The following is a 113,487-nucleotide window of genomic DNA, read 5'->3' as shown; positions in this document are numbered from 1 at the left end:
CGGTTGTCGAGACCCTGGGCGGTGAAGAAGTTGGTCGGATTGTCGAGCGCCGAGTTGACCTTCTTGCCCGTGGAGAGGTTGTTCTGCGTGGTGGCGAGGAGCTGAGCCGTCGACTGGAGCGAGAGCAGGTTCTGGCGAACCGACGCAGAGAGTACGATACCTGACATTGTCATTCCCTTCTGGATGAACATGAGTAGACATCGCCGCACCGTTCTGTCGGCGATGGCGCAGACTGGTCCGCGGAATCCTACCCGTTCGTTAAATTGACTTCGGAACGGCCGCGCGCAGCCTCCCCCGCCGCCGTTAATCCTAATTGGCCGCTAATCAGTTTGATCAAATGCGTGCAGGCCGCCGCGATTCACGGTAAAATGGCGCACGGATCCACGTCTGACGGGCGCGCGCCGATACGCGGTGCGACCGTTAAGGCAGTGCTAACTATGAGCTTGCGGAAGAGCGGCCGGTTACGCGGGGGTGCGGTCCGCGTGCGGGAGGACGATCTCGACGCTGGCGGTCCGGCCGTGCGGCTCCTGGAGCTCCAGACGTCCGTTCGAGCGCCTGACGAAATCCTCGACCAGCCGGATCTCCGAGAACACGGGATCGGCTGGACCGGCCTCCGCCGCACTCACCGACGCCGTCAACACGATCTGCACGTCGGAGGAGATGCCGCCGGCGCCCGAGGCGTCCGCACTCATGCGCCTGGCCTGGATGTCGATGCGGCCACCGTGCTCCAGTCGATGTCGGGCCCCGATCGCAAGACACAGCAATGCCGCCATCAACTGGCCCGGATCAGCGAAGACGGCCGGCACGTCCGCGTCCACCGACGTCGTCACCTCGACCTCGGTGCCCAATGTCGGACGAAGCAGGCGAGCGACGTCGACCAGGAGCTCGTTCAATTCCACCGCACATGGCTGCGGCGGCCGGCCCCTTGCGAACGACAGAAGCTGCGACGTCAATCGAGCGCCCCGGGTCGCGGCCTCGTCGATCAGACGCGCGACGGCCGCCAGTTCAGGCTTGTCCTCGACCGCTTCGGCGAGAATGTCGATGGTCCCCGTGATCACGGTGAGAATGTTGTTGAAGTCGTGCAGCAGGCCACCGGCAACCTGACCCACGATGGCCATCCCGGAGTGGATGTCCGGCGTCGCAGCAGCCGGAATGTCTGCGCCCGGGCTCGGTAGCGACTGATTGGACCGCTGGTAGGTGGAAGAGGCCATGAATCGTGCAATACCTGTTGGGGGGAGGACGGCGGGGCTATCGGGACGCAAACGCACGGACGCCGCTGCGATGTTCAGCTTCGTCTTGATGCTCAGCCTTGGCGCTCAGTCTCACCGCTGACCATCGATCGCGCTCCGGCTGGATGCAGCATCAGTCGGACTCCCGCTCCTGCCAGGACGACAACCTCGTCACGCCAGTCGCAGGACACCGGCCGATGCCTCCACTCGCGACGAGAGTTGCATCCGACAGAAAAAGATCCGTCAACGAATCAGCGCGCTTATTAGCGATTTTGGCCTCAAGATGTCCGCTGTCAATTGCGGCGCTTGCTACGTGGCGTCCGTGCCCATCGGAGCTGCCGCGGCCGGAGCAACGAGACGTTCGCCGCAAGTGTGCTGCGCTGCTTTCACGAGCCGAGGCGGAGGCCGGATGCGTGCCGACTGTATACAACCGCGCGCGATCAGATCAGCACATCGCACACACGTTGACGGCCCAAATCCGCAAAGCGCATTCGCGCCTGTCTGCACGACAACGCACACAGCAGGAACGAATGGCCTTTACTGGGAATATTACCCGTGATTCTTCTTGTCAGCGGATGGGACGCAGTTCTATGGAACCATGAGGGCATTGAGATATCTGCGAGGCTCCGATACTGCAATGCAGGAGATGGCTTTGGACCCCAGCTTGCGTTCTCCGAACGGTTTCCTGTCGTCGTTGACCGACGATGATTTCGAGCTGATCCGACCCTATCTGCGGACCGTGGATCTGGTGCAAGACTCCATTCTCGCCGAGGTCGGCGAAAAGCTTTCGCGCATCTACTTTCCTCATCGCGGCGTGATCTCGCTGGTCGTGAACCTCGCGCGCGGAGAGCGCGTTCAGGTGGCGATGATCGGTCGCGATAGCTTCTTCGGAAGCATGTCCCTGCTCGCGGGCGGCGATCCGGTGGTGCTGAACAGCGCGGTGGTCCTCGTTCCCGGTGCTGCATCGGTCGTCGACATCGACAGGGTACGGGCAGCCGCCGAACAGAGCCCCTCGTTTCGCGCGCTGATGTTGCGCCACGCACTCGCCATCTACGTGCAGAGTCAGCAGACCGCCGGTTGCAACGCCGCCCACACCGTCGAGTCGCGTCTCGCCCGTTGCCTGCTGCAGACGCATGACCTTTCAGGCGGCAACAAGCTCTACATCACCCAGGAGTCCCTGGCCCAGATGATCGGCGCCCGGCGCAACAGCGTTTCGCTGGTGGCGAGCACGCTGCAGCAGGCGGACTTCATCCACTATAGCCGCGGCCATATCGAGATCATCGATCTGGAGGGGCTGAAGAAGACGGCGTGTGAGTGCTACGGCGCCGTGAAGGCCCACTACGAGAATCTGGTCCGGCCGCGCAGCCTGCCGTAAGCAGGCGTCGTTCCGGCCGTCGCGCGCCGGCGCCTCGCCGAACGCCCTTGCCTCCGTACAACTACGGCCCATTGCATGATCCCCATCACCGCTGCGGACGGAATTAACGCGCTGTTCAACGGGCGCTGATAATTGTCGACGTGCTGACGAGCGCGAGTTCCAAGAAGCGTCGAATTATCTTCGTGCTGATATATCTCGCCCGTGTTCGGCTTTTGACCAGACGCGCGGAGTAATGACATGGCCTTTGATCTGTCGATGCCGATCCTGGTGGTCGATGACTACGCCACTATGATCCGGATCATCCGCAACCTGCTGAAGCAGCTCGGATTCGAGAACGTCGACGACGCCAGCGACGGATCGGCCGCGCTCTCCAAGATGCAGGCGAAAAAGTATGGCCTTGTGATCTCCGACTGGAACATGGAGCCGATGACCGGCTACGACCTGCTGCGCGAGGTGCGCGCCAGCCCGGAACTGTCGAAGACGCCGTTCATCATGATCACGGCCGAATCGAAGACCGAGAACGTCATCGCCGCCAAGAAGGCCGGCGTGAGCAACTACATCGTCAAGCCGTTCAACGCCGCGACGCTCAAGACCAAGATGGAAGCCGTGTTCGGCCCGGCCGAATAGCCGAGCTCCCGGGGAATGCCCTGCGCGGCGGCCGGACCGGTGTCCGGGCGCTTTCTCTTTGGCGGACGAACTCCGCGCGGTTGACGACGGCAGGACGCATACATCGCCGCACCCTCCCCGTAGTCGTACGGAAACCAAAATTTACGAGGGGGTCAGAGCCGGCCGGTAGACATGATCCTGCTTGCCGATGACCGTGTCAGGGCGGCAACGGGACAGGGAATTCATGCGCAACGAACTCCTCGTGATCGAAGATGCCGCCGTGCATGTTTCAATCTTGCGAAAGATTGCAGCACAGGCCGGCTTCAACACGACGGACGTGAGCTCGGTCGACGCAGCCTCGATCGTCCTGCAGAAGAGGAGCTTGGACTGCATCATGCCGGACCTCTCGCTGGGCAACCGCTCCGGCACGGAGGTTCTCGAGCTCAACATCGATCCCCCCCTCTCGAAGCCGATCGACCTGATGCGGCCCCGGCAAACTCTGAAGCAGATCGCGCAGCAGACCGATCGCCGGCGGCTGGTCAGACCGGCGGGCTGGTAGCAGGCGATGAGCAAAAAGAAGCGCTTTCTGGGAGCGCCTGCAGCGATCGCGCTGATCCTCGTCTGCGTCATTGCCGGCAGCAACCTCTTCTTCCTCACCAATCTGCGCGAGAACGCGCTTCAGCACGCCGAGGAAGATCTCAGCCGCCATAGCCTCACGCTTGCCGAGAACGCCGACCGTTCGGTGAAGTCCGTCGACCTCGTGCTCACGAGCGTGCGCGACTACCTGGTGCGCGGCGGCGCCATCGACGCTGCGGCGTATCGCAAGGTCGCGTCAGACCATCAGACCCACCTCCTGCTCAAGGAAAAGATCGCGGGACTGCCGCAGATCGATGCGGTGACGCTGATCGACGCGCAAGGCAGGCTCCTGAACTTCTCGCGCTACTGGCCGATCCCGGACGTCAACATCGCCGACCGCGACTACTTCAAGGCGCTGAAGGCCGACCCTGCACCGCACACGTTCCTCAGCACGCCGGTTCAGAATCGCGGCGACGGCACCTGGAACATCTATTTTGCCCGCCGGCTCGACGATCCCAATGGCGAGTTCATGGGCATGATGCTCGGCGCCATGTCGGTGCCCTATCTGGAGAACTTCTTCGGCTCCACCGCGCAGGGTCTCGATGCGGCGGTGTCGCTGATCCGCGAGGACGGGACGCTGCTCGCGCATTTTCCGCCCACGAGCGAGATCGGCAGGCCGACCTCCGGCTTCGGTCAGCGCGCGCTGTCGGCCGGCGGCGTGCTGCGCGAGCCCTCCGCACGAACCGGCGAGATGCGCCTGCGGGCGGCAAAGATGCTGCCCAATTATCCCGCGATGATCGTGGTGTCGGTATTCGAGCACGACGTCCTGAAGGCCTGGCGCGACATGGCGACGCTTCTGGTCATCGTGTCGCTGGTGAGCGCGATGGCCGTGCTCGCGGCCGCGGTCCTGATCTCCCGCTGGTGGGAACGCCACCAGCACCTGATCGAGGCCGCCGAGGCCGCGAACGCGGCGAAGTCCACCTTCGTCGCGATGATGAGCCACGAGATCCGCACGCCGATGAACGCGGTGCTCGGCCTCGCCACGACGCTGCTGGAAACCAATCTCGATCCCGAGCAGCGCCGTTCGGTGGTGGCGATCCACAATGCCGGCGACAATCTGCTCGAGATCCTCAACGACATTCTCGACTTCTCCAAGCTCGAATCCGGCCAGCTCTCGCTCGAGGACATCGCGTTCTCCGCCGAGGCCCTGGTCCACAACACGCTCAGCATCATCGGGCCGCGGGCTTCCGCCAAGGACCTGAAGCTGAGGAGCGTCGGCGACCCATCCGTCCCGCCGGCGCTGGTCGGCGACGCCGGCCGCATTCGCCAGATCCTGCTCAACCTGGTTTCCAACGCGGTCAAGTTCACCTCGTCCGGCGAAGTGGTCGTCACGACGCGCTGCATCGAGAAGGATGACGAGAAGGCGACCGTGGAATGGACGGTGACCGACACCGGCATCGGTATTGCCGCCGACAAGATCGGCTCGCTGTTCGCAAACTTCGTCCAGGCCGACAATTCGATCAGCCGCCGGTTCGGGGGCTCCGGACTCGGACTCGCGATCTGCAAGCGACTGATCGAGCAGATGGGGGGTGACATCAGGGTCACCTCGACGCTGGGCAGCGGATCCACCTTCTCGTTCCGCCTGACGCTGCCGATTGCCGAGACCTTCGCGGTGCCAGAGCAGAACGACGACGGCATCTACACCTCGCTGCAGAACCGGATCGCGGCGTTCGGCCGGCCGCTGCGCGTCCTCGTGGTGGACGACAATCCGACCAACCGCCTGGTCGCGACCAAGATGCTCAAGGATTTCGACATCCAGACCGACACGGCCTGCGACGGCGCCGAGGCCGTCACCGCCGCCAGCCGCTTCAACTACGACCTCATCCTGATGGACGTCCGCATGCCGGAGATGGACGGCTTCCAGGCGACCCGGACCATTCGCGCGCGAGGCGAGCGCCGCTCCAACGTGCCGATCATCGCCTTCACGGCGAACGCCTTCATGGAGGATATCCGAGCCTGCCGGGAAGCCGGGATGAACGATTTCGTCGTCAAGCCCGCCCGCAAGAAGGCGCTCGTGGAGGCCATCCTGCGCGTGCTGCCCCTGCCCGTTCCGGTGCTGGACACCGCGGCGTCAGACGCCCCGCTGGTGCCGGCTCAGGCGGATGCCGCGGCCCCCGACATTGGCGCCGACACCGAAATTGCTCCCGAAGCTGCGCTGGACCGCGAAGCCTACGCCGAGCTGGTCGGCGAGATCGGAGACGAGGCGGCGCAGGAGATCCGCGACGTGTTCTTCAGCGAGACGGATGCGCGGCTGAAGCAGCTCCGCCAGCTGACGCTCGACGGCGAGCGCATCAAGATCGGCCGCGAGGCGCATTCGCTGAAGAGCGCAGCCGGAACCTTCGGGTACCGCCGGCTTGCAACCTACGCGCTGGCGCTGGAGAAGAGCGCACCACGCCTGTCCGCCAAGGAGTATGCCGAGCTGCTCGACAACATCGAGGCCGCCTACGCCGCCGCCCGCGCCCAGGAGCTGCAATATTGAAGCGGGGAGGCCGCAGGCCTCCCTGGCGCATGCCGATCCGCGCGACGTCCCCGCACGGTGCACCGCGGCGACGAGGACGGGCTCCGACGATCGAGATGGCAAACGAGACGTTCACGAACGCGGATTCGCCGAACCTGACCTTCATAATCCCTTACAATGGGTTGACGCCGTACTTCTACGGCTCACGATTTTCACAATCAACTAATCATGAGCTGCGAGACTCGGGGTCACATAGGAGATGTGTCCCATGTTTACTTTTGAAACCGCCGACCAGAAGGAAGTCAGGCGTTTCCGAATTGCGCAGTTCAACGGCCGGACCGCGACCGTGAAATCCGGCGGATCGACGATCACCGGCCACGTCCGTTCAGTCATGGAAAAGGAAGCGAGCGTACCGCCGCGCTGGACCATTACGATCGTGCCGACACCGCCCAAGGCGCAAGCGCCGCTGCGCCCGACCTCCCGGGTTCGTCCCTTCGCCGAGGATTATTTCTGACAGCACGGACATCCGCGTCCGCAATCAGCGCGTTCGACCGAGCCGGTCGGACGCCGATTGTCGTTGTCTGCATCGCAGGGCCCACCTCGAAGGCACGAGCGCGGCATTCGCGCTCGTTTGCCGTCATCCGATCTGATTGAGGAGTGCTGCGCGGACGAGTTCGGCGGTATTGCGCGCGCCAACCTTGCGCATGGCTTCGGCGCGATGGCTCTCGAAGGTGCGGGGGCTGATGCCCATGCGCAAGGCGCCCTCCTTGTTCGAGTGCCCCTCACTGATCAGCTTGAGGACCTCGTATTCGCGCGGGGTCAGCGACTTGCTGGCCCGGCCGGATGGCCGCCCGGGCACCGCGCCCTCCTCGGGAGCCGGCGCCGCCCGTGACAGCGGTCCGAACTGGCCGTGCGCGCTGGACATCTGGTTGACCAGGGCGCAGATCCGCTCGGTCTGCAGCAACGCGTTGTCGACGACGAGCTGGACATGCCGGCGCTCGCCGGGCGTCCTGGCAATCTCGTCGCTGCACTGCTTGATTTCCTCCATGTAGAGCATCAGGGCGGTGAGCGAACCGTTCAGCTGACGCGCCAAAGCGAGCCTGCCCTGGTCGTCGTGACGTCCCATCGCGAGCGGCGCAGACATGCCGGAACGGGTCGCCAGGAGATCCGGGTCGTTAACCCCTTGGCCGCCCGGAGCAGGTGCGGCGTGAGCGTCGGAAAGGCTGTTGTTCAGCTGTGCCATGCCTCATTCTGACGCGAGGGCGGCTTTAACATGGTTAATTATGTCGTCCGTAGCAATACGGGATTGTTCCGGCAACTCGCGCAACCGTCGATCATTTCCCCAAAAAGTTGCAAGCTGCAATGGTTAAGCCGGGGCGTGATGCCACCCTTTAAGGAGACGTCCGCGGCGCGTGCGGCGGCGGCTGTCCACGATGCCGCGCATTACTACGATTGTTTACTGACATTAATTTCGCACCAACTGTTTCGTGCTTCCATGCGTTCCGTGCCCGTCCGTGGAGACGAGCGACCTTGAGATATAGCTGACAGCCTGACGCCAATGGGACCGGTCGACCGGATCTGGGAATTCCTGCAGCGGTTGTCACCGCTGACACGAAGCTGTCTGCTCAGCGAGCTCGAACGGCTGGAGCTGAGCGGCGTCGACATGCCGGGATCCGCCGACCTCCAGGCCCGGCTGCGCGCCGAGATCCGCAACAACAATGGCGCCGGCGGCCACCGCACCATCAATCCTTCGCGCTACTTCTTCATGCCGGTCGAGCAGCTTCTCATCGACGGTTCGCCGGAGCATGCCAATGAGGGCCGCATTGCCCGCGGCTCCCTCACGCCGATCTGGGAATGGATCTCGCGCGATCTGCTGCCGACCATGGCGCGCGACTATAATGCACAGATGAAGGACCTGATCGCGGCGGACAAGCAGCGCGAGATCCGCCAGACGGCGAGCGCGTTCCAGACCAAGGTGACGAAGTCGCTGGAAGGCACGTTGGCGCGCGCCGAGGGCATCGAGCAGGTCCGCAGCAAGCTGAAGGCCTATACGGCCTCGCCGTCGGTGTTCGACGATGTCGTCAAGCTGATGAAGGCGCTGCGCGCCCGCGAGGAACTCGCGAAGTTCGCCGATTCGCTGCCGGACCGGATCGCGGAGTTCGACGATCCGCAGGTGAAGAAGATGGTGCTGCTGCTCGATGCCCTGCGCAAGAGGCAGCCGGAAGCCGTGCCCTTTGCGTTGACGCTCGTCGCCAAGCGTCTGAAGGAGCCGTGGCAGGTGATGCGGCTGGCGACGAAGGCGGCGCGCTCGAAGAACATTGCCGACGTCATCGCGGCACCCTACGCGATGACCGTGCCGATGGTGCTCGACCAGTTGGAGGACAAGCGGCTCGCGCTCCGGATCGCGTTGAAGAACAACCGCGTCGTGACCGCCAAGGAAATCCTGACCAGCATCTATGACATCGAATATGCGATCCAGGTCCGCATCGATCGCATCGAGGACTCGGAGTGGGGTACGCGCCTGAGCACCATCATGGCCAATACCGACAGAATGGTGCAGGCCGAGGTCAAGCGCTTCCCCGAAGAGGTCGGACACGTGCTCGGCTCGAACAGGCTGCGCAGCCATCGCTCGTTCGGCGGCCGCCTCACCTATTTCGCCTGGAAGGGCCGCGACGCGATCAAGACGGTGCTGCGGTCTGCAACCGGTTGACGGCGGCGCGTCGAGACGGCCTTCCGGCCATCCTATCCCTGGGCCATGCGTTCGCGCGCCGACTTGAAGCCCGCCACGAAGCGCGCCAGCGTGTCCGAGGTCTTGCCGCGCGGCAGCATCACTTCGATCAGCGAGAAGCGTCCGCGCCGATGCACCGCGCGCTCCAGCGCGGCGACGAGCTCGCTGCGGGTGGCGACGCGCTCGCCGGTGCCGCCGATGGAATTGGCGATGTCGGCATAGTGCCAGTCGTCGAGATCGTTGAACCGCGATTCCGGCTGGAACACGCGCAGCATCTCCCAGCTGCAATTGTTGAACAGCACGACGATCGGATCGAGCCCGTAGCGGCGGCAGTTGCCGAGCTCCCATCCGGTCATCTGGAACGCGCCGTCGCCGACCAGGATCAGCGGACGAAGTCCGGTCGCGGCCACGCCGATGCCCGCCGGCACGCCGAAGCCCATCCCCGCGTAGTAGCCCGGCGCGGCCAGCGCGGTATTGTCGATCTCCATCGCGGTGAACAGGCAATCGCCGATATCGGAGGTCATCGGCATCCGGCCGTGGCGGTCGAACATGTCGTTGACCGCGGTCGCGATGTCCGAAGGCGCAATCGGCGCGCCATCGGCAGCGAGGCCGCGCGGATAGGCCGAGCGCTGCCGCGGCAGGCCGGGAGCTGCGGCCCGGGGTGCCGCGCGCTCGTCGAGCGCATCGATCAGATCGCCGAGCGGCATGTCGCGATAGGCGTGATGACCGATCTGCACCTCACGGCTGGCGGCCAGGATCATGCGGCGCGGGTCTGGCGCCCGGTTCGACAACGCGAAATTGGTATCCGACAGGATGACGCCCAGCATCAGCACGAGATCGGCATTCTCGACCAGCTCCGTGATCGCCGGATTGCCCGCGGCGCCGAGATAGGTGCCGGCGACGACATCGTCGGCCCTGTCGAGCAGGCCGCGGCCCATGAAGGTCGTCACCAGCGGGAGACCCAGCTTGCGCGCCAGCGCGGCGATCCTGTCCTCGACACCGTAGCGGCGGATTTCGACGTCGACGACGATCACGGGACGCTCTGCCTGCGCGATGCGGGCGAGGATCTCCTCGACGCATTCGTCGAGCGCCTCGCGGCTGGCCCGCCGCGGCGGCAGCGGCACCACCGGCTCGACCTCGGCATCGACCATGTCGCGCGGAAATTCGAGATACACCGGCAGCGACATCTCCTTCGCGCTGCGCAGCACGCGCGCAATCTGGGCCGGGGCGGTGGCCGGATCGCTCAGCACCGCCTGATCGCAGGTGATCTCCTTGAACACCGCGAGCTGCGTGTCGACGGTGCGGGCCTGGTGGTGCAGCAGAAAGCCGGAGACGCGCTCACGCGCGCCGGGCGCGCCCGCGATCACCACGACGGGCGAGCGTTCGGCATAGGCGCCGGCGACCGCGTTCACGACGTTGAAGGCGCCGGCGCCGTAGGTGACGACGGCGACGCCGAGGCCGCCATGATAGCGCGCGGCCGCATCCGCGGCGAAGCCGACCGCCGGCTCATGGCTCAGCGTGACGCTCGGCAGGATGTTGCTCTCCTCGATGACCTTGAACAGCGGCAGCACGAAGTCGCCGGGAATGCCGAAGATCTCGCGGGCGCCATGGTCCTTCAGGGCGGCGAGCAGCGCATGGGCAAGAGCAGGCATCCGGATCCCCTGAGCGTGGCGTGAGGTTCAGCCGGTGCTACACGATGAGGGGCGGACTGCCAACCGGCGGCCGTTCGATCTGCGAGCCGTCCCGTCTGGATCGCCTCGTCCAAACATCATGCTCGAGCGGCAAGGCCGGAGCTCACCCGCGCCACATCAGTTTGCCGTCAGCACCAGGGCGTGGGCGGATGGTGCGCCGCCATGCGGGACGGCCAGCGTAACCGTGAACAGGATGGCGACGACCATGATCATGCAGAGCTTCATCATGACCGTCCTGCGATCGGTGATCAGCAGGAACAGGAAGAACAGCAGCATCGCCGCCAGCGCGAGTTCGAAAACGTAAGACATGGATGACCTCCTCCGTTGCCAGGAGGATGGCGCATGCCGGAAGCCCAGACTGTGCGTGCCGTCACACCGGTCCCATAGACCACGCGAGCGCGTATCCCGGCCGCCGCAGCGGGACCATGCAACCCAATCGATTGCCACCTCTCAGCCGTCGAACAGCGCGGCTTCGGTGAAGGCGAGATCGCCGAGATGCGGCGGATGCGGACCTTTGGCATATTTGCGTCCGCGCTTGTCCGAGTACCAGCCGGCCAGCCCTGCGATGGGCCCATTGGCATCGAGCCGCACCAGCAGGCCGCCGCGCCGCAGCAGCAGCCAGCCGATGTTGCCGGCCAGCCGCACGAGGTCAGCGACATCCCGGCAATACAGCAGGCGATACACCGGCAGCGCATTCATCACCCGGTGCTTCTGAAACACGAACGGATACGCCGCATCGGCCTCGCGCGCGACGAGACTGAGACACCCCCATTGCGCATGCTGCCGCAACAGATCCGCCTCATCGGGAGAGAGCCCGTGCACATCGTCCTCGGAGAATTCTTCGATACGGACATCCGAGCGCGGTCGCGACAGGGCCAACGCGGCGTAGACCTGTCCCTTGCAGTAGACCGAAAAGCCCTGAGCCTCGACCTGTGGCCAAGTGTGCGGGGCCGGCGTGATGTTGAAATAGGTCACCGTCTTGTCGCGCGTCGCCGCGCGCACCAGCATCGAGCTGAAGGCCCGGAACGCCGGCTCGACATACCAGCTCGAGACATTGGCCCTGACGATCGGCTCACCGCCGATGTGGAGCTCGGAGAACAGCAGCAGGATCACGCCGACAGGCACCCCGGCTTGGTCGAGACAATAGCCGAATGCCGGATAGCCGGCCGGCCGCGGGCGCGCCGCGTGGCGTTCGAGTCCGCGCAACCAATAGGCCTCGCTGCGAAAGGCGAATCCGCGCGTCAGCAGTGCGGCGACCGCCGGCAGATCCGCCGCGCCGATCTCTCGGATGCGAACGCCGGTCACGGCCTGCGCGGGAGCCGGCCTGTCATTTGCAATCTCAGCCTTTTTGATTGGCTGCATTCCAGCATCACCCGAGAGAGATCCGGCGCGCCACCCATGGCGCGGCGGGATCGTCATGACGGCAATTATCGTAAAAAGCTTTGGCGGCAGTGAACCACGTCGTGCTGGCCTTACTTTTCAGTTAATGGAACATGCGAGCCACACCCGACAGGCTTCGATCAGCGCCGCCATGATCTTCGCGATCCGAGCCGCCGCTCACGGCCGCGGCACGCGAAACATGTAGGTTTCATCGGCATTGAGGCCGTCGACGAAGAAGCGTCCGGGCTTTGCCTCGATCCGGCGCCGCAGCCCATCCCAGCCCCAGACCTCGAGGCTGCGCGTCCCTGCGGGCAGCTCGAGCTCGACCGCGCGGCCCGGCCGCTCGGTCCAGCCGGCAATGTTCTGCCACACGATCAAATCGGCATCCGATCCGCGCAGCGTGTACAGCGCCAGCCGCCGGTCGATGGACACGATCCTCATGTGACCGGCGAGCTGCAGCACCGTCTTCACCACGAGGCTGCGCGCCTCCGGGGTCCAGGGATCCTTGCCCGTCGCCATCGCATAGGCCAGGCCGTCGACATCGGGCGTGTCGCCGAGATTCCAAGGAAACGCCAGCATGGACACCGGCATGCTGCCATCCTTGCCAACCACCGCAAGCTGGTCCCAGATCGCATTGAGAAACAATCTGGCCGCGTCCGTATCGCTGTCCCACGCGCCGGCGCGAGCGACGTTGAACTCGGTTGCGTAGAAGTTGATGTCGCGGCTCAGCCCCATCGCCTGCTTGATACGGTCGAAGCAGGTCTGCACCGAGAACTCGCGGCCGCGGGTCATCGGATACCATTTATCATTGTAGTAGGTATGCAGGTCGATGCCGTCGAGACGGCCGTCCTCGAGCAGATCGGCGATCGCCGGACCGTAGCCGCGCAACGTCGCATCGCCATGCGAGTTGCAGGTGGCAAAGCCGCCGGGAACGACCCGCAGCTTGGGGTCGACGCTGTGAACACCGTCGGCAAGCCCGGCCAGCGCGTCGTGATAGTCCTGGCGCGGGATCGTGGCCTGCACATCGGGCTCGTTGATGGCGGTGAAGACGGTAGCACCCCAATCGGGAATACCGTTTTCGCGGCCCCATTCGCCGCCGGGGCGGAAACGTCTCGCCATCGCCTGCCCAGCCGCGAACCAGTCCTGATAGGACCCGATCGGCTGCGGCGGAGTCAGGCTCTGATAGCTGCCTTCATACTCCAGCAGGATCAGCGGCATGATACCGTTCTTGTGCGCCTCCAGCATCGCGGCATCGAAATCGTGCGGCGTCGGTACCCGCGCCAACGTCCGCCAGCCGTAGGAATCCATTCGGCCCATCCTGGCACCGACACCGTGCAGTGCCTGATAGATCTGCGCGCTCTTGCCGGCCAGATGCGTGACCAAATTGCCGCCGCCGATGCGCTCGTCGATCCGCAGCGCCGAGGCGTTCGTTTCGATGGCGTGGACAGCGCTCGGCCATGGCGACGTGACAAACGTTAACAGGGCTGTGCTAATGACCAGCAGATTGGAACGAAGTCGCAATGTCTGATCCCTTAGATTTCCGCTATGACGTTTGAGATCGTCCAGGTCGTTCAAGAGATAAGCAATGCCGGCGGCGTGGAAACAGTCGCTATCGAGCTGGCGCGCGTTTTCGGCCGGAATGGTTTATCGAACATCGTGCTCGCGAGCACCGTCGCGGACAATCTCGAACACACGATCAGAGTCGAGCGCGTTGCGCCATGGCTGGCGCGGATTCCGACTCGCGGACTGTTCCGGCACATCGGCCGCGCCATTGTCGTGCCGCTGTTCACGCTGGCCGCGACACGGGCGCTGGCGCGTCACCCCGACGCCGTCGTCATCAGCCACGGCGACAGCCTCAAGGGTGACGTGCTGATCGTGCATGCCGTCAATGCGCAGAGCCTCGCCGAGAAACGCGCCGCCGGCAGCTGGCGCTGGATGCTCAACCCGATGCATCTGTGGGTCGCGCTGCGCGACCGGTTCATGATCGGAGGCCTGCGGTATCGGGCGTTCGTGGCGGTGTCCTCCCGCGTCACCGCGGAGCTGCAGCGCTTCTTCCGCGTGCCGGCCGCCCGCATCCACGTCATCTCCAACGGCATTGATCTCGCGCGCTTCAAGCGCGACGCCGTCGGCGGCCAGGCGATCCGGCGTGAGTTCGGCATCCCGGAGAACGCGCGCCTGCTGCTGTTCGTCGGCCACGAATTCAACCGCAAGGGACTGGCGCATGCGATCGGCGCGCTCGATCGGCTCGGCAACGACGTCTGGCTGCTGGTCGTCGGCTCGGACAATCCCGCGCCCTACCGCAGACTGACGCGCAACGCCCAGCAACGACTGATCTTCGCCGGCCCACGCTCGGACCTGCCGGCGCTGTACTCGGCGGCCGATGCCTTCGTGCTCCCCACGAGCTACGAGACCTTCTCGCTGGTCTGCATGGAGGCCATGGCCTGCGGGGTGCCGGTGTTCGCAACGCCGGTCGGCGGCATCGAGGACTATCTGCGCGACGGCGTGAACGGCTTCCGCATTTCAGCAGACGCCGACGACATCGCGGCCAAGCTCGCGGCGGTCTTCGCCGACCCCGCACTGATGCGCCGGCTGCAGGACGGCGCCCAGGCCACCGCGCAGATCTATGGCTGGGACCAGATCGGGCTGCAATACATCGAACTGCTCAAGCAGATCGATGCCGCCAAGCGCCAGTCCGGCCGCGCAGCGATGGCGCTGCCGGTGAAGGCCTAGCTAATTCGTCTGCAGCCGCTGTGGGCGGGCGAGGCCGGATGCGGTTCTCGACTGATGCGCCGCACGGCATGCCGTTTCAATCGCCGCTGCGACCGCATCATAGGTGAAGCGCCGGAGCACGTTCGCGCGGGCCGCCTCACTGCGAACGGCGAGCTCCGCCCGCTGGCCGCTGAGCTCATCGATGAGCCGACACAGGCTGCCGGGATCCTGCTCCGGCACGATCCAGCCGCCGTCGCCGACGACATCCGGAATCGCTCCGCAGGTCGATCCGATCACCGGGATGGCGCAGGCCTGGGCCTCGATGATCACCCGGCCGAACTGCTCGCGCACCGCGTCCGTGGTTCGCGTCAGCAGCAGCAATGCGTCGAGGCGGCGCAGAAAAGCCGCGACCGCAGCGGGTGAAGCCCAGCCCTGGATGGTGACGCGCCCGCTCAAGCCGAGTTCGGCCACGCGCCGGCGCAGATGCGGCTCGTGCGGACCTTCGCCCATGATGCTCAGCGTCGCCACCGACTTGCTGCGCGCGAGCGCTTCGAGCGCATCGTCGAGGCCCTTCTCGACCACCAGCCGGCCGACATAGCCGAGCCGCAGCGGCGAGCCGGCCGTCGCATTCGATCGATCATCCGCCGGCATGAAGGTCGCGAGATCGACACCATAGCCGATCGGCGTCACCGGACCCGCGTAGCCCCGCGCCCTCACGACCTCAGTCGCATCGGGACTGCGCGACAGGATGTGGGCGGTGCGGCCGAGGACGAATTTGCGGATCGCCTCGAATGGTGGCGGCAGCCGTTTCAGGATGTTCTGGTCGACCTCGAGCACGAGCGCCGCACGGCCGCGCAGCATCTGCGCCTGCAGCGCGACGATGCTCCAGGGCTCCTCCCAAAGGTGAATCACGTCGGGATCGAGCTCGCGCAGCAGGCGGCGCAGCGCCGGATAGAAGTGCAGGTACCATTTCATCGGACCCGCGTCCGGGAGCCGGATCGGGAGCCGATGGATGGGAAAGGCTTCGTTGGAGTGAGCCGCGGTGATGGTGCGACCGAATTCCTTCCACACCTCGGGCGTCACGAGATGCAGATCGACGTCGGGCCGGGACGCGAGATGGCGGTAGCGCAGCCGGCCGGCCTCGCTGCTGGTGGCCGGATGCGCAATCGAGACGATTCGCAAGCGCCCCCTGCTAGACACGGCCCATCACCTTCGCTGCAGTCCCGCTGAAGCCCGTGAGATGCAGCTCCATCGCCGCAAGCGTACGATGCGCGCCATTCATGGTGTTGCGCGGAATCGAGAACGCATCCTGCCCTGCTTTGACGAGGCCCTTGCGCGTGGTCGCGGCACTGGCGAATCCGGCCTGCCGCGCCAGCGCAAAGTCCCGCGGTCCGCAATCGGCCGCGCGCCCGTAAGGAAACGCGAAGTGCCGGACGTCGATGCCAAGCCGCTCGTTCAATCGCAGCCGCGCGCCGGCCAGCTCGTGAAGGGCGTCTTCGGAAGACAGCGACGAGATGCGCGCATGCGAGACGGTATGGGCTCCGATCTCGATGAGCGGATCCCCCGCCAGCACTTCCAGCATCTCCCAGGAGATCGCATGTTTCCAATGCATCGCCTCGATGTCGATGGCGTTGGCGGCACAGAACGCGGCGTAACGATCCGCCGCCTGCGGGCCATCCCAGCGCGAGGCGATCTGCGCGAACACCGCGCGACGCTGCTCGGCGCTCGACAGCGCGATCCGCTCATCGTCGACCCTGACATGGTCCCTGTGCAGCAGCGCATCCTCCAAGCCAGCGGCCCACAGCGGCAACGTGCCGTCGGGAATGCCGGTCGTCACGAACAGCGTCACCGGCACCTTGTGCCTGCGGAATACCGGCACCAGCAGCTCGCACGTATCGCGGTAGCAATCATCGATCGAGAAGTTGACGTAGCGGCCGGACGGCTCGGCGCTTGCCGTCCGGCGCAGCGCCTCGCTGATCGTCACGACATCCCAACCCTGGTCGAGGACATAGCCGAGGAAGCGATCGAGAAAGTCGGCATCGACGTAGAAGTCGCGATTGGGCAGACGCTCCCACTGCTCTGCAGGCGCGGCGCGATGGAACGTCAAGCAACAGCCGCGCGGGCCGAGCACACGATCGACGGCCTTGGCGACGGGAAGGACGAAGGCACCGGATGCCATCATCGCCTTGGCGGCAGCGAGGGCCAGCAGGGTCAACTCAGCTCTCCCTTCATCCTGAACGTACGACGAACATGACGGAGCGCCGTGCCCACCACGGCCGGCAGCAGGATGCCGATCGCGAAAGCCAGGCAGAGCAGATACGCCAATCCGCCGGTGAACAGGCGCGGCAGCAGGCCCGGCACGGAGGTCTGAATCATCAGGCCGAGCACGACCATCAATGCGGTCGGCAGCAGGGCCAGGCCGATCACGAGCAGGAGCTTTCGCGCATCACCGAGCACGAACACCACGCCCGACAGCAGCACGAGGCTGCGGATCGCTTCGCCGATGCCGAGCAACTGCATGCCGGCCGCCGGCGACGGATCGAACAGCGGCATCAGCAGGTTGAAGCCCATGTTGGCGAGATAGGCCGAGACGATGATGACCGCAGCGACGCCGTTGCGCCCCGCGCCATTGAGCAGACGGATCAGGATCCAGCCGAGGGTCGCGGCCCAGACGCCGCAGGCGATGCCCTTGAGCGCATGCGAGGTCAGCAGCAGGGCCTCGTCGCCGAACGCGCCGCGGAAATAGATCAGGCGGACGATGTCGGTCGAGAAGACCAGCAGGAACGCCGAGGCCGGCAAGATCAGCGCGAGCAGCGGCCGCAGCAGCGCCTCGGTCTGCGCACGTGGATCGCGTGGGGCATGCTGCGACAGCACCGCCATGCCGAGCGGCTGGCTGATCAGCAGCAGCGCGCTCTCGGTCAGCGAGCGCGCGTAGTCCAGCGACGCGACGGCGCCGGTCGTCAGCCGCGATGCCGTGAAGCGCTCGATCCAGACATTGCCCTGCTCGGCCAACGGCAACGCCAGCAGGACGCGCAGCCGGCGGAAGAATTCGATACCCTTGTCGATCACCATGCCGGCGGTCAGGCCGGAGACGCTCAGCGCGCCCTCGCGCCACAGCGTGAACAGACCCCAGGCGGCGAGGCCATTGAAGGCGGCGGTGAAGGCGCAGGCGAGCATGTAGGCGTCGCCGGTCAGCACCAGCAGGCCGATGCCGCCGATCACCGCGACGTTGAGCAGGCTGGCACGGACATTGGTCAGCCGCGTGCGGCCGAGCGCGATCTCGCCGGCGGCAAGCACATTGAGCACCGCCGACGCCGGCATGCCGAACGCCATCATGCGCACGAAGTGCAAGGTCAGCTCGCGCCCCTCCGCCGAGAAGCCGCCGACGACGGCGTTCACCCAGAGCTCACCGAGCAGCAGGATGATCGCGGTCACCAGGCTCGAGACGACGGCAATGACGATCGTCAGCGCACCGAGGCTGCGCGCGGCATCCGGCCGCTGCAGCGCCTCGCGATGCATCGGGATCATGATCGCGGGCACGCTCTCGTTCTGCAGGAACGCAAGCGGGATGAGCACGGCCGCCATGGCGGCCCGGAAGCCGTCGGCGATGAGCGAGGCGCCGAGCACATGCGCCATCAACACCTCGCGGCCGAAGCCGAGCATCTTGCTCGCCAGCGCACCGCTGATCAGCAGCGCACTGAAGCGCTTGAGCGAAGGACCGGAGGCGCTCATGCGGCATCCTCCGACACGGCCGGCGGCCCTTTCCATCGCGCAGGGACTTGTCCGTCCTCGAGCAGTTTCGACCACGACGGCACCGGCGCGAGAATGGCGAACGGCGGATCGCAGTCCGCGACGAGATCGACCATACGCCGCTCGGAGGACGGGGCAGGTGTGACGATCGTGCTCACACCGCCGCTCCCGCACCGACATTGCGGATCAGCAGCCCGATCGAGTCCAGCATGCGTGCAAGACTGTAATGGGTGCGCGCGCGGCGCGACGCGTAGTCGAGCTGGGGCGCGAGGAACTCGGGTTGAGCCAGCACCGCGTCCAGAGCCTCGGACAGCGCACGCGCGTCACCAGGCGGCACGAGCAGGCCGGCCCGGCCATGTTCGAGGATGTCCGGCGCAGCGCCAGCGTCAGTGGCGATCACCGGCACGCCGGCGAGCATCGCTTCGACCAGGGTGCGGCCGAACGGCTCGGGATCGATCGACGGATGCACCATCGCGTCCACCGCCTGCATCAGCAGCGGCACGTCGCTGCGATGCCCAAGGAAGTGAACGCGATCGCCGAGGCAAAGCTCCGCGACCAGCCGTCTCAGCTCAGCCGCGTAGTCCTGCTCGCCGAACAACGCGTCGCCAACGATGATACCGTGCACGTCCGGCAATTCGGCCAGCGCCTCGATCAGAACGTGCTGCCCCTTCCACCGCGCGAGCCGGCTGAACACGCCGACCAGCGGTCCCGACGGCAGGCCGAGCCGTTGCCTCAGCTCCTCGCGCGACACGGGTACGGGTTCGACGGCGAGACCATTGGGCACGACCTCGACGAGAGAGCGTCGACCTCCGGCCTCGATGAAGGCGGCTGCGGCGGCTTCGGAGGGGACGACGACCTTCGCCGCGAAGCGGTTGGCGAGGAAGATCTGCATGCGACGCTGCAGCGCGCCGAAATGAGCCGGGCTGATGATGTCGTGCAGATGCCAGATCAACGGCCGCCGTGCCACGATGTTGGCGATGGCCGACAGGATAAAGGCCTTCTGCGAATTGGCATAGAGGACGTCATGCTTGCGTGCGACATGCGCGAGCTCCGCGGTGATCGCCGCGAGTCTGCCGAACAGCGGCAGCGCCTCGAGCCACGAACTGTCACGTCTGAACTGCCCCAGGCCGTGGCCCCAGCGCGACGTGACGACCGGCATCCCGCGCTCAGCCAGCACCTGGCCGAGCGGGCCCGGCTCGAACAGGAACACCGACGAATCCTTGCGGCCCTGGACGACATCGAGCAGGATCAACTCGGCGCCGCCGATCTGCCCGGTGTGATCGACGAACAGGACACGCTCGGTCGACATCACCCGGCTCCGGCGTAGGCCGCCACGGGCGCGGTCTGGACCACAGGCGCGCTGCGGTGCTCGACGTCGGTCATGGTGACGACGATGCCGACATCGCGGGCTCCGAGTGCCCTGCTCCTGTTCACCGTCGCGACCGCCGGCTCGATCAACGACCGGTCACTGCGCACGCAGACGATCGCCCAGTCCGTACCGGCAAGGAAGTCGTTCCGTTGCGACGGCAATGGTGTGTCGACGATCACGGCATCATAGCCATCGAGACCAGCGAGGAGACGGTCGAGGCTGATCGCGTCGAGAATGTCGCCGACCGGACCGGTCGCCTCACCAACCGGCAGCACGTCGAGCGAGGGATGCGCGGTGGGCAGAACCATATCCCGGAGCGGCGTCCCGCGCTCCAGCGCGCCGAGCCATCCGGGGCTTGCCGGCAACGCCATGATCTCTGCAAAGGCGGGATGCGAGACGTCGCACTCGACTACCAGCACGCGCCAGCCTGCGGCCGCGAGGTGCTCTGCCAGCGCACAGGTCGTGGTCGTCTTGCCATCTGCTGCATCGGGAGAGGTCACGACGATGCGCTGCGATCGGCCGGACCGCTTCAAACCGAGTTCGTGGACGAGATCATGCAGCGTGTGCTGAAAATCAGTGTCCTCGGAGGCGAGGCGCAAGACGCGCGGGATCGCCAGCGGTTGGTGGCCTTGCAGGATCGCGCCGAGCGCCGACATCTCACGCAGGCTCTTCAGGCGCGGCAGGCAGGCCAGGATCGAAACGTCGGCGACGCTCGGGAGATGAGACCTTCGTTCGGGCGCTGCCGGTGGCGTCGCCGCTTGCGGTGCGGTCACACGCTCGGGCAATTCAGGGACGATGGCCGGAGCTTCGTCGACAGCGGGCGCCTCGACCTGCTCGGCCGGCGCTTCGGGGGTGACGGGCAAGGGCGGCCTGATCAGGCGCGCGCCGAGCTTGTCGGCGAGCAGCGCAGCGCCGACACCGAAGATCAACGCGAGCGTCATGCCAGCGGCGAGGAACGGGATCTTCTTCGGGAAGAACGGCTTGCTCGGCAGCTCAGCGAGGCTGACGAGACGCGTGCTGCCGCGCAGGACACGCCGTTCGGTCTCGAGCTCGCTCGCCTTCTTGTAGAGCTCGGCATATTGCTGCCGCTTGATCTCGGTGTCGCGCACCATGCTCTCGATGGAGGCCTCGTCCAGCGTGGCCGAGCCGGCCTCCGCCTTCGCCGTCTCCATCTGCTTCTTCAGCGAGTTCACCAGCGCGGTGTTGGCGTCGTACGTCTTCTGCGCGCTCGCCGCGATGCTCTGCATCTCGGCGACCAGCCGCTGCTGGATGATCGCCTGCTCGCGCGTCAGCGCCAGGATCGAGGGGTGCTTCGGCCCGAGCACACCGGCCGCACTGGCGAGCTGCGCGCTCACGGTCGTCAGTTGCTGCTTGAGGTCGGCGATGGTGCGGCTCTGCAGCACCGACGGGGCGTCGGTCGGCCCGCGCTCCTGCTCCGACTTTATCTCCTGCAGCCGCGCCGCGGCGTCGGCGCGCGCGGCCTCCGCCTGCGACAGCTGCTGGCCGATGCTGGTCAGCCGCTCCGAGGAGATCGGCGCATTGGCGCCACGCATCAGGCCCTTGGTGCGCCGGAACTTCTGGATCTTGTCGTCGGCCTCGCGCAACTGCTGGTCGAGCTGCTTCAATTCCTTCCAGAGCCAAGAGCTCGCGACCTCGCGGCTGTTGGCGCCTTCGGTGCGCTGGTCCTCGAGAAAGGTCTGCGTCAACGCGTTGGCGAGCGTCTTCGCAACCTCGGGACTGCTCGACTGATAGGAGATGTTGATGACGCGCGAGCGGCCGGCCGAAGCAACGCTGAAGCGACTGTCGACGTGATCGATGAACGCGCCCGGATCGGTCTTGAGGCGCTGGCACGCATCGCCCGAACCTATGAGACGGCCGCGCTCGCATTCGCCGACCACGGCGTCGACCACGCCGGGCGACGACATGATCTGACGCAGCAGGCGCGGCGAGCGGATCACCAGGAGCTGGCTTTCCATGTCGGCGGGATCGCCGATCTTCTGCGCCCACGCCGCCGAGGTGTTGGCACCCGGCTCCTGCTCGGCGATGATCACGGAAGCGGTGGCGAGATAGCGCACCGGCAGCAGCACGAGCGCGGCCACGGCAAGCGCGAGAACGGCGCCGGCCACGATGGCGAACACGCCGCGGCGGCGCCAGATCCGGGCGACGGCGTCAATGCCGGACAAGGCCTCGCCGAGAGCCGCCTGCCTCATGATCTGCACCCGTACCACATCCAATATTACGCAATCAGCCGCGTCGCGCGGCCCTGATGTCCCGCACGGAAACTGTCGATCTCCTCGTTGACCGCCGCGACGAACTGGCTGCGGAAACGCTCGGCCGAGAAGAAGCCGGCGCGCTGGCGGCAGTCGAGCCGCGAGATCGATTTCTCCTTGGCCACGAACGATCGCACGCAGGCCGCGATCGCCTCGGGCTCGGGCGAGCCGAAGAACATGCCGGTCGGCCGCGGCCCCGTGGTGAGGATCGACTCGCGTGCACCGCCGCGGCCGAGCGCCAGCACCGGTGCGCCTTCGGACTGCGCCTCGACCGGGATGATGCCGAAATCCTCTTCCGCCGCGAACACGAAGGCGCGGGCGGTGGTCATGAGGTCACGCAGCTGCTTGTCGGGCACGAAGCCGGCGAACTTGACGTTCGGCCCCGCGATCGACTTCAGCCGCGCGGCTTCCGGACCGTCACCGGCCACGACCAGCTCGAGGTCCGGCATGGTGTTGAAGGCGCGCACGATCGGCTCGATGCGCTTGTAGGGCACGAGCCGGCTCGCGGCGAGGAAGTGGTTGCCGACCGGCAGGATCGCATCGCGCTGCGCGATCGTCACCGGCGGATAGATCACCTTGGCATCGCGGCCGTAGATCTTCTTGATGCGGCGGGCGACGAACTGCGAATTGGTGAAGATGGCGTCGGGACCGTGCGCGGTGCGCGCATCCCAGATCCGCATCTTGTGCAACAAGGCGCGAGCGATCAGGCCCTTGACGCCGGTGGCGTAGCCGCTCTCCTGCAGATACTGGTGCTGCAGATCCCAGGCATAGCGCATCGGCGAATGCACATAGGCGATGTGGAACTGCTCCGGCCCGGTCAGAACGCCCTTCGCCACCGCGCAGCTGGAGGAGATCACCAGGTCGTAGCTCGACAGATCGAGCTGCTCGATCGCGAGCGGCATCAGCGGCAGATAGGAGCGGTGATACTTCCGCAAGAGCGGCATCTTCTGCAGGAAGCTGGTGTGCGACTTCTCGAATCCCAGCTTGGCGCGGTCCTCGGGACGCAGCAGGTCGAACAGCGTGAAGACGTCGGCGCCGGGATAGCAGCGCAGGATCTCCTGAAGGACCTTCTCGGCGCCGCCAAGAACGTAAAGCCAATCGTGGACGATCGCGACGCGCACCGCACTCTCCCAATTCCCGGGGTATTTAATAAAACCCTTAAGGGAGGCGTTCACGCGCACAAACCCAATCCTAAACTTCTAGTTAATCGCCCTTGTCGTCCGACCCGTCGAATCCGCTGCTATCAGGTAAGGATCGATTAAGGATATGCCAGCCGCAATGCGTCTCATGCCGTGACATGGTGTGCCGGACCAGAACGCGAAACGAGGCCATGGTCCCGCTTCGGCACACTCCGGCACGATAGGCCGCCTTGCTTAACAGGCCCTTGCGGATCGCAACGCCTGCGCGAATGCAGCCATGCATGGCGACGGCCGCGACGACACGCCGCGGCCTGATCGTTAGCGCATTCCGCCGCACGCGAACGTGATCGCGCGCCGCCTCAGCCGGCGATGGCGAGCTGCTCGATCGCGTAGCCGTGGCGGATGGCGCGGTTCAGCACGGGATCGACCAGCTCGAAGTCGAAGCGGTCGGCGGGGCGGATGCCGCCCTTGGCGGCAAAGGTGCCGCCGAACATCGCGGCGCCTTCGGGCAGGCCGGCGTCACCATAGCGGCGCGCGATCAGGTCGAAAGGCGCCAGCATGCCGCGCAGCGCACCCTCCTGATACAGCACACGCTTGCCGTTGATGGTCGCGTAGGCGCGCAGCATCAGCTGGTCCCAATGCGCGGCGACGTCGTCGACCAGCCAGAGCTCGGGCGCGACCGGCTTGTCGCACATCTGCTTGGACACGGTGATGTTGTAGGTCTCGACCTTGCGGTCGGTGTGATCGGAGCCGACGCCGACCAGCAGCCTTCCGCCCGCTTGCACCAGCACGAACTCGACCTCGCCGGAGGAGTCGCCGCCGCTGACCTCGATGCTGTCCGACGTCGTCAGCCGGCTGGCCGCGGCCTCGTAATAGATCGGCGTCGTCGCCGGCCTGGGAATGCCGAGCTCTTCCAGCTCGGCGATGTGCTTGTCGCGGGCGACCGGATCGCGCCCGGTCCAGCCGGCGATGACGAGGCGGCTCAGCGTGATCCGATGCCGCGTCGCCGCACCATCCGCGTGAACCAGGAAATCGATCGTCGCACCGCTCATCGTCTCATCGCCTCTTGCTGACCAGCCCGCCGCTTAGCCGTCCGACCGCTCGCTGGCAAGGCGCCCAGCCGTTCACTCCTGCTCGGCCTTCTCCGCCTCGTGATCCTCCTTCAAGTGCCGCTTGCGGATCTGGTGGGTCGTGAACCAGATCAGCGCGATCGCGACCGGCACGAAGGCGGCGGTAGCCAGCGTCGGCTCGACCGGCAGGCCGGTGTCATGCGCGCCCTTGGCGAGATAGCCGAACAGACTGACGACGTAATAGCCGATCGCGGCCACCGACAGCCCCTCGACCGTGCTCTGCAGGCGCAGCTGCAGCTTGGTGCGCTCGTTCATCGAGCGCAGCAGATCGCGGTTCTGCTGCTCCAGCTCGACATTGACGCGGGTGCGCAGCAGGTCGGCGGCGCGCGCCAGCTTGAGCGACAGGTTCGACTGCCGTCCTTCCAGCGCGTTGCAGGTGCGCATCGCCGGCGCGGTGCGCCGCGCCAGGAACGACGACCAGCTCGAATACGGCGCGACCGGCTCTCCCTCGATCACCGCCAGGCGGGCCTGCACCAGGTCGTAATACGCGCGGCTGGCGCCGAACCGGAACAGGCTGCCGGTGGCGCCGCGCTCCAGCAGCGCCTCGAGCTCGGTCAGCTCGCGCAGCAGGTGGTTGTTGAGCTTGAACGATTGCGCGCCTTGCATCTCCGCCAGCACCTCGACCAGCCGCCGCTCGATGCGGTCGACGTCCGGCGCTAGCGCCAGCGCCGCCGGCAGGCCGAGCAGCGCCAAAGTGCGGTAGGTCTCGAGCTCCAGCACGCGCTGCACCAGCGCCCCGAGCCGCTCCGGGGTCGGGCCGTCGGCGCAGACCAGGATGCGGGTGAAGCCGTCGTCGTCGAGACGGAAGTCGGAGGCGACCGCGCCGGCGCTGCCCTTGATCGTCACGATGGCGAGGCTGCTCTTGTCGAAGATCTCCTCCGCGCGCGCCACCGGATCGGCCGCATTTTCGACCTCGAGCTTGACCGCGACCAGCAGCTCGCCGGCCTGCGGCAGCGCCGCGATCAGCGCCTGCAGCTCGGGCGCGATGGCCCCGAAGCGGCGCGGGCCTGAGTCCGCGGGCGGACTCCAGATCCAGGTCAGGGTGGCGAATTCCGAATGCTGCTCGAAGCGCAGCCTGACAGGGCCGAGATCGACCTGGTGATGCTTGACGCCCGGCTCCGGCGGCGGCGCACCGCGCTGCGCGCAGAACGCGGCGAGGCTGGCGCGGTCCGTCGCCGCGCTGTCGCCCTTGGCCATGAAGGCGAAGCGGATCACCAGCACCGGCTGCGTCAGCGGCGTGAACGGCCGCGCATGCACCTCGTTCAGCACGCTCTCGCGCAGGGCATGCGGCGTGAAGGCGGACTTGTCGAGCGACGTCATCGGGAGAGTCCGCGCGTGAGAGCGACACCTGACGCAGACGATCGCGCTGCGCCTGAATTGATCACCCCCGTCATGCCGTGCATCCCCCTGACTTCCATTGTCGTCCGGCCGGACAACGCGCCGGCAGCGTGTGACACCAGTGTAGCGCAATTCGATGACGGCGCCACGGCTGCCGCAAACGTTCTGCGCGCTGGCGGCTCTCTCAGCGCCACGGCAAGTCGATCATGATGCACGCAGACACACCAACACCTCCCGCGGCGCGATCGCGCCCGAGATTGCTCTCATCAAAACCCTCCGGAAATGCCGAGGGCGCAGGGAAGGCCGGACCTCGACTGAGGCCCGTGGCCCCCGTGCGGAAAAATTGCACGGGGCAGGAACCACAGGTTCAGCCGGACAGACCCGGCCCTCCCTGCGCGATGGGTTTAACGTCTGCTCCGAGCTCTCCCCGGGGACCGGCTTGTTTGCCCCCGTCGCCTGATGACACGTGATGTCACGCAGGCTTGGCGCCAGCATCGGGGCGCCAGGACCACACGGCTTGAACGTCCGCGAGCTGCCAATCGTTCAGCGCATCAGCACCTGACAACACTCGCGGCCACCGCTCCCCGCCTCAACGTATCGTGACGACGCGTACGCCCCTCTGCATGAGGACGGGATGCAGGGAGTAGAGCATGATTTCGGAAAAATAGCAAGAAAGAATTTTGACGAGATGGGCTGGCCGAGGATGATGCGGGGCGACCGCATTTCGGGAAGATCGTGCCCGTCTCTTTCCTCATCGTCATGGCCGAGCTCGTCCCGGCCATCCTCGTCGTTGGTCGGGGAGAGACGTGGACGCCCGGAACAAGCCCGGGCATGACGGGCAACCGATCTGCGCGCTTCAGCGTCGCAACGGCCCATTTCGTTGCAAGCAATCGCGCCGATATAGTTGGGCTTGAGCAAGCCATGCCAATTGCCGATCGGCACTGCACGATCAACCGCAGCGCCCCGCATGCCAGACGCCGCCGGAGGTTGGCTCTGATACGTGAATGCGTGCCAGGTGAAAGCCCCGGGTTCCGCAGCCCCGATCCGCGACCCATGCAATTGTCACGGTGGGCGTGGTAGATCATAATAGATTGGCCCTTTGCCATCGCTCGATGGTCCCTCGCCCATCAGATCCCATTTGCATCAAAGCCCTCACAGGACTCCCATGACAACCCTTTCCTCCATCGTTGCGCGCGGCGTCGCGCTGGTTGGCAATGCGGCGCTGCAGTGGCGCAAGCTGCAGGGGGAGACGCCGCAACCGGCGTGGGGGGCGCAGCCGCAGATTCCCCTGGCGAAGCCACAGGGCCTGCTGCCGACCTTGAAGATGCCGACGGCGCGGGGCTGGCGCGACGGCGAAAAGCCGGTGGCGGCGGCGGGGCTGAAGGTCAATGCGTTCGCGACCGGGCTCGACCATCCGCGCTGGATCTATGTGATGCCGGACAAGTCGGTGCTGATCGCCGAGGCCACCCAGATTCCAAGCCCGGTGCGCAACATGTTCGGCTATGCGATGCAGGCGACGATGCGCCGCGCCGCAGCCCTCGGCGTCAGCGCCAACCGCATCACGCGGCTAGTCGATGCCGACGGCGACGGCACCGCCGAACGCCGCAATGCCTTCATGGAGAATCTCAGCCAGCCGTTCGGCATGGCGCTGGTCGGCGACACCTTCTATGTCGGCAACACCGACGGCATCGTCGCCTTCCCCTATGCAGCCGGCGCCGATCGGATCAATGCGCAGGGCAAGCGTCTCACCACGTTCAAGCCGGGCGGACACTGGACGCGCAGCCTGCTGGTCAGCCCCGACGGCAGCAAGCTCTATGCCGGCGTCGGCTCGCTCACCAACATCGCCGAGCTGGGCTTCGAGGTCGAGGAGGGCCGCGCCTGCGTCTATGAGCTGGACATCGCGAGCGGCGTGAGCCGCATCTTCGCATCAGGCCTGCGCAATGCGGTGGGGCTGGCGTTCGAGCCGTCGACGAAGGTGCTGTGGACCGTCGTCAACGAGCGCGACGGGCTCGGCGACGAGACGCCGCCGGATTACCTCACCTCGGTGCGCGAGGGCGGCTTCTACGGCTGGCCCTATTGCTACTGGGGCAGGACGGTCGACGACCGCGTGCCGCAGGATCCGGCCCTGGTCGCGACCGCGCTGACGCCGGACTACGCGCTCGGTGGCCACACCGCCTCGCTCGGCCTGTGCTGGCTGCCGGCGGGCGCCCTGCCCGGCTTCCCCCAGGGCATGGTGATCGGCCAGCACGGCTCGTGGAACCGCAGCAAGCTGTCCGGCTACAAGGTCGTGTTCATTCCGTTCGAGAACGGCAGGCCGTCGGGCCCGGCGCGCGACATCCTCTCGGGCTTCCTGGCGCCGGACGAGAGCTTCTCCTATGGCCGCCCGGTCGGCGTGACGCTCGGCCCGGACGGCTCGCTGCTGGTGGCCGACGACGTCGGCAACTGCATCTGGCGCGTGACGGGCGCGTGAGCCTCGCAGGCGAAGGCCGAGGCCGCGTTCGACCCCGGCCTTGCGCATGTGCCGCCATGCTCAGTCGTGGCCGTAGAACTGGCGATTGCAGTAGCGGCGGCCCTGCTCGTGGCGCGCGGCGCGCTCGGCCGGCGATGCATTCGCCGGCATCAGGAAGTTGCCGGTGTAGAACAGCTGCAGGCAGTTGATGTAGTTCTTATTGCCCAGCCATTCCCAGCCGGCAGACGCCGGCGATGTCGATGCGGATGCGAGCAGGCCCGCGCCCGCGACGATGGCGGCGGCGGCGAAAAGACGAATGCTGGAAGTCATGACCTTGTCCCTCGTTGCTTGCGGCTGCCCCTGCAGCCCATGCGAGGATCATGACGGTCAGGGCGCGCTGCTTCCGTGATGGTCCGCACAGAGAGGGGTGATGCCGCATGAACGGCGCCGCGGCGCTCGGCCGCGGAACAAGCATCACGCCCGCGACGTTGTCCGGCACAGCGACAGGAGAGTTTCATGGCCGACAACGTCAATCCCGAGCAGAAGCAGCCGGGCGAGCATCACGAAGGCAAGTTCCACTACAATCCAGGCAACCAGGCCGGCAAGACGGTCGAGGTCGGCAAGCCGGAGAACGAGCAGGTCAACAACAAGGACCGCATCGAGAACCGCGAGAAACCGCAGTCGCGGTGAGGCGGACACCATTTTAGTTTTTCGTCATGCCCGGGCTTGACCCGGGGCATCCATCTTCTGAAGCACCGAGGAGATGGATGGCCGGGTCAAGCCCGGCCATGACGGCGGAGAGAGGGCGGACCGCCCTACTCCTACAGCAGAAACGCCAGCGCCTCGTCGCACGGCGCTTCCACCTTCAGCGACAAGAGGTCATCCGCGCGGGTGCGGCCGAGATTGACGGCGGCGATGGGGATGTTGCGGTCCGCGGCGGCGCGGACGAAGCGGAAGCCGGAATAGACCATCAGCGAGGTGCCGACGACGAGCATGGCGTCGGCCTGCTCGACATGCTCGCGCGCGGTGGCGACGACCTCGCGCGGGACGGTTTCGCCGAAGAACACGACGTCGGGCTTGAGGATGCCGCCGCAGGCGCGACAGGCCGGCACATTGAAGTCCGCGAAATCGACGCCGTCGAGATCTGCATCGCCATCGGGCGCGGCGGCCGCATCATGCGCCAGCCAGCGCGGATTGGCGCCGGCCAGTTCGTCCTGAAAGTCGGCCCGCGACAGCACGGCGCCGCATCCCAGGCAGCGGACGCGATCGAGCCGGCCGTGCAGATCGATGACGTTGTTGGTCCCGGCGGCCTGGTGCAGCCGGTCGACATTCTGCGTCACCAGCAGCGAGCTCTTGCCCTGCGCCTCCAGCCGCGCCAGCGCATGATGCGCGCCGTTCGGCTGGGCGCGGCCGAACCGCCGCCAGCCGACCATGCTGCGCGCCCAATAGCGGCGGCGCGTATCGTCGCTGCCGACGAAGGCCTGATAGGTCACCGGCGGCGTGCGCTTCCACTGCCCGTCGGTGTCGCGATAGTCGGGAATGCCGGAGTTGGTGCTGCAGCCGGCGCCGGTGAGCACGACGATGCGGTGGTGATTATCGAGAAAGGATTTCAGCGCGGTGGGATCGGCCATGGCCCAGATGTAGTCGCCGGAACCGGCCTGCGCCAGTCCGCCACACCCCGGCCGGATCGCATGAACCATTGCGCGCGCCCGGTCTTATCCCGGCGGGAGGACCTGCCATGACACCACGCAACGGGCATGATCGCGGATTGTGGCCGCTCGACGCGGACGAACGGGATGGCGCGCCGATCGACGACGAGCGCGACCTCGCGACCGGCGAGGGCGGCACCATCGAGGTGCCGCTGACCGACGAGGACATCGCCGACGAGGACATCGCCAACGACGATTGACCGCGCTCAGGATTCCGGCGGCACCGTCGCCAGCCAGTGCCGGGCGATGTCGGCGCGCGGCGCGATCCACGCCGCACCGTTGCCTGTGATGTGATTGAGGATGCGGTCGAGCGCGCCGATCCGGCCGGGGCGGCCGATCATGCGCAGATGCAGCCCGATCGACAGCATCTTCGGCGCCGTCGCGCCCTCGCGGGCCAGCCAGTCGAAGGCGTCGATGACGTAGTCGGCGAAGTCCGCGCCGCGGAAGCGCGAGCCGTTGAAGAACTGCATGTCGTTGCTGTCGAAGGCGTAAGGCAGCACCAGATGCGGGCGGCCGGCGACGGCGACATAATACGGCAGGTCGTCATTGTAGGCGTCGCTGTCGTAGAGGAAGCCGCCCTGCTCGACCAGCAGCCGCCGCGTGTTGGGCGAGCTCGCCGATCGCGTGTGCCATCCCAGCGGCGGCCTGCCGGTGACGCGCTGGATCGTCTCCACCGTGCGCGCGATCACGCGGCGCTCCTCGGTCTCGCCCATACCGGCGTGGCTCTGCCAGCGCCAGCCGTGCGCAGAGACCTCATGGTCGCGCGCCACGGCATCGCGGGCGAGCTCCGGCGAGCGCTCCACCGCGCGGCCGCAGGCGCTGACGGTGACCTTGACGTTGTGGGCGTCGAACAGGTCCATGATGCGCCACCACGCCGCCCGCGTGCCGTATTCGAAATGGCTGTCGATGCAGGGGTCGGGGCCGTCGAGCCGGTGCACGACCTCGTAGATCGCCTCGTTGCTCGTATCGCCGTCGCACACCGAGAATTCCGAGCCCTCCTCGAAATTCACCACCAGCGACACCGCGACGCGTGCGTCGTGGGGCCAACGCGGATGCGGCGGCCTGCCGGCATAGCCCCTGAGATCGCGGCGGAAGGCAGGCTGTGAGGTCATCGTGTCAATCCGCGGTTCCGGCCATGCGGTGCAGGCCGACCAGGCGATCGCTGATCAGCAGCAGCACCAGGGTGCCGGCAAGAATGAGGGTGGAGAGCGCGGCCAACGTCGGATCGGGCGCCTCCTCGATATATTGCAGCATGCGGATCGGCAGCGTCTTGGAGCGGACGTCGGTGAGGAAGATCGAGACCGGATAATTGTCGAACGAGGCCAGCAGGCTGAACAGACCTGCGATCAGGAAGGACGGCGCCAGCGCCGGCACCATCACCCTGATCACGCTGCCGGCATAGGTGCAGCCGAGCGTGCGCGCCGCCTCGATCAAGGTGAAGTCGAAGCGGGAGAGCCCGGCGATCATGGTGCGCGCGACGTAAGGCAGCGTGACCACGAGATGCGCCACCAGCAGCGCGCTCCAGGTCGCGGTGAAGCCGACCATGCGGAAATATTGCAGCAGCGCGATGCCGAGCACGAGGCCGGGCATCATCAGGGGCGACACCAGCAGCGTGCCCAGCGCGGTGGCGCCGGGCAGCCTGCCGCGCGCGATGGCGATGGCGGCGAGCGTGCCGGCGACCAGCGACAGCGCGGTCGACAGCACGGCGATCTGCAGCGACAGCGACAGCGACGGCCAGAAGCCGTCGAGCCGGCCGATGCGGCCATACCAGCGCAGCGATGCGCCCGACAGCGGCAGGTCGAACACCGGCGTCGGCGAGAAGCTGGCCGCGGCGATCACGACCAGCGGCAGCAGCAGGAACAATGCGAGCCCGATCGCGAGCACCCAGCAGACGATGATGGCAAGCCGCGACATCATTTGGGCTCCCGCGACAGCGTCGCGCTGAGCGCGACGACGATGACGGCGATCGCCAGCAGCACCACGCCCGCGGCGGCGCCGAAGCCGGGCTCGCGCGCCAACAGATAGGCCTTGGCGATGGTGGTGGCGAGCGTCGGATATTTCTCGCCGATGAGCAGCGTCGGCACCACATAGGCCGACACCGACAGCGAGAACACCAGCGCCACGCCGGCGATGATGCCGGGCAGGGTCAGCGGCAGGATGACACGGAAGAACACGACGAACGGCGAGGCGCCGAGCGTCGCCGCGGCTTCCGCATAGCGGCCGTCGAGCTGCGCCACGACCGCGTAGATCGGCAGCACCATGAACGGCAGGAAGATGTTCACGGCGCCTACGATCAGCGCGGTCTGGGTGAAGATCATGCGAATCGGATCCTCGATGATCCCCAGCGCGATCAGCACCGTGTTGATGAGGCCGTCGCTGCGCAGCAGGATGGTCCAGGCGAAAGCCTTGACGATGACGGAGGCGGCGAGCGGCAGGAACAAGGTCGCCAGCAGGATCGAGCGCAGTGGTCCGCGCGCACGCGCCAGCGCGAACGCCGCGGGATAGGAGATGAGGAAGGCGATCAGGGTCGTCAGCAGGCCGAGCCGCAGCGAGTTCCAGATGATTCCGAGATAATAGGGCGTGCCGAGCAACCGGACGTAATGCGCCGAGGTGACGCCGCCCTTGGGGTCGAGCACGCTGACGCCGAGGAGCAGGGCCAGCGGCAGCACGAACACCAGCGCGATGATCAGCAGCGATGGCGCGACGAAGCCGAAGGCGGCGAGCCTTTCGCGATCCGGCGCGGGCTTGACGATCGGTGCTGATAGCACGGCGTCGGTCATGGTCAGGTCTCGGCGGCGAAGGCGAAGGTTTCGGCGACGGGCCAGGCGAAGCGGACCTCGTCATGCACGCGCGGCAGCTCGGCCTCGCGGCCCGAGAGCTCGGCGAGCAGGCTCGCGCCAGCGCCGGCATCGACGTCCACCAGGGTCCGCGAGCCCTGGAACACGACCGACCGAACTCGGCCGGCCGCGGAGTTGGCACCGTCACCAGCGCCCAGCCGCAACTGCTCCGGCCGCGTCGCCACGATCACCGAGGCGCCCGGCTGGAACGCGCCGCGCGCCGACAGGCGGCCGACCGGCGTCACCACCTCCACGGTGCCGTCCTGCGCGCCGACCACCTGGCCGGCGATGCGCGTCGACAGCCCGACGAAGTTGAGCGCGAACAGGCTGGCCGGCCGGGCATACAGCTCGCGCGGCGCGGCGAGCTGCTCGATGCGGCCCTTGTTCATGACCGCGACCCGGTCCGACATCGTCAGCGCCTCGTCCTGGTCATGAGTGACGAAGATCGCGGTCGCCTTGACCTCCTGCAGCAGGCGGCGCAGCTCGACCTGCATCTCCTCGCGCAGCTTGCGATCGAGGGCCGACAGCGCCTCGTCGAACAGCAGCACGTCCGGCTCGACCGCGATCGCCCGCGCCAGCGCGACGCGCTGCTGCTGGCCGCCCGACAGCGCCGAGATGCGGCGGCCGCCGAGATGGCTGAGCTTGACCAGCGCGAGCGCGCGCTCGACCGCGCGGTCGGTCTCGGCCTTGGGCGTGCCGCGCACCTTCAGTCCGAAGGCGACGTTGCCGGCGACGGTGAGATGCGGAAACAGCGCATAGCTCTGGAACACGACGCCGACATTGCGCCGGTGCGGCGGCACATGGGTGACGTCGCGCCCGGCGAGCGCGATCGTCCCGGTGTCGGGCGGCGCGAGGCCGGCGATCGCACGCAGCAAGGTGGTCTTGCCGCAGCCGGATGGGCCGAGCAGGGTCACCAGCTCGCCGCGGCGGATCGTGAGATCGACGCGATCGAGCACGGTCGCCGCGCCAAACCGCTTCGAGACCCCGCTGATGACGAGATGCGGAGCGGCGCTCATGTCATCTCCTTGCTCCAGCGATCGACCCAGCCGGCGCGGTTCTTCGCGATGAAGGCCCAGTCGGGCGCGAACAATGTCGCGGGATCGGGATAACCGGCCGGCAGCGGCGTGGCCTGATTGGTCGGCGCGATGAACGCCGTCTTGGCGAGGATGCTCTGCGCCTCCGGGCTGAGATAGAAGTCGATCGCGGCGTCGGCGAGGTCGCCGGCCGGCGCGCCGCTCACCTTGGCGATGCCCGACGGCATCGAGAAGCCGCCATCCCTCGGGATTGCGAGATCGACCGGCGAGCCGTCCGCTTTCCGGATCAGCGTGTAGGCCGAGAACTGGCCGCCGATCATCCAGGCCTCGCCCTGCTCCAGCAGATTGATGGCCTGCGGTGCGTTGGTATAGACGTTCAGCAGATTGGCCTTCAGGCTCTTGATCTTCTTGAAGCCGGCGTCGATTTCGTACTGCGCCTCCTTGTAGGGCTTGCCGGTCTCGAGATGCGCGGCGGCGAGCAGCGTCCAGAACCCTTCGGTGTTGGACAGCGACGGCACGACGATCTTAGAGTCGTATTTCGCGTCCCACAGCTCGGCCCAACTGACGGGCGGCGTCTTCATGCGCCTGGTGGAATAGGCGATGCCCACCCACGGCTTCTGGTAATTGGCCCACATGCCGTCCTGGTGCACGGCGTCGTCGACCAGCTTGCCGAGATTGGGAATCGCCGACGCCGACATCTTGGTGATCAGCCCTTCGGCCGCGGCCGGCAGCATCACCGGGTCGTCCATGATCACCACCGAGATCTTCGGGCTCGCCTTGTCGGCCTGCATCTTCTGCAGATTGGTCAGCGAGTTGGTGCCCTCATAGAGCACCTTGCAGTCGAGCTTCTTCTCCAGCACCGGAAACAGGTCGGAGTTGAAATATTTGGCGGCGCCGGCCGGGCCGCCGATCACGATCTCTTTCGGGGCGGCGCGCACCAGGGCTGGCGCGGCGAGCGTGGCGGCGAAGGCCGCACTGGTCTTCAGAAGGCTGCGTCGGGAGAAGGGGTGCATGACGAGGATCCCGTGTGAGCTGTCGCGTGGTGTGTCACCCGCGATCAGCAAGCGCCGTGCCAAATGTGCACATTCTTGATTCATCAATGAGATCAGCGTTCCGGGCTATGTCTCGATCCGCAGCGCGCCCGGCCGCGGACAGAATGTGCACATTTTTTGGAGGTGACGTGCCGCGCCTTTGGGCCTAGCTAAAACCTCATGGCGATGCGAGCGCAGCGAATCGGGAAGGCCAATCCCGCCGAGGACGAGGCGGTGTACCAGGCCATCCTGCGCGCGCTGCTGGAGGGCAAGCTCAAGGCCGGCACCAAGCTCGCCGAGACGCCGCTCGCCGCGCTCTTCGGTGTCTCGCGCGAGCGCATCCGAAAAGTTCTTCACCGGCTCGGCGCCGAGCGGCGGCTGGAGATGATCCCGAACCGTGGCGCGCGGGTGCCGCGGCCGACGCTCGATGATATCAGACGGGTTTATGAGGCACATCGCGTACTCGAGGCCGGCGTGCTCAGCCAGCTGGTGCTGCGGGTCGATGATCTCCTGCTCGCGCGGCTCGATGCGCATCTGGCCGAGGAGCGCGCCGCCGCGCAGCGCGGCGATCGCGCGACGTCGGTGCGGCTGTCTGGCGCCTTCCACGTCCATCTCGTCGACTCCATCGGCAATCCCGAGCTGTCGCGCATGCTCGCCGATCTGCTCAGCCGCTCCTCGGTGATGGTGTCGGTATACGAGCCGGCGGCGCAGTCGATCTGCGCGGTCGACGAGCACGGCGCGATCGTCGACGCGCTGCGCGACCGCGACCTGCTGCGCGCGATCGCGGTGTCGCGAGAGCACTTCCTGCATGTCGAGGGCCGGCTGCGGCTCGACGACGATGCGGCGACGCCGTCTCAGGATCTCGCCGCCGTGTTCGCCGGACGGCGGCCGCTGCGCGGCAAGCTGCGGTCGGCTTAGTCGGACCGGCCACGTTACTTCGTCGTCAGCGCCGTCACCGGATGCCAATGATGATCCGCCCGCGTGCCTGCCAGGGGCCTGCAGCGCGTGATCATGACCTCGGCGGCGCGATCGCCGGGCTTGAGCGCGAGGACTGCTTCAAACGCCGCGATGGCTGCCTCGAAGTGCTGCGCGCGATAGTCCTGAAGTCCGCACGCGTAGTGTGCGATCCAGCGCACGTCCTGCGCGGCGACATTCTCCGCAAACCCGACCAGTTCGTGGACGCGCAGGCCCTCTTCGCGGCCATAGACGGCGATGCGGTCGATCTCGCGGGTGAGAAACGCATCGCCCGCCAGCCGCGCGGTGCCCTCGCCGATCAGGATATCGGTGCCGTAGCTCTTGTTGGCGCCCTCCAGCCGGCTCGCGACGTTCACGGCATCGCCGATCACCGTATAGTTGAGACGCACCTCGGAGCCGATGTTGCCGACCAGCATGGGGCCGGAGTTGATGCCGATGCGGATGGCGAGCGGCCGGCCGTCATCGTCGCACAGGCCGCTGGCCTCCACCGCGTCTCGGCACGCCAGCGCGGCGCGGCAGCACAGAACCGCATGATCCGGCTGCGCGGCCGGCGCGCCCCAGAACGCCATCACCGCATCGCCGATGAACTTGTCGATGGTGCCGCCGTGGTCGACGATGACGGTCGAGATCAGGTCGAGATAGCGCGACAGCAGCGGCACGACACGGTCGCCCATGCGCTCCGACAACCCGGTGAAGCCGGCGATGTCGATGAACATCACGCTGAGCTCCTGGACATGGCCGCCCGGCCTGGCGTCGACGCCCTGCCGCAGCAATTGCCGGACGAGATCAGCGGGAATGAACTTGCCGAATGACGACAGCCCGCCGGCCATGTCATGAATGGCGCCGGACAGGCTCGCGATCTCGCGAAGCCGCGAGGGATGACGTCGCACCTGCTCGAGCGCGAAGGCCTCGACGTGACGCAGTTCGGCCACCACACGCCCGAGCGGGGCGGCGATGACGGCACGCGCCAGCGCGGCGGAGGCCAGCGCCGCGAGCACGGCGCCGATGCCGAGACCGATGATCACGCGCCGCAGCGCCGCGTCGACCGGACCGAGAAACTCCGCTTCCGGAATCACCGTGACCAGCGACCAGCCGGGAAACGGCAGCGCCGTGCGCGCGACCTCGAAGGCGCCGTCGCCCGATAGCACGCGCCCGCGCCAGGCCTCGTCGCCTTCGCGCGAGGACCGCATCGCCTGCTGCGCGATCGGCAGCAGCGGCTGGCGGCCCTGCCCGGCATTGACCTCGTCGGCGGTCTCGTCGGGCGCCGCGACCACGCCGCCATCAAGCGCCAGGATGAAGGCGGTGCCGGTGCGGCCGACCTGAAGCTGGGCGAGAAAGCGCGAGATGCGCGCGTGCTCGATGATGATGGCGAGCACGCCCTGCCGCTCCTGATAGACATCGATCGGGCCGGCCAGCGCGATCGCCGGGCGATCTCCGCTCGGATGATGATCGACGCTGAACCAGCGCGGTTCGTCCGCTGCGAGGCTCTCCTTGAACCAGGGCTGGTCGGCGACCTTGAAACGGGTCGGCTCGAAGCGGCGTGTCGCGAACTCGATGTCGCCGGGCACGACGTCGTATTCATCGACACGGCGCTGGCCGGGATGATCGGTCAGGGAGATCTCCATCATCTCCAGGCGCCGGTCGCCGAGCTTGTGGGCGGCGAAGAACGAGCCGTCCGGCCAGCCGAACGCCGCCGATGAGATCGTCGCCTGCGACTGCAGCTGCGACAGGAACACGAATTCGCGCTTGTCCGCCTCGCGGGTGTCGAGCACGTTCTGCAGGAACAGCGTGCGGATGGCGGTGTGCGCGGCGCGCGCCTCGCTGACGATCGCGCTCACCTCCTTGCGCACGGCGCCCGCGATCTGCGCGTTGATGGTGCTCGCGAGCTGACGGCTGATCGCCTCCGAGGTGCGCCACCACAACAGACTCGAGGCAAGGGCCGTCAGCAGGATCGCGGTCAGCACCAGGGCCGACACGGCGAAGCGGATGCTGACGGTCAGCCGCTCGTCGGCGGCGCCTCGGCGCGGCACTCGGCTCTTTGCGCTCGCCATCATCGCAGGTGGATCTCCGATCGGACCGAGCGGCGCGCGGGGCGGCGCGCGACCGGGAGCCGCCAGACTGCGCTCCGATGGCGTGAGCCGCCAATGCCGGCCGGCTAAGTCGATGATGCCTGCAAAGCATTGGCACTTCGAGTCGGCTTGCGCTCGACTAGGGCAGCTCCCAAGCACGCAATACCGCTCACAGGGTCGTGAGCGGAGTCGCCGCGTAACATTGTCGTGGCGGCGGGCGAAGGAGAGATGCGCGTCGCCAAGCGAGCGACGCAGAACACGAGAGGAATCGTCATGTCCGCCAAGAGAACCGTCACCACGCTGGCGCTCGCCGGCGCCGTCAGCACCGCGCTCGCAAGCCTCGCAATGGCTGGGCCACTGACCAAGGCCGAAGCGGAAGCCGCAATGGCCGCCAAGAAGGAGAAATGCTTCGGCGTTGCCCTGAAGGGCCAGAACGATTGCGCCGCCGGTCCCGGCACGACCTGCCAGGGTACCTCAACGATCGACTTCCAGGGCAACGCGTGGAAATTCGTCCAGGGCGGCACCTGCACCAGCATCGACGTCCCCGGCGGCCGCAAGGGCTCGCTCAAGCCGATCTGATCGCTCTCGTTCACCCCAAGCGGAAAGCGGAGACGCAGCATGCGCACCGATGCCCCCCCTGCACCGGGCCCCACCATGCCGCTTCGCTTTCCGCCACCTCTCGGCGGCGTCGCCGGGACCAGCTTCAAGCCGTCGCACCTGGCCGCCATCCTGGCCGAGGCGCCGCGGCCCGGCTTCTTCGAGGTCCATGCCGAGAACTACATGGGCGCCGGCGGTCCGCCACACCATCAGCTCGAGGCGATCCGCAGGGATCATCCGCTGTCGATCCACGGCGTCTGCATGTCGATCGGCGGCCCGCAGCCGCTCGATCGCGACCACCTCGCGCGCTTCCGCAAGCTCGTCGCCCGCTATCAGCCGAGCCTCGTCTCCGAGCATCTTGCATGGTCGACGCACGATACGACGTTCTTCAACGACCTGCTGCCATTGCCCTACACGGCCGCCACGCTGGCACGGGTCTGCGACCATATCGATGAGGTGCAGACCGCGATCCGCCGGCCGATCCTGCTGGAAAATCCGTCGACCTACGTCGCCTTTCACGACTCGACGATGAGCGAGACCGACTTCATCCGCGCCATCGTCCGCCGCACCGGCTGCGGGCTCCTGCTCGACCTCAACAACGTGTTCGTCTCCGCGATCAATCATGGCTTCTCGCCACAGGACTATCTGGCCGACGTTCCGCTCGCCGCTGTCGGCGAGATCCATCTCGCCGGTCACGCCGTGCAGGCCGACGATGAAGGCGAGCCGCTGCTGATCGACAGCCATGACGGCCCCGTCGCCTATGATGTGTGGGCCCTGTTCGCCAGCGTGGTCGCGCGCAACGGTCCGATGCCGACGCTGATCGAATGGGACAGCAACATTCCGGATTGGCCGGTGCTGAAGGCAGAGGCCGCGGCCGCGCAGGCGATTCTCGATGACCACGCACCCGACTGCTCGCAAGAGGTGCGCGATGCCGCAGCCTGAGCATATGTCCGACTATGCCGCTCAGTTCGCCGCGGCGCTGCTGACGCCGGATCGCGCGACGCCTGTCGCCGTCAGGGGTCCGCTGGCCAAGGCGGCCGGGCGCCGGTTCAACGTCTACCGCAACAACGTCACGGTCAGCCTGATCGAGTCGCTCGTCGCGATCTATCCGGCGGTGCAGCGCATCACCGGGCCCGACTTCTTCCGCGCGGTGGCGCGGGCGCATGTACGCGAAACGCCGCCGACGTCGCCGCTGCTCGTCGACTATGGACGCGACTTCCCCGCTTTCATCGCAGCTTACGAGCACGCTCGGACGATGCCGTTCCTGACGGACGTCGCACAGATCGAGCGGGCCTGGCTCGACGCCTATCACGCGGCAGACGCCGCGCCGCTCGACGGCGCCACGCTGGCGACGGTGCCGCCCGAGCGGTTGCCCGAGCTGCGCTTCGCCGTTCATCCCGCCACCCGCATCGTGCGCTCGGATTTCGCGGCGGTGACGATCTTCTCGGCCAATCGCGGCGATGCGCCGGTGCCGCGCATCGACGGCTCGGTCCCGGAGGACGCGCTGATCACGCGGCCCGCGTTCGACGTCGCCGTGCGCCACCTGCCGCGGGGCGGCGCGATCTTCGCAAGCCTGCTGATCACGCGGCAGCCGCTCGGCGTGGCCGCGGAAGCCGCGTTCGAGGCAGCGCCGGAGTTCGATCTCGCCACCAACATTGCCGGCCTGATCGAGGCCGGCGCCTTCACGGACATCAGTTTCGAGGACGCATGATGACGACGGACCACTCCATGGCGCCGACCGCGACACTGTCGCTGCCTTCCCTCGTCGGCCAGACCGTTCGGCTGCTGCAGAGCGCGACCCCGCTCACCCTGGTCCAGCTCGTCACTCGCATTGCGCTGGCTGTGCCGTTCTGGCGCTCGGGCATTCTCAAATGGGACGGCTTTCTCAGGCTGAGCGACACCGCCGTGACGCTGTTCAGCGACGAGTTCATGCTGCATCTGCCTGGCGGGCCATACCACTTTCCCATGCCGACGGTGATGGCGTTCCTGTCGGGCTGCGGCGAGGTCACCTTCCCCGTCCTGCTCATTCTCGGCCTCGGTACCCGCTTCGCGGCACTCGGCCTGCTGTTCATGACATGCATCGTCGAGCTCACGGTGCCCGACGGCTGGCCGATCCATCTGACCTGGGCCGCGATGGCGCTGGGCCTCATTGCCCATGGCGGTGGAAAGATCTCGCTCGATCACATCCTCGGCGGGCTGTTCGGCGGCGCGCACCAGGGCAGCACGAGCCGTGGCATGTAGTAGCCGCGCCACTCGCAGACCTCCTCGGGCCCCTTGCGCTTGAGCGCCATCTTGACCGGCTCGGCCTGGCTGATGCCGACATGGAGCGCGAGCAGCACCGCGCCGATCGGATAGGCGAAGCGGGAAAAGCGCAGGTCCGACAGACGATCGAGCAGGACCATGCCGGCGATGATGATCAGGGGATCGGTGAAGACGAAGTACTCGACCTTCAGCCCGCGGCGGACGCCGAGCGTGTCGATACCGATGGCCGCCAGCATCAGGAGGACGGCTTGGATGGCCGCCTGCCGCTCACCGCGGCGCCAGGCCATGACAATGCCGGGGATGATCAGCCAGGTCAGGAACACGGCGGGGCGGGCCGACGATTGCAGCACGAAGGTGTAGCGCCGGATGACCCCGAGGACGCCGGACAGCAACAGGCCGATCGCACCGCCCAGGCTGCCGGCGGCCTCGGGCGCGTCGACATAGGTGATCATCTTCTCGAGCGGATTGAGCACGACCACGACATCGTTGATGTCGTAGCTCAACTTCAGTGCCAGCAGGCCGAGGCTTGCGCCGGCCACCACCGCCAGCAGCGCCGCGACGGTCTCGGCCGCGCTCACGCGCCATAACCATGCGAAGGCGGCCATGCAGACCGCGACCACGCCGAGCAGCGCGAACTGGTAGAGGCCGAAGCGGCCGAGCAGCATCGGCTTGAGGCCGGCAGCCGTCGCATTGACGGGGTCGAAGCCGGCGGCGACCAGCGGCCAGGCGGCGATCGCGGCGACGATCGCCGCCACGGCTGCGACCATGACGGCCGCCCACGCGCGCGAGCTTTGCCAGAACGCCACGCTTGCGCTCGTCGCCGTCCCGAACGGCAACACCAGCACGGGAATGGCGGCGATCAGCAGGATCGCATGCACCTTGTTCTCCAGGCCGAGCATGCAGAGCAGCGCGGCGAGTCCGACGGCGAGCGGCCGCGTCAGGCTGGCGCGGCGCGCGACCGCGATCAGGATCATCAGCGCGAGGATGCAGAACGACGCCGCGATCATCTCGCTGCGCAGGATGCGCAGATGCATCTGCACGCCGCCGGAGAAGGCGAAGGCGGTGACGGCGAGCATGGCGATGCGCCAATCCGACACCAGCCGGCGCGCGGCCCAAGCAAAGGCGAGGATGATGCCGGCGGCCGTCAGCAGCGCGGCGACGCGTCCGGCATGGACGGCGCCGGTCATCGCGACATCGAAGGCGGCGCGATCGGCGGGGATCGCCGACAATGTCCAGGCGTCGAGCAGGCCGAGCCGATGCAGCAGCGCGAACCAGGTCTCGACCGAGAGGATGGTGAGATAGGCCGGGTGATCGAAGAAGGCCTGTGCGCCGCCATCGTTGATGGCGAGCGCATTGTAGATCACCATGAAGTCCATGTCGGCATTGCGCCAATAGACGGTGAAATAGCCGGCGGTCAGGAACGACACGAGCGACAGCAGCAGCGCGACCGCGACCCCGCCGCGCCAGCCGAAGCGCGTCAGGCGGTCGAGGGCGTCGGGAAAGGGAGCCGATGCTTTCGGTACCGCTTTCTCCGTCATGCGCGGGCTTGTCCCACGCATCCATGTCGGCCCTCATCGACGAAAGAAGACGTCGATGGCCGGGTCAGGCCCGGCCATGACGATGTGGGAAGATGGGCAACCGATCCACGCACCGCTTGTTCAGGCTCGACGGCGTAGACAGCGGCCATCTCAGATCGCCTTGATCTTGAAGAACGCGAACACGACCATCTTCAGCAGCATCCAGCCGTGGCGGAAGCGGGAGATCTGGGTTTCGCCATAGCTGCGCGCGGCGTAGCGGATCGGCAGGTCGATCGATTTCAGGTTCAGCTTGGAGGCGCCGAAGATCAGGTCGAAATCGCCGAACGGATCGAAATCGCCGAAATAGGCCTTGCCGGCCTTGAGCCTGACATAGTCGCTGCGGCGGAGCACCTTGGTGCCGCAGAGCGTATCCGTGTAGCGCTGGTTCAGGAGCCACGAGAACAGATAGGAGAAGGTCTTGTTGGCGATGAGGTTGAGGAACCGCATCGCGCCCTCGTCCATCGGATAGACCAGGCGCGAGCCGTTGATGAACTCGCCCTTGCCGGAACGCAGCGCCTCGAAGAATTTCGGCAGTTGCTCCGGCGGCATGGTGAGGTCGGCATCGAGGATCATCAGCACGTCGCCGCGCGCGGCGTCGAACGCGGCGAACACCGCGTCGGCCTTGCCCTTGCCGGGCTGGCGCATCAGCTTGATGTCGTGATCGGGGAATGCCGCGCGCACCCGCTCCATCTCCTCATAGGTACCGTCCTGGCTGTGGCCCTCGACGAAGATGATCTCGACATCGTTGCAGAACGCCGCGATGCGCCGGACCGCCGGCTCGATGTTGCCGCGCTCGTTGCGCGCGGGGATGACGACGGTGGCCGAGCGGACGTCGTCGCTCACGCAGCGCAGCGAACGCGACACCAGATAGTGCCGCAGCGCCAGCGCGCGCAGGCCCGGCAGCACGCTGAGGAAGCGGTTGGCGAAACGGCCGAAGCCGTAGAGCCGCAGCGGCGAGAGCACGCGCTGCTCTGATTTGACGGGGTCGAAATCGGCCAGGTGCGCCAGGCTGCGCAGGTCGGCTGGCGACAGCACGTTCTGCTCCGGCTGCGGCATCCGCAGGCCCAGTGCTTCCGCAGCCTTCAGCAGCGGATACCAGAGGTGCGAGAAGTAGCCGATGACGAGTCGCGTCTCGCGCGTGCACAGCGGATGCAGCTGTTCGATGAACTGCTGGCAGTCGTCGAGCGAGCCGATGGTGTCGAGCACCAGGATGACGTCGAACGGGCCTGACACGGCGGCGAGTGTTGCCGGGTCCTCGGCATCGCCGACGACGAAGGTCAGGTGCGGATGCCGGGTGCGGGCGATCGCGATCTGCGCGTCGCTGAAGTCGATGCCGACGCCGTAGGACGGCTCGAGCGCGGCCAGGGTGTCGCCGAGGCCGCAGCCGATCTCCAGCACCCGGCTGCCCGGCGGAATCAGGAAACGCAGATAGCACGCGTCCTCGCCATGGAAGAACGATGCCTTGTCGCGCCAGCCCGCGCGTTCGGCAGCAAAGCGATTGGCATGCGCGAGGATGGCCGCCTTGCGCGGCGACAGCGGTCCGGGCGCAGGCGCCTCGCTTGCCGCGGCCGGTGGCCGCTCATGCTCGTCCTGCAGGACCTGACCATCCAACTCCGCCACTTGATACCATCCTCGTTTGGGGTTGCATCCTTCTAGGCCAGCCCGGTTGGGCGGAGTCAAGGCAAGTGACGAGGCGCTCGGCTCGCCACATTCGTCGCGGTGCTCACCCAGCAACCGGGCGCAGCGAAGCAGCCGACATCGTTCACGCGGCGCGTTCGCGCCCGAGTTTTGCGAGTCGTTCGCGCCCTCAAAATGCGAGGGCGCAGGGAAGGCCGGACCTCGACTGAGGCCCGTGGCCCGCCTGCGGAAAAAATGCAGGCGGCAGGTACCACAGGTCCAGCCGGACAGATCCGGCCCTCCCTGCGCGATGGGTTGAACGTCTGCTCCGAGCTCTCCCCGGGGACCGGCTTGTTTGCCCCCGTCGCCTGCGCGACACGTCATGCCACACCGACTTAGCGCCAGCATCGGGGCGCCAGGACCACACGGCTTGAACGTCCGCGAGCTGTCCATCGTCCAGCGCATCAGCACCCGACAGACCCGCGGCCACCGCTCCCCGCCTCTACGTATCGTGACGACGCGTACGCCCCTCTGCATGAGGACGGGATGCGCGGATCAAACCATGATTTCTGAAAAATAGCAACAGAATTTCGTTCATTCCGAATAATGGCCCACACAGCTCACCGCCCGCAGCAGAACTTGGATTTCTTGCCGCTGCCGCAGGGGCAGGGATCGTTGCGGCCGACCTTGGCCGCGCCGGCCGTCCGCTTCTGCTCTGTGACCACGGCCCGCGTGTCGCCCGAGACGAACCGCCAGGCGCCGTCGTCGTCGCGGCGGAACTGCGAGACCTCGTGGTGCTCGATGGTCCTGCCGCCCTCGCGATAGGTGGCGACGAAGCTGACCACGCCGTCAGCGTCGTCAGCCCCGCCGCGCGTCGTCGAGACGATGCGCAGGGAAAGCCAGGTCGCGCGCGTCGCCCAGTAATTTGCCGCGACGGCATCGAACGCGCGACGCTGGTCGGCCGCGAGCGTCGCTGCGATGTAGCCGATGTCGCCGCGCGTATAGGCTGTGTAGCGCGAGCGCATCAAAGCCTCGGCGGTCGGCGGCATCGCATCGCCACTGAGATAGGGACCGCAGCAGCGGTCGAAGGGAAGGCCTGAGCCGCAGGGACATGGCATGAAATTACGCTAGCACCGTTTCGGGGTTGATGAAATCTGACTGCGACGGCTGGCCTGCGGCCTTGGCCAGGAATAACGGTGGTTGTAACGAAACGAAGCCCATTCAGCTTGGAGGCTCGGAGCGTGAGGATAAGGGTCGTGCGGCTCGTCTCGATCGTTGTCGCGCTGGTCGCCATGAACGCCGGTTACGGCGTCGCCGTCGAGCAGCCGGGACCCGATCGGATTTCGTCCATTCAGCGCGCCGTGTTTGCGGAGGGGCGGCTCTGGCTGCTCGATACCGGCGGCCGGCTGTCGAGCATGGCGGAGGGCGGTGAACGAAGCGACGTTGCTACGCCGGAGCCGGTGATCGAGTTATTCGTCCAGGATGGACGAGTGGCAATCGTGACTTGCCCGCAGGAGTTCTGCGTGCCGTGGACCTCCGTTGAGCGATGGACTGTGCGCCGACGGGATGGCGACGGTTGGGGAACGGTGGCCAATATCGCAACGAAGGGCGAGAAGTTCGTGGCCGCGACGTCCACCCTCTTGCTGACGGACAGCAGGATGATCGACCTGACCGGCGGTGAATTAGCGGAGACGGCACTTACATCGTCGTCCACGTCGTCGCGCGCCGCCCCAAGGCCGCTGAACGAGGGCAAGGATTTCAGGTTCGGCGGAGCCATCATGCTGCTGGAAGACGGCAGGACCATTGATCTCACCGAAGGCATGCCATGGGAGGCGGCTCCCCTCATGCCTTCCTCCAACCAAACGCTGGCACGCAAAAAGCCGTTGCGGAGATCGCCGGCCGCCAGCGTCCTCCTCACGGCGAAGCATGTCTTCGTCGGCTACAACGCCGGAGAATGGGGCGGCGGGCTGCAGCGGATCGATCGGATCACCGGGATCGTCTCCGATATCGACGATGTCGAGGGCGACCTGTGCGGCGGCAAGCTGAACCCCGAGTGCGATCCGGTCAACGGCATCGCAATCATTCCGTGGAAGCCGCATTGCATCGCCGTCGCGGTCGGGCTGATCCATATGGCCGCGCATGGGCGCATCGTGGAAGTGTGCGACGCCTCGATGCGGCAGCTCTATCAGCATGTCATCCAGGCACCGACGGATCAGACACCTGACGGGCGGACGCGGATCTCTTGGTTCGCCCAGACGACCGCATTCTTCGGGCTGCAGCGCCAGGGCGAGGATCTGCTCGCAATGGGACATGACGGCCTGTACCGGATCGGCCAGGGCGATGTGGTGCGACAGATTCCATTCCCAAACTTCAAGCCAATTGATGGCGTCGCGGTGAGTTTCGACATTCCTGGACTTGTGTTGCTGCTGACCACCGCCAACCGGCGCTTCTCGGTGAGCGGCAGCACGCCCATGCTGGTGCCGCGCTGAGTGTCACTCGCTCCGGCGAGGGATGACGCGCTCATGTTGAGGCTGGCCGCATAGACCATGTTCGACTATCGCACATCATCCGAACGGCTTGCGCGCCGGCCCACGCGTCGCGCCTCCGCTCACGCGCGAGTTGTGACTCCAAAGCCGCAGCTCGCGACTCTTCAGCTCGCACCGTCCCGCTACACGCGCCGCGTGGTTTCGAAACCGGCGAATCCGTGTTAGCCATTGGTTAAGAACAAGGGTGTTGGGCGCACGGCTGACCGGCCCGGCCCCGCGCGGACCAGAACCTTCCGGGCGCCGCCTCATTACGTGGCGCTTGTGACCGCAAGCCCTCCGCATCATCGGCGGATCAGGGCGCGTGAGACGCCAACGATTTCTTCGCGCGACGCCAGCCCGGCCGCAAGAACGAAGGCCCGCTTCGAGGCGGGCCGCTGCCCGATTCCCGATCAGACGTGCACCCGATGCCGGCGCGGTTAGCGCTGCGTGCAAACGCAGCGTCGCGCCCATCACCACCGATTGGAGCAGCCCCGATGGCTGATGAGTCCGTAGTCGCATCCATCATTCCCTGGCAGCAGCCGAAGACGGCCAAGCCGCGTCCGAAGCGCGCCAAGGTCGTCAAGCCGCGCCCACGGCCCCGAGCCGACAAGGCCGAGAAGGCCAAGATGGCGGCGCTCGACGACGAGATGCTCGCGTCCGAGACGCTGATCATGCCGGATTTCCTGGAGCTCGTGAACGAGCCGGCGAAGTCCTCGGCCGCAGCCGAGCAGCCGCGCACGGAAGCAGCCGCGAGCGCCGCCGCAGCGGCGATCCCGGCTCCAGCCACGCCGGCGACGATGACACCGCGGGAAACGCCAGCGGTGATCGAAGGCGAGGTCGTCGCGACAACCGCGCCGGCTGCTTTGGCCAAGGCCGCGACCGGGCGCATCACCGCCTCGTCGGTCCTGCTGCAGCTGGCCGCACTGGCGCTGGCCGCGGTCGGAATGGCCATGAACGGCTGGTTCGCACACTCGCTCGGCTCGAACAGCACCGCGGGCTACATGTTTCTGGCGGTCGGCGTCACCGCCGACCTCGTCGCGCTGGTGATGCCGACCTGCGCCGCACGGCTGTGGCAGGCGCGCCACCGCGCCTCGGCACTGACCGGCTGGACGGTGTGGCTGATGACCTTCGTGTTCGCGGTCACCGCCGGCATCGGCTTCGCCTCCACCAACATCAGCGACGTCACCTTGGCGCGCGCCTCGCGCGTGACGCCCGCGGTGCAGGCCGCGCAGACGGCGCTCGCGGATGCAATGACCGCGCGCGACCGCGAGTGCAAGGGCGGCGTCGGCAAGTTCTGTCGGGAGCGCGAGGCTGCGGTCGCCGAGCGTCGCCTGGCGCTGGACGCGGCGATGTCCACGGTCAGCCAGACCGCCGATCCGCAAACCGAGGCCGCGATCAAGCTGGTGGCGTGGGTGTCGCGCGGCGTGGTGAAGCCGTCCGCCGACGACTTCGTCATGCTCCGCCTGATCCTGCTGGCGCTCCTGCCGCAGATCGGCGGCGTCCTGCTGATGGTCGGGCGGAGGGTATGAGAGTTCTTGTCGCCGCCGGCGATTGTTTCGCCGGGGTCGGCTCAGCGCTTGCTGCGGCCGCGTGAACGCTGCGGACGATGCGCGGCGCGCCACGCGCTCTCGAGCACGCCGCGCAGGCGAGCGGCGTCGACATCGGCGAGCGACACGGTGGTCCAGCCCTGATCACCCCATTTGTTCGGGACCCGGCGAAACACGCCGGGCTGCAGGCCGGCATGGTGCTCCTGCTCGTCGGGCGTGAGCAGGACGTTGGCGGATGCGCCATCGGCGGCGAGGGTCGCGAAGGTCCGGTGCAGCTTGAACGCGGTGCGATCGAAGTGAGGCGCCGCGGTCGTTCCGGCGAACGACAGGGCGAGAGCACGAAATTCGTCACCGGTCATCTCGACGCGCCTCGTGTGATCGTATTCGAACGATAGGACTAGCACCGGCCATGGCGGTCCGCCATACGGCGGACGTCGCGCCCTGCACGCAAACGTGAAGCCCCGGCATCCCGGGGCCTTGATGCAGGTCAAAACTATACGACCTCGTTTCTATATGGCTCGTCGCAGGATGGATCAGAGGAGAGCAGCCATGCCGGCACAGAGCACGATGCAGGTCTACCTGAACTGGGCCAGGGAGCGCCTCCACGAGATGGATGCCGCGCTGGAGTCGCTGGGGGTCAAGGCAGCCGAGGTCGAAGCAGCATCCAAGGTGAAGACCGAGGAGATCATGGCGGACTTGAAGAAGCGCCGCAGCGACCTCGAAGCCCTGCTCAAGACGCAAGCAGCGGCCGGCGAAGCCGCGATGGCCAGCGCGAAGACCGAGCTGGACGCGCATTGGGCTGGATTCGAGGCGCAGATGAAGGCCTATTTCGACGCCGCCGGCAAGCAGGCCGCCCAGCAGCAGGCGACCTTCAAGGACATCGCCGCCGCGCAGGCGACGGCATGGCGGGAGTCGGCTGACAGGTTTCGCGAGGCGGCGACCAAGGTGACGACGGTCGGCACCACCGATCTGGACGCCGTGCTGAAGCAGCTCAAATCCGACGCGGCAGAGGCCGGCGCCCATCTCGAGAAACTGAAACAGACAGGCAGCGAATCCTGGTCGGTGCTCAGCGCCGCCCTGAGCGAATCCCGCAAGGCGTTCGATCAGGCCAATCAGGCAGCTTGGAATGCGTTGAAGGGGCCGGGCGGGAAGAGCTGAGGGCGGTACGGCCAGAACGCCGCGATCCATCATGGGGCGGCGTCGCGAAACGCGACGCGCCCCGCAGTCAACGGATGGACGAAATGTGACGGGGTCGAGGGAAGCCGCAGCACCGCCCCCAGGGCAAGCCTACCAGCGCGAGCGGACAGCGCCGCTCGGACTCACTCCCTGATCGAGTCACTGCCCTGCGCGCGGCCGAGATATTGTTTGGGAAATTGGTACTGCTCCGCCGGACTATCGTCGTAGATCGAATCAGTCCGATGCATGAAGACGCAGTAGCTCATGCAGGCAGCTTAACTGAGCGACTCGGATGGAAGCAAATGTCGCAGCCAGCCGAGATCGCCGTGTCGCTGTACTTAGGAGTACGACGCTGGACGTCGATGCACGGCGCCTGCAACCGGCTTGGGCCGTGCTTGAAGGGCCCATAGCCGACGTCGAACCAGGCGTCCGTCAGCCTCGCTTCGAACTACCTGGCGGTGGCGCGCCGCTCACGCCCGGACTGATCGTGAGCGTGGTGCCGGCGGCACCTCCCGCTTCATAGGCCGCCGTCGACACCATCCGGCTCGTGCTGCGCGCCGACCGCAGCTTCAGATCGAGCTTGTCGAACTCGGCATCGACCACCGAGGTCTTGAGCACGACCAGGCCGCGGCCGCTGCTCTGGTTGACCTGATCCCGGGCTGCCTTCATCGCCACCAGGCGGTCGGCGATCGACACCACCATGCCGAGGGCGAAGGAGGCATTGGCGAGATGCCGGTCCTGGTGCCGGAACCGGCGGTACTCGGCCGAGGTCTTGTAGCGGCCGAGTTCGGCGCGCACGGCGTTGTCGATCAGTTCCGCCAGGTAGTGCGCAACCTCGACATCCGCGGGGAGACCGAAGAACACATAGCTCGCTTCGCCGGCCGGATTCTTCTCGCGCCAGACCCGGCAATCGCAGAAATGCGCGATCGCGCCGATGCAGTCATCGAGCGGAATGCGCTTCTTGCGATGGGTCTCATAGACCTTGCGCTCGCACGCCGACGCGCGCAGCTCGAGGTCGGACAGCGACAGGTCGTGGCGATCGAGCAGTTCGGCGACCTTGGCGGCCGCGGACAGCGCCTCGTCCTCGGTGCAGCCATTGGCGATGGTCTTGGCGCGCAGCGCCTGAATGCGGGATTTCAGCTTGTCGAGCGCAACAGGATCGGAAGCGGCAGGATCGAACGTCTGGCTCACCGCTCAAGGCCCATGACAAGCCCCGCCGGGAGGTGGCCGAGGGAGGAACTGGCGGAGAGGCAGGGACTCTGCGCCAATTATCTTCCGTACCCCAATTTGGCAGGCGTTTCGTGCAGATGGCGACGCCGCTGGTACCAATGCTGGTACAATTACCGGTACGAATGAAAAACGCAAGCCCCCGCCGCACTCCGATATTGACCGGCGCGGCCTGCCTACGAATGCCCCTAACCGTGCCTGCCACGCGCGACCGCGGCGCCGCCGAAAAAGCCGGGCCATCGCCGCGCTCCGGCACCACTTGTTAGCCCGCTGACTTGTTGGCTTGCTGACTTGTTAGCTTATTGGTTTGTAGGCTTGCTGACTTGCGCGCTTGCCAACTTGCTCACCCGCCAGCTTCTGCGCTCGGATTCGGCGTTTGCTTGTGGCTCTTTCGGCTTTGGTAGCGGCGTCACTTTCAGGTTCTTGCCACAGAACCTGGAAGCTGGGACGGCCTTTTCCACCAGATCGACATTCTGCTGCAGGGTTACCCATCCGATCCTTCCGTCGCCATCCAGCCAGACACGCAGAGCAACTGCATCGTCGTCCGCGAAGACAGGTTGATTTGGGGGCTTCGCGCTGAACGCCAAGAACAATCCATCGCCCTCCGTATCGGAAGTCAGACACGCGATACGAAATGCGGCAGATGGGTCCGCGCTAATGAACCTTTTTAGGAAATCATCGCGCGTCCAGAACGCTCCCTCCGTCGGACCGTCGAATGGCGTTCCGGGAAAATTCACGACATAAATCTTATCGGTGAAGAAACTATCGACATCCCCCCTGTTCTGACCGCGCGAGAGCGTGTACCCGCCAAGCGCATACATCGCGAATTCCAGGCGCTTCTGGACGCGAGCGAACTCTTTGTGTGGCGGCCTCGGACTAAGGTCATCTCGGTAGAAGAACGCCTTCGCCGAACCGGCATCATACACCGGCTTTTCCATATAGCGTTTCCACAGGGCCACATGACTGAGTCCCGAAAGCGCATAATCCGACCCCATACAAGTCAAGGTTTTGGTCTGGTCGAAGCCGGAAAGCAGCGTCAGCAACACCAAACCGTACGATATGTCGTCAGGGGACAGATTGCGATCCCTCATTAACGCATCGAAACGCCGACAACTTTCAGCCAAGTCACCTACCGCCTTGTCCGCTATTTTCAACGTGGTGTAGGCATCTTTGACGATGTTCTCATATGGTCCAATCAGGTCGGGATCTTGAGTGACCGACTTAATCTTCGAGAGACTTACCTTCACGGTGCTGTAGGGGGTGCGGACCGTATTCACGCCCTGGTACAATGGCTGCGATTGCGTAACGGTATTGCCGCGATCAAGCTGCGAATACAATTTCGTCAATGGATCGTTGGCCTGCGAGGCGGCTTTCAGGACGTTGGTTGCCGGTCCGACGCCAGCAAATAGCGGCAGGATGGGAAGGGCCACCTGGATTAGACCGGCAACACCTGCCGCAAGAGGGCCGGGCTGGTTGGTGTCGGTCTTGTTCGCCGTCGCAGCTATAAAAAGCTTGTCACGTCCCGAAACTGCGAAGCTGGTATCGCATTTTTCGTTCTTGAATATGCTACGGTTCTTTTTGTCTCCAGATACCGAGAAAACAGTAACGGCTGCTTTGGCATCGGAGGGCAGCTGAGAAGACGAAAGCCTTGTCGGGGTCAGCGCAACTATGTGACTGGTGGTGACGGAAGTCTGAACGAACGGTCCCCAGTCGATCAGACCAGGCGAGCCAATTGAGGCGCAAGACAGATCGACTTTGTAAAGTTCATCGGGATTCGGAAGTCGACGCTGCTTTGGAGGAATGATTCGAAGCAACTGGTCCTTATCGGCCGGATCCAGCGACCTTGCTTCGGGTCTGTTCCCGATCAAGCAAACTCCGCCGATCGATAGCCCAGTGCACTCCTGCGACTGAGCAGGTGCAGTGAACGATATGGAAAACAGTACCGCGACTCCGGCTGAACACCACCTGATCATCGGCCGCCCTCATCAAAAGCCACAAGCATAGACCTAAAGATCTTTGGTTGTTTGATATGGATCAACAACCAATGCAAGAAGCTCGCCTTAGTTGTATTATATGAGGACGAGTCGTAGAGAGCTACTCAGGTTTGCAGCACTGGCTGCATCCTCGTCGCTCGCCCCCCGCTCTTCCAGAGGGGAGCAACCGGGCGGCACTCTGGAGCCATGTTCGCCGCCTGATGGCTCGTCTCTGCCCTCAAGTCATCGCCACTTCCTTGTTAGCTTGGTCCAGCTGCTGGCTGACAAGGATTTCCGACCAAGCCGACTGGCGCCTCTACGTCCAGGCATCGTGAACCAGTGGGCGGAATTGTGCTCGAGCGAAGACGACGTTCGTACCTGGTGCGCCGAGTTGGAGCGTTGGGTACGTTGGTATCGGCTCTACGCGTACTGGCTAACTGACCTCTTCCAGCAGGTCGCGATGACGCGCCAGTCAGTCTATTTCTTCTGGGCCTGTCAGCTCTATTCGGACGCGCAGACGCTCTTTGCGGACGATCTCGCGTTATCATCCCTGGAGACGGCGTACTCTCAGTACCTCGAAAATCAAGTCGCTCTCGGGAAACCTTTTGAACCGATCGGCGATGAACTAAGATCGAAACTGCATCATTCTTACGACTTTTATCATCGCTGGACGCGTCCTTTTGAGTATTCGGACTCAAATCCTTGCGCTGTTCACCTCTACCTTCGCCTGAGTCAACGTTGGCTGATCGAAGCCGCCCGCAAGCACTACCCCGCATTCGACATCAGAAATGCTGATGCGCTCCGGATCATCATCTCACAATGCGAGAGTGATGATGTCGCCTTTTACGCAATCTTGGCCCGACGCTTTCTCGGCCTGTTGCTGGCGGAACAGAACCAGTTTGGGCTAAGCATCGCCGAATACGAGGCTGCTCTCGCTGAGGCTCGCAGGCTCGAGCTGGACACAGAGATCGGACATCTTGAGCGTCTGCTTGGGCACGCTCAGCGGCAGATAGGAAATCTGGAAGCATCCCGGTTCCATTTCGAGAAAGCGTTAGAGTACGAGAAGCAAGGTCCTGCTTTTGCCTATACGTCGTACTGGCAGGCTTTATCAGCCCGAGAGCTGGGCGACACTCTTTTCCTCTTGGCGGGGCAGACTGCAAATGTCGACGCCGGAAGGCCAGGCACCAAAGCAGTCCGGATCGACGACCCCGAGAAGTTGCGCCCAGCGCTGCTTGCTTACCGCGCCGGCCGCGTACATCTCGATGCACACCTCACCATTCAGTCGCCTCTTCCGCTTGCTCGCGCCGCCAAGCAGCAGCTTTTTCGCTCCTTTTCCACCAATTCGGTGAAGGCTGCATGTCTCCTGCAGTCCGCCATCGACATGCTGGCCGAGGTCGAATGGAATGGTCCACGACAGATTACCGAGTTGGTCTCGGAAATCGCGGCAACCCGCAACGAGCCTCGTACCGCTGTGGCAGAGTTTCGCCGCAGGCGAGCTATCTACTATAGCTCGCTAAATACGATGCCGCCCAATTTCGAAGACTATCTTGCCAGTGCCACTCAGCATTACGCCGAACGAAGGCAATATCTCAAAAGCTCGATCGCGTTACAGCCGATGCTCTTCGACTTGCTGTCAAGCGACAAGAACGCCCGGCGAGCATTGGCCTTGCGTCTGCCCAAAACGATATTCCTGCTGTTCCATGTCGGAACCCATGAGAGCATCATGGTCTTGGCAGACGTGGAGTCCGGGGCGGTTGCTCCTTTCAACGCTCCGTTTGGTGAACACGACCTGCGTCCAATCCACGAAGAGTACCAGAGAGCCACATCGGATGATGGCAGCGAGGGCGTACTTAGGAGCGCATTAGATAAGCTCCTGTTAAGCTACGCGAATCTACTCGATCCCTTGCTTGAGCCAATACTGAAATTCTTGCCGGACAGACATTTAAAGATCTTTCCGCGTCTCCAGATGAATGCCGTGCCGCTTCATGCCGTTCGCATAAAGGGGAAAATGCTGATCGACCACTGCGCCTCACTCAGCTACGGGCAGACACTGGGTCTATTTCTTGAAAACCATCGCAAGATTTTGTCCCCTGAGCAGGGCGTGACGCTGCGCTACGTCTCGGGTGAAGGTGTCCCATTTTACGACCTTATCGAAACGAAGCTCCAAGAGATTTATGGAGGAATGTGCATTTCCGAACGGCCCGAGGGGTGGCCGCAGTTGATGGGGTCAATTTCGGCCCGTCCTGCATCCGACACTCTGTTCGCATGTCATGGTTTCTACGATGCTGACAATCTGGATGGCAGTTATCTAAGACTTGCCGGTGATCGCAAGGTCGGATTCTCCGAGATTTTCGCACAACTCGACCTGCGCGGGTGCCGCAGCGTCATCATGGGGGCGTGCGACAGCGGTTTGGCTCGCGCAGAAATCGGCGCCGAGTATATCGGTCTGCCGAGTGCAATGCTCGCATCAGGGGCACAGCACGTCTTAGGCGCGCTTTGGACAATTCCTCAATTGGCCACGGCTGTATTGATGCTTCGCTATCTCGAGCTGGCCAAGAGCAGCGACGTTTGCAGTGCCCTCTGCCGGGCTCAGTGCGAAGTCAGGATGATGACGAGGGATGACCTCTCGGCCTGGCTTCAAAATATGGCCCCTGCGAACCCCGAACTGCCTGCTGTGTTGGGTGAGATCGCAAGAATGGATCAGTATCCGTTCGAACATCCCTATCACTGGGCCGGGCTCCACGCCGTCGGCGACATATGATGTGAGGCTAGGCCGGTCAAACAAGACGTCGAAAGTCCGTACTAACGAGAGGTGCAGTATGATGCTTATCAGTCGACGAGTGGTCTTGACCGGTGCCGCATCGTTCATTTTGACCAGTGCTGCTGGCGCGCAGCCTGCGATTGATTGGAGCGCCCTTGCCAAGGAAGATACCGAAGCACCGAGCATTCCTGATGCTCTGAAGGATTTCGCCAACCAACCCTCGCTCAATGGCCCGATTACCGGCTACCAGCCCTTCGGAACTAGTCCCGCAACACCGGAGGAGGAAACGCTCGCCAAGAAGCTGTTGGATCAAGCTCCCACGAATTGCAGTCCCATCGAAGTGGCGCTCTATTTTCTGGATGTCGCTAACGGCAAGTATGGGAAGGAGCTTCGCCCCTACACGACTGCGTGGCCGGTTCGGTGGAATCCGGTGATAGTTGGATTCTTTGCATCCACCAATACGACGCCCAGCGGAGATACAACGGCGTGGTGCGCAGCATTCGTAAACTATTGCTTGATACGTTCAGGCATCGGGAGAAAGCCGATCAGCGGCGCAGCGGACCCTACATACAGTGCGGCCTCAGCTTCGTTCAGGAACTGGGGAGCCAAGGTGGCTACGAAGGCGCAGCCGGGCGACATTGTCGTGTTCAAGAACAACAGTAATCCGAATCATGGTCATGTTGGCTTCTTCGTCACCGAGGACGCCGACAGCGTTCTTGTATTGGGCGGAAATCAATTCGAAGGCACCCCGGTCAGGCACGCGATCAACCGGAAGAGGATTGGGAAACATGGCTCGGTGCTCGAATTACATTCCTACCGGACCGATCCGCAGTTGCATGCGTAGCGCGGCGCTCACGTTCGCAGCATTGCTTTCGTCTTCCGCAGCGATCGCTGCACCCTACCAGGACTCTGGGCCGGCAGTCGTTCGCCTCCATATCGAAGGGATATTCAAGGAACAGGCTGAAGCGCTTAAATCTATGCCTGAAAAGGAAAAGCAAAAGAAAAGATTCTTTGACAGCTATGCTACCGGATTCGTTGTGTCGCCAGATGGACTTGTCATGACGGCGGGCCATGTGGTGCCCAATCCGACAGAATTCGAACAGGACACGCTGGTGATCGAGGCCCGCTTGCCCCATGATGATGCTCGCAATTTGCTTGTGGCCAGCGATCCGCCATTAAGGCTCAAAGTCGTGAAATCGGCCACGACACCTCACGACGTCGGATTGTTGAAAATTGAGAATGTTCAGGCTCCCCTAAGATTTCTTCGCCTCTGCGACGATTACAATATGGACGAGGCGCTTGTCCTGCTTGGATATTTTGGTGACGACAGGTTGGCAAGTCGACACGGTATCGTGTCCAAGCCCGCCATTGATCCGCTGCCAGTTGTAATGCAAATGCCCATGCACAAGGGCGATAGCGGCGGACCGGTGTTTAATTCCAAGGGCTACGTAATAGCGATTGGAATCGGACAAGAAGAAGTCAATTTTGAACGCGTCGAATTAATGAGCCGTGCAGAGTTGATCCGAAGCGCGATCGCTTCGATGTCGCCTGAAACCAAGGCGTTGATTGGAACGAGCTACGATCCGGCGTGCGACAAGAAATTGGCTGCGCCTCAGGGGCCGATAGCCGAGGTGCGACTTGATAAGACCTCGACCGTCGAGCTTGGCTCTGGCCAGACGACGAAACTGACACAGGCATTTCAAGCGCCCCCGGGAAGCGTTTTTGAGGAGATCGTGAGGGCAGATGCGAAATCAGACGCGGAGCGCGTTTCGGCAACCCCCTCAGGTACGGCAATCCTGGGCGACGGGAAGACGATTCAATTGACGATCGAGGCGAATGCGGGCACCGAAAGCAAGAGCATTCTCGACGCCTTGCGGGAGACGCTCGGCTCTCCAACCAAGAGAAAGCCAGCGCCAGCCTCGATCAGCAGTCGAGTGGTGGCGAGAATCAAGCCTTCGGAGCCACTGGTTGCATCAAGCCAACTCCAGCCGGAACTTCGATCCTACTTGGTTTCGAAGACGCTCGACATTCACAAGTCGGCGGCGACACGCCAAGACTATTCCGATCAGATTCCGGCACCCAAAGGTTACCGGTTTCAGGAGATCGTAAGCGTAAGCGTGGTCGGTATGAGCCACTCGCCTACAGACGGGATCGAGACTGTCGTCGGTGGCGAAGGCAACTTCATCAGCGCGACCTACAGTCTTGAGAGCGGGCCGGTTGATAATCCTTGGAAAGCGTGGATCGATGCGTTTGTCACGGCAAAACTGATCCCTATTGGTAAGTAGTCCGTCGGATTCCCGCCCGTCCGCTTTCAGTTGCAGAGCCGATTCGACGTGGTCGTGCTCAGATCACATGATTCGGACAAAATTGCATAGCGTCGCAGCAAACGCTGCACGAAAGAGCAGGCATTTTCTGCGCTCGCTTCACCCGGTCGGCTGTTTGACAAAGAAAGTGATACAACCCTTGTTGTCACCATAGAAGGGTCGGTCGAACATCCAATGGACCGTTCCCGACAAGGCCAGCCCGTTTTGCACGAGGTCGGGACCGTTGGCCTCGACAGGGCGAATATGGGCCGCATTCACTTCGGCACGTCCGCCGCCGTTGATCAGTTTCAGCCCGGTGATGGCGCAACGTTCGCCATAGGCTCGCAGTACGATCTTGCGGAACAGGCGATCTTGGGCGATACGCGACGTCAGACGCTGGATGCGATCGCGGAGCTGCTCCGACGCCAATGGCGTTTGATCCTCTTCAAACCCATTAAGGGGGTGGCCGGTCTCCGGCATACGCGGCAACAAGACGTCTCGATCATCCAGACCGCGCTCGATGATACGCTGAAAGTCCTCCGGCGAAATCGGCCGCACAGCCGCCTGCGCCCGGCCCGAGATCTTGCCCGTCTCGTTGAGCAGACCCCGCTCGACCGGACCGTTCTGCTCGCTGAAAGGAACCGGGCTGACGAATTCGAGGTATGAGCCGGGCTGAATGAGCGCGAGATACATATCGGGCGCCTTCGGATCTGGAATGATCCGCTCGACCCGAGCGATCGCGAAATAGCCGCGCGTTCCAAGCACTTTCGTCGGCTCTAAGTAGACAATCCAATCTCCGACGCTGCCCTGCGCGCGGCCGAGATATTGTTTGGGAAATTGGTACTGCTCCGCCGGACTATCGTCGTAGATCGAATCAGTCCGATGCATGAAGACGCAGTAGCTCATGCAGGCAGCTTAACTGAGCGACTCGGATGGAAGCAAATGTCGCAGCCAGCCGAGATCGCCGTGTCGCTGTACTTAGGAGTACGACGCTGGACGTCGATGCACGGCGCCTGCAACCGGCTTGGGCCGTGCTTGAAGGGCCCATAGCCGACGTCGAACCAGGCGTCCGTCAGCCTCGCTTCGAACTACCTGGCGGTGGCGCGCCGCTCACGCCCGGACTGATCGTGAGCGTGGTGCCGGCGGCACCTCCCGCTTCATAGGCCGCCGTCGACACCATCCGGCTCGTGCTGCGCGCCGACCGCAGCTTCAGATCGAGCTTGTCGAACTCGGCATCGACCACCGAGGTCTTGAGCACGACCAGGCCGCGGCCGCTGCTCTGGTTGACCTGATCCCGGGCTGCCTTCATCGCCACCAGGCGGTCGGCGATCGACACCACCATGCCGAGGGCGAAGGAGGCATTGGCGAGATGCCGGTCCTGGTGCCGGAACCGGCGGTACTCGGCCGAGGTCTTGTAGCGGCCGAGTTCGGCGCGCACGGCGTTGTCGATCAGTTCCGCCAGGTAGTGCGCAACCTCGACATCCGCGGGGAGACCGAAGAACACATAGCTCGCTTCGCCGGCCGGATTCTTCTCGCGCCAGACCCGGCAATCGCAGAAATGCGCGATCGCGCCGATGCAGTCATCGAGCGGAATGCGCTTCTTGCGATGGGTCTCATAGACCTTGCGCTCGCACGCCGACGCGCGCAGCTCGAGGTCGGACAGCGACAGGTCGTGGCGATCGAGCAGTTCGGCGACCTTGGCGGCCGCGGACAGCGCCTCGTCCTCGGTGCAGCCATTGGCGATGGTCTTGGCGCGCAGCGCCTGAATGCGGGATTTCAGCTTGTCGAGCGCAACAGGATCGGAAGCGGCAGGATCGAACGTCTGGCTCACCGCTCAAGGCCCATGACAAGCCCCGCCGGGAGGTGGCCGAGGGAGGAACTGGCGGAGAGGGAGGGATTGCCGCTCTGCGCCAACTAGTCCAATAAAATCAAAGCCTTGCTTCATGCCCGATGCCGGCGTGTGTACCAGTGATATGCCCCAAAGTCGAGCCGATTTTGCTCGCCTTATGCAGGCTGTGCCGCATCTTGGGATGGCCCAAGCGTTCGACTTCCTGCACGCCACGAACGAGGTCTTCGCCAAGCGCGACATCGAACTGCCGTTGCCTGAGCAGTCCACGACCACCCCGGTCGACCGCTTGGAGGAGGGACTGGCAGTCCAGAAGAGGATCATCGGGGACGTGGTCGTCGACAGGCTCTACGCATCGGCGCCGGCCGACCAGCAGCATATCCAACGGCTGCTGTCGGCGAACTGCTTCGGCGACCACGTGGGACGGTGGGATCGACATCACGACCCGCGAGCTTCTCACCTTCAGCTTGCTGGCCGCGCTCGGCAGGTGCGAGCCGCAGGTGATGGGCCATGTGGCGACCAACCTGCGCATTGGCAACGACCACGCACCCCTGATCGACGTCGCCACCTAGCTCTTGCCGTTCATCGGTTACCGTCGGCGGCGCGAGTTCGTGTTGCGTCGTCAAGCTCGTTGGGTCGAGTTTCAGGACCAGGATTTCGTTCAACCGCGTACCGTTTCGGATGACCGACGTTTTCGGATCCTTCGACCAAGCCCGAAGCGGAGGGCCGCCGAGCTTGAGGTCGTCGGGCTTGCAGCCGGAAAATGTGATCAAATCGGTCGAGGATCATCTCGTGATGGCTCACGCAGACGATCGCTGCATCCCGATCGACCGCGACCTTGCGGAGCAGGTCCATTACGTTTCTCGCGCGCTGCGAGTCCAGCGGCCCTGTCGGCTCAAGGCGCGCACGCCCAAGAGTCAGCTACTGATGCTGTGGACGGCTCCTCTGTCCGGCACGCGAGTGCCATGGATTTGGGGGCTATTAGGGCTCCCACGATCTGGAGGAGCTGCCCATGCAAGCGGTCCCGTGGGGCTTGCACCCACTGGAAAGCGCCGCCTTGTCACGGCGCACACCCGAAGCGGACAGTGGGAGCTGCCAAGCGGCCTACGATCATCGGCTCGCCGCCGTGCAGTGGTGTAATTTCGTCACGCTTCTCGGCAGTGCGGCGGCTGCATGTTTAGACAACCGTACCAAGCAATTTGCCGATACCGGCGGTAAAAGCCATCGCTAACGCGCCCCAGAGTGTCACTCGGGCCGTGGCCCGCAAGACGTTTGCACCCCCTGCTTTTGCCCCGACTGTACCCAGAAGCGCTAAAAAGCCCAAAGAAGCAGCGAATACGATCGGGACAAGTGCGCCTGTCGGCGATATGACAACCATAAGCAAGGGCATCGCCGCGCCCACCGAAAATGATGCGGCGGAGGCCAGTGCAGCTTGTATCGGATGCGCGGTGCTAATTTCCGATATCCCAAGCTCATCCCGAGCGTGGGCGCCCAATGCATCTTTCGTCATCAATTGCTGAGCAACCTGCTGCGCAAGCGCCTGATCGATACCACGCTTGACATAGATTTCAGCAAGTTCGTTAAGCTCATACGTGGGGTTCTCGCTCAATTGCCTCCGCTCACGCACAAGGTCCGCCTGTTCGGTGTCGGATTGCGAGCTGACGGACACATATTCACCTGTGGCCATCGACACAGCGCCAGCCACCAGTCCCGCGATGCCTACGATCAAGATTGCGTTCTCCGTAGCGGCGGCCTCCGCGACAGCGACGATCAAGCACGCGGTCGAAATGATTCCGTCATTGGCGCCAAGCACTGCGGCACGCAACCAGCCAATACGGTTGATGTGGTGTCTCTCCGGTTGCGGGCGAACAGGATTCATCATCTACACTTTATCACGTGAGATCGCCTTACCATCGGTCATAGTGACGGCCACGACAAGCATGCCGACATGATATAGGCGGGGATGCGGTGTTTAGCACTTCCTGTCGACTGCAGTGTTTATCTGTTTCTGGCCCATACCGACGAAATCCAGCCTTCGTTCACATGACGGCCCTCAGGGATAGACCGGAAATCGCCAGAGCATAGCAAGATCGACGGTGTGACCGATGCTGTCGAAAAAGTCCAAAATTAGGGAGCGGCTAATTTCCTGCAGAAGGGCAAGACAAGCGGCGATCGCCAGTCAATGGGCCTTCAGCTTGACTACAAGAGTCACCGGTGAGTTCACCGCCTGACGATGAATCCCCCAAATAGCCTTCTCATTGGCGAGCCAACGGCTTCTAAAATTTAGCCCCGAAGGTACAAAAAGACTTTTTCGACAGCATCAACCCAAACCGGCCATGGCCCCGGACGGTCACAGAACTTTGCTTCACAAGCGCACAACCAGCCAAGTCACGGATCATCATGAGGTCTGTTCATCTCGATGTGCGATATCATCGTCGTCGGCGAGAGTGCGCGCTTCGGGCATCTCGAGATCACGCTTGGCACCCTTTCGGGTGCAGGCGGTGTTCAAGAGATGGGAAGGCGCCGGGGTCGCTAGACGGTGCACCTAGGACCAGCCTGCGGATGGATTTGACCGGGTCCTTTCGCGGACTGTGGAGGCAGGCCCAAACTCGGAGGCACGGCATGATCGTCAGCGTCGCCGCGAAGTCGACCGGGGCGGTGCAGCGGCGCTATCGGCCCGCAGTTTCTCAACGGGCTGTCTGTTCGAAATTTCATGATGTCACGTCCGGCGCATAGCGCGTGCCCAGCCGGTTCGGCTTCCCTGCGATTCCCGACTTGACAAACCACATCTCGGAGCGCATTCGAACCTCGCCCCGAAGTTCCGGGGCATTTCAACCAATCGAAACAGGAATATGGACAGTTCCCCTAGTCGCTGTCCGGCCGAGGCGAAGCTCCTCCGTCGGGCATTCAATGAGTCAACCGGAATCGCCCCCGACGTCGCCCGTCGGGCGAGCGGCGGCCGGGCCTAGGGCCTGTCGTCCTCGCCTCTCGGGACCCGTCGGGGTCGTTATCCGAGAGGTGAGCCATGAACACGAACGTCACTTTTCTTCGCGGCAATGCCGCTGCGCCCGCGCTTCAGGGAAGCCGGGCGAACCGCCTCAATCAGGTCCGTTTCTTCGAGAACTGCCGCGACACGGGCGTGCCGGCACGCGCCGCGCTCGTGATGGTGTGGCGCACCAACCCGGCCAGCGGCAGGCTTGAATGTCGCTGGGCCATAGACGGCGGCGCCGCAACTGACGAGGGCGTCAGTTGCAATGACCTCCGTCAAGCTGCCTAGTCGGGCTCTTCCGCAAGCTGTTGCTCGCTTCCTCCCTGCCAAGGTGCATGCCTGGCGGGTGCGTTTCGTCGCGTCTGAATGCAGTCCGACTTCGATCAATACCTCCAATTCCAAAGCAACGTGCCATGAATAAAGAGACAAAACAGTCGCAAAGCGGCCGCGAGATCAGCAGCAAAAGGCAGGTCGTTTCGTCTCTCCTGGTGGAGCTGTGCGAATGCTCTCCCGAACAAGCACTGGCTCGTTTGGAGGCGACGCCAAATGGCCTGACCGAAGAACAGGCCGAAAAGCGACAGGAGCAGTATGGCCTCAATGAAGTAAGTCACGAGAAGCCGCCGACCTGGTATCATCAGCTATTCGAGGCCTTCCTGACGCCGTTCAACGGCGTCCTGTTCGCGGTCAGTATCGTTTCCCTATTTTCCGATGTGATTTTCGCCGCGCCGGAAGATCGCTCGTTCAGGACAATCATCGTGCTCTCCGCGATGGTCCTGCTGAGCACGCTGTTGCGCTTCTGGCAGGAATTCCGGTCGAACCAAGCCGCCGAAGAGCTGAAAGCGATGGTGAGCTCGACGACGGCGGTGCTGCGTGCCGGCATGCCGCGCCCGCAGGAGTTGCCGATTTCGACATTGGTGCCGGGCGATATCGTCCATCTGTCGGCCGGCGACATGGTCCCTGCCGATGTGCGGCTCTTGAGCGCCAAGGACCTCTTCGTCAGCCAGGCCATGCTGACGGGCGAGTCTCTTCCGCTGGAGAAATATCCGCTTCTGCCGACCCCGAGGAACCTCGCTCGCAGCCCGCTCGAACTGGAGACGGCTAGTTTCATGGGCACGAACGTGGTGAGCGGCACCGCGACCGCCGTCGTGGTGGCGACAGGCGATGCGACCTACTTCGGCGCCATGGCGCGCGATATCGTCGGCGCACGGCCGCTCACGAGCTTCGATATCGGCGTCAATCGCGTCAGCTGGATGCTGATCCGCTTCCTGCTGGTGATGACGCCGCTGGTGTTCCTCATCAACGGTATCACCAAGGGCGATTGGCTGGAGTCGTTGCTGTTCGCGGTTTCGGTCGCGGTTGGTCTCACGCCCGAAATGCTGCCGATGATCGTCACCGCCAACCTCGCCAAGGGCGCGGTGATGATGGCGCGACGCAAAAGCATCGTGAAGCGGCTCAACGCCATCCAGAATTTTGGTGCGATGGACATCCTATGCACCGACAAGACGGGGACACTGACGCAAAATCGGGTCATCCTTGAGCGGCATCTCGACATTCATGGCAATGAGGACAGCCAGGTGCTGGAGTTGGCCTGGCTCAACAGCTTCCATCAGACCGGCCTGAAAAATCTGCTCGACGTGGCAGTGCTGGAATACGCCGATCAGTTGGAGCTGGTCGGCAAGGTGCAGCACTATCAGAAGGTCGATGAGATCCCGTTCGATTTCGTGCGTCGCCGCATGTCGGTGATCGTCCGCAACGGCGGCAAGAACCTCCTGGTCTGCAAGGGAGCGATCGAGGAAGTGCTGGCGCTCTGCGCATTTGCCGACGAGAATGCCGCAGCGCCCGAGGGCGTGGTGCCGTTCACCGATGACATGCGACAGAACGTGCGCGAGATCACGCGCGACCTGAACGAGGACGGCCTGCGCGCGCTGGCGGTCGCCTACAAGGAACTTCCTCCGGAGGACCGGGCCTACACGGTCGCGGACGAGAAGAAGCTGGTTCTTGCCGGCTACGTGGCCTTCCTCGACCCGCCGAAGGAAACGGCGCGCGAAGCTATTGCGGCGCTCAACGAGCACGGGGTCGCGGTCAAGATCATCACCGGCGATAACGAGGTCGTCACGCGCAAGATCTGCAAGGAGGTCGGACTCGCGGTCGACATGGCGATGGCAGGAAAGGACGTGGCGGCCCTGGCTGACGCCGAGCTGGCCGAAGCTGCCGAGCGGACTACCATCTTCACCAAGATGTCGCCTCTGGAGAAGTCGCGGGTGATTCGCGCCCTCCAGAGCAAAGGCCACACCGTTGGCTATCTGGGCGACGGCATCAACGATGCCGCCGCGCTGAAGGACGCAGATGTTGGCATCTCGGTCGACACGGCCGTCGATATCGCCAAGGAATCGGCGGATATCATCCTGCTCGAAAAGAGCCTCCTGGTTCTTGAAGAGGCCGTGATCGAGGGCCGCAAGACCTTCGCCAATATCATCAAGTACATCAAGATGACGGCCAGCTCGAACTTCGGCAACGTGTTCAGCGTGCTCGTGGCGAGCGTTTTCCTGCCCTTCCTGCCAATGCTGCCGATCCAATTGCTGATCCAGAATCTCCTCTACGACGTCTCCCAGGTCTCAATTCCGTGGGACGATGTGGACCGGGATTACCTCACACAGCCCAGGAAGTGGGATGCAGGTGGCGTTGCTCGCTTCATGGTATTCATTGGCCCCATCAGCTCCATCTTCGATATCGTGACCTTCATCGTGATGTGGCACGTATTCGGGGCGGATTCGGTCGAGAAACAATCGCTGTTTCAATCCGGCTGGTTCGTGGTCGGCCTGCTGACACAGACTCTGATCGTCCACATGATCCGCACGCAGCACATCCCGTTCGTCCAGAGCCGGGCCGCCACCCCGGTAATCCTGCTGACGGCCAGCATCATGGCGATCGGCATCTACCTGCCATTCTCACCGCTTGGCGCGCATGTCGGCATGGTGCCGCTTCCGACGTCGTATTTCCCGTGGCTCATCGGGATTCTGCTGAGCTATTGCCTGCTCACGCAGCTGATCAAGCGGTTCTACATTCGCCGGTTCGGTCAATGGCTGTAGGTTCGGCAATGCACGTCGAGACACGGGAGTTGCTCCGAAGTCGTGCACAGCGCCACGTTGCAAGCACGGTGATCCGCGTCGCGATTGTCATGCTGCGGCTCTCTTACCAGCTTTATCGGGCCGGAGTTCTCGATTTGGCTGGCGCCAAGTGTGCCATTCGATGGAGCGATGGGGTCTGGCGGCTCGGCTGGAGTCTCGTAAAACGGAAGCGCCGCCCGTAACCAGGCTGCAAAACCTGTTGCGCGCCCATCACAGACTGCTGCAACTCATAATCTCTGTCTGATGTGATCGACGGCCCGGAATCGGCCGATGCCGTTGCGAATGAAATCATGAAAGCGCCCGTCCGCCGCGGCTCGCGCACCTCGATCTCTGGAGCGATCAGTTTCGCGATTCTGCTGTTCGATGAAAATCCCTATCTGTGGATCGGCGCCGAACCTCGACCCCTCTGAAGCGAAATAATTCAGGTTGTTACGATGCCGATCGGCGTCCAGATCCCACGCCGAGTTACAACATGTGTCACCGTACCGGCTATCTGCCCCGTGGCGCGTACAGGTCGCACCAGCCCATTGGACTAATCGGGCCCTCCACAACCTGACACTCACCGGCCATCATCCCGCGTCCCATCATTCCGTCCCCCATCATTCCACCACCACCCATCATTCCACCACCCATCATGCTGTGCCCGACAAAGAACTTGCACATGCCGCACATCTGCCCACTGTTGGGATAGTCCTGGTAGTGAACGACTGATTACTGGCTTTGCCTTGAGCGAAGCTTGTAGAGGGTCCGCGCATTGACGGTACTCCAACCGCGGCCGTGAATAGCACTGCCTTCCGGAGCCAAGTGCGACGTGAAAGCTTTTCATTTGTAGACATGACGCGTCCTCCTTTCGCATCTAGTGCTGACTTTATTGGGGCTGTACCGACATTGCGCATCCTTTCCGGGTATTCGTCACGCTAGGTTTCATCCTCTGCGAAACGTTCGTGAGCTCTTCTACAATCCAAACGCCGCAGCCGGCGCCAGCCGCCAGATCGCTTCGAGGTCCGTGATATCGACCGCTGTCGGTGCAAGATCCTCTGCCTCTGCATACGGATTCAGAGCCCCTCGATGAACTTCTTGAGTTTTGCCCCGACCTGCTCCGCTGCCTGCTTCAGAGCGGGGTTTTCGATGGCTTGCATGGACGCCACCGGATCGATTGCTGCGACTTCCGTTCTGCCGCCGCCGATATCCTGCACCACAACATTGCAAGGCAGCATTGTTCCGACCTTATCCTCGAGCTGGAGCGCCTCATGGGCAAGTGTCGGATTACAAGCACCCAGGATGCGATAGTTACGGAAGTCGACATTGATCTTCTTCTTGAACGTATCCTTCACATCAATTTCGGTGATGATTCCGAAGCCCTCCTGCTTCAAGGCTTCAGTCGTGCGGCGAACCGCGTCCTCGAAACCGATCGTGAGCGTTTTCGAAAAATAGTAGCTCATTTTACATCTCCCATGCTGTACTGCAGGCGTGGTGGCAAGCGGATGAGGCACCCTTCCCTTTGGTGGCACCTCTCATCGAAGGCCGGACAGGAATTCGGCGACTGCCCTTTTGTCGGTCTCGCTCAATGCCGCGGCGATGCCATTCATCACTGAACCCTCTCGCTCGCCATCCGCAAAACGGTTCAACTGATCGATGATGTAGGCCGCATGTTGGCTGTTCAGATTCGGAACATGGCTCATCATCCCGCCGCCCATCATTGACATCCTGCCCATCATTCCGGACATGCCTCCGGGTCGGCCTGACCCATGACACATCGCGCAAGAACTCATCATGCCAGGACCAACGCCCGCCGAAAAAATGCGCTCGCCGATGGCCGCCAGGCGCGGATCTTGGACGGGATCCGATTGGATATTCTGTCGGCTGTAGAAGCTCGCGGTATTGGCCATGTCGCTGTCGGACAGCGCCGCGACGATTCCGGACATGACGTCCGACTTCCGCGTCCCTCTCTTGAAGGCCCAGAGCTGCCAATAGAGGTAGGCCGGATTCTGGCTGGCCAGCTTGGGAGTCTTCGGGTCAGCGCTGTTGCCGTCCGCGCCGTGGCAAATAACACACTTTGTTTCGGCGATACTTTTTCCCGCCTCGGGATCACCTACGGCCGCACCGTGAGTGCTTCGATCCTGAGCGGGAGCTTGTGCCGTGGCTGCGAGGAACCCACCTCCACCGATGAACATCGCCAAGCACAGCCCCATCGTGCCACGCTTACGCATACGACGTCTCCCTATGCTGGTCGCCCGCCGCTCCCTTCCGATGCCTCCGTGCGCACGTGGCTTTCAGCCGCCGAGATCGCGCTTCTTCTGCAGATACTCGTCCCGCTGAATCTCGCCCTTGGCATAGCGCTCCTCAAGAACGTCGAGACCTGGCGAGCGACTGCGACTGTGAACTCCCCACATCTCGATGCCGAACAGCCAACGGAACAGCGCGACGACGCCAACGATTAGAAAGACAAGAAGAAGGAGCGAGAAGATGCCGTGAAACGGCATCCACCACATACCAGCGTAAGGCCCGTTCCACCACATCATCGGTCACTGCACCGGCTGCCAGAAACCGTTCCTGCGATCGATGCTGAACCTTTGAACTACATCACCTTTGTCAGCCGTCACGACTTCGGCCGTGATCGTGTTGGAGTCCTTTTCGGCAATCGGCCCCGCCTTCAGATGCGGATTGCCCATCATCGCAATCCAGCGATCCAGATAGTTCTTCACGTCATTCGTGGAGAGATTGAGGTTCGCCTGCTGTGGCCCATAGGCCCAACCCATCATACTGGGCCCCATCATGCCGCCGCCCATCATTCCGTAACCCATCATGTTGGGCATGCACCCTGGGCATCCGTAACCTGGTCCCATCATTCCAGGCCCCATCATGCCATAGCCGCCCATCATTCCGGGCCCCATCATTCCGGGTCCCATCATTCCAGGCATGCCGCCGCCATAGTACTGCTGGGCATTCATCGGGCTCGCCGAACCCAACAGGACTGCCAAAGCCGTCGCAAATAGTCCGCCGATCATGGTCCGCTTGCGCATTTCGATCGCTCCTGTTTCAGACGCCTTTGGAAGATTAGGATGGACATCCTACTGCGTATTGACGCAGGTCAAGCAGCTCGGAACGACCGAGTGACCAGTCCTAATCTCACAGACCGACCGCCTTTGCTAAGACCTAGCATCAAACAGCAACAAGCAACCTGGTTCTTGACCATGAAAAGCGCCGGTCTTTACCAACCACAGCAGTGGTGACCATATCGGCTGTAGTGCCGATGGTGGTGCCAATACCAGCCACGGCGCGGACTGTAGTAGCGAGCGCCGGGGTAGTAACGAGAATCGTAGTTGCCGTAGTCACCGTCCGGTCCGTACATCATGCCGGGACCGTAGCCGTAGCCATGCATCATGCCGTAGCCGCCCATCATTCCAGGGCCATAGGGCTGGGCATCCGCCGGGGTCGCTGCTCCGATGACAGTTGCGACAGTGGCCACACCAACGAGATAAAGTAGTTCGCGCATTGCTGCACTCCTTTATCCGGCCCCAAAAAAGCAACTTATTCGTACGCGAGTTCGACTGTGTTGATCAAAATCAAACAGTATCGCGATGGCCGTGCTCAGCGAGCAAGGTCGGGACGCCGACCGAAGTTGCTGCCATTCCAGCGCTGAATACGGAAGCATGCCTCCGGAGAATGCGGGCAGGAAGTCTCTATCGCCACTTGCCCATCAATAGCCTTCAGCTCCAGCTCCCCGACATATCCGCTGAACACCAGGCGATAGCCGGCGCCGCTGGAAGCATAGACCTGATGCAAGCAGCCTGAAGGTTTGCAGATCGCAGATCGATGATCGCATCCGAACTCCTCAAAATGCAGCGAGATGAAATTGTACCGGGAGCTACTAGGCGACAGAGAACGGGAAAAATAGTGCTGTGCTCTGGCGGGGCCACAGCTCCGCTCTTGTTTCGATACGTTCTGTCGAATCTCCGGAGGAAGCCCTTCGATATGATCGGAAGCCCACGGATCTTCCGTGTGAATCCCCCCACGCGCGTTTGCCGTCGATGACAAATTGGCGAGTATAAGCAGTGTGAATGCAGCTACGCTGAATTCCCTCCTGCGCGCAGTCACCCTGACCAAGACAAAGTGCCGCCAGTTTCCGATGGGGAACATCTTTCTCTCCCTTCAGTCAGTCAGCTTGCAATTCCCTTTCGTCGACTTCATGCGATAATTCCGCTTCCTGGTCGCACATCGTTGATGACGTCGCAGATCTTTGCGTCAGAGAATCGGCTTTGGCATGTGACTGACGATCCGCCGCTTGTTCTCCGGCAGTCACTTCACCGACGTCGCGCCTCGACGTCGCGGCCTGAGCGTCCGTGGTGATCATTCCGATCGCCCTTTTTCCATAGCCGATCAACCTGCTCGCATGTCATGAAGGTTCATGGAGTAGCCCTGAGGAGGCGCAACGCATTGGCGACGACGAGGAGCGAAGCCCCCACGTCGGCGGCAATCGCCGCCCACAGGCTCGCTACGCCGGCGAAGGTCAAGACCACGAACATGGCCTTTACACCGAGCGAGAACCCGATGTTTTGACGGATGATACGGAGGGTTCGCCTGGAATGACGGATAAGCCAGGGGAGCCTCGATATGTCGTCGGTCATGAGTGCGATATCGGCGGTTTCGATCGCCGCGTCGGAGCCGATCGCGCCCATGGCGATACCCAAGGTCGACCGCGCCAACGCCGGCGCATCGTTCACCCCATCGCCCACCATCGCGACCGTACTGTAGCGCGCGACGAGCTCATCGACCTTCCTTACCTTGTCCTCCGGGAGCAGTTCAGCTTGCACCTCGTCGATAGCGACCTCGCGGCCGATCGCTTCAGCAGTGACGCGGTTGTCGCCCGTCAGCATCACTACGTGCGCGATGCCCGCGGCGTGCAGTTGTTCGATTATATTGCGAGCCTCCGGGCGAACAGTATCTGCAACAGCGATAACGCCGCAGACATGCCGCGCATTGCCGATGACCAGGACGGTCTTCCCATCGGCCTCCAGCATTTCCGCCTGCCGCGCGACCTCTGGCGTGTCCTGGCCGCTTTCGATGACATAACGGTGAGAGCCGAGCCAGAACGGCTTTCCATCGAACGTGCCGATCAGCCCTTTACCCTTTAGGACTCGAACGTCCGATGCCGGAGCAAGGGCAACGCCCTTGGACTCAGCATACCTGAGCACCGCGCGCGCCAGCGGATGAGTGGAGCGCGCCTCAAGCGCGGCGGCGCGGGCGAGCAACTCGGTCTCCGTGTGATCGCCAAACGGCACCACGCGCACAACCTCCGGCTCGCCGCGCGTGATGGTCCCGGTCTTGTCCATGGCGATTGCCCTGAGACGCGCGGGAAGCTCGATATAGGCGCCGCCCTTGACGAGCACGCCGGCTCGCGCCGACGCAGCAAGCGATGCGACAATCGATACCGGCGTCGAGATGACGAGAGCACAGGGGCAACCGATCACGAGCAACACGAGGGCGCGATAAAGCCAGCCATGCCAATCGCCGTCGATCAGGGCCGGCGGCACGACGAAGACGAGCAAAGCCATCGTCATTACCGCGGGAGTATAGAAGCGAGCGAAACGTTCTACCCATTGCTCCGAGGGCGCACGACGCGCATGGGCTTCCTCGACCATATGGATGATGCGAGCGAGCGTGGAATCCTCGGCAGTCTTCGTACTTTCGACCGTAAGCACGCCGTCGCCGTTAATCGTGCCGGCGTAGACCTCGGCGCCAGGCCCCTTCTCGACCGGCACGCTCTCGCCCGTGATCGGCGCCTGGTTTACCGCGCTGGTGCCGGCGATGACACGTCCGTCAAGCGGAATGCGTTGACCGCCCTGCACGATGAAGTGGTCGCCAGGCCAGGCCTCGGCCGCCGCGATCTCTGCTTCCGATCCATCCGGGCGAATAATTCGCACGACGGGCGGCGCCAGATCGAGCAACGCCGCAATCGCGCGCCTGGCCCGCCCCACGCTCCAGCTTTCAAGCATGAGCGACAGCGCAAAAAGGAAGCTTACTGTCGCCGCCTCGAACCACTCTCCGATGGCAATTGCGCCAATTACCGCGACCGTCATCAGAAGATTCATATCCGGGCGCAGCGCTTTCGCGGCGTACCACGCCTTGACGATCACGAAGCGTCCACCGAAGACGATCGCAGCCGAATACGCGGCAATTTCCGGCCAAGGTATCTCCTGTCCGGCGTGCGTTCCAAGCAGCCGCAGCGCATCCGTCAATCCGCCGGCAAACCAGGCGTGGATCAACAGGCCGACGACAACGAAGACCCCGCTGAGCGTGGTGAACCAGACCTGACGGCGATAGTGGATTGCGGCCGCATCGCGCACCTCCGCATCCTGTGGTCGCCATTCCACGGCGGTCATGCCGGTTCGTCCCACAACCGCTCGTATCTCGTCTGCCGATACCGGCATTGCCGAATCGAGCACGGTCATCCGGCCGTTGAGCACGTCGAAAGAAAGGCTACTCTCACCGCCCACGAGGGGGCCCACCTCGCGGCGAAGCACCGCCACTTCCTCGGCGCAGTCCAATCCCTGCACCCGGAAGGAATACCGAGTAGCGGATCCGGGCTTGGCAGGTTTGGCTTGCTCACTCATATGACCGATCCTTAGATATTTCCTACTGCAGTCCTTCTGGACCTGCGATCACCACGTCACATTGCTGTGTCCGGTTGTGGGGCTGCATCGCCGACGGCGCCGCGCCATAGGATCAATTGCCATTTGTCAGGACGTTTGCGCCATGATCGACGTTCCTACTTCTTGAATTTGGCCTGGCCCGACTTTCCCTCGGCGGTCTTGATCGTGAGGGTGACCGTCGCGTTGGCGGGGACCGGATTCTTCGCGTCGCCCTTGAGCGAGTTCTCGCCTTGGGGCGCAAGGGTGACCGTTTCGCGGGCCGATCCGCTTGTGATCAGCACGGCACCCACATAGCCCTTCGTCGAGACGGGCTTCGCTTTGAAGGCCTCGAAGACGTTGATGGTCACCGTGTTGCCCGCCGTTAGAAGTTCGGCATCTATGCCGGCGACGTCGAGCATCAGTCCGCCATTCGGTCCCTTTTCGTAGTCCTCGGCGGAGGCCGGCGCTGAGAACAAGAAGGTTGCGATCAACAACAGGGCGTACTTCATGACATTGCTCCTTCGACGGCTGATGAGTTCGATTGGACCTGGGAGGGCTCTTCCCGCCTGAACAGGACGTAGAGGGCCGGCAGTACCAACAGGGTCAGGATGGTTGACGAGACGATCCCGCCGATCACGACGGTGGCCAACGGCCGCTGCACCTCGGCGCCGGCGCCGGTTGCGATTGCCATCGGGACGAAGCCGAGAGAGGCAACGAGCGCGGTCATCAGGACCGGTCGCAGCCGCGTGAGGGCGCCTTCGCGGACCGCGTCCACCAACGCCCGTCCTTCTCGGCGCAGCTTTTCGATGAACGTGATGATCACAAGACCGTTGAGCACAGCAACCCCGGAAAGCGCGATGAAGCCAATTCCGGCGCTGATCGAGAGGGGGACTCCCCTGAGCAGAAGCGCGATGACGCCTCCGGTTAGTGCAAGAGGTACCCCGGTAAACACCAGAAGTGCGTCGGGGGCCGATCCGAGGCTGATAAAGAGCAGCAGGAAGATCAGAAACAACGCGAGCGGCACGACGATCATCAGGCGTTGCGTTGCTGAGATGAGCTGTTCGAACTGGCCGCCCCATCCGATCCAATAGCCCGACGGCAGTTTCACCTTCTCCGTCACCTGATTTTGAGCATCAGCGATGAAGGAGCTGAGATCGCGACCTCTCACGTTCGCTGTCACAGCAATCCGCCGCTTACCGTCCTCGCGGCTAATCAGGTTGGGGCCCGGCTTTAGATCGACCTGGGCAAGTTCGGATAGCGGCACGTAGCGGATTTGCGCGAGCGGCGAACTGCCCCAGAGGGCCGCAGTTGCCTTCGTCGGACTTTCAATCGGCGGCAGCGGCACTGGCAACGACCTGATCGCGTCGATATCCGAGCGTAGATGCTCCGGGAGTCGAACAACGATGTCGAAACGACGATCGCCTTCAAACAGGCGGCCTGCGCTCTTGCCGCCCACTGCCATTTCAACGAGATTCTGTACATCGGCGACGTTGATACCATAGCGCGATAAGATTTGGCGGTTCAGTTGTACGGTGAGCACCGGCAACCCCGCCGCCTGCTCAGCTTTGACGTCGGCGGCCCCCTTCACCTTCTGTAGAACCGCTTGGACCCGGCTCGCTGCCTGGATCAGCTCGTCCAAATTGTCGCCGAATATCTTGACGGCCACATCGCTTCGCACGCCCGAGATGAGTTCGTTCATGCGCTGCTGGATCGGCTGCGAGAACCCGTAGGCGTTGCCCGGGACGTCTTCCGCCGCCTCCTGGATTTCCGCCACGATAGCGGCCTTCGGCTTCTTGGGATCGGGCCATTCCTTTCTCGACTTCAGCATGATGTAGTTGTCCGAAGTGGATTGCGGCATGGGGTCGGTTGCAACCTCAGCCGTGCCGGTGCGGGCGAACACCTCCTTGACCTCGGGAAGCTGCAGCAGTCGCCTCTCCAGCATCGCCTCCATTGCCACCGACTGGGTCAGGCTGACGCTGGGGATGCGGACCACCTCCGTCGAGGCATCCAATTCGTCGAGGCTCGGAATAAACTCACCGCCCATGCGCGAGGCCGCGATGCCGCAGACAACGACCAGCAGGGCCGCAATCACCGCGACGCCGAACCGATTGCGGATCGAGGCCGCGAGCAGCGGTGCATAGATTCGGCGGGCTCCGCGCATAAACCAATTCTCATGTTCGGAGACCTTGCCAGTGACGAGGAGTGCCACGGCCGCCGGCACGAACGTCATCGACAGAATGCTGGCCCCGGTCAACGCCATCAGCACGGTCAAAGCCATCGGCGTGAACATCTTGCCTTCGACGCCGGTGAGCGTGAGGATCGGCAGATAGACGACGGCAATGATGAACGTTCCGAACAGGCTGGGGCGGATGACCTCGCGCGAGCCGGCGAGAATGGTCTCAAAGCGTTCCTCGCGGGTGAGAACTCGGCCGAGCCGGCGCTGCTCTACAGCCAGTAGGCGCAGGCAGTTCTCGACGATGATCACGGCACCGTCGATGATGATGCCGAAGTCGATGGCGCCGAGGCTCATGAGGTTGGCGCTGACCCTGTCCTCCACCATACCGGTGATCGCGAACAGCATGGCCAGCGGAATGACGCATGCGGTCGCGACCGCGGCCCTGAAGTTTCCGAGTGTCAGGAATAGCACGACGATCACCAGCAGCGCGCCTTCGAAGAGGTTCCTCGCCACGGTTGCGATCGTCGCTTCGACCAAGCGTGTGCGATCGTAGACGGTGTGCGTGACGACGCCCTCCGGCAACGAGCGTCCGATTTCCTTGAGCCTCGAGGCGACGCGCTGCGCGACGATGCGGCTGTTCTCGCCGATCAGCAGCATGGCCGTACCCAGCACGACCTCCTTCCCGTTCAACGTTGCCGCTCCGGTCCGGAGATCCGTTCCCTCCCTGACATCGGCCACGTCGGACACCCGGACCGGGACGCCATTCCGCGAGCCGACCACGATTTCCTTGATCTCCTCGACGTTTGCGACCTGTCCCGGTGTCCGGACGAGGTACTGCTCGCCGTTGCGCTCGATGTAACCGGCGCCGACGTTCGCGTTGTTCGAGGCGAGGGCCGCCATGATGTCGCGGAAGCTGAGCTTGTAGGCCATCAGTTGCGCGGGATCGGGCAGCACCTGAAACTGTTGTTCGAATCCACCGACGGAGTTGACCTCGCTGACGCCGGGGACGGTCCGCAATTGCGGCCTGACGATCCAGTCCTGGATCGTTCGCAAGTCGGTGGGACTATACGTCTCGCCGCCCGCCTTGCGGGCTTCAGGTTTGGCCTCGATCGTGTACATGTAGATCTCGCCGAGCCCAGTGGAGATCGGCCCCATTGCGGTCTCGATGGCGGCGGGCAACTGATCCCTGACCTGCTGAATCCGCTCGTTGATCATTTGCCTCGCAAAGTAGATGTCGGTGCCGTCCTTGAAGATCACCGTGACTTGGCTGAGGCCGTAGCGCGATAGCGACCGTGTGCTCTCGAGGTGCGGCAGGCCGCCCATCGCGGTTTCGATCGGAAACGTGATGCGCTGCTCGACCTCGAGCGGAGAGTAACCCGGTGCCCGGCTGTTGATCTGGACCTGAACGTTGGTGATGTCGGGAACCGCGTCGATCGGCAGACGCGTGAAATTCCAGGCGCCGAAGCCGGCCATGGCGAGGACGCCGAACATCACCAGCCAGCGCTGGCGGATGGCGAAGGAGAGGATGCCGTCAATCATTGTCTTCCGCCCCTCCCTTCGCCAGTTCCGCCTTTACGATGAAGCTGTTCTTCGCCGCGTATAGATCGCCTTCCAGGACGCCGAACGTAACTTCCACGAAGTCCGGGTCGCGCTCGCCGATCTCGACATCGCGGGCCTCGAATTTCTCGCCGTCGCGGACGAACACGACCGTGCGGTTTTCGAGGGTCTGCAACGCCGAAGATTTCACCGCGACCGCCACCTTCTTCGCCGACAGCGTCAGTCGGCCGGTAGCGAACAATCCGGGCCGCAGTCGCTGTTCGGCATTCGGTACGGCGGCTCTTGCGAGCGCGCTCTGGGTGTCGCTGCTGCCGACAGGCGACACATACGAAATCTTCGCCTCGATTTTGGGTCCGCCGTCCGCGGGATCGATCAGGATTTGATCCCCGACCTTCACGCGGCCCAGGTCGCGGCGGTAGACAGAGAAATCGACCCATACGGTCGAGAGGTCCGCGATCACGAACGCCGGCTTCTGCTCGGAAACGTATTCGCCGAGCGTGGTTTGGCGGTCGATGATCGTGCCCGCGAGAGCGGCCTTCAATTCGTAAGATGTCAGGCTTTGATTGCTTTCGACGATGGCAAGGACGTCGCCCTTTTCGACGTGGTCGCCAATTCGCTTGCGAACCTCCCGAACGACGCCCGGAAAGCGGGGCGTGATCTGAACCAGCGATTCCTGGTTGGCCTGGACCATCCCGTTCAGCAGCAGGCTGTCGTGCAGCACAGCCGGTGCGGCTTTCGCGAGCTCTATCTCGGCGGCCGCGACCTTGGCGTCGCTCATCGCGACGCCGCCCGAATGCTCTTCCTTTTCGGACTTCTCCGTCGCGACTGTCTTGGTGGTCGCCGGTGACAGCATCCGATAGCCGGCATAAACGAGTGTCCCGGCGACCAGAAGGAAGATCAAATATCGGATCATTGCTCGAATCATCTTGAGCTCTCGCGCGCGAGCGAAAATGGATTGCCGACGAGTCCTTCGATGGTCGCTACGGCAACGTGGAAGTTCTGCAAGGCCTCCTGCTCGCGCAGTCGCGCCTGGGTGAGGCTCGCCTGGGCGTCCAGCACCTCAAGCAGCGTGAAGCGGCCTTGGCCGTAACCATCGGAAATGGCCTTTGCCGCCTGCTCCGCTTTTGGGATCGCAGTTTCGCGGAGGATGGCGAGCTCCCGAAGCGACCCCTGTAGGGAGTCGTAGGCGCGTCCGGCGATGACGATCAACGTGTTCCGGTTCGCGTCCCGCTCCGCCCGTGTTTTCGCCAGGCTCTCCTGCGCCGAGAGGATGTTGCCCTGGTTCTGATCGAACACCGGGATAGGCACCGAGAGCGTCAGCCGGACGGCATCATCATTGGTCTCGTTGAAGTGACGCCATCCGGCCGCGATGCGCACGTCCGGATAGGGCTTCAGCCGGGCCAGCAGGAGCTCCGCGTTCCGCTGCGCGTAGACCGCGGTCCAACGGACCAGTTGCGGATTCGCGTCGATCACGGCCACGACGGACTGAAACGAAGGCGGCCGCCCGGTGGCATCGAGCCTGCCGGAGACGGAGGCGAATTTGGGTGTAGCTTCTCCCATGAGGACGGCCAGTTCGCGCCGCACGCTTGCCATTGTCGATCGCAGTCGCTCGCGGTCCGCCTTCACCAGGGCGGAAGCCACTTCCGCCCGCCCGGTCTCTGCCGGCGAGGAAGCGCCTGCTTCGACCCGCCGCTGCAGCAGCGGGGTCAACCTGTCGATGGCGGCGACCTGCTCGTCGAGAATCTGGATCCGACGCTGTGCGCCCAGCACGTTGAGGAAGGCGATCGCGGTCTCGGATAAGACCTCCAATCGGATGGCCTGACGCTGGATCGCCGCTGCCTCGACCCCTGCGGCTCCGGCCGCAATTCGCGCCTCCCGCTTGCCGAACCATTCGAAGGCTTGGCTGATCTGCAATGTGGTTTCCGCGGACTTCGTGCCCTGATACTTGCCCGTGCCGAAGGAATTGTCCTGCTCATAGGACAGCTCCGGATTGAGCAAGGCTCCGGCCTGGATGCGCTGACCCGTGGCAATGCCGACGTCGCGCTCGGCCGCGGTGAGACGGGGGCTGGCGGCAAGCGCGCGACCGAGCGCATCCCTCATGGTGAGCGTCTGGGAATGCGCGTGACCGGTGAGCCACGGGCTGACCAGAAATGCCGCTGCGCACGCAAAATGCGTGACCGATTTGCGAAACATGAGAATTACCTGACCAAGCGATCGATCGAGCGCTCGCGCGCTCGGAGGAGATGCTTAGGTCCGGTATTTGGGCGGCGGAGTATCGAGTCCCGGCTGATCCTCGAGGAGGAACGTCGGCGTGGCGTATGCCGGGGGCACCGATTTTGCGGCCGGCTCGGCAACAAGGACCGGCGGCGGAATCAGCAGGGGAACACAGGTGTAGCAATGATCGACAACGGTAACTGGCTTCTTTGATCCTTGGTCTGTCTTGCCCTGGTCTGCCTTGGCGGGCACGTCAGCAAGCTCAATCGGATCGGCGCTCGCGAGCGTCTCGCTGGCGCAGGAGATTTCCCCTGCAAATCCGATCATGACGTAGGTAACCGTGAGCAGCACTGTCAGCAGCCCGCGAAAGGCGGGTGCGAAGGCGCGAGAGCTATGGCCAGTCTGCCGTTTCATCGAGGTCACGGATAGCAAGGACCTGGAGCGAACACTATCACAAATTCCGGCCCGCAGGGTGCGGTGCACACGATTGAGCAGAGGATCACCGGCCTTGGCCCTGGCCTGGACTGTCAATCACCCGCGGCGTTTCTGGCCACTCATCTCAATCAGCAGGCTCCGGGATGCGCAAGTTCGTTACGGTCGCTATCGTCTTCACCGGCGGGCCTAGATTGTCCGCAGGTGGCATGCGGGAGCCCTTCACCAGCCCGAAAATGGCGGGGATCACGATCAGCGTGAGCAGGGTCGACGAAAGCATGCCCCCGATCATTGGCACCGCGATGCGCTGCATGATTTCGGAGCCGGTCCCAGTGCTCCACATGATCGGCAGTAGGCCCGCCATGATGGCGACCACGGTCATCATCTTGGGGCGGACCCGCTCGACGGCGCCCTCCATGATCGCGCCATGGAGATCCTGCCGAGTGAGAGCGCGGCGCTCGGCGCTTCGCCTCGCCCTGATCTCGGCCAGAGCGTGATCGAGGTAGATTAGCATCACGACGCCCGTCTCGGCGGCGACGCCCGCCAGAGCGGTGAATCCGACCGCGACCGCGACGGACAGGTTGAAGCCGAGCCACCACATCATCCAGATGCCTCCGACCAGCGCGAACGGCAGCGACAGCATCACGATCAGGGTCTCGGTCATGGCCCTGAAGTTCAGGTACAGCAGCAGGAAGATGATCGTCAGCGTCACCGGCACCACGATCTTCAGCCGTGCGGCGGCCCGCTGCAGATATTCGTACTGTCCGCTCCAGACCACGTAGTAGCCGGCGGGAAACTGGATGCTGTCGCTGACCGCGCGCTGCGCGTCCGCGACGTAGCTTCCGATGTCGCGATCCCGGATGTCGATGTAAATGTAGGTCGCAAGCTGCCCGTTCTCGGTCCGGATCGACGTCGGCCCGCGCGCGGGCTCGACCTTCGCCACCTCCCCGAGCGGCACGGCGCCGCCCGCCGGCATCGGCACCAGGATGTCGCTCGCGATGGCCTTCGGGTTGTCGCGGAGGTCGCGCGGATAGCGCATGTTCACGGTGAACCGCTGCCGGCCTTCGACCGTCGTCGTGACCGTCTGGCCGCCGAGCGCGGTCGCGATGGTGTCCTGGACGTCCTGGATCAGTATCCCGTAGCGGGCGAGCGCCTCGCGGTCCGGCGCGATCTCGAGATAGTAGCCGCCGATACCCCGTTCCGCATAGGCAGAGGAAGTCCCGGGCACCGCCTTGACGACGCGCTCGACCTGCCTGGCGAGCCTGTCGATCTCTACGAGGTCCGTGCCCATCACCTTCACGCCGATCGGCGTGCGGATGCCCGTCGACAGCATGTCGATGCGCGCCTTGATCGGCATGGTCCAGGCGTTCGAGACACCGGGAAACTGCAATGCCTTGTCCATCTCGGCGATCAGGCTGTCGACGGTGATGCCCGGTCGCCACTGCTCCTTCGGCTTCAGATTGACCACGGTTTCGAACATCTCCGTCGGGGCCGGGTCGGTCGCTGTCGCCGCCCGTCCCGCCTTGCCGTAGACCGACGCGACCTCCGGAAAGGACTTGATGATCCGGTCCTGCGTCTGCATCAGCTCGGCCGCCTTCGTGACTGAGATGCCGGGCAACGTCGTCGGCATGTAGAGCAGCGTCCCCTCGTTCAGCGCCGGCATGAACTCGGTGCCGAGCTGACGGGCCGGCCAGACCGTGCCGGCGAGGACCACCAACGACGCGAGGATCACCAGCGTCTTGGCCCGCAGCACGCCCCTGATGACGGGCCGGTAGACCCAGATCAGGAAGCGGTTGATGAAATTCCTGCTTTCCGGGACGATTTTGCCGCGGACGAAGATCACCATCAGCGCCGGGACCAACGTGACGGACAAGAGCGCCGCTGCGGCCATCGAGAACGTCTTGGTGAACGCCAGCGGGCTGAACAGCCGTCCCTCCTGCGATTCCAGCGTGAAGATCGGCATGAACGACACGGTGATGACCAGCAGGCTGAAGAACAGCGCAGGGCCGACCTCGGACGCAGCATCGATCAGGATCTGGACGCGGGACTCACCGGGCTTCGCCCGCTCGAGGTGTTTGTGGGCGTTCTCGATCATCACGATCGCCGCGTCCACCATGGCGCCGATCGCGATCGCGATCCCGCCGAGGCTCATGATGTTGGAGCCGAGCCCGAGCAGCTTCATGGCGCCGAACGCCATCAGGACGCCGACCGGCAGCATCAGGATGGCGACGAGCGCGCTGCGGACATGCAGCAGGAAGACCACGCAGACGAGCGCCACGACGATGCTCTCCTCGAGAAGCGTGTGCTTGAGGGTGTCGATGGCGGCGTAGATCAGGTTGGAGCGGTCGTAGACCGGGACGATCTCGACGGATTTCGGCAGGCTGCTCGCGATCTCCTTGAACCGCTTCTTGACGTTCTCGATCACGTCGAGCGCGTTGACCCCGAAGCGCTGCAGCACGATGCCGCTGGCGACCTCGCCCTCCCCGTTCAGTTCCGCGATGCCCCGTCGCTCGTCCGGACCGAGTTCGACGGTGGCCACATCGCGCAGCAGCACCGGCGTGCCGTTGCTGGTCTTCAGCACGATGTTACCGAGATCGTCGATGCTCTTGATGTAACCTTTGCCGCGGATGACGTACTCGAACTCGGACAGCTCCACGGTCCGGCCGCCGACGTCCGCGTTCGAAGCGCGGATCGCCTCCCGGATTTTCTGCATGCTGATCCCGCGGTCCCGCATTCGCTGCGGGTCGAGGACCACGTTGTACTGCTTCACGAAGCCGCCGATGCTGGCGACCTCGGCCACGCCTTCGGCCTTGGCCAGCGCGAATTTCAGATTCCAGTCCTGGATGGTGCGCGTCTCGGCGAGGTTCAGCTCCTTGGACATGACGGCGTACTGGTAGACCCAGCCGACGCCTGTGGCGTCAGGGCCGATCGCCGGGGTCACGCCCGCCGGGAGCCTCGACGTGGCGCTGTTCAGGAATTCCATCACGCGCGAGCGCGCCCAGTAGATGTCCGTCCCGTCCTCGAAGATCACGTAGACGAACGACACCCCGAAGAACGAGAAACCGCGCACCACCTTCGATTTCGGCACCGTCAGCATGGCCGTCGTCAGCGGATAGGTTACCTGATCCTCGATCACCTGCGGGGCCTGGCCCGGGTATTCGGTGTAGACGATCACCTGGGTGTCCGAGAGATCCGGGATCGCGTCGAGTGGAAGGTGGACCAAGGCGTACAGGCCCGCGGCGGCCGCGAAGCCGGTGCCGAACAGCACCAGCAGCAGGTTGCGCGCCGACCAGGCAATGATGCGGGAGATCATTTGGGTTCTCCCATGCGGCTGGGGGACGCACCTTCGGGCTGCGAGGCGCCGGCTTCGGCGAAGCCCTTTAGCGCCGCCTTCAGGTTGCTTTCCGCATCGATCAGGAAGTTGGCGGACGTAACCACGGCTTCGCCCGCGGCAAGACCGTCCCGCACCTCGACGTAGCCGCCGCCTCTGCGCCCGAGTTTGATTGCACGGGGCTCGAAGCGACCTTCCCCCTTGTCGACGAGAACGGCCTGGCGGCTGCCGGTATCGAGCACAGAACTTTCGGGTACAGCCAGGACGGGCGCGGAATCGGCGGTGTCGATGTTGGCATCGACGTACATGTCGGGCAGCAGCGCCGCGTCCGGATTGGCGAGTTCGATCCGGACGCGAACAGTTCGGGTATCGCGGTTCACCTGCGGATAGACGACGGCGATCTTGCCGGCGAAGGTTCGACCGGCAAAGCTCCGTGCGCGTACCGTCACCGGCTGACCCACCGCGATGTCGCCGAGATCGCGTTCGGCCACGTCCACCAAGGCCCACACCACCGAGGTGTCGGCGATCCGGAACAGCACGTCGCCGGGGTTGGCCCGCATGCCTTCGATCGCGTTGCGCTCAAGTACGATGCCGTCGCGCGGCGCCGACCACTGCACGGTCACAGGCGCAACGTGGGACTTCTCCATCTCGGCGATGACTTGTTCGGGGACGTCGAGGTTCGTAAGCCGCTGGCGCGACCCGCGGCCGTACATTTCGACGCCGCCGACTGTCTTGGAGGTGATGGTCGCCAGATATTCCGCCGCGGCGGACGCGACCGCCGAACTGTAGATCTGCATCAGCGGCTGGCCCGCCTTCACGCGGGTGCCGGTGGTCACGTCGGCGACCTTCTGGACGAAGCTTTCGGCCCGCATGGCGATCACGGACACGCGGCGCTCGTCCAACTGGATCGTGCCGGGCGCCTTCACCGAGACCTGGACCGCGCGCCGCTCGACGGGCTCGGATTTCACGCCCGTGCGCTGAATCTTCCCCGGCGAAAGCCTCACGGTACCGTCGTCGACGTCGTCGCCTTCGTAGACGGGCACGTAGTTCATCCCCATGGAATCCTTCTTCGGCACCGGGGAGGTGTCGGGCAGGCCCATGGGATTCCGGTAATAAAGGATCTTGCGCGAAGAATCCGCCTGTTGCTTCGGCTTCGCCGGCTCGGGCGCAGCCTGATCGTCGTCGTAGACCGGCAGGTAGTCCCGCCCGCGATCGTCCTTCTTGGGGCCGGCCGACCAGAGGGGCGCGCCGCTCGGATCGCGGAAGTAGAGCGGAGTTCGGTCCGTGGAGGCGGCCGCGGGCGCCTCGGCATGGACGGACCAACGCTCGCCGCTCGCGTACCAGGTGGCGCCGAGGACCGTGCCGGCCGTCAGTGCGAGTGCCGTCAGAAGACGCTGCGTGTTCATGGTGTGCTACCCGCGCGCTCGGGGCGCGCGTCCATGTGAATGGGAGAGAGAAGTTCGGGCGCCGTCGGGCAGCGCCCGAAGGCTCAATTCGTCGCCTTGACGATCACCTTGCCGGTGACCGTCTCAGGCTCGCCCTGCACTTTCGCAGACAGCGTGACCTGGTAGCGACCGGCCATCGGCAGGTCGGTCTTGAAGGCGTATACGCCCGGCTCCTTGGACGGCAGCGGCGAGACCGCCGATTCCATCTCGGCCATCCCGTCTGGCGCCATGTCGACGCGGGTCTTGAAGATGACGGCGTCCGCCACCGGCTTGCCGGTCTGCTTGTTGGTCAGACGCACGGCCAGCGTGACGTCGTCGCCCTTCTTCATCTCCGGATTGACCGGCTCGAACGTGTAGTCGCCGGCGCCCGCCAATGCGACTGAAGCGGCAAGCGAAAGGGTTGCGGCGAGAGCCGCGGTCGTGATTTTGGAAAGCATTTTCCTGTCCTCATGATCTGATCTCGGCCGTGGCACGACATGCGCGCACGGCAGGCGTCGTCGCGAGCAAGCGTGCGCGCGCGCCGGGTCTTGCGAGATCAGACTCGAGGAGGTCGGAAGGGCGGACTGCCGCCGCGGTAGGACACCACCTGATCCGCGGGAATGGCGATCTTGCTCGCCGGAAGGAAGAGAAACTCGAAGCCAAGGCCTCGGATTTCACCAAGCGCGAGAGTCCCGCCGATGCAGCAGAAACCCATCCCGCACTTGTAGCCATCCTTGTGGGAGGTCGTGCCCTTCATGCCGTCCGGACAGCAATCGTCCATCGACATGTCGTCGCCGCCCGTCATGTGCATGGTCGCGTGCATGTCATCCGACGACGTCGCGTAGCCGGCGGCGGACGCGCCGAGCGGCAGCATCGCCAGCGAGACGGCGATCGCAAACGCGAAGATGGTACGGACGAGCCGCATCGTGATCGACTTACCTTTCGGGCCGCAGCGCGACTTAGCTAGCATATTCCGGTGCGGGACGCAGGCCTTGATCCCGCTCAAGCATTCGTGACTGTAGCCGGCCTATCCACCCGACCGACCACGTCCATCAATTCGGCGATCTTACGGCGCTGATCGGCCTTGTCGCCGCTATGGATCGCGTGTTCCACGCAATGGGCCACGTGATCCTTAAGAATCTCTTCCTCGACCCGGCGGAGCGCGGAACGGAAGCGTCACCGTTCGCCCACGCGTACCGACCGATTCGCAATGTCGCCAGACCTTGTCGATCAGCGGCTCGAGTTCGGCGATCATGGCGTCGGCTTCGGTAAGGTCGGTCGAGAACGTATTCTCCGCGCCGACGGACTTCCGGATCCGGTTGGCTCGAACAGGCCTTTCGTCGACGCCGCGTGAAATCCAATAGTAGTAGGCGCCCGACTTACCGAAGTTCGCGTTCATGAACTGCAGCGTCTGGTTGCGCATGTCGAGACCGGTGAATATGCCCAAGGCGTTCATCTTAGCGCTCGTTGCGGGACCTATCCCGTGGAATTTGCCTACAGGAAGCGTCTCCACGAAGGCTGGCCCCATCTCCGGCGAGATGACGAACTGACCATCGGGCTTGCGGTGATCGGAAGCGAGCTTCGCCAGAAATTTGTTGTACGAGATGCCGGCCGAAGCGTTGAGGCCGGTCTCCGCCTTGATCTTCTCGCGGATGCGCAATGCGATGTCCCTGGCGAGTGGGATGCCTTGAAGATTTTCGGTGACGTCCAAATAGGCCTCGTCGAGCGACAGAGGTTCGATGATCGTCGTGTGCTCGGCGAAGATCTCGCGGATTTGCCGGCTGATCGCCTTGTAGACCTCGAAGCGCGGCCTAACGAAGATCAGGTCGGGACACTGTCGCTTCGCTGTCACCGACGGCATTGCAGATCGAACTCCGAATTTGCGGGCTTCGTAGCTCGCGGCCGCCACGACCCCGCGCTCTGCCGAGCCGCCCACCGCGACCGGCTTTCCGCGCAGGTCCGGATTATCGCGCTGTTCCACGGACGCATAGAACGCATCCATGTCGATATGGATGATCTTGCGGTGAGGCGCGTTCCAGTCGCCTTGCTCTGGATCGGACCGGACCATCACTAGGTCATAGACGTTTGCCGTCCAGCCGTCGCGGCTTAGACCAAGTCCTTGGGTGGACACTCGGGGCAGGTATCGCCGACCGAATCCAAGAGCTCCGTGATCGCATCTGTGGCTTCGTCGGGAGAAACGCCTGCCGGCGGATCCCGACGAGCGATATCATAGGCGCGATCGCGGGCGTGCGGGTCGGCGCGATCTTGAATCCAGCCGTGCTCCTCACATTCGCGGATGGCGCCCGCTTCCTGCAGCACGGAGGTCGCCCAGCCGCGCAGCGTCCGGATCGCCGGTCGTCTCTCGTTGGTCATCAGCATCGAGATCGCTCCCGCCGGGACGAATCCTTGTGCCGTCCGCGTCGTTCCCGGCGGTTAGCACAGGGCAGGGATTCGAAATCGCTGGAGCGACCGCTTGTCCACGTGTTCCGCCGCCCTATGCACAGCTGCGAACTCCGATTTGGCAGCAGCTTGCCACCAAATTGCCTCGCTCACGCGGCCAGCGCCGGGTCTTCCTTCTCGCCCGTGGCGACAATCCGCAGGGAGCCATCCGGTAGGGGCCGCTGCAGCGACTTCGCCTGGTCCCAAGGGGCGCGGAGCCAGACCTCGTACTCCTCCGCCGTCGTCAGGATTACCGGCATCGCCTTGGGATGGACGCGCTTGACCTCCGCGTTCGGCTCGCAGGTGAGGAATCCGAAGACGTCGGCGGTGATCTCGCCTTCCTTCGCCTTGCGCACACTGGTCCAATTGGTCCAAAGCCCGGCGAATGCGATTAGAGGCCGCGTCTCGTCCAGAGCGAACCAGACCGGCACTTTCTTGCCGTCGATCGTGTCGTACTCGGAAAAGGACGTAAATGGCACAAGGCACCGATGCCCCGGATCTAGCCACCGCTTCCAATGGGCGCTGCCGACATTCCTGATGTTCGTCGTGCCGCCGTCTGGCTCCATCCGGAGCAATTCCTTGAAGTCGACGGTCTTGCCCTTCGCCTGCAATTTCTCCGCGCGCTTTTTTGTCGCGTCCATCTGGGCCCGCTGCGAGCTCGGCATGCCCCAGCGCGCCATGAAAATCTCGCGTGCCTCGGCACCGTTACGCACGATCGGTGCGGGATAGTCGGGAAAAATGCCAGGCATCGACGGCAGGTTGCCGACGTGGCTGTTCAGTGCGCCGAACAGGCGACGGATCGCGTCGACGTTTTTTGTCATCGAGTAGAGATTGCACACGATCAAGTCTCCGGAGCGACGAGGCGGGGGCGCGACATCAGTTGCAGCAGCGTAGCGGACGGCCGACGGCCGGCCTTAGCACATTTGCTGCAGCGGAGCCGGCTGGCCAAGTCGTGGACAAATGTGGTCGGCGGATGACGCAGCGCCGCCAGATCGACGTCCCGTTTCGTCTTGCAGCGCGAGCATTCGATCTCGAGCGAGGCAAAGCCCCCGTTGATGGCTTGGTCGACCGTCGGCGATGGGTCGATGGGCCCGCCATCCGCCCACATGCGCTCGTTCCAGGATTCGCAGAGCAACTTGTCCGCCTGACGGATGAGGGCTTCGCCTTTGGTCCGGGCTTCGGCGGCCTGTCCTGCGAGGATCGTCGTCATCGCGCGTGCTCGGCCGAGCTCCTTGGTGAGCGCCTTGCGGTCTCCTCCGGAGAGGGGCGTCGGGTGATGCTTCGGTGCCATGGCAGCATCCAGTTCCGGCCGCGCTGGCGACTACTCGAACGCAGGCCAGCAGCCGTCTTCCTCATGGCGCCCGGTCCGCTGGGTGCAGGTATTGTCCAACAGCCGCTGGCCGACATCCTTCCAGAGCGCGTCCGGACCATAGAGGCGGGCGGCGTCTATTTTCTGGATCTCGACCACCCTGGCGCACCGGCGACAGGCTACCCGTAGAATATGTTGAGGAATTTGGCTCAGCCGCAGTGTCCCCGCGGAGGCGCCTGCCGACTTGCCATCGACCCGGGGGTCAGCCAGAAGCGCCCGCCAGTATTCCGGCGGCAGATCATCCTCCGGAGCCAATCCTCGCTGCCGCGGCACGTTTCTGCCGACAGGAGCAGCCATCTTTTCCATCTGCTTGGGGGTCGGCATTCGCCAGCTCGAGGATCGATCGGTCATGTCCGATTAGAACATAACAAGAACATGAGAGTCGAGTCCCGGCCAGAAAAAATGATCTTGCGTCGTATCCAGGCTGTCGGAACCATGGTCTGCCGTTCGTCTTGAATCCGGCCACCTTTGTTTCGGAGTACCGCGTTTCATGGCCCCCCGTGCCAACTGGAAAGGTTTTTTGCGTCTGTCCCTGGTGACCTGTCCGGTCGCGCTCTACCCGGCCACCTCCGAGAGCGAGAAGATCTCGTTCAACCAGCTCAACCGGCAGACCGGGCACCGCATCAAGTACCTGAAGGTCGACGCCGACACCGGCGGCGAGGTGCCCAACGAGGACATCGTCAAGGGCTACCAGCTCGAGAAGGACCAGTTCATCGAGGTGACCAAGGAGGAGCTCGAGGAGATCGCGCTCGAGTCCACGCGCACCATCGAGATCGACGAATTCGTCGACAAGGCCGACATCGACCCCCGCTACCTGATCCGACCGTACTACTTGCGCCCCGACGGCAAGGTCGGCCACGACGCTTTCGCCGTGATCCGCGAGACCATCCGCGAGATGGACAAGGTCGCGATCGGGCGGGTGGTGCTGACCAACCGCGAGCACATCATCGCGCTTGAACCGCTCGACAAGGGTCTCGTCGGCACGCTGCTCCGCTATCCCTACGAAGTGCGCGGCGAACAGGAATACTTCGATGAGATCCAGAACGTTAAAATCACCAAGGACATGCTCGACCTTGCGAAGCACATCGTGAATCAAAAGGCCGGCAGCTTCGATCCTGAGAAATTCGAGGACCACTACGAAGCCGCGCTGATCGATCTGATCAACAAGAAGCGCGCCGGCAAGCCGATCACTCCGAAAGAGCGGCCCGCGGCGACCAACGTGGTCGACCTGATGGAGGCGCTGCGACGGAGCGTCGGCCGGGAAGCCGCGCCGGCGAAGGCCGCAAAGCCGGCCAAGAAACCGCGCAAGGCATCGGTTGGTCAGAAGGAGATGCTGATGCCGATCGAGGGCAAGAAACCCAAGGACACGGCGGCGAAGAAGCCGGCGGCCAAGCCGCAGCGGAAGTCAGCCTGAGGTCGGAATAGGAGGACCGCGTAGATATGAAAGAAGCTTCCGCGATGACCGAAGCCTCTGGCCTGATCGACGATCAGGACGCCATCGGTGCACCGCAGCCGAGCGGCCAGACGGAGCCAGCGGAGATCCGAAGGTCGCTGCGCCAGCCTTCGACCGAGGCGGCGCTGCGCTGGGCCGAGCGGCTGCGCAAGGTGACGGTGCAGGCCCCATTGTCCTCGCTCTTCGTCGCATTCCTACTCGGCACCTGGGTCGCGCGCCGGCGCTAGGACGAGGCCGCGGGGCTGCCGAGATCCATGGCAAGGAAGCTCAAGACATTTCAGACGTCGCTGGGCTTCTACGATCTCGCGATCGCGGCGCCATCGATGAAGGCGGCGCTCGAGGCCTGGGGTGCTGGCAGCAATCTCTTCCATCAGGGTGTCGCCAAGGAAACGGACGACCCCGACGTGGTCGCCGCGACGATGTCGAAACCAGGCGTAGTGCTCAAGCGCCCGGCGGGATCGAACGGGCGCTTCGCCGAGCACTCCGATCTCCCGTCCGACCTGGGATCCGGCGAGAACCGGGCTCGGCGCGAAAGACATCGGCCGAATCCGGCGAAGCGAGCTGCTCCCAAGATCGACGAACGAGAAGCCCGAAAGGCCGCGGCCGACTTCGAGAAGGAGCGGAAACGCCGCGAAGCCGAGCGCCGGCGAGAAGAGGCCGCCCGAGAAAGGGATCGCGAACGGCGGGAGAAGGCGATGACCAAAGCGCAAGCGGCACTGGACCAGGCTGAGCGCAAACACGCGAAGAGGGGCGCGGTCATTCAAGCCGAGGTCGAGGCTCTCGAGAAGCGTTCGCGGGTCGAGGAGGACCGATGGCAAAAGGAAAGAGAGCGGCTGCAAGCCCTGCTGCGGCGTGCGCGAGAGTAGGCCGAACGAGGTTGTTCTGGGCGTATATCGCTCCCCCCATTGCGCAATATTGGCCTCAACCTCCTGAGGTCATCTGCTGACCCGGCGCTATATCAGTTTAGAGGGAAGTTACCCTCCGTCTGTCTGACTGTCCCTCTCTCCACCTACCCCTCCACCCACCCACCCACCCACCTACCTACCTACCCTTCACAACACCTTCCCCTCTGCGCTTTGCGCAGAGAACCATCAATGCAGGAGATGAGCATGGATCATGCACGCAACAGCCCAGAAATGAACTCTGCTCTGAAACGGCTTCGCACCGAACGCATCCGCCACAAGCAAACGTCCGAATACCAGATCAAGGTTGGCCCTTACAATTTCTATCCAGGCAAAGGGACGATCTTCATGGATGGCGATCGAGAGGCTCGGCCCGAACGTGGCCTCGACGGCTTCGTTGCCTTATTGCGCAAGCTGAAGGATCGCAATCCTCCCCTCGTGGAACGAAAGGCGATGTCTGAACCGATTTCAAGAAAATCGAGCAACGAGTTTGATGTCAGGGAAGCATTCAGTGATCCGGAAGAGGCATCCCGCTTCATTCGTGGACTCACGAAAAGCGGGCCATAGGTCAAGGCCAACTTTCCTTCCCTGCGACGAAGGGTTCGTCCAGATCTGTGGGAAAGCTAGGGCCAGAGGCATTCTCATGCGCCTTAAAAATAAGGCGAAGCAGCTAGTCCTCTTCGACCACGCCGAGGTGATCTTGAACGATCTCCCCGAGCCACGACCACTCGGGCTCCACAGTCGAACGGATCAATGCTCGAATACGCGGCGTGGTACCCCGAATATCAAGATCCCGAATGAGCGAAGCGAGATTAACCTTATCCTCTATCGCCTCTAGCTCCTCGATTGTCGGAGGCAACAGAAAGCAAGGGTAGGTGACCGGATCGATCCCATAGCGCCAGGTCGGATATCGGTGGCGAAAGAGGTCGGCCCCATGCCCCTCGCGACACAATTTCTCGATAGCTTCGTCCGGAATCAGATGACCAAAAGGCTCGTTTGCCAGGGCGGCGCGAACCGAGGCCGGGTCATTCACATCCACCTGCGGCAAGTACGGCCCGATCACCACCCCGGGGGCTAGGCGGGCTGCTGCGGCCGCCTCCTCGGACCAGCGGCTGGCGAATGGCCGCTCGACAAACGGTTGGTTGACCTCACGGCCCCCTTCCCGCTCTCTGCGCGTTCTCGAATTCATCTCAGCACTCCATGAACAGGCCTATTCCGCCTCTTGGCTGACCCGGCCAGCCGGTCACCCAACTCGGTCCCGCCCCCCCGCAATTGCCAACAATTGATCGCTCCAACAGGAATCGAGGTGCCAAATCAACATTTCTAAATCAACAAACGCGAGAGTGGCTAAATTGGAGCTGTTCCGGTCGCCATCTCCACGTCATTAGTCGAACCTAGTTGCGGTTAGGGCTTCATAGCCTTTGAGGAAAGCGGCCCTCCAAGGCACGCCAATCCTCACTGAAGCCCAGAAGCCAAGCGCCCGCTCCATGGCTTCATTGACCTCGATCCCCCGCTCCCGAGACCACCCTGCCCAATCCCGCAGAATGCGCTCCCAGCTCCCGGCCGCTATGAGATCCAACGCCGGGTTCACGCTCGCGCCCGCAAGCAAACCATCCGACACGTGGCGAATGCGGCACTCTATGAGAAATGCCTGCATGGCTCTCACCCGCATAGGGCCGTCGATACCAATATTTTCAAACAGCGACATTGCTTCGTCGCGGCGACCGCTCAGCACCGCGCGCCAACACGCCAGCATCGTCGGGCCCCAGCCGAACTCCGGCTCGCGGACCAAATTGTCGACCGTGACATCCCCGTGCCGTTCAGCACGCGCGAGAATAGCCAAGGCTTCGCCAAAGGACCCCCTGCCGGCTACCGCAACTGCTCGCAAGGCCGCTTCATCGAACGCAACCGACCGCCCCTCGCACATCAACGACATGCGATCGACCATATCTTCCACCGATATCGGTCCTACCCGATACACGCTGCAACGCGATCGCAATGCGGCCGAAAACCGCGCTTCGTCATTCACGACGAACACATACAAGCTCGACGTGACGTCCCGCTCCAGCGTCTTCAATGCGATATCCGCGGTCATGCCCGTGAACTCTTCGGAGTTGTTGAACACGACGACCCGCACCGAAGCAGTATTCAAGCCGCCATCGCGCTCAATCAGCGTATGAAGGGCCTCACCTTGCACTCTCTCCAGCGCTCTTACATCATTGTCCTCATCATCCCCACGTACATCTATTTCGACATAGGCCAGACTTGATCTCTCCAGGGCCCGACACTCGTCGCACTGGCCACAGGGAGCTGCGTCGATACGCGCGTCAAGCTCTTGCTCACAAAGCAGCGCCTGCGCATACATTTTCGCCAAAGTTCGCTTTCCGACGCCTGGGGAGCCAATCAAAGCGATGGGTTGATGCGAATTCGTTGCGCGCTCCCTCTTCAGGTTAGACAGCAATGTCTCGAGCCACCGTTCATGACCCAAGATGTCCTTGAATGAGCGCGGCCGCTCCTGTTTCAGATCAGTCTCCAGAGACTGTCCCATCAATCGGCCTCTCCGATCTCCATGGGAAGCTGTTCATTTAAGGAATCAGTCGCTCCTCGGACCTCAGACAAGCGGACCAAAAGATGAAACCAATCGACCTCGCCTCCCTTCATCGCTTTCAGCCGCGCGCGCAGGGCGCGCTGCAATTCAAGCCGAGCTTTGTCTAGTCGGCTCGGTTCATCTGTTGCGGTGATCTCCAGCAATGGGGCGATTGCCTGCCAGTTATCAGAAAACCACATTGTCCCTGCAGCTTCTCGACAATATCTCTGACAGAGATAGTCCATCGCAACGAACGCATTCCCATTCAGAAAGCTGTGCTCATTCGCCAAGAGTAAGGCGGCCCACACGCAATGCAGGGGATCTTCAAGCCGTCGATAGCGCCTGTCGCGACTTTCCAGGGTTGCGGTTGTCGCGCGATAGAGCCTCGTCAAGACTTCATTGGGCTCAAGCATTCGGTCATGGTGCAGGCCGTCGATCAACTGCATCAGTGCTGAGAATGACACGCTATCGCGATTATCCAAGAACCGCCTCAGCGTCTCGGGCAGCACCAACCGTCTTGCGCGTTTCGTCTCAGCCTCCACGGCCTCACGGAATTCGCCGCCCTCCATTTCACCCAACACAATCATATCGATCTGAATCGAGAGTTCGAACGGCGTGCACGTCCCCTGCTCGACGAACTTCCTCAACCGAGTCAAAAAGCGTCGATTGTCCGAGAGGTGACCCAGATTACCCAGGCGGCTTTGCGGAAAGTAACTCCGCGCGACAGCGAGGTAATTATCAAGTGTTACCATCGGCTCCTCAATGAAGCCGGTGGTTTCGACGGCGGCGCGCCAAGCATCGGTTTTGACGACTTCGTGCGTGTCCGGCACGAACAAGCAAAGTGACTGCAGCGCAGCATCTCTTGCGATTAGATCCAAGGCAGTTTCGACGTCATCCAGCGGTGGATGCTTTAGCGTCCTATCGCCTAGATCGTGCACGGTGAGCGTGTCACCGAACAAGGAAACTTCAGCAACCGTCACGTGCAAACTTGGCAGAAGCACATTTTCAGACGGCTCCGCTGAAGCATCGCTCTGGCCGGAACCCGTCAGTCTATCACGAGCGGCACTTGCCGATCCTCGATTCTGCGATTCCAGGACGAGCGGGCGCGGTTTCACAACGCGCTGGGAACATGTCGAAATATCTTTCAGCTCGCGCCCATCGAGCTCGGCCCCCCTGATCACCCTCGCGCGAACGGCGGCACGCAGGAGCGCCGAATTGTCACGATAGAGATAGAGATGGTTTTTCTGGGTGAGCTCGGGCAGTTGCACAAACTCGATGTCCGTCATCGTCACGGGCTTGCTCATGACCGGCTCCAAATTGACCACGGTCGGACTGTAGCGCATGCCTCCCAACGCTTGCGCAGTTCCTCCATTTCGTAGTTCTGCACTTCTTTCGAGCGAGCCGAGCCATCCAGGGGATACCGTGCCACCACGTCGGCAAGGGCTACCTGCCAAAGCGGCCTCTGCTCTTCGCGGTAGGTGCGTTCCTCCAACTCCCAGCCGTCGTACAAGCGGTCCCATTGCTCGTCATCGAACGCAGAGGCGAGAGCGACACCGCATTCAAGCTCTGCTTTAGCCCGGGCCTTGGCCGTCAAAGATTCAGAAGAGTCGCGCCGCGTCCGCCTGCCAATGTTTCCGGCAACACGGCGGTACGCTATCTCGATGTTCAGTTTCGCAATGATCGGATCAGTCGGGTTGAAGCCACCACACAGCCACCGCACGCAGCTCCAGTGCCCATCAAGCCTTTCGCCCTCCGGCACCATGTCGAGCGTGATCGCGTCGTCTTCCCTGCCCGCTACGCGGCTGCCTCTGTGCCATTTTTTCAGCCACCGGTCGGCCAACTCTGCATTCGGAACATGGGCGATCACGCGACCGCACGATCCCTCGTTCTCGTCTCGCTCCTGAACGAAGATGCGGAGGCCGGAACCACCGAGCCTTTTTAGCTGTCCTTTGAGAGCCTGGCTGAACAGCTTAAAATGTTCAGACGCTTCAGGTTGACTTGCATGACCGAAGAGGCGGTGCCGAATCGTAATTCGGGCATTGAACGGATGCTGGCCTTGCTGCACCAAAAACGAAGCAGCGGCAAAAATTTCCCGAACATCGCTCCGGTGCAGGTAGGCTGGATCGTCCGGCACATCCTCATCAGCCCGCTTGCGGAGACTGCGGGGGGACCCAGTTACTGGCTCGGCTTCCGCCACGGGCTCCGGCGTGATGCGCTCGATCTCGTTCGATCGCGTAACGATCTCGCCGCGATTCGCCATGGCCTGAAAGTGCATCAAGACCGCCAAAAGCGCTTCATCACTCAAATCACCAGTGACGACAGGCCAGACGTTCAACAAGCCTTCGAAAAACGCCTTCAGATTCACGCTCGGTAGCCGCTTTGTAAACGCGTTGGTGACGCGACGACGCTCCTCTTCTCTGATGGAAGCGATGACCGGCTCGACCGACACGTCTAGTCCACAGAGTTCGACGTAGTACAGTCCGACCAGGAACAGCTGGATCAGACGGGCCTTGTTGCGAACGCTATCTGGCCACCGCAAGAACTTGGTCATCTGCAGCTTTAAGTCGCCAGACCCAAGAGCCTCGAAATACTGGATGAGATGTTCGATGTAGTCGACACCGAAAACCTCAGCGACCCGATCCCGAGTAATTTCAGTCTTGTCGTTGATCAGACTCATCTTGTCGAGAGCCTGAAGCATGTTCCTCGGCTGGTGTTCGCCCAAACCCGCCAAAAGCGAAAGCGCTTCGAGATGGAAGGTAAGACCCTCTTCGCTGGCGGTACGGGCGAGAAGACCGACACTCTGCTCATGAGTTAAGGGACGAAGCTCTAGATTGATGGTCCGGGAGCGCAACGCCTTGGAAATCCTTTCCACCGCGGTGGTTGCAAAACAGAAAGAGACGCCGGGCGGCGGCTCCTCGACCCTTTTCAACAGGAACTCGAAGCTATCCGGGTACTTCGACAGGACGTGAGCTTCGTCGAGAAAGATCAGCGTGCGTCTGCCGTCTTTCGCGGCTTCTAGCACGCGCTCGATCTCATTCTGCAGCGTGCTCCGCGTCCTAAACTTGGGCGTATCCAGTTCGTAGAACCCGGCATCATCCCCGGCATTCAAGGCTTTGCATCGATCGCAATCGAAACAACGGTCGCCTGAATTCGTCGGGCGTTCGCAGTTTAGCGCCCCAGCGAAAATCCGAACGAGCGTGGTTTTGCCCGATCCCACGCTGCCGTGCAGAAGCAAGTTTGCACAGCTTTGCCCGTTTAGAATGAGCTGGGATATGATCCGTTTTGGATATTCCTGGCCGACAACTTCTTCGAAGGTTCTCGGACGATATTTCAAGGCAAGACGCGTCACGTTATTTCCTGAGTCGATCAGCTGCACCCGCGCGAATGCGGTGGAACTGGCAAATCATACCGGGGGCACATACGTTCTTGTTGCTCTATTCCGCGGCGGTCAAGTGCCCGCTATTGTGCTGAGTCCCTTCAATGCGTCATGAGGGACAGGCATCGCAGAGCGCGAAAGCTTCGGCTTGGTTGCTCATTGTGAAGTCGGTTCCGCGCAACCTCTGCCAGCTCGCCCAGATTCGCTGGCGGGGGAGAGCTCGTGAATGCTGAGAGGTTGATGCATTTTCCGAGGCCGCACACGCCACCGGCCATCCTGACGCATAAACGCTAATGCAAATCGACCGGCCACCCTGGGGTGGCCGGTCGCGTTGGGTTTGGAGCTTTCGCACTGGGTTCCGGGGACGCGCGATTTCCATCAGCGGCGATCGACAGAAATCTTAAAGAGCTCGAACAATCGGGGATCGCCCGATCGACCTTCCGGACCGTACGGGCGATGAAGCCAGGGCCAACGCATGCTCATTTCCTCGGGATTATCGGGATGGGGTACCCAGATTCCGCCAATCCAGCCAAATGGACTGCAAGGAGTCGTGGACGCAAATTCATCCACGCGAGCACGCCAGGCGCGGAGGGTCTCAAGCACGCGTTCATCGTCTTCTTCGGTGTCACAGAAGAAAGCCAGATCGTCTTCTGACGGCACTACGATGGTCGGCCAGGTGGCACCTTCCGCGAGAGGATCAGCGACCGGGATCAAGCGATGTGCAAAGAAACATCCGCCCAGAAAATCGATGCACTCGTCCGGCGGGGCAGGCAAGGGCAACTCACTGAGGGCCTCCGAGACAGTTGAATGCTGGACGCCATCGCGTACGACAAAAGAGCAATTGTCGCCGACGACCGCCGTTGTGATTTCTCTGATGCTGATTTTTCCGGCAAGCGCCAGTTCTTGCTGTCGCGAATAGTAGGCCCAACTGGCTGCGCAGTCGGTTTGTCTGCGGGTGTCAAACATAGTTCCGTGGTTCCACTGCAGGGGGAACCACCATGGCTCCCCTTCATGTGAGGGGAACCCTCCGCCTGGTCGGCGAGAAGTCTCTCACCTTCAGATATAGAGTTTTGGAGGCCCTACTTTGTATGCGCTCATGGAGAGCCCGCATGCGACGAATGCATGGCTCTATATAAGGTAGCCCGGGATCAATTTCGATCTAGATACAGGGCCCCGCTTGGCGTACCCATTCGCTCACCGCGCGGAAGACGAGGTACGTGCTCGCTCACCGGCTGAAACTCCTCCTACTCACCTTCTCCGATTCGTTGCACGCTTCGCGTCTGCCCGACCCTTTGCACAGTTAATTTCTCCCACCCCTCATCGAATCTTCCGCGCTTCAACAACGCGGACATTCAGATGACCTCCTCGTCCAGCCCTTCTCCCGCCGATCACCTTCCTTCGTCCACTTCGACATTCAAGCAGCTTTCCCGGACGCCATTCGTCAGTGACGCCGTCGCCAAACATTACGACTCGCACTGTTTGATCGATTCGCGCTTCCGGCGCGCAGCACGCCTCCTGCAGATTCTGTGGATGCGCGACCAGGGAATTCCGAACGCCGCAGCGGAAGAGCGCGGTGCTCATCTTGGCTCCTACCTCCGAGCTGACGCCGCAGATGCCGGGCGGAACTTCATCTCCCCGCAAGTTCATCTCCTAGCGCTCCGTGAACTGCTCCTGCTTCGTGAGGAGGACGCGGCAGTCGATGAGGATCGCCTCATGACCAACACGTTGAGCTCGATGCCGCTCGTCGTCAACGCGTTCGGTCCACTCGCCCAGGACACGAAGTTGGCAACAGCCGTCCTGCGCCAACTGCTGCCGGATTTCATCCAATCCGTCGAACGAATAGCTTTCGAGCATTCGCCCGGCCGCCGCGATGACCGCTTCCTCGCCGACCGCACCGCCTTCGATCTCGCCATCCACGTTACAACGCCCGAGGGCGAGTCCGGCATCGTCTACGCCGAGGTCAAGTACTCCGAGGAGTTGACCACCGTCGCCCGATGGCGAGAGCGCTATGATCAGGCCTTGAAGGAGGTTCGTCTCTACAAGGACCCCGAGAGCACGGTTCTTCGATCGCCGCTCGTTGAGCAGCTGATGCGGGAGCATTGCCTCGCACAGCTCTCGGTCGACCACGGCATCACACCGCGAGCGATGTTCATCGGCATCGGGCCTCGCCTCAACCGGCGCGCCAACGCTGCTTTCCGAGTCTATGCCAACGAACTGCTCCCGGTCCCTGATGACGATCCCACCAGGGTGCGTTTCCAGCATTTCACCCTGGAGACGTTGATCGACGCTATTGACGTGGCGGGCGACCGCGAAACAGCGGATCAGCTTTGGAAACGCTACTGCGACTTCCAGCGCGTCTATGATGCCGCCCTCGCCGTCATTGCTCCACAGGCACCGCGCAGCGAGCCACCGAAATCTGCGACGGCTACACCCGCCCCCAACGCCAAGAGCAAGGCGCGGCCTCGCAAACGGGGCTCCCGCACCAGCCCCACTCAACCGGACGACCAGGCCGGTGTCTCCGACCGTGCGGAGGCCTCTCATGACTGAGACAGAGCTGCTCACAGTGGAAGATCGCATCCGACTGTTTGCCAACGCCCTCGCAGACGAGCGCGACCACTTTCCTGTCGTCAAGCTCTTCACTCCTGACGCGGGCGCGACTTGGCTCCTCACCGAATGCGACCTCGACGAGCCGAACCGCTTATTCGGTCTTTGCGACCTTGGACTCGGCTGCGCAGAGCTCGGGTATGTGAGTCTCGCGGAGATCAAGGAGGTTAGGGGACAGCTAGGCCTTCCCGTGGAACGGGACCTTCATTTCACCGCGGACAAGCCGATCTCGGCATACGCTGCTGAAGCCCGAGCCAAAGGCCGCATCGTTGCGTAAGAGAAGGAAGCAGTGCAGTCATCAGTGGGACCATGAGCCCCACTGTCAGCCTGCCTTCATCAATAGTTACGAATGCGCCAGCTGCGGGACGGTGTGGGAAGACACATGGTCTTGCGGTTGCGACGACACGTGTCCGAACTGCCGCGCTGATACTTCACCGATCGATTCTCAAAAGGTCGCAGCTTGTGCATGTGACTATCTCGGGCACTAGGACGTAATACGAGCCCGACAAGGGTGGTGTCCTCTTATTGGTCGCATCCAGAACGCCTTGCCGCAGGCAATGGACAGCGTTCATTCATCGCTCATTCAATGGCGCAAAAAAATGGCGCGGCCGATGCGTGAAATGTGACTATATTTTTTGCCCCCACCCACTCGCCTCTACCCCCTCCTCCTACCCTCCATCCTACCCCACCCTACCCCTTCCTCTCCACGCAGGCTGGAAGGTTAGGCAAGGCTGCGCTTCTGAAGACCGCATTCATCGATGTTCGAACGAGGCAAGAGAGAGGGCTCGCGGCAACCCGCCCCTCTCGCATTGAACGGCTGCGTGCACGCAACATCTCGATGCCTTCCCCGAATCCCAGACGACAAGCGAGCTGCCACGAACAAGCATGACTGCCCCCAAGATCAACAATCCCCGTTCATGGAATGGAAGGGCGCTGGTCGGCGACTGGCTGGTGACGCTCAAAGTCGACGGGGTCCGGGCGATCTGGCACGACGAGAGCGGCTGGGTGAGCAGGGCCAACAAGCCACTTCATAACATTCCGCGGTGGCGAGAGGGCCAACCGCGTGACTGCGAGGTCTTCGTCAACAACTTCTGCGACACGATCAGAGCGACCAGGACAAGGCGTCCCAGCGCGGGCACGCCTTCAATTGCACAAGAGCACCTCTACGGGCTCGCCCCCCTCGACCCGCGCCTTCATTGGGGCAATCTGACCAATCCCACCCCCACAGACGTCTGCGCCCAGCTGCAACGCGCTAATGACCGCGGCTACGAGGGTGTTGTCCTTCGTCGGGGCGACCTTTGGATCAAAGTCAAGCCGGCGGAGACGCACGACGTCGCCATCACCGGATACGCTGAAGGGAGGGGCAAGCACCGCGGCCGGTTGGGCTTCGTCACAACGACCAGGGGTGCCGTTGGTGCCGGCTTCACAGATATCGAGCGGGAACTTTTATGGGCAGACGCTAAGGCTCAGAGATTGGTTGGCCAAGTGATTGAAGTGAGCTGCATGCAGTTCACGCCTAACGGCCAATTCCGTCATCCGGTCTTCGTCCGCATACGCCCTGACAAGCTTGTCGCCTGAGCTGTTTGACTCACCGAGCTCCTCTGCTCCGTCGGCTTGGTCATTGACCAGGCTCGGCATGCTGGCAGTCGCTTCGCTCTAGCCATTGCGCAAAAATCAGCGGCACGACCTCGCGCTCGACCACTATATTTTTCTGCCCCCGCCGACCTGTCGGCCCACCCCTCCGCCCACCTAACCGCCACTCCACCCTTCCCTGCCTTTCCCTACCTTTCCCCAACGAGTTCAGGACAGAGGTATAAGGCTAAGCAGAGATGCGAACAGGATCTGCCCCGGCCCGCCCCCGTTGGTTAAACATTCAAGTCTGTGAACCCCGCCCTGCGCCATCGCCGAGACGGCGCTTCATCACCAGGCGCACATCGGCCGGCCCGGGACTTGCGACCCCTTCATTGCTACGGCTTTCGTTCAGCACAACGTCCCACGCCGAACCAATTTAGCTATGAGTCCCCACGGCCCGCTCCCAGTATCCCAGCGGGCCTGCCTCAAGCGCGGACGAATGCAACGCCTATTCATGGCTCTGTGTCGAGCAAGAGAGGCTCGCCTGGTCAACGCCGAGTGCATCAAGAGGCAGTCCAACCACGAGAGCTTAGTCGAATCCCCAAAACAAATTCCGCGTCGCCGGGTCATACCCACCCACTTCGAAATGGCCGCAATATCCTGAAAACTAAAATGAACCCCGCTTTGACGCTTCGTGCGAGTCTTCCCAGAGCAGCGGTTAGGCACGCTGGCGCGGTGAGGGACCCCGGAAACCCGTTGAGAGCTGATAACCCGCAACGTGCGAAGCTCAAAGAGCCCCGTGAGGGGCTCTTTCCTTTTCAAGCAGGTTCTCCGCGAACGGCAGACTGCCGCTTTGATCGTTAGCGGCTTTCCTCCTGTGCCCCAAGGGCAATCGCTTCGTTCGCGAAACATCCCCGATGCTCAGCTGAATCCTGGACAACAATTGAAGTTGCTTGGCTCCTTTTGCTTTCGAGACGGGGGTACACTTGAACGATTTTGACCCAGCTATCACCGATGGCCACGACTGGTACTTCATTGAGCAAGGCCAGCGAAAGGGGCCATTCTCTAGCACGAAGATGCTGGAACTCGTGCAATCGGAATCAATCGCCGGCGATACACTGATTTGGCGGAAAGGATTCGCCGATTGGCGATCACTCCGAAGTACCGAACTAGGCGCCTACTTGCGCGACACTCCGCCGCCGGTCGCTACGAATCATGTGAATAACGCACTCGCTTGGACGATTGCGATCGCGCCGCTTGGCTATATGCTGCTCACCGGGGTTGTCCAAGCCTACGAGCTTGAGAACCCTTATGAGGACCATCCAATACTCGCTCTCGTTAACTTCTTAGTACCGGCTGTGATCAACGCGGCACTTTGTCTGGCCGACGAACGCCAGCTCAAGCGCGCTGGGTATTTTGACAAGTGGCTCACCCTGTCTGGAATCCTGCTGGCCCCCGTCTACCTGTTCCTCCGGGCGAAACGGCTGCGACAATTTCCGAGTTATGGGATCGCATGGGCTGTCTGCTTCGTTATCTCAATCTTGATGTCGCTGCCCGGCGGCTTCTTCTTGCGGTAACTAGCAGCTCATGCCTGGATCACGGGCCGCTTCATTGCGACGACCGAACGCAGCGTTCTAAGAGACTAATATTATGAGCAAGACCTTCGCGGTCGGGGACGTGCACGGATGCCTAGACCAACTTCAGCGCCTCATTGAGCTTTGCGAGCGCGAAGCAGGTGCGCAAGGAGCAAAGTTCATCTTCCTTGGCGATTATGTCGATCGTGGGCCAGATAGCCGAGGTGTAATCGACTATCTGATTGACCTACAGAAATGGTCGCCCGACGAAATCATATGCCTTCGCGGCAACCATGAGGATCTGCTGCTCGCCGCGCTCGAAGGCGAAGACGCGGAACTTAACTGGCGCCAGAACGGAGCTCATTCCACTCTGAAGAGCTACAGAGTGACCGCCCCACGTGAACTTCCTGCCAAGCACATCGACTGGATTCGCTCTCTGCCTCTCTTCCATGATGACGGGCAGAGATATTTCGTCCACGCGGGCGTACACCCTGCGCGACCGCTGCATCAGCAACGCCCGCGTGATTTGCTTTGGATCAGGGAGCCATTTCTCTCGAGCGACACTGATTTCGGGCGATTCATTGTGCACGGTCACACGCCAATCCCCAGCGGCGTCCCTGACCGACGCTCCAACAGGGTCAACATCGATACCGGCGCCGTATATGGCCGCGCTCTGACGTCCGCGGTTTTTGCTGCACACACTGCAGCCCCAGTTGGGTTTCTCTCCGCAAACCCAATTCGCGACTGATAAGCTTTAGTGTTACCATCAGCGACGGCTTGGCCAACCTCAATCGTGCCATCAGTGATCATCGACCTTTCCGCCACGAGCGATGATCTCAGCACGAACAGCAAAAGCGAGCTCCCCCACGGGCAGGTCTGCCGTTTTTCGTTGCAAGCTTAAGTCAACTGACTTCCTTCATCGTCAGCATGTTCACTGGCTGCTCCGGCTACGACAACTCCTCATCAAGCAGCCAGCGACACTTGCATCTATCCCAAGCCATCCTTGCATCAAGCTGTTGGCCAATTTGGTAGACGCACCACAAACCCTCCTTGCGTCTCTTCCCTCCGATCGCGTCGTGAACCGGCAGAGCGCATTGATCTCGTCCAACTGCGCTCGACTTAGCTGTCCTCGAAGCGTGAAATAGTCGCGCCATCCTCCATCAGAAGTTGCCAGGCCCTCGCGCGTTGAACCCGCGCCGCTTCATCGTGAACTGAGTCATGCGAGCGATGGCCTTGGCGATCTTTCTGGCCTCCTCCGAGCTCATTTTGCCGTGCCCGAAAGCCCACTTCTGAAGGTCACCCAAGCAATGGATAGTCGCAACCACGATGCCGTTAACGCCCTTCACCACGAACGAATCGGGGTGCACCCGGTCAACGGTCCGGGCGGCGGGAACGACGGTCCATCCGCCAAAGAAACGAACAAAGAATACTGAGTCAAGCCTGTGTATAGGGAAACCTATTAGCGGAACGGAAGCGGAACTGGGTATAATCCTTGCGTAGTACTGAGTCGCATTCTGCAACCAACGATAGGAGCTTGAATGTCGAGACCGCAGGCCCGCACCACGCGACGCCACTGGGAAACACTGAGCGATGACCAGCTCCTCGACACGGAGCTAATGACTGATGATCCCAAAAGCCTACCCAACCTCGTCTATGAACTTCCGGCCGGCCACGAGGAGCCTTATGTGGAATACAAGTACGATCTCAGGAAATCAGAGAGGGAGATGTTTTCCTGCGTACACGGCCACCACCAACACCTTGCCGGCTTCGTCATGCGCAAGGGCGAGTCCCGCTTCTTGGTCGGTTGGATGTGCGCCAAGACGATCTACGGCGAAGACTTCGAGAAGTACACCGCCGACTTCGACGCGGCGGTCAGTCGCCAGGATGCACTACGGCGCGTACGTGAAATCAAGGTCGCGATAACCCCCTTCGTCGAGTACCTCAACGCGATCTCGAGTTCGGAAGTCTTCCGGCACTTTAACCGAGTGCGCGGCCAGCTGGAGACCCAGATGCCATGGGTCTTCGATACGCTGCCCGCCGCCGCTTCTATGGATCGCCAGATCATCGGTGCCTCATTGCCGAAGAGGTTGTGTGCTCCCGGCCTGGACGTGAGGCAGGAGTTCAGCCGGTTGATGGCGGACTTCGCTGCGGCGCAGATCACGCTTGCCGGAGAACCTGAAAAGGTCGCCAGGCTGATAGGATCCGTTCGGAGCAAAATGGAAGGCTTGGCCAAGCGAACAGAAGCAATCCTCGACACGCTCGGTGAAGTGGAAGAGTTTTTCCAGCCTATGGCGTTGACGGCCATTTGCAAGCTAGCGAATGAACACGACAACCCAAAGCGCAGAAAGTACGAGGCTGGGTTACTCTCGCTGTCGTGTAAAAGAGAGCGCGAGAAGACAACCATCACGATGCCGAAGGGCTTCGTGCTTCCATCTCGAAGGCCACTTGAGGCATTTCGGTCAGCGCTAGCTGGCGTGAAGGTCTGATTTCGGATATGGCTGATGGCCACATCCTTCACAGCGTGCTCGTTCAGGGCCGCCTTGCTTTTGCAATGCGTCGGGCTTCGGCCGCACGGGGCCATGAGCTTGGCCTCCAGATCTTCACGCCTTCGCTATTGGCGGCACGCCTTGCAGGCGGACTGCTACGCCCTGCCTCCCGCGAGAGCATTGAAATCGGCATTCGCACAGCGCTGATGCAGCCGGACCTATTGGAGGACATTGCTCCAATATCAGACCTGCCCGGAACACCCCGGGCCGTGCTCCGCTCCCTTCAGAATGTTTGGCGCTCAGGCTTCGACCTACGGAGCGAACCGCATGCCGCGCGGCCGCGTATCCGGGATCTGGCACGAATTGAAGATGCGGTACGTCTTAAACTGCAGCCGGGCGAATGCCTCCTCCCTGACCTATGCGATTTAGCGCGCGCCGCAGTGCAGTCCGCTCCTCGCGTAGTCGGTCCGCTTCGCATCGAGGGGGTTCACGCCCTCGACCCAATCTGGCGGCCGCTGATCAATGATTTGCGAGAAGTAATCCAGGTTGATTGGGACGCGCCGGCTTTCTGTGAGACCAGTTGGTTCAACGGCACGCCTAGACATGCCGCCGCCAAGACCGGAAAGAGCCGCGCGGTGTCTTGCGCAGACCCGCATCACGAGGCCCTTGAAGCCATGCGGTGGGCCCGCGAACTTCTCGCTTCCGGGCGAGCGCGCGCTTCCGAAATCGCCATCACGACAACGGATCCAGCGGCCTGGGATGACTACGTGCTTGCGCTCGCCTTGGCGTCTGACCTGCCGCTGTGTTTCGTTCACGGGCGGCCGGCGCTCGCAACGCGAGACGGTCAACGTTGTGCAGCCCTCGCAGACGCGCTGCAGAGTGGACTAAGCCAAGCTCGCATGCGCAGGTTGCTTTCCCTGGCTGCCAACCAAGGAACAATCTTGGATGACCTGCCAGATCGCAGCTTACCTGTATCGAGTGAAGCATCCCTCTCAACCGCGGCAGATTGGGAACGCGCCCTCGCCCCGTTTCCCGAAACCGCATCGATCCTGGTGCCCATCCTGAAGCTCCTTGAATCTGGTCCGGCTTGTGCCGAAGAGGCAGCCAAGTTGCTGCTTCGCGGACGCTCCCGCAGGCTCTGGGACGAAGCCTTGCGATCAGCGCCTGCGTCCGCGCTCATGTTCTCGCTCGAGACTTTGCGTGTCGCCGACGACCGGGACCCTGCTGATTCTGTCGTGTGGTGCTCAGCCGATCAGCTTGCTGCATCGCCCCGTCGCTTCTCATGGCTATTGGGCCTCACAGTTAGCGGATGGCCGCGCAGCAGCGGCCTGGATCCGATCTTACCCGATTACATTGTTGCGTCCGCATTGCTCGACCCTGACCCGATAGAGGCAGCAGATCGACGTTGCTTCGAAAACATTCTCGCCTTCACTCAAGAGGCAATGCTCTCGAGCGGAAGGCTAACCAACGAAGGCAAACGAGTCGGACTGAGCAGTCTTATCCCGGAAGTCGAAAAGATCGAAGTTTATCATCGAGAAAGGCCAACCGATCATGCGCTGACTGAAGCTGATCGTCTCCTTGCCCGGCCACATGACCGGAGCGCGGATCCGATCGTTTCCTCCGCGATGGCCGCTTGGCACAGCTGGGGCTTGCGAAGCCTCACGCCGCACGACGGCCTCGTAGCAGTGGAGCATCCGCTCCTGTCGGCACTGCTCCATAAGCCCCAGTCGGCCACGTCGCTATCACGACTTCTGCGAGACCCTCTGGCCTACGTTTGGTACTACGCGTTGGGATGGCGCGATCTGGTTCACAAAGAACGTGGACTTGTTCTCCCATCCGACGATATGGGCCGTCTTGTCCACGAACTGCTTCGACGCACAGTCGATCACCTCGAGCCGGAGCCTGGATTCACGGTAGCTGCGCGGCACGAAATCGAGGAAGCCCTTGCGATAGCGTCCACTCACGTAATCGATGGTTGGCCATTGGTCACGAATGTGCCGCCCCCCGTGCTTTGGATCAACACGGTCAGGCAGGCGGCCGAAATGAGTCTAGCCGGGCTTACTTTTGAGACGTTCACGGAAGCTGGAACGCGCTCCTGGACGGAACTGCCGTTCGGCGGCGAACTACGCCAAGGTGACACACCTAACTCCTTGCCGTGGGACCCGGCTCAATCGGTCGTTCTCCCAGGCACGGGGATTCACATCCGTGGCACCATCGATCGCCTCGATCTTCGCGCTTCAGCAACCGCTGTGCGGGTCACCGACTACAAGACCGGACAGAGGCCAAAGGACCCCGATCAAATGAACATCAACGGCGGCGCGGAACTGCAGCGTGTCCTTTACTCGCTGGGCTGCCGCCAACTGTTACCTGACACACAGCCACTGGTGTCTCGCCTGATCTATCTTCGTCCGCCGGTCAAGGCTTCGCCTCTCAAGAATCCTGACGGCTTCATTGATTTGGTCGCTGCTTGGGTGAAGCTTGCGCGCGGCGTCTTAGAGGCCGGCGTCGTCTATCCGGGCATTGCCACCATGCCCGACCGATTCGGAAGGATCGCTCTACCCGCAGGCGTCAGCTACATCGAGCGCAAAAGCAACGCCATTCGCGAAGCGGCAGGTCGAGAACTCGCAGCCTATTGGGGGACGAAGTGACGCCGGGGCCCGACGATACGCAACGGCAGCGCGCGCTCACGGATCTGGACTCTACGCTCCTAGTCGAGGCGTCGGCGGGCACGGGCAAGACCTCACTCCTTGCCGGGCGTGTGGTCATGCTGCTCGCCGCAGGACGCCCGCCCTCCAGCATCGCCGCCATCACCTTCACGGAGCGCGCAGCCGCCGAGCTCCGCGAGCGGGTCGACAAATTCGCCGGCATGTTGGTCAATCGCATCGTACCGAAAGACCTCGAGCCTGCATTTCGCCAGCGACCTCTGAGCGAAGATCAAGCCAAGGCATTGGCCAGCGCACGAACGAGCATTGGCGAACTCACGGCCTCGACGATCCACAGTTTCTGCCTGAGCATTCTTCAGAGCTACGCAGTAGAAGCGCGTATCGATCCTGGCGCTGCCGTCATGGATGCGGAGCAGACCGACCTCGCCTTCGAGGCCATATTCGACTCCTGGCTTAACGGACGGCTCGGACATGATGCGCGGCCAGGTGATCCGATCGTCGTCATGGCTGCGCACGACCCTAATCTCGCAGTCAAGACGCTGAAGTCGTTGGCCAAGTTTCGTCGTTCTCATCCAGAGGCTCGACCGCTACCGCCGCCCCACTATGCTGACCCAGTCCACGAGCTGGTCGACGCAGTAGCCGACTTTCGGCGCTGGATCGGTCGCGTCGCGGCCCCCAACGAAGCTACGGACGACGTCGTCGCGCTTGAACAACTCGCTAGTGCGCTCGCGCCAGCAACTTCGGGCACTCTCGACTTCTCGCAATTGTGGTCACTCGTTCATCTGAAAAGCGACGCGCTGCTCCCGCGTGGAGGACACACTATTACCCGGTACAAGGGACGCATAAACCTTTGGTCGAGATCGGCAGGTAAGAATGATGGCCCTCAACTCTCTGCAGCAGCCAAGGAGCACTATGAGCGGTGCACAAAGCTGTTTGCCGATTCCATAGGCGCGATCGCCGATACGCTGCTGACCAATTTCTTCGGCGAAACAGACGAACTCATTGCCGCATTCGATAACTTCAAGCGCAGCGCCGCCGTGCTCGACTTCGACGATATTCTTATTCGCACACGAGAACTCCTGCGCGCGCGGACGACGGTGCGGGAAGAAGTCGCGGCGCGCTATCGCCATATTCTCGTCGATGAATATCAGGACACGGACCCCATCCAGTCAGAAATCCTGTTTCTCATCTCAAGCGAGCCGGGAGACTCAGAGTCGTGGGACGGCCACAGCCTTCGACCCGGAGCGCTGTTCATGGTCGGCGATCCCAAGCAAGCGATCTATCGCTTTCGTCGTGCCGACCTCAAATCGTATCTGCGCGCACGTTCGGCGGTCGAGTCGCAGTTTCCAGGGAATGTTCTCCCGATCTCGGCAAACTTTCGCTCTGGAAAGAGCATCCTCGAACATGTCGATAGGGTTTTCGCCCAACGATTGACAAGGCAGCAAGGCGGCTATGCCGCCCTCAAGCCGACCGTTACCGAAGATCCCAGCCGCATTCAGAGCATCGCAAAGCTGAGCTACGACGTTCCCCCAAACAGCTATGTTAACCCAATCCGTGATCTCGAAGCGAAGGCGGTGGCTGATCTTTGCGCGAGCCTTGTCGGAAATGTGTGGGTTCGCCGCTCAAGCGGGAAGATCGTGCGCGCAGAACCAGGTGACATCGCTCTCTTGGTTCCTCGGCGGACGCAGCTCTGGCGATACGAACGCGCTCTCGAAGAAAAAGGACTACCGGTTGCCTCGCAGGCGGGCAAGAACCTCTATCGGCGACAAGAGACTCAAGACTTCGTCGCCCTGGTGCGCGCGCTGGCGGATAGTCGCGATACCCTAGCCTTGGGGGCACTCCTTCGCGGGCCACTCATAGGTCTCACCGAACGCGAACTCCTCGATATCACTCATGGCCTGCGGGAGCAGGACAAGGACGCTACCTTAAACCTGAACACGGATATCTCGGGCGTGCAGCATCCTGTCGCACATCATGTCATCCGGGGCTTGCAAGCAATGTGGCGCAAGCGACGTGGGACGACGCCTTACGCGCTGCTTTCCGAGGCAGTCGAGCTCCTCCGAATTGTCCCGAGCATCGCCGGCCGGGGCTCAGATCAACAGGTCCGCTCACTGGGCAATATCGGCATTCTCCTCGAGCGCGCACGAAGTTACCATGTACGCGGCCTCAAACAACTGGCCATTGATCTAGGTTCCGAGTGGGAGACTGAACTCCCAACCGACGAAGCTCCGTCGGATCATCAAAACGACAGCATCAACATCGTCACCGTTCACAAGGCGAAGGGTCTCGAATGGCCGATCGTCATTCCGATCAACTTTGTGACCATGCCAGAAAACGACGATGATTTCTTCTTTCGTTCGATCGACAACAGCGTGCACTGGACCCTCGGCGACGTGATTTCAAGCACGCTTGATGCAGCAGTTGCAGCCGACCGGGCAGAAGCCTCAGATGAACGCGAACGGCTGCTCTACGTCGCTTGCACTCGGGCTCTCGACTTGCTCGTCCTTCCCGCCCCCAGTTGGACTCCCGACGGCGGTTGGGCGAAATTCTTTAATCTAGGTCAGTCCACACTTGCGGAGATAGATCACCCGTCACCACAACCTGTCGAACCGCCTCTGCCTTCCGGGGCAAACGATCAAACGGCCGCGATTTTTGTCGCTGAACTCGAACGCATCGATCAGCAGAACCCTGGGATCGAGTGGTACCGTCCCAGTCTAGCAGATGTAGATCGAGAACTGCTCGACCGCGCAACAATCGATATCGGCGCCGACGAGGGAGATCCCGGAGTTGAGGCAGTTGTTGTTGGAGCCGGTGTCCTGCGCGGGATAGTCCTGCACAAGCTCATGGAGGAATTGTTGACGGGCCAGCTGCCGCCGGACCTCGCACATCTGACCGAACGGGCCTCGATACTCTCACAAGAAGCAGCCGGTTCGGCGAAACCTGATCCTTTGGAGATGGCTACCACCGCCTTGCGCACCTTCTCACATAGCGAGCTGATGCCCTACATCACAAAGCTGATTCCAGAGGTACCGCTTTTTGGTGCCCGTTCCGGGACGGTTCTGGTGTCTGCTCGCGCCGATGCTATCGCTTTCGAAGCCGGCACCGCCGTCGCCGCGTTTGACTGGAAAAGCGACGTGGCACCCACGAAGGATAACCATGATGCCTATGCGAGCCAATTGCTCGAATATCTTGAATTGAGTGGAGCAGAGAAGGGGGCCGTCGTCTACATGACGTCGGGCGAAATTCGGTGGATCCGCAGGAATCCCAGCGTTGAGGGCAAGAACCTCGTCTGAGAGGTCACAACTTGGTTAAGCACTCGTGAGTAATGGTCAGGCATAGGCCTCCGCATATCCAAGAAACTCCGCGTGTTGCGTTCGTTCGGCATCCCATCGCGTCGCTCCCTTGGGCCTGTCGCGATGCTCACAGACAGTAAGCAGGAGTCTCCGTTTCGCGCGGGAAATTCCGACGAAGTATGCAGCACGCTCCTCGTCGATCTTTCCCCAGAACGTCTCTTCTTCCACGCCCATCATGATCACGGTGTCGAACTCCAGCCCCTTGCTCTTGTGGATCGACATGATCCTGACGGCTCGATCAGCCGAAAAGGCGGAAAGCGCCGTAGATAGCTCTGTTCCGTCGGCGAGCAGATCGGATATCCGAGTCACGGTATCCTCAACCAATTGGTCCAACCGGTTGCCCTGCGCATAGTCCGCTGAAAGGGCCACTACGGCGTCCCGTCCGACCGTCGCGATGAGTTCACCCACCAAAGTCTTGGCGGTGTTGCGATCACTGAGCTTCAGCTGCTTGTCTGAAATTCGCTGGCGAACGCCGCCAACGAACCGCTCCCACCGGGAGCGAGCACGGTACTCCTGTTCGTCATCGAGCTCTTCGCTGTAAACGACGGCGTCGAGCAGCCGGCGATACGCCTCCGGCTGAGCACTGCCGCCGACCACGAGAAGAAAGTCCGTTATTAGGCGCACAACAGGTTCAGAGGCGAGATCCTGCGCCTGGTCTTCCTCGCGAAACGGGACCTTCCGCGCTGCCAGTGCGGCGCTCAGTTCTTGGCAGTAAAGGTTCTGCTGCTTGCTGACGAGCACCGCGATCTCAGAAGGTTCAATGCCGTCGTTGTCTATCCAGCTACTTATGGCATCGGCGAGATGTGACGCTTCCTCGTTGGCATCTTTGAAGCGAAGAATGTCGATCTGACCCTCCTCCCCTTGCAACTCGCCGTCGTCGAGCGCGGCGGCGGAGTCCATGACGCGAACCATCGCATTCTGCATCCGACGAAGTCGCGGTGCTGAGCGAAAGTTCTGGTAGAGGTTCAGTGGCTTTGCCCCGAAATCCGACGCGTAGGTCTTGAAGATGCCTTCCAGCGCACCGGCCCACCCCATGATCCGCTGCTTAGTATCGCCGACAGCGACGAGCTTAGCGCCAGAGCCAAGAAAGCAGGCAGTTATCAGCTCGTACTGCTCCTTTGTGCAGTCCTGAAATTCATCGAGAAAGACGTGGCTGTAGGTCTGCCGGATGGCATTCCTCGCGATCTCACTCGTCTGGACGATCGTTACCGCCAGCGGAACCATGTCGGCGAAGGTGATCGACTGCTTTTGAATACGCCTCGGTCCGATGCTGTAGCCGGGATCGAGAGCGTCTCGGCCAGTCAGCACAAGGCGGAAGCGGTCAATAATTCGCTTCGCGAAAGCATGAAACGTATGGCTGTCGAACCGCGCAGCCAGTTCGTGGCCGCACCGCATACGAACCCTTGCCTTCAGATTCTGGCTCGCGTCGACCTTGAATGAAATGGCAAGTATCCGCTTTGGATAGCGACATGTGCCGGTTCGCAGGAGAAAGTCCGCCCGCTGCGCGAGCATCTCCGTCTTGCCGGCGCCCGGGCCTGCGGTCAGAGCCAAATTTCGATCAATCTCTGTCGCGGCAACCAAGGCGTTTGGTTCGAGCTTGAGATTGTCCGACGGAGCCCATCGGTCAACTCTGATCATTCTGGCAAGGCCTTCAGCTCTTTGCGGATGCGTTTGAGTAGCCGATCAAGCACATCGGGCATCCCGTCCAGCAGGTCCTTATCCGTCAGGCTGGCCATCGCCTGAATGTGCCAAGCTGGCTTGCTGCCGAGCTTGAAGCGCGAGTTGTATGCATCGAAGTATTTCAGTTCCTCATCCGTGTATTGGTTTCCGACAACGTCATGATTCTTGCCTAGCACAGCTTTTAATCCGTCCTCGTCGGGGTCCTCCAGGTCATCATCCTTTACATCGTATGCCGCCGGATAGGCGGTCATCATGAGGAAATCGAGATCAAGTGGCGACGAAAAGAACACGCCGTGTTCTTCGAGGCGAGCGAACCATCCGTCATCGTCCACCATCAAGCCCTTGTCGTCGTCCCATTTTGGAATAGACTTTACTTGATCACTTTTCAGTCCGATTTTCGCTACATCGCTGTACGCCAGCAGCTGCTTGGCGGCATACTTTATTCGGCCCCATCCTCCCTGGTGCCGTGCGAGATCCAAGTCCAACAGCGTGACATGCGGTATGCCGAGACCATGCAGCAGGCGCCAGAAGTGATTGACGTGTCGGCCACCCAGCGGAACGACGGAAATAGAAGCGTCGTCCGTGAGGATTCCGTCTGCAGCCATGAGCCGCGGCAGAACCACCTCCTCGCTGTCTCCTTCGCCCAAAAGCACGAACCGCGAGAAATAGAGCTCTGGAAAGGCTTGAACGCCCTCGCGCACGAACTTGAGTGCCTCTTGATCGCGGGGCAATTCGATACGCTTGGTAACTGTTGTCCGCTGCTCGTCGAGCCGCATGTATCGAACGCTCTCTGGAGGAACCCGCCGCAACAATGAAGGGGAATGGGTGGCAAGCACGGCTTGCGCATCCTGCCCTTTGGCGAACTCTTCCAGAGTCCTGACCACCCGCCCAAGGTAGTGCGGCGAGAGGCTGTTCTCGGGCTCCTCGATGGCGATCAGAGTGAAGACGGCGGGTCGCAGTTTGTCGATGTCGAATGCGTCGCTTAGTTTGCCGCTGAGCACCCTGGTGCCGATCTGATGCACACCAAGTACAATCGAGAGGTACAAGATCGACTGTTGTCCGTCGCTAAGACGAGAGAAGTCGACCAGCTGCTCCCCGTGGCCTGGTGCAAAGCCAATGCTCAGATGGCGCAGAAGATTCTCAAGTTCGCTACGACCGAAGGAGATCGATGGGTCTGCAAAATAGTCGCCCTTGTGCAGTTTGCCCCATTGAGCGGCCAGCGCACTCGTTATCCCTTCGATGGCTCCGTTCTCACCGAGGGCTGAGCTGATCTTCTCCGTCAGATCGGATATCTCTTCGCGCGCCGCCGCCCAATCCGCTGCGCGTAGCGCGCGTCCCAACAGCGCGTTAGTCGAGTAGGAGATGTGATCAGCGGGGTCGCGGCGAGCAGGTAGGTAGTGGACTTGGATTGCATTCCGATCATGCTTGGCTACGCGTCCTTCCTCTAGCGGATTTCCATCGTCGTCCACCTTGATGACAAACGTGAAATTCTCCTCGACGTCGCCATCCTGATCGAGTTTGGCATGCAGTCGAAACCTCACTTGCACGGGCCCTTTGACGCCGGCCAACTGCATATGGGCAAAATTGCCTGGAACCGCAGGTGCCGCCTTGCCGCTCCCTTTGCCTAAGAGTTCGGGAAATTCAAAATCAGCTTCGATCCACAGCTTCCGCTCCGCTGGTGCCTCGTTCGGCTTCTCGTCATGAGGGACGTGGAAGTCGGACTTCTTCACCTTGCGTTGCGCAGGATCGAGGCTGAACATCCTCGCGAAGGCTTGCAGGATGGCCGTCTTGCCGGCCCCGTTGGGGCCAAGAAAAAACGTCAGATCGTCGAGATCTAGTTCTGTGTGGTCCGGACCAAACGACCTAAAGTTGCTTAATCGCACGCGCACAAGCTTCATATTTTCCCCACTCCCGTGATGCCAATCAAGCTTCGTTTAGGAAGCGAAGATATGGAGTTTCCGGCCCAGGTTGCTCCTCCGACACGGATTCCGACCGGACGGCTAGGCTGCTCCATGAAGTGCTTGTGTTTGTACCAGAAAGTTCCCTACTTTCCCATGCAAGTACAGACCTTTGAAGCAAATCAGTCCTGAAAGAAACAAAACTATCCGGCTGGAGTAACGCGAGGGCCCGGCTTTCGCGTTGAAGATGACCTTGCCCCCTGGGCTTAATCCAGTTTTGAGTTCGTTCTGGCCCACGACAAGGACCAGGACATGAAGCGCAGCC

The 113,487-nt window shown here is 63.0% G+C and carries 97 protein-coding genes and 6 pseudogenes; 36 read left to right on the top strand and 67 right to left on the bottom strand.

Going from position 1 to position 113,487, the window contains the following annotated elements; translation table 11 throughout:
• Positions 1-167, bottom strand: a pseudogene (locus ACQR03_RS30605) (flagellin); the annotation flags it as partial.
• A gap of 294 nt (positions 168-461) precedes the next feature.
• A complete protein-coding gene (locus ACQR03_RS30600; RefSeq protein ID WP_434842141.1) occupies positions 462-1,211 on the bottom strand; it encodes a histidine kinase dimerization/phospho-acceptor domain-containing protein in 750 nt (249 codons plus the stop codon).
• 670 nt (positions 1,212-1,881) lie between these two features.
• Here ACQR03_RS30600 and ACQR03_RS30595 point away from each other — a divergent pair.
• The 5 genes from ACQR03_RS30595 (at position 1,882) to ACQR03_RS30575 (ending at position 6,818) form a co-directional block, all read left to right on the top strand.
• Entirely contained in the window at positions 1,882-2,604 is a 723-nt protein-coding gene (locus ACQR03_RS30595) for a Crp/Fnr family transcriptional regulator (protein ID WP_315715994.1), read from the top strand.
• Between the two features lie 237 nt (positions 2,605-2,841).
• The gene (locus ACQR03_RS30590; protein ID WP_008968243.1) at positions 2,842-3,231 is read left to right on the top strand and encodes a response regulator; all 390 of its coding nucleotides are present in this window, start codon (positions 2,842-2,844) and stop codon (positions 3,229-3,231) included.
• A gap of 223 nt (positions 3,232-3,454) precedes the next feature.
• A complete protein-coding gene (locus ACQR03_RS30585) occupies positions 3,455-3,769 on the top strand; it encodes a response regulator (protein ID WP_316204106.1) in 315 nt (104 codons plus the stop codon).
• Between the two features lie 6 nt (positions 3,770-3,775).
• Complete coding sequence (locus ACQR03_RS30580) at positions 3,776-6,325, top strand: ATP-binding protein (RefSeq protein ID WP_434842142.1); 2,550 nt, start codon at positions 3,776-3,778, stop codon at positions 6,323-6,325.
• A gap of 247 nt (positions 6,326-6,572) precedes the next feature.
• Positions 6,573-6,818 carry a hypothetical protein gene (locus ACQR03_RS30575; RefSeq protein WP_006614403.1) on the top strand — a complete coding sequence of 82 codons (246 nt, stop codon included), beginning with the start codon at positions 6,573-6,575 and terminating at the stop codon, positions 6,816-6,818.
• A gap of 123 nt (positions 6,819-6,941) precedes the next feature.
• Here ACQR03_RS30575 and ACQR03_RS30570 read toward each other — a convergent pair whose 3' ends face one another.
• Entirely contained in the window at positions 6,942-7,547 is a 606-nt protein-coding gene (locus ACQR03_RS30570) for a helix-turn-helix transcriptional regulator (protein WP_434842143.1), read from the bottom strand.
• Between the two features lie 315 nt (positions 7,548-7,862).
• On the opposite strand from ACQR03_RS30570, the gene ACQR03_RS30565 reads away from it, so the two are divergent.
• Complete coding sequence (locus tag ACQR03_RS30565) at positions 7,863-9,014, top strand: hypothetical protein (RefSeq protein WP_434842144.1); 1,152 nt, start codon at positions 7,863-7,865, stop codon at positions 9,012-9,014.
• 32 nt (positions 9,015-9,046) lie between these two features.
• Here the strand turns inward: ACQR03_RS30565 and ipdC are convergent, their stop codons facing one another.
• The 4 genes from ipdC to ACQR03_RS30545 all read right to left on the bottom strand — a co-directional run bounded on the left by ipdC (position 9,047) and on the right by ACQR03_RS30545 (position 13,540).
• The gene (ipdC, locus tag ACQR03_RS30560; protein WP_315715990.1) at positions 9,047-10,684 is read right to left on the bottom strand and encodes an indolepyruvate/phenylpyruvate decarboxylase; all 1,638 of its coding nucleotides are present in this window, start codon (positions 10,682-10,684) and stop codon (positions 9,047-9,049) included.
• A gap of 156 nt (positions 10,685-10,840) precedes the next feature.
• A complete protein-coding gene (locus tag ACQR03_RS30555) occupies positions 10,841-11,032 on the bottom strand; it encodes a hypothetical protein (protein WP_434842145.1) in 192 nt (63 codons plus the stop codon).
• Between the two features lie 141 nt (positions 11,033-11,173).
• A complete protein-coding gene (locus tag ACQR03_RS30550; protein WP_316167734.1) occupies positions 11,174-12,085 on the bottom strand; it encodes an acyl-CoA acyltransferase in 912 nt (303 codons plus the stop codon).
• A gap of 195 nt (positions 12,086-12,280) precedes the next feature.
• Positions 12,281-13,540 (bottom strand): hypothetical protein, encoded by a 1,260-nt coding sequence (locus ACQR03_RS30545; protein ID WP_315825832.1) that lies wholly within the window; start codon positions 13,538-13,540, stop codon positions 12,281-12,283.
• A 108-nt stretch (positions 13,541-13,648) separates the two neighbouring features.
• Between ACQR03_RS30545 and ACQR03_RS30540 the strand changes: the two genes are divergently transcribed.
• The gene (locus ACQR03_RS30540; protein WP_315715987.1) at positions 13,649-14,833 is read left to right on the top strand and encodes a glycosyltransferase family 4 protein; all 1,185 of its coding nucleotides are present in this window, start codon (positions 13,649-13,651) and stop codon (positions 14,831-14,833) included.
• Here ACQR03_RS30540 and ACQR03_RS30535 read toward each other — a convergent pair whose 3' ends face one another.
• From ACQR03_RS30535 to ACQR03_RS30495, 9 genes are all read right to left on the bottom strand, one after another.
• A complete protein-coding gene (locus tag ACQR03_RS30535; protein WP_434842146.1) occupies positions 14,834-16,012 on the bottom strand; it encodes a glycosyltransferase in 1,179 nt (392 codons plus the stop codon). It lies immediately after the preceding gene.
• The gene (locus ACQR03_RS30530) at positions 16,005-17,027 is read right to left on the bottom strand and encodes a polysaccharide deacetylase family protein (RefSeq protein ID WP_434842147.1); all 1,023 of its coding nucleotides are present in this window, start codon (positions 17,025-17,027) and stop codon (positions 16,005-16,007) included. Before ACQR03_RS30530 ends, ACQR03_RS30535 begins: the two co-directional genes overlap by 8 nt.
• The gene (locus ACQR03_RS30525; protein WP_434842148.1) at positions 17,024-18,544 is read right to left on the bottom strand and encodes a lipid II flippase MurJ; all 1,521 of its coding nucleotides are present in this window, start codon (positions 18,542-18,544) and stop codon (positions 17,024-17,026) included. Before ACQR03_RS30525 ends, ACQR03_RS30530 begins: the two co-directional genes overlap by 4 nt.
• Complete coding sequence (locus ACQR03_RS30520) at positions 18,541-18,720, bottom strand: hypothetical protein (RefSeq protein WP_315750695.1); 180 nt, start codon at positions 18,718-18,720, stop codon at positions 18,541-18,543. Before ACQR03_RS30520 ends, ACQR03_RS30525 begins: the two co-directional genes overlap by 4 nt.
• Positions 18,717-19,874, bottom strand: coding sequence for a glycosyltransferase family 4 protein (locus ACQR03_RS30515; protein WP_434842149.1), 1,158 nt, complete (start codon positions 19,872-19,874; stop codon positions 18,717-18,719). Before ACQR03_RS30515 ends, ACQR03_RS30520 begins: the two co-directional genes overlap by 4 nt.
• The gene (locus ACQR03_RS30510; protein ID WP_434842150.1) at positions 19,871-22,141 is read right to left on the bottom strand and encodes an exopolysaccharide transport family protein; all 2,271 of its coding nucleotides are present in this window, start codon (positions 22,139-22,141) and stop codon (positions 19,871-19,873) included. The genes ACQR03_RS30515 and ACQR03_RS30510 overlap by 4 nt, the downstream gene beginning before the upstream one ends.
• Before the next feature lie 26 nt (positions 22,142-22,167).
• Positions 22,168-23,322 carry a glycosyltransferase gene (locus ACQR03_RS30505; RefSeq protein ID WP_434842151.1) on the bottom strand — a complete coding sequence of 385 codons (1,155 nt, stop codon included), beginning with the start codon at positions 23,320-23,322 and terminating at the stop codon, positions 22,168-22,170.
• 377 nt (positions 23,323-23,699) lie between these two features.
• Positions 23,700-24,392: a DUF2848 domain-containing protein gene (locus ACQR03_RS30500; RefSeq protein WP_434842152.1), complete on the bottom strand. Its 693-nt coding sequence runs from the start codon at positions 24,390-24,392 to the stop codon at positions 23,700-23,702.
• 72 nt (positions 24,393-24,464) lie between these two features.
• The gene (locus ACQR03_RS30495; protein ID WP_434842153.1) at positions 24,465-25,790 is read right to left on the bottom strand and encodes a DUF3422 domain-containing protein; all 1,326 of its coding nucleotides are present in this window, start codon (positions 25,788-25,790) and stop codon (positions 24,465-24,467) included.
• A gap of 1,183 nt (positions 25,791-26,973) precedes the next feature.
• Here ACQR03_RS30495 and ACQR03_RS30490 point away from each other — a divergent pair.
• Entirely contained in the window at positions 26,974-28,278 is a 1,305-nt protein-coding gene (locus ACQR03_RS30490) for a PQQ-dependent sugar dehydrogenase (protein ID WP_434842154.1), read from the top strand.
• A 60-nt stretch (positions 28,279-28,338) separates the two neighbouring features.
• On the opposite strand, the gene ACQR03_RS30485 is transcribed toward ACQR03_RS30490, so the two are convergent.
• Positions 28,339-28,587 carry a hypothetical protein gene (locus tag ACQR03_RS30485; RefSeq protein ID WP_315715976.1) on the bottom strand — a complete coding sequence of 83 codons (249 nt, stop codon included), beginning with the start codon at positions 28,585-28,587 and terminating at the stop codon, positions 28,339-28,341.
• Between the two features lie 186 nt (positions 28,588-28,773).
• Here ACQR03_RS30485 and ACQR03_RS30480 point away from each other — a divergent pair, with 186 nt between their 5' ends.
• Positions 28,774-28,947, top strand: a complete 174-nt coding sequence (locus tag ACQR03_RS30480; protein ID WP_315715975.1) for a hypothetical protein — start codon at positions 28,774-28,776, stop codon at positions 28,945-28,947.
• Between the two features lie 131 nt (positions 28,948-29,078).
• Here the strand turns inward: ACQR03_RS30480 and ACQR03_RS30475 are convergent, their stop codons facing one another.
• Entirely contained in the window at positions 29,079-29,957 is an 879-nt protein-coding gene (locus ACQR03_RS30475) for an NAD-dependent protein deacetylase (RefSeq protein ID WP_315767707.1), read from the bottom strand.
• A gap of 38 nt (positions 29,958-29,995) precedes the next feature.
• Here ACQR03_RS30475 and ACQR03_RS30470 point away from each other — a divergent pair, with 38 nt between their 5' ends.
• A complete protein-coding gene (locus ACQR03_RS30470) occupies positions 29,996-30,166 on the top strand; it encodes a hypothetical protein (protein WP_434842155.1) in 171 nt (56 codons plus the stop codon).
• 6 nt (positions 30,167-30,172) lie between these two features.
• On the opposite strand, the gene ACQR03_RS30465 is transcribed toward ACQR03_RS30470, so the two are convergent.
• From ACQR03_RS30465 to ACQR03_RS30445, 5 genes are read right to left on the bottom strand one after another with little or no spacing between them, the layout of a single operon-like run.
• Complete coding sequence (locus ACQR03_RS30465; RefSeq protein WP_434842156.1) at positions 30,173-31,078, bottom strand: polysaccharide deacetylase family protein; 906 nt, start codon at positions 31,076-31,078, stop codon at positions 30,173-30,175.
• A gap of 4 nt (positions 31,079-31,082) precedes the next feature.
• Complete coding sequence (locus ACQR03_RS30460) at positions 31,083-31,883, bottom strand: ABC transporter permease (protein ID WP_315750677.1); 801 nt, start codon at positions 31,881-31,883, stop codon at positions 31,083-31,085.
• On the bottom strand, positions 31,880-32,746 hold the full coding sequence (locus ACQR03_RS30455; RefSeq protein WP_315750674.1) for an ABC transporter permease: 867 nt from the start codon (positions 32,744-32,746) through the stop codon (positions 31,880-31,882). Before ACQR03_RS30455 ends, ACQR03_RS30460 begins: the two co-directional genes overlap by 4 nt.
• A gap of 2 nt (positions 32,747-32,748) precedes the next feature.
• Positions 32,749-33,819, bottom strand: a complete 1,071-nt coding sequence (locus ACQR03_RS30450; protein WP_315750672.1) for an ABC transporter ATP-binding protein — start codon at positions 33,817-33,819, stop codon at positions 32,749-32,751.
• Positions 33,816-34,850 (bottom strand): extracellular solute-binding protein, encoded by a 1,035-nt coding sequence (locus tag ACQR03_RS30445; protein WP_315715969.1) that lies wholly within the window; start codon positions 34,848-34,850, stop codon positions 33,816-33,818. The genes ACQR03_RS30450 and ACQR03_RS30445 overlap by 4 nt, the downstream gene beginning before the upstream one ends.
• A gap of 198 nt (positions 34,851-35,048) precedes the next feature.
• Here ACQR03_RS30445 and ACQR03_RS30440 point away from each other — a divergent pair, with 198 nt between their 5' ends.
• Positions 35,049-35,786 (top strand): GntR family transcriptional regulator, encoded by a 738-nt coding sequence (locus ACQR03_RS30440; RefSeq protein WP_315715968.1) that lies wholly within the window; start codon positions 35,049-35,051, stop codon positions 35,784-35,786.
• A gap of 14 nt (positions 35,787-35,800) precedes the next feature.
• Here the strand turns inward: ACQR03_RS30440 and ACQR03_RS30435 are convergent, their stop codons facing one another.
• On the bottom strand, positions 35,801-37,897 hold the full coding sequence (locus ACQR03_RS30435) for an adenylate/guanylate cyclase domain-containing protein (protein WP_434842157.1): 2,097 nt from the start codon (positions 37,895-37,897) through the stop codon (positions 35,801-35,803).
• Between the two features lie 288 nt (positions 37,898-38,185).
• Here ACQR03_RS30435 and ACQR03_RS30430 point away from each other — a divergent pair, with 288 nt between their 5' ends.
• From ACQR03_RS30430 to ACQR03_RS30415, 4 genes are read left to right on the top strand one after another with little or no spacing between them, the layout of a single operon-like run.
• Positions 38,186-38,491: a BufA1 family periplasmic bufferin-type metallophore gene (locus ACQR03_RS30430; protein ID WP_315715966.1), complete on the top strand. Its 306-nt coding sequence runs from the start codon at positions 38,186-38,188 to the stop codon at positions 38,489-38,491.
• 39 nt (positions 38,492-38,530) lie between these two features.
• Positions 38,531-39,451: an MNIO family bufferin maturase gene (gene bufB / locus ACQR03_RS30425; RefSeq protein ID WP_316201934.1), complete on the top strand. Its 921-nt coding sequence runs from the start codon at positions 38,531-38,533 to the stop codon at positions 39,449-39,451.
• The gene (locus tag ACQR03_RS30420; protein ID WP_316201933.1) at positions 39,438-40,220 is read left to right on the top strand and encodes a DNA-binding domain-containing protein; all 783 of its coding nucleotides are present in this window, start codon (positions 39,438-39,440) and stop codon (positions 40,218-40,220) included. Before bufB ends, ACQR03_RS30420 begins: the two co-directional genes overlap by 14 nt.
• Complete coding sequence (locus ACQR03_RS30415; RefSeq protein WP_409977912.1) at positions 40,220-40,750, top strand: DoxX family protein; 531 nt, start codon at positions 40,220-40,222, stop codon at positions 40,748-40,750. Before ACQR03_RS30420 ends, ACQR03_RS30415 begins: the two co-directional genes overlap by 1 nt.
• Here ACQR03_RS30415 and ACQR03_RS30410 read toward each other — a convergent pair.
• From ACQR03_RS30410 to ACQR03_RS30400, 3 genes are all read right to left on the bottom strand, one after another.
• Positions 40,690-42,309: a hypothetical protein gene (locus ACQR03_RS30410; protein WP_434842158.1), complete on the bottom strand. Its 1,620-nt coding sequence runs from the start codon at positions 42,307-42,309 to the stop codon at positions 40,690-40,692. The genes ACQR03_RS30415 and ACQR03_RS30410 overlap by 61 nt on opposite strands.
• Before the next feature lie 150 nt (positions 42,310-42,459).
• Entirely contained in the window at positions 42,460-43,968 is a 1,509-nt protein-coding gene (locus ACQR03_RS30405) for a glycosyltransferase (RefSeq protein ID WP_434842159.1), read from the bottom strand.
• Between the two features lie 617 nt (positions 43,969-44,585).
• Positions 44,586-45,083 (bottom strand): YchJ family protein, encoded by a 498-nt coding sequence (locus ACQR03_RS30400; protein WP_434842160.1) that lies wholly within the window; start codon positions 45,081-45,083, stop codon positions 44,586-44,588.
• Positions 45,084-45,221: 138 nt separating this feature from the next.
• On the opposite strand from ACQR03_RS30400, the gene ACQR03_RS30395 reads away from it, so the two are divergent.
• The gene (locus tag ACQR03_RS30395; protein ID WP_434842161.1) at positions 45,222-46,454 is read left to right on the top strand and encodes a hypothetical protein; all 1,233 of its coding nucleotides are present in this window, start codon (positions 45,222-45,224) and stop codon (positions 46,452-46,454) included.
• A gap of 530 nt (positions 46,455-46,984) precedes the next feature.
• Positions 46,985-48,019, top strand: coding sequence for a hypothetical protein (locus ACQR03_RS30390; protein WP_434842162.1), 1,035 nt, complete (start codon positions 46,985-46,987; stop codon positions 48,017-48,019).
• Between the two features lie 41 nt (positions 48,020-48,060).
• On the opposite strand, the gene ACQR03_RS30385 is transcribed toward ACQR03_RS30390, so the two are convergent.
• Positions 48,061-48,396 carry an MmcQ/YjbR family DNA-binding protein gene (locus ACQR03_RS30385; RefSeq protein ID WP_316187925.1) on the bottom strand — a complete coding sequence of 112 codons (336 nt, stop codon included), beginning with the start codon at positions 48,394-48,396 and terminating at the stop codon, positions 48,061-48,063.
• A 190-nt stretch (positions 48,397-48,586) separates the two neighbouring features.
• On the opposite strand from ACQR03_RS30385, the gene ACQR03_RS30380 reads away from it, so the two are divergent.
• A complete protein-coding gene (locus ACQR03_RS30380) occupies positions 48,587-49,195 on the top strand; it encodes a hypothetical protein (protein ID WP_315716186.1) in 609 nt (202 codons plus the stop codon).
• A gap of 185 nt (positions 49,196-49,380) precedes the next feature.
• Here the strand turns inward: ACQR03_RS30380 and ACQR03_RS30375 are convergent.
• From ACQR03_RS30375 to ACQR03_RS30365, 3 genes and pseudogenes are all read right to left on the bottom strand, one after another.
• Positions 49,381-49,479, bottom strand: a pseudogene (locus ACQR03_RS30375) (HNH endonuclease); the annotation flags it as partial.
• Between the two features lie 166 nt (positions 49,480-49,645).
• Positions 49,646-50,404 carry a DUF7168 domain-containing protein gene (locus ACQR03_RS30370; RefSeq protein ID WP_434842163.1) on the bottom strand — a complete coding sequence of 253 codons (759 nt, stop codon included), beginning with the start codon at positions 50,402-50,404 and terminating at the stop codon, positions 49,646-49,648.
• Positions 50,405-50,739: 335 nt separating this feature from the next.
• Complete coding sequence (locus ACQR03_RS30365) at positions 50,740-52,308, bottom strand: hypothetical protein (RefSeq protein WP_434842164.1); 1,569 nt, start codon at positions 52,306-52,308, stop codon at positions 50,740-50,742.
• Between the two features lie 436 nt (positions 52,309-52,744).
• On the opposite strand from ACQR03_RS30365, the gene ACQR03_RS30360 reads away from it, so the two are divergent.
• From ACQR03_RS30360 to ACQR03_RS30350, 3 genes are all read left to right on the top strand, one after another.
• The gene (locus ACQR03_RS30360) at positions 52,745-55,174 is read left to right on the top strand and encodes a CHAT domain-containing protein (RefSeq protein WP_434842165.1); all 2,430 of its coding nucleotides are present in this window, start codon (positions 52,745-52,747) and stop codon (positions 55,172-55,174) included.
• Between the two features lie 85 nt (positions 55,175-55,259).
• On the top strand, positions 55,260-56,018 hold the full coding sequence (locus ACQR03_RS30355) for a CHAP domain-containing protein (protein ID WP_434842166.1): 759 nt from the start codon (positions 55,260-55,262) through the stop codon (positions 56,016-56,018).
• Positions 56,011-57,459, top strand: coding sequence for a trypsin-like peptidase domain-containing protein (locus ACQR03_RS30350; protein WP_316172080.1), 1,449 nt, complete (start codon positions 56,011-56,013; stop codon positions 57,457-57,459). Before ACQR03_RS30355 ends, ACQR03_RS30350 begins: the two co-directional genes overlap by 8 nt.
• Positions 57,460-57,597: 138 nt before the next feature.
• Here the strand turns inward: ACQR03_RS30350 and ACQR03_RS30345 are convergent, their stop codons facing one another.
• From ACQR03_RS30345 to ACQR03_RS30325, 5 genes and pseudogenes are all read right to left on the bottom strand, one after another.
• The gene (locus tag ACQR03_RS30345) at positions 57,598-58,383 is read right to left on the bottom strand and encodes an HNH endonuclease (RefSeq protein ID WP_434842167.1); all 786 of its coding nucleotides are present in this window, start codon (positions 58,381-58,383) and stop codon (positions 57,598-57,600) included.
• A gap of 166 nt (positions 58,384-58,549) precedes the next feature.
• On the bottom strand, positions 58,550-59,308 hold the full coding sequence (locus ACQR03_RS30340) for a DUF7168 domain-containing protein (RefSeq protein WP_434842163.1): 759 nt from the start codon (positions 59,306-59,308) through the stop codon (positions 58,550-58,552).
• A 97-nt stretch (positions 59,309-59,405) separates the two neighbouring features.
• On the bottom strand, positions 59,406-59,855 hold the full coding sequence (locus ACQR03_RS30335) for a hypothetical protein (RefSeq protein WP_434842168.1): 450 nt from the start codon (positions 59,853-59,855) through the stop codon (positions 59,406-59,408).
• Between the two features lie 59 nt (positions 59,856-59,914).
• Positions 59,915-60,066: pseudogene (locus tag ACQR03_RS30330) on the bottom strand (2Fe-2S ferredoxin); the annotation flags it as partial.
• A gap of 434 nt (positions 60,067-60,500) precedes the next feature.
• On the bottom strand, positions 60,501-61,205 hold the full coding sequence (locus tag ACQR03_RS30325) for a VIT1/CCC1 transporter family protein (protein ID WP_434842169.1): 705 nt from the start codon (positions 61,203-61,205) through the stop codon (positions 60,501-60,503).
• A 1,143-nt stretch (positions 61,206-62,348) separates the two neighbouring features.
• On the opposite strand from ACQR03_RS30325, the gene ACQR03_RS30320 reads away from it, so the two are divergent.
• The 3 genes and pseudogenes from ACQR03_RS30320 to ACQR03_RS30310 form a co-directional block, all read left to right on the top strand.
• On the top strand, positions 62,349-62,600 hold the full coding sequence (locus ACQR03_RS30320; protein WP_434842170.1) for a hypothetical protein: 252 nt from the start codon (positions 62,349-62,351) through the stop codon (positions 62,598-62,600).
• A 125-nt stretch (positions 62,601-62,725) separates the two neighbouring features.
• Positions 62,726-65,401: a magnesium-translocating P-type ATPase gene (gene mgtA, locus ACQR03_RS30315; RefSeq protein ID WP_434842171.1), complete on the top strand. Its 2,676-nt coding sequence runs from the start codon at positions 62,726-62,728 to the stop codon at positions 65,399-65,401.
• Between the two features lie 284 nt (positions 65,402-65,685).
• Positions 65,686-65,817, top strand: a pseudogene (locus tag ACQR03_RS30310) (DUF1194 domain-containing protein); the annotation flags it as partial.
• Between the two features lie 678 nt (positions 65,818-66,495).
• Here ACQR03_RS30310 and ACQR03_RS30305 read toward each other — a convergent pair.
• From ACQR03_RS30305 to ACQR03_RS30195, 23 genes and pseudogenes are all read right to left on the bottom strand, one after another.
• On the bottom strand, positions 66,496-66,882 hold the full coding sequence (locus ACQR03_RS30305; RefSeq protein ID WP_434842172.1) for a DUF302 domain-containing protein: 387 nt from the start codon (positions 66,880-66,882) through the stop codon (positions 66,496-66,498).
• Between the two features lie 72 nt (positions 66,883-66,954).
• Positions 66,955-67,650, bottom strand: a complete 696-nt coding sequence (locus ACQR03_RS30300) for a c-type cytochrome (RefSeq protein WP_434842173.1) — start codon at positions 67,648-67,650, stop codon at positions 66,955-66,957.
• Between the two features lie 63 nt (positions 67,651-67,713).
• Positions 67,714-67,962, bottom strand: coding sequence for an SHOCT domain-containing protein (locus ACQR03_RS30295; protein ID WP_434842174.1), 249 nt, complete (start codon positions 67,960-67,962; stop codon positions 67,714-67,716).
• Positions 67,963-67,965: 3 nt separating this feature from the next.
• Positions 67,966-68,463 (bottom strand): hypothetical protein, encoded by a 498-nt coding sequence (locus ACQR03_RS30290; RefSeq protein ID WP_434842175.1) that lies wholly within the window; start codon positions 68,461-68,463, stop codon positions 67,966-67,968.
• 188 nt (positions 68,464-68,651) lie between these two features.
• Complete coding sequence (locus ACQR03_RS30285; RefSeq protein WP_434842176.1) at positions 68,652-68,936, bottom strand: hypothetical protein; 285 nt, start codon at positions 68,934-68,936, stop codon at positions 68,652-68,654.
• Positions 68,937-69,031: 95 nt separating this feature from the next.
• Complete coding sequence (locus ACQR03_RS30280; RefSeq protein WP_434842177.1) at positions 69,032-69,580, bottom strand: hypothetical protein; 549 nt, start codon at positions 69,578-69,580, stop codon at positions 69,032-69,034.
• Between the two features lie 16 nt (positions 69,581-69,596).
• The gene (locus ACQR03_RS30275; RefSeq protein ID WP_434842178.1) at positions 69,597-69,794 is read right to left on the bottom strand and encodes a hypothetical protein; all 198 of its coding nucleotides are present in this window, start codon (positions 69,792-69,794) and stop codon (positions 69,597-69,599) included.
• 52 nt (positions 69,795-69,846) lie between these two features.
• Positions 69,847-72,054, bottom strand: coding sequence for a heavy metal translocating P-type ATPase (locus ACQR03_RS30270; RefSeq protein ID WP_434842179.1), 2,208 nt, complete (start codon positions 72,052-72,054; stop codon positions 69,847-69,849).
• Positions 72,055-72,209: 155 nt separating this feature from the next.
• A complete protein-coding gene (locus tag ACQR03_RS30265; RefSeq protein WP_434842180.1) occupies positions 72,210-72,581 on the bottom strand; it encodes a hypothetical protein in 372 nt (123 codons plus the stop codon).
• On the bottom strand, positions 72,578-75,787 hold the full coding sequence (locus tag ACQR03_RS30260; RefSeq protein ID WP_434842181.1) for an efflux RND transporter permease subunit: 3,210 nt from the start codon (positions 75,785-75,787) through the stop codon (positions 72,578-72,580). Before ACQR03_RS30260 ends, ACQR03_RS30265 begins: the two co-directional genes overlap by 4 nt.
• Positions 75,780-76,730 carry a divalent metal ion exporter adaptor subunit IhpB gene (gene ihpB / locus ACQR03_RS30255; RefSeq protein ID WP_434842182.1) on the bottom strand — a complete coding sequence of 317 codons (951 nt, stop codon included), beginning with the start codon at positions 76,728-76,730 and terminating at the stop codon, positions 75,780-75,782. Before ihpB ends, ACQR03_RS30260 begins: the two co-directional genes overlap by 8 nt.
• On the bottom strand, positions 76,727-77,998 hold the full coding sequence (gene ihpA / locus ACQR03_RS30250) for a divalent metal ion exporter subunit IhpA (RefSeq protein WP_434842183.1): 1,272 nt from the start codon (positions 77,996-77,998) through the stop codon (positions 76,727-76,729). The genes ihpB and ihpA overlap by 4 nt, the downstream gene beginning before the upstream one ends.
• A gap of 54 nt (positions 77,999-78,052) precedes the next feature.
• Positions 78,053-78,433: a hypothetical protein gene (locus ACQR03_RS30245; protein WP_434842184.1), complete on the bottom strand. Its 381-nt coding sequence runs from the start codon at positions 78,431-78,433 to the stop codon at positions 78,053-78,055.
• A 145-nt stretch (positions 78,434-78,578) separates the two neighbouring features.
• A complete protein-coding gene (locus ACQR03_RS30240; RefSeq protein ID WP_434842185.1) occupies positions 78,579-81,764 on the bottom strand; it encodes an efflux RND transporter permease subunit in 3,186 nt (1,061 codons plus the stop codon).
• Complete coding sequence (locus ACQR03_RS30235; protein WP_434842186.1) at positions 81,761-83,188, bottom strand: efflux RND transporter periplasmic adaptor subunit; 1,428 nt, start codon at positions 83,186-83,188, stop codon at positions 81,761-81,763. The genes ACQR03_RS30240 and ACQR03_RS30235 overlap by 4 nt, the downstream gene beginning before the upstream one ends.
• Before the next feature lie 83 nt (positions 83,189-83,271).
• Complete coding sequence (locus ACQR03_RS30230) at positions 83,272-83,664, bottom strand: FixH family protein (protein ID WP_434842187.1); 393 nt, start codon at positions 83,662-83,664, stop codon at positions 83,272-83,274.
• Positions 83,665-83,762: 98 nt separating this feature from the next.
• Positions 83,763-84,131, bottom strand: coding sequence for a hypothetical protein (locus ACQR03_RS30225; RefSeq protein WP_434842212.1), 369 nt, complete (start codon positions 84,129-84,131; stop codon positions 83,763-83,765).
• 77 nt (positions 84,132-84,208) lie between these two features.
• A pseudogene (locus tag ACQR03_RS30220) lies at positions 84,209-84,376 on the bottom strand (metal-sensing transcriptional repressor); the annotation flags it as partial.
• Position 84,377: 1 nt separating this feature from the next.
• Positions 84,378-85,274, bottom strand: a pseudogene (dinB, locus tag ACQR03_RS30215) (DNA polymerase IV); the annotation flags it as partial.
• Between the two features lie 38 nt (positions 85,275-85,312).
• Positions 85,313-85,585: a hypothetical protein gene (locus ACQR03_RS30210; RefSeq protein ID WP_434842188.1), complete on the bottom strand. Its 273-nt coding sequence runs from the start codon at positions 85,583-85,585 to the stop codon at positions 85,313-85,315.
• A gap of 170 nt (positions 85,586-85,755) precedes the next feature.
• Positions 85,756-86,484, bottom strand: coding sequence for an SOS response-associated peptidase (locus tag ACQR03_RS30205; RefSeq protein WP_434842189.1), 729 nt, complete (start codon positions 86,482-86,484; stop codon positions 85,756-85,758).
• A 2-nt stretch (positions 86,485-86,486) separates the two neighbouring features.
• The gene (locus tag ACQR03_RS30200) at positions 86,487-86,936 is read right to left on the bottom strand and encodes a hypothetical protein (RefSeq protein WP_434842190.1); all 450 of its coding nucleotides are present in this window, start codon (positions 86,934-86,936) and stop codon (positions 86,487-86,489) included.
• Positions 86,937-86,966: 30 nt separating this feature from the next.
• Entirely contained in the window at positions 86,967-87,338 is a 372-nt protein-coding gene (locus ACQR03_RS30195; protein WP_434842191.1) for a hypothetical protein, read from the bottom strand.
• Between the two features lie 166 nt (positions 87,339-87,504).
• Between ACQR03_RS30195 and ACQR03_RS30190 the strand changes: the two genes are divergently transcribed.
• The 4 genes from ACQR03_RS30190 (at position 87,505) to ACQR03_RS30175 (ending at position 89,936) form a co-directional block, all read left to right on the top strand.
• Positions 87,505-88,428, top strand: coding sequence for a Ku protein (locus tag ACQR03_RS30190; RefSeq protein WP_434842192.1), 924 nt, complete (start codon positions 87,505-87,507; stop codon positions 88,426-88,428).
• A 44-nt stretch (positions 88,429-88,472) separates the two neighbouring features.
• Positions 88,473-88,694, top strand: coding sequence for a hypothetical protein (locus tag ACQR03_RS30185; RefSeq protein ID WP_434842193.1), 222 nt, complete (start codon positions 88,473-88,475; stop codon positions 88,692-88,694).
• 27 nt (positions 88,695-88,721) lie between these two features.
• The gene (locus ACQR03_RS30180) at positions 88,722-89,333 is read left to right on the top strand and encodes a cell envelope biogenesis protein TolA (RefSeq protein ID WP_434842194.1); all 612 of its coding nucleotides are present in this window, start codon (positions 88,722-88,724) and stop codon (positions 89,331-89,333) included.
• Positions 89,334-89,576: 243 nt separating this feature from the next.
• Positions 89,577-89,936, top strand: a complete 360-nt coding sequence (locus ACQR03_RS30175) for a hypothetical protein (protein ID WP_434842195.1) — start codon at positions 89,577-89,579, stop codon at positions 89,934-89,936.
• A gap of 103 nt (positions 89,937-90,039) precedes the next feature.
• Here the strand turns inward: ACQR03_RS30175 and ACQR03_RS30170 are convergent, their stop codons facing one another.
• The 5 genes from ACQR03_RS30170 to ACQR03_RS30150 all read right to left on the bottom strand — a co-directional run bounded on the left by ACQR03_RS30170 (position 90,040) and on the right by ACQR03_RS30150 (position 96,298).
• Positions 90,040-90,558, bottom strand: a complete 519-nt coding sequence (locus ACQR03_RS30170; protein ID WP_434842196.1) for a hypothetical protein — start codon at positions 90,556-90,558, stop codon at positions 90,040-90,042.
• A gap of 195 nt (positions 90,559-90,753) precedes the next feature.
• Positions 90,754-91,917: a hypothetical protein gene (locus tag ACQR03_RS30165; RefSeq protein ID WP_434842197.1), complete on the bottom strand. Its 1,164-nt coding sequence runs from the start codon at positions 91,915-91,917 to the stop codon at positions 90,754-90,756.
• The gene (locus ACQR03_RS30160; RefSeq protein ID WP_434842198.1) at positions 91,917-93,260 is read right to left on the bottom strand and encodes a hypothetical protein; all 1,344 of its coding nucleotides are present in this window, start codon (positions 93,258-93,260) and stop codon (positions 91,917-91,919) included. The genes ACQR03_RS30165 and ACQR03_RS30160 overlap by 1 nt, the downstream gene beginning before the upstream one ends.
• The gene (locus ACQR03_RS30155; protein WP_434925369.1) at positions 93,257-95,305 is read right to left on the bottom strand and encodes an AAA family ATPase; all 2,049 of its coding nucleotides are present in this window, start codon (positions 95,303-95,305) and stop codon (positions 93,257-93,259) included. The genes ACQR03_RS30160 and ACQR03_RS30155 overlap by 4 nt, the downstream gene beginning before the upstream one ends.
• A gap of 405 nt (positions 95,306-95,710) precedes the next feature.
• Positions 95,711-96,298: a hypothetical protein gene (locus tag ACQR03_RS30150; RefSeq protein WP_434842200.1), complete on the bottom strand. Its 588-nt coding sequence runs from the start codon at positions 96,296-96,298 to the stop codon at positions 95,711-95,713.
• Positions 96,299-96,688: 390 nt separating this feature from the next.
• On the opposite strand from ACQR03_RS30150, the gene ACQR03_RS30145 reads away from it, so the two are divergent.
• The 8 genes from ACQR03_RS30145 (at position 96,689) to ACQR03_RS30110 (ending at position 109,524) form a co-directional block, all read left to right on the top strand.
• Entirely contained in the window at positions 96,689-97,879 is a 1,191-nt protein-coding gene (locus tag ACQR03_RS30145) for a PGN_0703 family putative restriction endonuclease (RefSeq protein WP_434842201.1), read from the top strand.
• The gene (locus ACQR03_RS30140; protein ID WP_434842202.1) at positions 97,872-98,213 is read left to right on the top strand and encodes a DUF2958 domain-containing protein; all 342 of its coding nucleotides are present in this window, start codon (positions 97,872-97,874) and stop codon (positions 98,211-98,213) included. Before ACQR03_RS30145 ends, ACQR03_RS30140 begins: the two co-directional genes overlap by 8 nt.
• A 608-nt stretch (positions 98,214-98,821) precedes the next feature.
• Positions 98,822-99,514: a hypothetical protein gene (locus ACQR03_RS30135; RefSeq protein WP_434842203.1), complete on the top strand. Its 693-nt coding sequence runs from the start codon at positions 98,822-98,824 to the stop codon at positions 99,512-99,514.
• Between the two features lie 980 nt (positions 99,515-100,494).
• Positions 100,495-101,085, top strand: a complete 591-nt coding sequence (locus ACQR03_RS30130) for a DUF4339 domain-containing protein (RefSeq protein WP_434842204.1) — start codon at positions 100,495-100,497, stop codon at positions 101,083-101,085.
• Positions 101,086-101,158: 73 nt separating this feature from the next.
• Positions 101,159-101,830: a metallophosphoesterase family protein gene (locus ACQR03_RS30125; RefSeq protein WP_434842205.1), complete on the top strand. Its 672-nt coding sequence runs from the start codon at positions 101,159-101,161 to the stop codon at positions 101,828-101,830.
• Between the two features lie 790 nt (positions 101,831-102,620).
• The gene (locus ACQR03_RS30120) at positions 102,621-103,568 is read left to right on the top strand and encodes a hypothetical protein (RefSeq protein ID WP_434842206.1); all 948 of its coding nucleotides are present in this window, start codon (positions 102,621-102,623) and stop codon (positions 103,566-103,568) included.
• Between the two features lie 8 nt (positions 103,569-103,576).
• Complete coding sequence (locus tag ACQR03_RS30115) at positions 103,577-106,216, top strand: PD-(D/E)XK nuclease family protein (RefSeq protein ID WP_434842207.1); 2,640 nt, start codon at positions 103,577-103,579, stop codon at positions 106,214-106,216.
• Complete coding sequence (locus ACQR03_RS30110) at positions 106,213-109,524, top strand: UvrD-helicase domain-containing protein (RefSeq protein WP_434842208.1); 3,312 nt, start codon at positions 106,213-106,215, stop codon at positions 109,522-109,524. The genes ACQR03_RS30115 and ACQR03_RS30110 overlap by 4 nt, the downstream gene beginning before the upstream one ends.
• A 36-nt stretch (positions 109,525-109,560) precedes the next feature.
• Here the strand turns inward: ACQR03_RS30110 and ACQR03_RS30105 are convergent, their stop codons facing one another.
• The 3 genes from ACQR03_RS30105 to ACQR03_RS30095 form a co-directional block, all read right to left on the bottom strand.
• Positions 109,561-111,222 (bottom strand): UvrD-helicase domain-containing protein, encoded by a 1,662-nt coding sequence (locus ACQR03_RS30105; RefSeq protein ID WP_434842209.1) that lies wholly within the window; start codon positions 111,220-111,222, stop codon positions 109,561-109,563.
• Entirely contained in the window at positions 111,219-113,162 is a 1,944-nt protein-coding gene (locus tag ACQR03_RS30100; RefSeq protein WP_434842210.1) for an ATP-dependent nuclease, read from the bottom strand. Before ACQR03_RS30100 ends, ACQR03_RS30105 begins: the two co-directional genes overlap by 4 nt.
• A gap of 102 nt (positions 113,163-113,264) precedes the next feature.
• Positions 113,265-113,487, bottom strand: a 223-nt coding sequence (locus ACQR03_RS30095) for a hypothetical protein (RefSeq protein WP_434842211.1), incomplete at its 5' end; no start/stop codon positions are given.

The sequence above is a fragment of the Bradyrhizobium sp. HKCCYLS3070 genome, from assembly GCF_051167575.1.
GTDB lineage: Bacteria > Pseudomonadota > Alphaproteobacteria > Rhizobiales > Xanthobacteraceae > Bradyrhizobium.
This window is presented reverse-complemented; position numbering and strand designations above follow the sequence as displayed.

Coding starts and splice junctions, on each gene's coding strand:
- ACQR03_RS30140 (WP_434842202.1), top strand. CDS start 97,872: ATGACTGAGACAGAGCTGCTCACAGTGGAAGATCGCATCCGACTGTTT.
- ACQR03_RS30200 (WP_434842190.1), bottom strand. CDS start 86,936: ATGGCACCGAAGCATCACCCGACGCCCCTCTCCGGAGGAGACCGCAAG.
- ACQR03_RS30415 (WP_409977912.1), top strand. CDS start 40,220: ATGACGACGGACCACTCCATGGCGCCGACCGCGACACTGTCGCTGCCT.
- ACQR03_RS30190 (WP_434842192.1), top strand. CDS start 87,505: ATGGCCCCCCGTGCCAACTGGAAAGGTTTTTTGCGTCTGTCCCTGGTG.
- ACQR03_RS30275 (WP_434842178.1), bottom strand. CDS start 69,794: ATGATCACCACGGACGCTCAGGCCGCGACGTCGAGGCGCGACGTCGGT.
- ACQR03_RS30120 (WP_434842206.1), top strand. CDS start 102,621: ATGTCGAGACCGCAGGCCCGCACCACGCGACGCCACTGGGAAACACTG.
- ACQR03_RS30480 (WP_315715975.1), top strand. CDS start 28,774: ATGGCCGACAACGTCAATCCCGAGCAGAAGCAGCCGGGCGAGCATCAC.
- ACQR03_RS30125 (WP_434842205.1), top strand. CDS start 101,159: ATGAGCAAGACCTTCGCGGTCGGGGACGTGCACGGATGCCTAGACCAA.
- ACQR03_RS30230 (WP_434842187.1), bottom strand. CDS start 83,664: ATGCTTTCCAAAATCACGACCGCGGCTCTCGCCGCAACCCTTTCGCTT.
- ACQR03_RS30170 (WP_434842196.1), bottom strand. CDS start 90,558: ATGAATTCGAGAACGCGCAGAGAGCGGGAAGGGGGCCGTGAGGTCAAC.
- ihpA (WP_434842183.1), bottom strand. CDS start 77,998: ATGTTTCGCAAATCGGTCACGCATTTTGCGTGCGCAGCGGCATTTCTG.
- ACQR03_RS30565 (WP_434842144.1), top strand. CDS start 7,863: ATGGGACCGGTCGACCGGATCTGGGAATTCCTGCAGCGGTTGTCACCG.
- ACQR03_RS30295 (WP_434842174.1), bottom strand. CDS start 67,962: ATGATGTGGTGGAACGGGCCTTACGCTGGTATGTGGTGGATGCCGTTT.
- ACQR03_RS30575 (WP_006614403.1), top strand. CDS start 6,573: ATGTTTACTTTTGAAACCGCCGACCAGAAGGAAGTCAGGCGTTTCCGA.
- ACQR03_RS30460 (WP_315750677.1), bottom strand. CDS start 31,883: ATGATGTCGCGGCTTGCCATCATCGTCTGCTGGGTGCTCGCGATCGGG.
- ACQR03_RS30320 (WP_434842170.1), top strand. CDS start 62,349: ATGAACACGAACGTCACTTTTCTTCGCGGCAATGCCGCTGCGCCCGCG.
- ACQR03_RS30280 (WP_434842177.1), bottom strand. CDS start 69,580: ATGTTCCCCATCGGAAACTGGCGGCACTTTGTCTTGGTCAGGGTGACT.
- ACQR03_RS30485 (WP_315715976.1), bottom strand. CDS start 28,587: ATGACTTCCAGCATTCGTCTTTTCGCCGCCGCCGCCATCGTCGCGGGC.
- bufB (WP_316201934.1), top strand. CDS start 38,531: ATGCGCACCGATGCCCCCCCTGCACCGGGCCCCACCATGCCGCTTCGC.
- ACQR03_RS30585 (WP_316204106.1), top strand. CDS start 3,455: ATGCGCAACGAACTCCTCGTGATCGAAGATGCCGCCGTGCATGTTTCA.
- ACQR03_RS30350 (WP_316172080.1), top strand. CDS start 56,011: ATGCGTAGCGCGGCGCTCACGTTCGCAGCATTGCTTTCGTCTTCCGCA.
- ACQR03_RS30115 (WP_434842207.1), top strand. CDS start 103,577: ATGGCTGATGGCCACATCCTTCACAGCGTGCTCGTTCAGGGCCGCCTT.
- ACQR03_RS30175 (WP_434842195.1), top strand. CDS start 89,577: ATGGATCATGCACGCAACAGCCCAGAAATGAACTCTGCTCTGAAACGG.
- ACQR03_RS30385 (WP_316187925.1), bottom strand. CDS start 48,396: ATGACCGGTGACGAATTTCGTGCTCTCGCCCTGTCGTTCGCCGGAACG.
- ACQR03_RS30475 (WP_315767707.1), bottom strand. CDS start 29,957: ATGGTTCATGCGATCCGGCCGGGGTGTGGCGGACTGGCGCAGGCCGGT.
- ipdC (WP_315715990.1), bottom strand. CDS start 10,684: ATGCCTGCTCTTGCCCATGCGCTGCTCGCCGCCCTGAAGGACCATGGC.
- ACQR03_RS30510 (WP_434842150.1), bottom strand. CDS start 22,141: ATGAGGCAGGCGGCTCTCGGCGAGGCCTTGTCCGGCATTGACGCCGTC.
- ACQR03_RS30490 (WP_434842154.1), top strand. CDS start 26,974: ATGACAACCCTTTCCTCCATCGTTGCGCGCGGCGTCGCGCTGGTTGGC.
- ACQR03_RS30380 (WP_315716186.1), top strand. CDS start 48,587: ATGCCGGCACAGAGCACGATGCAGGTCTACCTGAACTGGGCCAGGGAG.
- ACQR03_RS30390 (WP_434842162.1), top strand. CDS start 46,985: ATGGCTGATGAGTCCGTAGTCGCATCCATCATTCCCTGGCAGCAGCCG.
- ACQR03_RS30145 (WP_434842201.1), top strand. CDS start 96,689: ATGACCTCCTCGTCCAGCCCTTCTCCCGCCGATCACCTTCCTTCGTCC.
- ACQR03_RS30300 (WP_434842173.1), bottom strand. CDS start 67,650: ATGCGTAAGCGTGGCACGATGGGGCTGTGCTTGGCGATGTTCATCGGT.
- ACQR03_RS30430 (WP_315715966.1), top strand. CDS start 38,186: ATGTCCGCCAAGAGAACCGTCACCACGCTGGCGCTCGCCGGCGCCGTC.
- ACQR03_RS30540 (WP_315715987.1), top strand. CDS start 13,649: ATGACGTTTGAGATCGTCCAGGTCGTTCAAGAGATAAGCAATGCCGGC.
- ACQR03_RS30195 (WP_434842191.1), bottom strand. CDS start 87,338: ATGCCGACCCCCAAGCAGATGGAAAAGATGGCTGCTCCTGTCGGCAGA.
- ACQR03_RS30600 (WP_434842141.1), bottom strand. CDS start 1,211: ATGGCCTCTTCCACCTACCAGCGGTCCAATCAGTCGCTACCGAGCCCG.
- ACQR03_RS30445 (WP_315715969.1), bottom strand. CDS start 34,850: ATGCACCCCTTCTCCCGACGCAGCCTTCTGAAGACCAGTGCGGCCTTC.
- ACQR03_RS30270 (WP_434842179.1), bottom strand. CDS start 72,054: ATGAGTGAGCAAGCCAAACCTGCCAAGCCCGGATCCGCTACTCGGTAT.
- ACQR03_RS30290 (WP_434842175.1), bottom strand. CDS start 68,463: ATGCGCAAGCGGACCATGATCGGCGGACTATTTGCGACGGCTTTGGCA.
- ACQR03_RS30470 (WP_434842155.1), top strand. CDS start 29,996: ATGACACCACGCAACGGGCATGATCGCGGATTGTGGCCGCTCGACGCG.
- ihpB (WP_434842182.1), bottom strand. CDS start 76,730: ATGATTCGAGCAATGATCCGATATTTGATCTTCCTTCTGGTCGCCGGG.
- ACQR03_RS30455 (WP_315750674.1), bottom strand. CDS start 32,746: ATGACCGACGCCGTGCTATCAGCACCGATCGTCAAGCCCGCGCCGGAT.
- ACQR03_RS30495 (WP_434842153.1), bottom strand. CDS start 25,790: ATGACGTCGCTCGACAAGTCCGCCTTCACGCCGCATGCCCTGCGCGAG.
- ACQR03_RS30180 (WP_434842194.1), top strand. CDS start 88,722: ATGGCAAGGAAGCTCAAGACATTTCAGACGTCGCTGGGCTTCTACGAT.
- ACQR03_RS30105 (WP_434842209.1), bottom strand. CDS start 111,222: ATGATCAGAGTTGACCGATGGGCTCCGTCGGACAATCTCAAGCTCGAA.
- ACQR03_RS30100 (WP_434842210.1), bottom strand. CDS start 113,162: ATGAAGCTTGTGCGCGTGCGATTAAGCAACTTTAGGTCGTTTGGTCCG.
- ACQR03_RS30325 (WP_434842169.1), bottom strand. CDS start 61,205: ATGATGAATCCTGTTCGCCCGCAACCGGAGAGACACCACATCAACCGT.
- ACQR03_RS30225 (WP_434842212.1), bottom strand. CDS start 84,131: ATGCGGCTCGTCCGTACCATCTTCGCGTTTGCGATCGCCGTCTCGCTG.
- ACQR03_RS30335 (WP_434842168.1), bottom strand. CDS start 59,855: ATGCGCAGGTTGGTCGCCACATGGCCCATCACCTGCGGCTCGCACCTG.
- ACQR03_RS30555 (WP_434842145.1), bottom strand. CDS start 11,032: ATGTCTTACGTTTTCGAACTCGCGCTGGCGGCGATGCTGCTGTTCTTC.
- ACQR03_RS30400 (WP_434842160.1), bottom strand. CDS start 45,083: ATGCCATGTCCCTGCGGCTCAGGCCTTCCCTTCGACCGCTGCTGCGGT.
- ACQR03_RS30410 (WP_434842158.1), bottom strand. CDS start 42,309: ATGACGGAGAAAGCGGTACCGAAAGCATCGGCTCCCTTTCCCGACGCC.
- ACQR03_RS30435 (WP_434842157.1), bottom strand. CDS start 37,897: ATGATGGCGAGCGCAAAGAGCCGAGTGCCGCGCCGAGGCGCCGCCGAC.
- ACQR03_RS30500 (WP_434842152.1), bottom strand. CDS start 24,392: ATGAGCGGTGCGACGATCGATTTCCTGGTTCACGCGGATGGTGCGGCG.
- ACQR03_RS30285 (WP_434842176.1), bottom strand. CDS start 68,936: ATGCGCGAACTACTTTATCTCGTTGGTGTGGCCACTGTCGCAACTGTC.
- ACQR03_RS30150 (WP_434842200.1), bottom strand. CDS start 96,298: ATGTTTGACACCCGCAGACAAACCGACTGCGCAGCCAGTTGGGCCTAC.
- ACQR03_RS30440 (WP_315715968.1), top strand. CDS start 35,049: ATGGCGATGCGAGCGCAGCGAATCGGGAAGGCCAATCCCGCCGAGGAC.
- ACQR03_RS30525 (WP_434842148.1), bottom strand. CDS start 18,544: ATGAGCGCCTCCGGTCCTTCGCTCAAGCGCTTCAGTGCGCTGCTGATC.
- ACQR03_RS30345 (WP_434842167.1), bottom strand. CDS start 58,383: ATGAGCTACTGCGTCTTCATGCATCGGACTGATTCGATCTACGACGAT.
- ACQR03_RS30260 (WP_434842181.1), bottom strand. CDS start 75,787: ATGATTGACGGCATCCTCTCCTTCGCCATCCGCCAGCGCTGGCTGGTG.
- ACQR03_RS30420 (WP_316201933.1), top strand. CDS start 39,438: ATGCCGCAGCCTGAGCATATGTCCGACTATGCCGCTCAGTTCGCCGCG.
- ACQR03_RS30305 (WP_434842172.1), bottom strand. CDS start 66,882: ATGAGCTACTATTTTTCGAAAACGCTCACGATCGGTTTCGAGGACGCG.
- ACQR03_RS30235 (WP_434842186.1), bottom strand. CDS start 83,188: ATGAACACGCAGCGTCTTCTGACGGCACTCGCACTGACGGCCGGCACG.
- ACQR03_RS30210 (WP_434842188.1), bottom strand. CDS start 85,585: ATGCTGATGACCAACGAGAGACGACCGGCGATCCGGACGCTGCGCGGC.
- ACQR03_RS30580 (WP_434842142.1), top strand. CDS start 3,776: ATGAGCAAAAAGAAGCGCTTTCTGGGAGCGCCTGCAGCGATCGCGCTG.
- ACQR03_RS30550 (WP_316167734.1), bottom strand. CDS start 12,085: ATGCAGCCAATCAAAAAGGCTGAGATTGCAAATGACAGGCCGGCTCCC.
- ACQR03_RS30590 (WP_008968243.1), top strand. CDS start 2,842: ATGGCCTTTGATCTGTCGATGCCGATCCTGGTGGTCGATGACTACGCC.
- ACQR03_RS30570 (WP_434842143.1), bottom strand. CDS start 7,547: ATGGCACAGCTGAACAACAGCCTTTCCGACGCTCACGCCGCACCTGCT.
- ACQR03_RS30245 (WP_434842184.1), bottom strand. CDS start 78,433: ATGAAACGGCAGACTGGCCATAGCTCTCGCGCCTTCGCACCCGCCTTT.
- ACQR03_RS30465 (WP_434842156.1), bottom strand. CDS start 31,078: ATGACCTCACAGCCTGCCTTCCGCCGCGATCTCAGGGGCTATGCCGGC.
- ACQR03_RS30135 (WP_434842203.1), top strand. CDS start 98,822: ATGACTGCCCCCAAGATCAACAATCCCCGTTCATGGAATGGAAGGGCG.
- ACQR03_RS30185 (WP_434842193.1), top strand. CDS start 88,473: ATGACCGAAGCCTCTGGCCTGATCGACGATCAGGACGCCATCGGTGCA.
- ACQR03_RS30160 (WP_434842198.1), bottom strand. CDS start 93,260: ATGAGCAAGCCCGTGACGATGACGGACATCGAGTTTGTGCAACTGCCC.
- ACQR03_RS30450 (WP_315750672.1), bottom strand. CDS start 33,819: ATGAGCGCCGCTCCGCATCTCGTCATCAGCGGGGTCTCGAAGCGGTTT.
- mgtA (WP_434842171.1), top strand. CDS start 62,726: ATGAATAAAGAGACAAAACAGTCGCAAAGCGGCCGCGAGATCAGCAGC.
- ACQR03_RS30265 (WP_434842180.1), bottom strand. CDS start 72,581: ATGAAGTACGCCCTGTTGTTGATCGCAACCTTCTTGTTCTCAGCGCCG.
- ACQR03_RS30165 (WP_434842197.1), bottom strand. CDS start 91,917: ATGGGACAGTCTCTGGAGACTGATCTGAAACAGGAGCGGCCGCGCTCA.
- ACQR03_RS30240 (WP_434842185.1), bottom strand. CDS start 81,764: ATGATCTCCCGCATCATTGCCTGGTCGGCGCGCAACCTGCTGCTGGTG.